Raw genomic sequence first — 115,343 nt, 5'->3', positions numbered from 1 at the left:
GTGTTTGATAAAATTAATCCAGATATCGTCGTGAATGCCACCGCATATACTGCAGTTGATAAAGCCGAATCTGATCAGCAACAGGCACAGCTTATCAATGCGCAAGCAGTGAAGCATTTGGCTAGTGAGTGCAAAAAGCATCATGCACTGTTGATTCATTACTCGACTGACTATGTTTTTAGTGGAGAAGGTATTACTCCATGGAATGAAGATGATCAAACCTCACCAGTGAATTACTATGGCCTCACCAAACGTGAAGGCGAGTTAGCACTTGAACAGAGCAATGTTCGGTTTTTAAACTTTCGTACCTGCTGGGTATATGCCGCACGAGGCAATAACTTTATAAAAACCATGCTCAAACTGGCTCAGACCAAAGAAGAGCTGAGTATCATTCATGATCAGGTTGGGGTGCCTACAGGCGCAGCACTGATTGCTGATGTTACGGCTCAAGCGATTCGCTATTACACCTTACAATCTGAAACTGAAAAACAAAATCTGCATGGTCATTATCATTTGGCGCCAAAAGGTGAAACCACATGGCATGATTACGCTCAATTTGTTTTTGCACATGCACGACATGCAGGACAAGTTTTAGCTTTAAATAAAGTAAATCCCATTGAAACATCGGCATACCCAACACCGGCAAAACGCCCGCTTAATTCACGTTTAAACACCAACAAGCTAGAACAAAATTTTAAATTGCATCTTCCTCACTGGCAGCAAGGTGTAACACAAGTATTAGAGGAACTTCTCCCATGACACAAACAAACCGTAAAGGGATTATTTTAGCGGGCGGCTCTGGCACACGCTTGTATCCAATTACCATGGGTACATCAAAACAGCTACTCCCAATTTATGACAAACCCATGATTTATTATCCACTGTCTGTACTTATGCTGGCAGGGATTAGTGAAATTTTAATTATATCTACCCCAGAAGACTTACCAAATTTTGAAAAACTTTTAGGTACGGGGGAAGAACTTGGAATCAAACTCTCTTACAAAGTTCAACCGTCTCCTGACGGGCTTGCTCAAGCATTTATTTTGGGCGAAGAGTTTATTGGTCAAGATAATGTCACCCTAATTTTGGGTGACAATATTTTTTACGGTCAAAGTTTTGGGCAGCAGCTCAAGCGTGCAGCCGAGCAACAGACGGGTGCAACAGTATTTGGCTACTATGTGAGTGATCCAGAGCGTTTTGGTGTGGTCGATTTTGATGCATCGGGTAAAGCTTTAAGTATTGAAGAAAAACCAGAGCAGCCAAAATCGAATTATGCAGTGACGGGTTTATATTTTTACGACAATTCGGTGGTTGAGATTGCCAAAAATATTAAACCATCACATCGCGGGGAGCTTGAAATTACCGACGTAAATAATATTTATTTACAGCAACAAGCGCTAAATGTAGAAGTACTTGGCCGAGGTTTTGCATGGCTAGATACAGGTACACATGATTCACTGATTGAAGCGAGTCAGTTTGTACAAACCATTGAGCATCGTCAGGGTTTAAAAGTTGCCAGTTTAGAAGAGATTTCTTTTAACAATGGCTGGATCGATTTAAACCAACTTAAAGCACGTGGTGAATTTTTTAAGAAAACTGGATATGGTCAGTACTTGTTAAAATTGCATCAAGAACATTCAAAATAAATGTAATCAAGTCATTATCTAAATCAACATGATGCCTTGCATATAAACTACACTGGATATTGTCGTAATGAATATTATTGAAACTAAAATCAATGGTTTACTCATTTTAGAGCCGCGTGTATTTGGTGATGACCGTGGCTGGTTTATGGAAAGTTTTAACCAAAAAAACTTTGAGCAGGCGCTTACTGAGCGTGATTTAGATGTGCCACAATTTGTACAAGATAATCACTCGTTTTCACAAAAAGGCGTATTGCGCGGTTTGCATTATCAGCTTAATCCGCATGCGCAAGGTAAACTGGTACGTGTGGTACAGGGCCGAGCGTGGGATGTGGCAGTAGATATTCGTGAAAACTCACCAACATTTGGGGAGTGGGTAGGGCTTGAGCTTACAGGTGAAAACCACAAACAGTTTTGGATTCCTGCTGGTTTTGCACATGGCTTTATAGCACTCGAAGATAATACTCAGTTTTTATATAAGACCACGAATTACTACTCTAAGGAATGTGAAAGAAGTATTGTATGGAATGATCCAGATCTTGCGATTGATTGGCCTATTGAAGAAGGATTGAATATAAAGCTAACTGAGAAAGATGAAAAAGCTAATTTCTTTCATGAGTTAAAAAATGACGAATAAGTTATGAAACTAAATAAGATAACAGAAAATGCTATATCATTAACATTGGTACAATTAATCAATTTAGTACTTCCGTTATTGGCTTTACCTTACTTAGCAAGAGTTTTAGGTGCTGATAGTTTAGGAAAAGTAGTATTTGCGATGGCTATTTCGCAAATACTTCTGATTTTAAGTGATTTTGGATTTAATTTGAGCGCTGCTAAAGATGTAGCAGTTTATAGAAATGATAATAATAAACTTTTTGAAATCTGGGGTACTGTAACAATTATAAAAATTATTCTCTCGAGTGTTTTAATTTTTATATTATATCTGTCAGGATTATTTTTCGAACGTATTGGAAATGATTTAATCTTATATTTGTTAGCATGTACTGCTGTAATAGGGAATATCATTTATCCGCAATGGTTATTTCAGGGTTTAGAGCAATTAAAATATGTGAGTTTTATTCAGATTTTATCTAGAGTATTGCTATTTATTTTATTGCTGCTGTGTGTTAAAACTGAAGCTGATATATATTGGGCAGTTTTTCTTCAATCAGCAGGTGGTTTATTAGCTGGATTTATATTAATACCTAAGTTACTAAAAATATTTAAATTTTCTGAAAAGAAAATATCTGAAAAAGATTTTTTTATAAAACAGTTAAAATATAGTTGGATTATTTTTATTCCAAATATTTTTGGAAATCTATATTTAAGTTGTAATACTTTTTTCCTTGGTTTAATGCTACCTCCTTCTTTGGTCGCAAATTACTATATAGCTGAAAAGCTTATACGAGCTTCAATTAGTCTATGTTCTCCGATTAGTAATGCTTTTTTTCCAAATCAAGTTAGGATGTTTCATGAAGATAAAGCTAATGCATTAGCTTCAACAATGAAAATTATATATATATTACTAGCTTTATTTTCTACTGGAAGTTTTATTATTTTTGTTTTATCCAATTTTATTGTAAATTTATTATTTGGTTCTGAGTTTGAAGAAGCTGGGTATTTGCTAAAATTATTTTCGCCATTACCAATATTAGTAATGTTGGCTATAATATTTGCAAATTTAATTATGATTCCTGCTGGTTTAGAAAAAGCATTCAGTAAGATTATTATGTATTCATCTGTAGTCAATGTTTTTGTTTTTGTCTTTTTTGTGAAATTTCTATCTAATTATGGTGCTGTTTTGGCAAATATTTTGGTAGAGCTAATAATCTGTTTCTCAATGTTCTGTGTTATATTGAAAACAGGAAATAGTCCATTTAAATACTGGCGCGAAGCATTTACTGAGTTAAAATTGAAGGTTATAAAATGAAAATTTCAGCATTAATAAATACACTCAATGAGGAAAAAAACATTGAAAAATGTCTTCAATCACTTAGTTGGGTAGATGAAATCATTTTAGTAGATATGTATAGTGATGATAAAACTGTAGAAATAGCAAAAAAATATACAAATAAAATTTTTTATTTTGAGCGAGTTGGATATTCCGAACCAGCACGCGCATTCGCTTTAAGCCAAGTATCGAATGAATGGGTTGTGGTTTTAGATGCGGACGAAGTAATTCCAAAGTCTTTGTCAGACGAGTTAATAGCAATAGCAAAGGAAGATAAAGCTGATGCTATTTGGATTCCTAGAAAAAATTTTATGTTTGGTCATGAGATTAAACATACGGGCTGGAATATGCACGATGATATTCAAATGAGATTTTTCAAAAAAAGTATGATGACATATGGAAGTACTATACATAATTTTGTAAATATTTCTGATCAAGCAAGAATAATAACTTTAAAAAATAATGAAACATGTATATGGCATTTTAATTATATTGATATTGAACATTTTTTAGAAAAGTTAAATAAATATACAACGGTTGAGGCTAAACAATTATTTGATAAAAGAAAACAGTCGTCATTTTTAATAGTAATATATGCTTGTATTAGAGAGTTTATTTATAGATTTATTTTAAAAAGTGGATATAAGGATGGTTTCTATGGTTTAGTCTTATCTTTATTAATGTGCGTTTATCGTTTTACAACACTAGCAAAATTAAAGATTATGATTGAGCAAAATAATGCAACTCCTAGAGATAGCATTGTTACAACTTATGATGATTTATCAAGTAAAGTTGTTGATTCATATAAATAAATTAATTGAGTGTTGGTAATGATATATATTGTTGTATTGAATTGGAATTCTGCTAAAGAAACTATAGCTTGTTTAAAAAGTTTAGTTAATTTAGATGACTTTAATAATATTAGAATTATTGTTTGTGATAATGACTCTGATGTGAATTCTATTAAACAAATAGAGAATTATTTAAGTGATTTTTATGGTAATGATTATATTTCATTAAATGAAGATGAAACTTTAACATACAAGATTGATAAGAAATTTTATTTTATTAAAAATTTTAAAAATTATGGTTATGCTGGTGGAAATAATATTGGTATTAATTTTGCTTTGAAGTTTGAGAGAATGTCATATGTTTGGATTTTAAATAATGATACAGTCGTTCAAAGTGATAGTTTGAAATTTATGCTTCATAAGTTTTTAGAAAATAATAATTATGGAGTTGTAGGTTCAAGATTAGTAGAGTTGGAAAACAAAAGTAATGTACAGGGTGTAGGTGGTATAATTAATCCCTGGCTTTGTACTACGAAAGAAATTGGTAGTGATCTTAAGATTAATGATGCTATTAATGAAAAAGAATTTGAAGAAAAAATTGACTACGTAATTGGTGCATCATTGCTTATATCTCGTGATTGTTTAGAAAATGTTGGTCTGTTATGTGAAGATTATTTTTTATATTACGAGGAAATTGATTATTGTAATAGAGCTAGAGAAAATGATTTCTCAATTGGTATAGCATCTCAGAGTATAGTTTTTCATGCCCATGGTGCTTCAACAAATAAAGGTAAAAGTCAGATTGCAGACTATTACTCAGTAAGAAACAGAATTTTAATAACAAGAAAATTCTATTCTAATAAACTAATTTTTGTGAAATTATCTATATTTTTAGTATTTTTTAATAGAGTTCGAAGATTTCAATTTTCAAGAGCAATAAGATATTTAAAGTTTTTATTTATTTAAATCTCTTATAAAAACTAATGCTTAACTAATTAAGCATTAGTTTTATCTGAATTTATTTTATAGCTGAATGATCATTTTACACTACATTTTTTAAGATTTAACATATTGATATATATAAACTTATTTATTTAATAGTTGTAGTGTAAACAACTTGTTTAGCTATACACTATAAAAAATTTACTAGCTGCTGTTATGCTTAATCCATACTCCAATGATCTTCCCCACAAAGCTCTGGACTACTACAAAGAATGCCAGAATAAATCTGAAACCTGTACCATTTTTAAGATCGCAAGAACCGCTTTGGATCTCTGGATTCAGCTCGAAACCGACCACATCCGGAAAAAGACTGGGCTTTAGATATGATATCATTTCTCGGGTTTTAAGGATAAAAATGTAACAAACATAAATATAATAAAAACTGGTATGTAGATAATAGCTGCATCAGAAAAACATGCAAAAAAGTATAATATACTCCCTAATGTTGCAGATTTTCTAATTGAGTTCTTAGAGCTTAAAAGTAATTTAAAATTTATAATTATATTTGAAAAATACATAAGAAAAAGAGGAATTCCAATAACTCCTAAACTATATAGTATAGTTAAATATGGAATTTCAGAAGTATTAATAAATGGTTTAGTTGAATATAATTCAAAAGATAGCTCTTTTAGTGAGTCAGCTCTACCACCTAAGGAGGTATCAAATAGAAAATTAGAGTTATAACCTAAAAATGATAAAGTTAGATTAATAATAATTCCAAATAATAATAGTGATAAAACACCAATAATAATTTTAATGGGGTTGAACTTAGACATGAAAATTGCATGATATATAAAATATATTGATAAAATAAACCAGATTGTTCTGGAGAATGTTAATATCAAACTTAAAAAAACAATAATTATAAAAATTTTATTTTTCTCTAAAAATGTATAAAGTGGGAAAAGCATACCTACGGATAAACCATATAAATTACCATTATTATATGTTGAAAATAACTTAAATATTCCACCTCTATCGTTCATTTTTTCCTCTAATTCAACGGCTGCTCCAAAAGTTGTAGTTAATCCTGGAATTTCAAAAAAACTGTTAGTTAAAAATTTATAAGAAAATAATATTAGCCCATAAATTGAAACAAACCTAATACAATAAATTATAATATTTTTATTCTTAATTATGGTTTTGTTATCTATGAACTTAAATAAAAATAAGAAAAATAATGGTGATACGATTAAAGAAAAGATAAATCCTAAATAAGATGACAACTCTTCAAAACCATTCGATAGTGTAATTGTAAAAAAAACAAAATAAAATGGAAGCAGCATTATAAAGTATATATCACTATAATTTAAGAAATTTTTATAATTAATATTGTTAAGATAAGATAATAATAAAATTGGGAAAAGAAGTATGATTAACAAAGTAATAGAGTTGATTGGAGTGCTGCCAATTGCAAATCCAGATTTTGGAAATGCTATCATTGATATCAATATTAGAGAATAAAAAAAACTCATTAAATTCTTCATGGCTTATTCATACTATATATTCATTTAAACTATTTTTAGTTTGTTTTTTTGAGGTTTCCCACTCGTAATTTTTTGCTCTCTGATATCCATAATTTATTATTTTTTCTCTTATAGCTGAATCTTTTATAAGATCCTCAATGCTATTAATAATTTCTTTGATTTGATTTGGGTCGATTTGTATTGTTGATCCTTGGCCTATTTCAAATAGTGAAGTCGTATTCGAAGTAATTACAGGTGTTCCACATGCCATCGCTTCAATTACAGGAAGCCCAAAACCTTCATAAAGTGATGGAAAAAGTAGGCAGAGTGCGCCTTTGTAGGTAGATGCCAGCTCATCTTCACTTAATCGCCCGAGAAACTTAACTCGATCTTCAATTTGAAGCTCTTTCGCTGTATTTACTAATTGATCAGAAGGTTTACCCGAAAATAATACATGGATATTTTTATCTATATCTGCCTGTGCAAAAGCTCTTAAAGCTCGGTCTTCATTTTTATGTAGCTTTCGATTACCCACTATAAAAATATACGGAAAACCCGGTAGGTAGGGCTGCACATCTTGATGAAAAGCACTCGATACACCGTTATATACCACTTTCACCTTATCTGGATTGATACCCGACCAGTCTACAATTCTGCCTTTTGAAAACTCAGAGACGGTAAATATCAGTGCAGCTTTTCTACATGCCCGTTTAAGAACAATGTTGTAATAGAGTTTCTTTAAAAAGGATGTATTGGCATCTACATCTATATGGTTGAGATCATGGATAGTAATTGCTGTTCGATGTAAAAAGAAAAAAGGTGCATTAAAACCTGGTGAAAAAAAGAAATTTTTATTAAAAAACAAATATATAGTAAGCTTAATAACATCAAAAATTGATACAGGGTTGCCTTTTAATTTTATTGGCTGAAAGAAATCTTCGTCATAAACTTCTGTCGCAAAACGCCCGATACCATGCTCTCCAAACCAACGTGTATCGAAAATTACTTTATTTTGTTGATTTAACATACAATTTTATTAAACGAGATTTTAATTACCTCGAATTATAATGAAATCCTATCGGAATATAAATGGTATATACTTGCTAACTTCAAAAATTCAATTTTTTTACAAAATTATGGATGAGTAAGAGCTTCCTATGATAACAGAACCAAAAACAGCTTTAGTTGCAGATTGGCTTGTCACCTATGCGGGTGCTGAGCGCGTAATGACTGAAATATTAAAAGTTTTCCCAAAATCAGACCTATTTGCTGTGATTGATTTTTTAAGCGATGAAAGTCGACAGCATTTTTTAGGTAAACACGCCCAAACAACATTTATTCAAAAATTTCCTAAAGCTGAAACAAAATACCGCAATTATCTTCCATTTATGCCTTTAGCCATTGAGCAGTTAGATGTCTCTGCCTACGATGTGATTTTATCGAGTAGCCATGCAGTAGCCAAAGGTGTGCTTACGGGGCCAGACCAACTGCACATTAGCTATGTTCACTCGCCTATACGCTATGCATGGGACTTACAGCATCAGTATTTACGTGAGTTGGGGCTCACCAAGGGCATAAAAGCCATTATTGTACGTTGGTTATTACACAAAATTCGGATGTGGGACTACCGCACCGCCAATGGGGTAGATCACTTTGTTGCAAACTCTAAATTTATTGCGCGTCGTATTCATAAGGTATATGGCCGCGAAGCAGATGTGATTTATCCACCTGTAGATACAGATCGCTTTACACTACGTGAAAACAAAGATGATTTTTACTTTACCGCTTCACGTATGGTGCCTTATAAGAAAATTGATCTAATTGTTGAAGCTTTTTCCCATATGCCAAATAAAAGATTGGTCGTGATTGGGGATGGCCCAGATATGCAAAAAATCAAGTCTAAAGCGACATCTAATATCGAAATTTTAGGGTATCAACCGAACAGCGTGATGCAAGATCACATGCAGCGTGCTAAAGCCTTTGTATTTGCAGCGGAAGAAGATTTTGGTATTACACCTGTTGAGTCTCAAGCATGCGGCACACCCGTGATTGCTTTTGGTAAAGGTGGGGCATTAGAAACCATCAATTCGATTCACTCTGCAAATCCAACGGGCGCTTTTTTTAATAAGCAGGAAGTCTCAAGTGTGATTACGGCAGTTGAAGATTTTGAGCGGAATTGTGATTTATTTTTGCCAGAAAACTGCCGTAATCAGGCTTTAAAGTTTTCCAATCAGCGCTTTCACACTGAAATTGAGCAGTATGTTCAGCAGAAATGGGTTGCCAAAAAAGAATCGATGCAATAGTTTAAAATTATTCAAGCCGAGCATTTCGCGCGGCTTGAATAGGTTAACTGTTGTTTAACAACGACCGTAAAGATCTTCAAATCTTACAATATCGTCTTCGCCCAAATAAGAACCCGATTGCACTTCAATTAGTTCAAGCTGAACTTTACCTGGATTTTCAAGCGCGTGAATCTCGCCTAAAGGGATATAAGTCGACTGATTTTCTGTGAGTAGAAATGACTCTTTTCCTTTATGAATTTTAGCGGTGCCATTCACCACAATCCAATGTTCAGAGCGATGATGGTGCATCTGGATCGAAAGTTTCTGGCCAGGTTTCACTGTAATTCTTTTTACCTGATAGCGTTCTGCATGGTCGATACTGTCGTATTTGCCCCATGGTCTGTATACTTCGCGATGACAGAAATGCTCGGTACGCCCTTGTTCTTTAATAGTTTCAACAATCTTTTTAATGTCTTGTACTTTAGATTTGTCTGCAACCAGTATGGCATCTTTGGTTTCAATCACGACCAGATTGTCAACGCCAAGTAAGCTCACCAAGCGGCTTTCGCTAAAGACATAGTTATTTTGGCTTTTTACAGTAATTACATCACCCTGAATCACATTACCTTGATCGTCTTTATTTTGAATATCCCACAGCGCAGACCAAGAGCCGACATCGTTCCAGTTGGCATCGAGTGGCACCACCACTGCATCTTGGGTTTGTTCCATCACAGCATAGTCAATCGATTCAGAACGGCACTGTTTAAAAGCCTCTTTATCAATCCGGACAAAATCTAGATCTGCTTTGGTGTCTTGCATTGAAGTAACGCACGAACTGTAGATATCTTGCGCATAATTTTGCAGTTCGTTTAAATAAACATCGGCTTTAAACATAAACATGCCGCTGTTCCACAGAAATTTCTTGCTCTCTAAATACTGCTCGGCTGTGGCGGCATCGGGCTTCTCTACAAAGCGCTGTACCTGAAAACCATTGAGTGCTGCATTACCTTTTTCGATATAGCCATAGCCGGTTTCGGCATGTGTAGGCACAATACCAAAGGTGACCAGTTTGTCGTGTTTTGCAAGTTCTAGCGCTTGCATAATACTGTGTTCAAATTGCGCTTGCTCAGTAATTACATGATCTGCTGCTAACACCAGCATGATGGTATCTGAGTCTTTTGCTTGTTGGGTCTGGTACAGTGCCGCCAGCGTAATCGCGGGCGCTGTATTTTTACCTTCAGGCTCCAAAATAATTTTGGCGGTTATGCCAATTTCGCGCATTTGCTCTGCGGCCAAAAAGCGATGTTCTTCGTTACAGATCAGAATTGGGTCTGCACAATCAAGATTTTTTAAACGTAAAAGGGTGGCTTGTAATAACGTGTAGCCATCTGGAGAGAGTTTTAAAAATTGTTTCGGATATTGTGTGCGTGACAAGGGCCATAGGCGGGTGCCGCTACCACCTGCCATAATGACAGGTAAGATTTTAGTTGTCATGTTAAACCTATAATTGATATATGTACCTAAATACACGCATAGATATACACGAATTATTGCTGTTTAGGAATCTTATTATTCTAATAATATGAGGTACCACTTAGTGGTTTGTCATAAGTAATACTTACTTTGATCTTACAATTGATTAGGCAAGTAATACCTACATAACTCTTAATCTTAGTTTTTGTTCATGGCCTGTTTTGTCCTCTTGTAATTCATTTACCTCCATCTTTTTTATCGCCTCACCCAAAGCGGTTATAGCTAATTTTTTAATAGAGTGGTTATTTGGGGTTTGTATTTCATCCACCAAAATGCGTATCGCATCTTGGCTTCCTAGTTCACCGAGTGCCTGAATTGCTGCACATTTTTCTTTTGCACTACCAAATTTGATGATGTTAGATAAGGTACTAATGACAAATGCTTTATGCTCGGTGGTTTTGGCTATCGCACCGATTGCAGCTAATCTCACATCCAGAGAATTGGATTGTGTCAATTTTACCAAAAACTCAAATTCAGCTTTCAATGCGAAACCCTCTATAATCATAAAGTAATCCTATACTTTATTGATTTTTATTTTACATATATCAACATTGTTAAGATATTAATTTTTAAAAATATTTTTATGTTAATTGTGATTAAATTTACGTAGATTTACAAAAAAGTGCTTTGCTTCGCAATTGTAAATTCTGCTTTATATTTCTTGTTATTATTAAAAATCTCTAATAAAAGTATAACGAAAAAAATGACACATTCCGATAGGGAGAATGTTGTAGAATAACTGCATCTATTCACAGAATAATCAACGTTTATGTCGTCTTGCATGCCTCTAGATCTTCAAAATCTTCGTATTGCTATCATTGGTTTGGGCTATGTGGGCTTACCGCTGGCCGTCGAGTTTGGCAAGCATGTTGCTGTCGTCGGGTTTGATATCCATCAAAAACGCATCAGCGAGCTACAGCAGGGGCAAGACCATACGCTTGAGGTCAGTGCAGATGAGCTGCAACAGGCCAAGCATTTGCACTATTCGTGCGATGTCTCAGATTTGCAAGATTGCAATTTCTTTATTGTGACTGTACCCACCCCGATTGACCAGTTTAAACAGCCCGACCTCACACCGCTCATCAAAGCGTCACAAACCATTGGTCGCGCACTTAAAAAAGGCGATGTGGTGGTGTATGAGTCGACGGTATTTCCAGGCGCAACCGAAGATGTCTGCGTGCCGATTTTAGAGCAAGTGTCGGGTTTAAGCTTCAATCAGGATTTTTTTGCGGGTTATAGCCCCGAGCGTATCAATCCTGGCGATAAAGCGCACCGTGTGACCAATATTTTAAAAATCACGGCGGGTTCTACCCCTGAAATTGCAGATTATGTCGATGCGGTGTATCGGTTGATTATTGAAGCTGGCACCCATAAGGCACCAAGTATCAAGGTGGCTGAGGCAGCCAAGGTCATTGAAAACACCCAGCGTGATGTCAATATTGCCCTGATTAATGAATTGGCGATTATTTTTAATAAAATGGGCATCGACACCGAAGCAGTACTTAAAGCTGCAGGCACCAAATGGAACTTTTTACCGTTTCGTCCGGGCTTGGTTGGGGGCCACTGTATCGGGGTCGATCCGTATTACCTGACCCACAAGGCACAGGCCATTGGGTATCACCCTGAAATTATACTGGCAGGCCGTCGTTTAAACGACAACATGAGCATGTATGTGGCCAATCAGCTCATCAAAACCATGAACAAAAAGCGCATCCAGATTGAAGATGCCAAGGTACTGATTTTGGGCCTGACCTTTAAAGAAAACTGTCCCGATATTCGTAATACCAAAATTGTTGATATCGTGACGGAGCTAAAAGACTTCAATATGCAGGTCGATATTTACGACCCGTGGGCAGATGCTGAAGAAACGCGTCATGAATACGCGATTGATCTGGTGGCCCAGCCTGAGCAAGGTCATTACGATGCGATTATTTTAGCGGTCGCCCATGATCAGTTTAAAGCGATGGGCAGTGAAGCGATTCATGCATTAGGACGTGCCAATCATGTGGTCTACGATTTAAAATATGTACTGGATCACGCGCAGTCGGATATCCGTTTGTAAGTTGTAGTGCGGTTAAGTGGAGAGATCATCATGACGGCTTATCAAGATCTGTGTACGTCGCTCAAAGCGACACCCAGCACATGGTTGGTGACAGGGGTTGCAGGTTTTATTGGTTCAAATCTGCTCGAAACCTTGCTGAAATTAAACCAGCGTGTGGTGGGGCTAGATAACTTTGCCACAGGGCATCAGCACAATTTAGATGAAGTTCAAGGCTTGGTCAGCGCTGAACAGTGGGCCAATTTTCGTTTTATTGAAGGTGATATTTGCGATCTGCACACCTGTCATGCGGCATGTGCGGGCGTCGATTACGTTTTACATCAGGCTGCACTCGGTTCTGTACCACGTTCATTAGACGATCCGATTACCACCAATAGTGTCAATATTGGCGGCTTTTTAAATATGTTGGTCGCGGCTCGAGATGCGCATGTGAAAAGCTTTACCTATGCTGCCAGTAGCTCTACCTATGGTGATCACCCCGCATTACCTAAAGTTGAAGACAATATTGGTAAGCCACTTTCACCCTATGCGGTTACCAAGTATGTTAATGAAATCTATGCCGATGTCTTTGCACGTAGTTATGGCTTTGAGTGTATCGGCCTGCGTTATTTTAACGTCTTTGGTCAGCGCCAAGATCCAAATGGTGCCTATGCGGCGGTTATTCCAAAATGGACTGCAGCCATGATTCAGGGCCAAGATGTGTTTATCAACGGTGATGGCGAAACCAGTCGCGATTTCTGCTTTATTGAAAATACAGTACAAGCCAATCTGTTGGCTGCAACCACCTCATCAGAAGCGGCCAAGAATCAGGTGTACAACGTGGCAGTTGGTGACCGTACCACGCTCAATCAGTTGTTTGAGGCAATTCGTAATGCACTTGCGAATAATCATGTGCAATACGCAAAAGATGCGGTACATCGGGAGTTCCGTGCAGGAGATGTAAGACACTCTCAAGCGGATATCTCCAAAATTAGTCACTTACTGGGTTATGTACCGACACATAAATTTGCACAAGGTATTGAACAGGCCATGCAGTGGTATGTGCAGGATTTAACCTGATTTCAATGTATAAAAAGCTTCTGTCGTCGTCTGCACTGGTACTTTTAATTGGTCTGGCTGTTAGTGCATTAGGCTTTGTCAAAGAAATGCTGGTGGCCTATCACTTTGGGGTATCCAGTCAAATTGACGTATTTTATCTGGCCTTAAGCGTTCCGCTGTATCTGGTCAGTTTATACGGCTCATCCATCAATGCCACCATTATGCCTGCCTATTTGCAGGCCAAGGCTGAGCAGGCACAAGCGCTATTTTTCTCCGAAATGATGGGGCTGAACCTGCTGTTTTTAGTGCTGCTCAGTGGGGTTTGCGTGGCATATAGTGTGTTGTTACAGCCATTTTTTTTGCATGCCACACCCGAAAAAAATCAGCAAATCATCACAATAGGCCTGCTGCTTGCGCCTATGATTGTGGTACAAGGTCTGACCTCTTATTTTGACAGCATTCTAAATGCCGAAAAACGAAGCCTGATCAACAATCTATTTTCGCTATTTATTCCTTTGGGCACCATTGTGCTACTCAGCATTCAGCAGATTCCTGCGGCACTGTTGCTCACCTGCGGCTGGTATTTGGGCTTTGGGCTACGTTTGGCGGGGCAGTATCTGACCTTACGGCGGCAGATCGCGTTTCAGTGGCAGCGCCCGCGTAGTGTGCTCTTTTATAAGCATCGACCATTGATTCAAGATTTTTTCTGGATTGTGTTTTCATCGGCAATTTTGGGTTTATTACCAGTCATTTCAAATTATCTGGCGGGTTATTTAGGCGATGGGCAGGTGGCGAGTTTGAACTATGCCACCAAACTGGTGTCTACGGGCCTGATGCTGGTCGGCATTATTATCAATTCGGTGTTGTTCCCGCATATTGCCGAGCAGATTGTAAAAGACTCTGCCCACGGAATTCGCGAAGGATTAAAGCTGGCGGCTTTGAGCTTTGTGGTGTTTGCGCTGTTGCTGTTGCCGCTGTATTTTTTTGTAGAGCCTATTGTCGCGCTGGTGTTCGAGCGTGGTCGCTTTAGTGCCGAAAGCACGGTACAGGTGGCCTATATTTTAAAGTATTTGCTGCTGTATATTCCGTTTTATGTGCCGTGTGTGCTGCTGTCGAGGCTTGTGGTATCGTTACGGATTTCGCGTATTTTTGTGCTCGGCAATCTCATTTCACTGGTCTTGTTTTTTTTGTCGGGTGCCTACTGGATTGTGTATTTAGGCAAGGGCATAGAAAGCCTAGGCTGGGCCCTGATGCTGGTGTATCTGGTATCGGCTGTGTATTTACTCACGCACATTGTGCTGTATAGGAAACGTCCGCAATGAAAAAAGTAGCCTTGATCATTCCGACTTTGGGCGGCGGCGGTGCTGAACGTACCGCAGTATTGCTGGCCAATGGTTTTGCCAATGCCGGACTGGAAACTTACGTCATTGCGGTCAATCTTGCAGGCGAAAAATCCAAACTCAAAGCTGAGTTGACTCCTGCTGTGCATTTGGTCGATTTGGCCTGTGGTCAGGTGAAGTACATGACGCGGCCATTGGTGGCATGGCTCAAGCAGGTACAGCCCGATGCGCTGATTAGCACCATGACCCACACCAATATTATGGTGTATTGGGCAAAACAGTTATCGGGTATCAAAACACGCCTGATTTGCCGCGAAACCAGTACAGCCAGTGTGAATTTAAAACATCGTACTGGCCTAAAAAAGTGGCTACTACAAAGCGCGATGCGCTGGGTGTATCAGCGCTGTGATGTTTTGGTTCCGGTATCGCAAGGCGTAGCAGACGATATGCAGCAGTATTTGGGTACTGCCTTGCCGAAAACACACGTGATTTACGATCCCGTGATTACGCCGGAGCTATACCAACTGGCCCAAGCAACAGTTGAAGAGCCTTGGTTTCAGCCCGAGCGTAGCATACCTGTGATTGTGGCGGCTGGGCGATTAACCGAAGCCAAAAATTATCCGCTGTTGCTGCATGCGTTTGCTCAGCTGATCCAGCGCACGCCGGCACATCTCTTTATTCTGGGCGAAGGTGAGCAGCGCGCTGAGTTAGAGAGCCTGATTCATACTTTAGGGCTTCAACAATATGTGGCACTGCCGGGCTTTCGTGCCAATCCATTTGCATACATGGCCAAGGCCGATGTGTATGTGATGAGCTCAAAATGGGAAGGATTACCCGGTGCGCTGATTCAGGCATTGGCTTTAAAGCTCAATATTGTGTCGACCGATTGTCCGAGTGGGCCACGTGAAATTCTGGAGCAGGGGCGCTATGGTGTTTTGGTGCCCAATCAGGATCAGGCGGCACTGAGCGATGCACTGTTTAGGGTTTTACAGGGCGACATCCAGACAGATCGGGCTCAACATCCAGAACAGGTCTATGGCTTGGATGCCATTACACAGGCCTATCTGGCCCTGATTTAGGAGAGGCAGCGCATGAAGGTGTTGCATGTTATTACAAACTTTTCTGCGCTGGGTGGCGCAGAGAGCATGCTCTCGCGTCTGATTCAGGCACAGCCCGAGCACGAACATCATGTGATCGCGCTGATGCGGGTCAATGATACTTATCAAGCTGCACTAGATCGTTGTGCATCGGTAAAGGCATTGCACTGGAACGGCATCAATACTTTGTCTTGTTTGCTACAGTTGCGCCGGCAGATCAAAGCGCTTCAGCCGGCGGTGATCCAGTGCTGGATGTATCATGCCAATGTGCTGGTCTCGCTGGCCTGTTTGGGTGGGGCGTCGCATCCACCCGTTGTATGGGGAATTCATCACTCCTTGGCTGCGCTCAAAGATGAGTCAAACAGCACCAAACTGGCTTTACTGCTTAGTCGTCGTCTTTCGGCTCGCCCCGAGGCCATTGTATATTGTGCGCATGCCGCGGCTCAGCAGCATCAACAATTTGGGTTTCACTCGGCACGCGGCAGTGTAATTCCCAACGGAATTACACTGCAAGACTTTCATACTCAAGCCGAGCGTCACACGCCGATGGTGATTGGATTTGCCGGACGCTACCATGCTGCCAAAGGTTTCGAGTATTTATTTGCCATGATCGCGAAGCTGCAAGCGCTTCCAGTGGTCTTTCATCTGGCGGGTAAGGGCGTAGAGGCAGAGCAGCCTGAGATTGCCGAGTTAATGCAGCGCTATCAGATTGCACCGCATAAAGTGATATGCTTCGGGCCAGTCCACGATATGCCACGTTTTTACCAAGGGCTGGATCTGCTGGTGATGACCTCAATTACCGAAGGCCTACCAACGGTACTGATCGAGGCGATGGCTTCGGGTGTGCCTTGTGTGACCACCGATGTGGGCGATGCAGGCTTCATTGTGCAAGAGACTGGCTATGTGGTCCCTGCGCGTGATGTCGATGCATTGGCCGATGCAGTAACGCATTATTTTAAATTGTCCGATACAGACCAACAGATTTTAAAAACCCAAGCGCGTGCACGTGTTGCTGCACAGTTTAGTCTTGATCATGTTGCGGACCAATACGCAGCACTTTGGGCCTCTTGCCAATGAAATTTTTAATGATTAGCAGTTATTTGCCGTCGGTACTCAACTTTCGAGGCAAACTTTTAGAAGCCATTGCCACACAAGGGCATGAAGTTGTCGTGATTGCGCCCAATCATGCCGATTTCCCCGAACAAGTGACAGCACTGACACAGTTAGGCTATACGCTGCTCGAAGTTCCTATGCAGCGTACAGGGACCAATCCGCTGGCCGATCTGAACACGCTATTTGCGTTATATCGCGTGATTCGTCGGTTACAGCCAGATATGGTGTTGTCTTATACCATTAAACCTGTGATCTATGGCACATGGGCGGCATGGCTTGCTCGCGTGCCACAGCGCTTTGCCCTGATTACCGGATTGGGCTATGCATTTCAGCGTGGTGAGGGGCAGGCCAAAAGTTTGTTTCAGCGTGCTGTGCACGGCCTGTATAAAAAAGCCCTGACCTATAGCGATAAGGTTTTTTTTCAAAATCCAGACGATCTGGCGCTGTTTCGACACATGAATTTGATCGAGCGCAATAAGCCTGCCGTGGTTGTCAATGGCTCAGGGGTTGATCTGGCTAAATTTGATCAGGTTGAATTGCCAAGACAGTCAAACGGGCAGCCGAAAGTGGCGTTTCTATTGATCGCACGCTTGCTCGGCGATAAAGGTGTGCGAGAATATGCCGCTGCTGCTGCGAAAATTAAAGCCACGTATCCCGAGATCGAATTTCATCTGGTGGGCTGGATTGACCAGAATCCGTCTGCAATTGACCAAAAAGAACTGGATCAATGGGTGCAAGAGCAACGCGTCATGTATTGGGGTAAACTCACAGATGTTCGTCCGGCCATTGCCGCAACATCGGTCTATGTATTGCCCTCATATCGTGAAGGTACGCCACGTACCGTGCTAGAAGCCATGGCGATGGGCCGTGCTGTCATTACCACCGATGCACCGGGCTGCCGTGAAACCGTGATTGAAGATGAAAATGGTTATCTGGTTGCAGTAAAATCGGTAGATGCGTTGGTGAATGCGATGCAGCAGTGTATCGACCAGCCAGCACGAGTAGAAGATATGGGACAACGTTCTCGGGAAATTGCTTTAACCAAATATGATGTGCATCGGGTGAATGCACACATGCTGACCGAAATGGGTGTGAAGCCGTCATGCTAAAACGAAGCCTTGATATTGTGATTGCATCCACTGCACTGGTGGTTTTATCGCCGCTTTATCTGTATGTGGCGTATAAAGTCCGTAAAAATTTGGGCTCACCTGTACTGTTTCGTCAGACACGTCCAGGTTTGCATGGCAAACCTTTTGATATGATTAAGTTTCGCACCATGACCGATGCACGTGATGCCTCTGGGCAGCTTTTGCCGAATGATCAGCGACTGACACCCTTTGGTAAGATGCTACGCTCGACTAGTCTTGATGAAATGCCCGAGCTATGGAATGTGATTAAAGGCGACATGAGTATTGTCGGACCGCGTCCATTGTTAATGGAATACTTGCCGCTGTATAACGAAGAGCAGGCCAAGCGGCACAATGTACGCCCGGGCATGACCGGCCATGCACAGGTCAATGGGCGTAACTCGATTAGCTGGCAGGAAAAATTTAAACTCGATACTTGGTATGTCGAGCATCAGTCGATCTGGCTTGATTTTAAAATCATGCTACAGACCGTCAAAAAGGTGCTGATTAAAGAAGGCATCAATCAGTCTGAGGCCGTGACCATGACGCGATTTACCGGAAATCCAAAAGATGACGAGCGAACCCCTTAAAACGCTTTATGCCATTTATGGCGCCAGTGGTTTTGGGCGCGGTGTCATGCCGCTGGCGCGTGCCCAGTTGCAGGCGGCTGATTTAGAGAGTGCTTACGAACTGGTATTTATCGATGATGCCGAATCGGCTGAATGGGTCAATGGACACCGTGTGCTGTCGTTTGATGCATTTGTGGCACTTGAAGCGACAGCGAAATATGTCTGTATTGCCATCGCCAACAGCCAGATACGTGAACGACTGGTACAAAAGCTCGAACAACACTCGCTTGAGCACTGGAGTGTATGGGCTGCGACCCAGATCCAGATGGATGATGTGCAGATTGGACAAGGCGCCGTACTGTGCAATCATGTGCATTTCAGCTCGAATATTCGTGTAGGCGATTTCTTTCATGCCAATTATTTTAGTTATGTGGCACACGACTGTGTGATTGGCAATTACGTCACGTTTGCACCGTCGGTCAAGTGCAACGGCAATGTGCATATTGGTGATCACGCCTATATTGGTGCTGGCGCCATGCTGCGGCAGGGAACCTCCACTCGGCCATTAATGATTGGTCGTGGCGCTGTGGTGGGAATGGGGGCCGTCGTCATCGACGACGTTCCCGATGGCGCAACGGTGGTGGGTAATCCAGCCCGTATTATCAAGATATCAAGATCAGGACCTTCAGCATGTTAAATACTGCCTTCGCCCCATGGCCCAGTTTTACCCAAGAAGAAGCGGATGCAGTCTCGAATGTGCTGCTCTCCAATCGGGTCAATTACTGGACGGGTCAACATTGCCGTGATTTTGAAAAAGAATTTGCCGCATGGGCGGGTGCTGCCTACGCGGTCGCAGTTTCCAATGGCACCACTGCACTGGATTTGGCTTTAAAGGCGCTAGATATCGGTGCAGGAGACGATGTGGTGGTCACATCACGTACCTTTTTGGCTTCGGCCAGCTCGATTGTCACTGCGGGTGCCAATCCGGTTTTTGCCGATGTTGAACTGGATTCTCAGAATATTTCTAGAGCCACCATTGAAGCTGTCATTACGCCCAATACCAAAGCCATTATCTGTGTCCATCTGGCGGGGTGGATGTGTGATATGGACCCGATTATGCAACTGGCGCAAGAGCGCGGTATTTATGTGATTGAAGACTGTGCGCAGGCACATGGTGCATCGTATAAAGGCAAATCTGCGGGTGCAATTGGGCATATTGGTGCATGGTCGTTTTGTCAGGACAAGATTATGACCACCGGGGGTGAAGGCGGTATGGTCACCACACAAGATGAATATCTTTGGAAAAAAATGTGGGCCTATAAAGATCATGGTAAAAACTATGACAGCGTGTATCACACCCCACATCCACCCGGATTTCGCTGGTTACATGATTCCTTTGGAACCAACTGGCGTATGATGGAAATGCAAGCGGTCATTGGCCGCATTCAACTCAAACGAATGGCCGAATGGACATTGCTGCGTACCCAAAATGCCATGCAAATTCTGGCAGCCTTTGAAAATTCGCCGTATTTTTTGGTGGCAAAACCTGCCGTCGATACAGTACATGCCTATTACAAATGTTATGTACAGGTGATGCCAGAACAATTGCCACCGGGTTGGTCACGTGATCGAATCATGCAAGAAATTACCGCACTGGGCGTGCCGTGTTTCAGTGGTTCATGTTCTGAAGTTTATCTCGAACATGCTTTTGACCACACGCCATGGCGCCCTGCACAGCGATTGCCCAATGCACGCGCTTTAGGGGAAACCAGCCTGATGTTTTTGGTGCATCCAACCTTAACCCAAGACAATATGCAGCAGACCTTGAGTGCCATTCAGCAGGTACTTGAGCAATTAGATGCTGCGCGTACGCAGACCCAGTGACCAACGCAATGGCAACTCAAATGAAAACAGGCATGGTCAAGATTTACCTCAACTACTTATCTGGACTCGGTCGTCTGCAGAAAAAAACGCTGTTGCTGCTGATCGATGCTTGTGTATTGCCACTTCTGATGTGGTTTGCGTTTGCCATTCGTTTATTTAATTATAAAACCCCAATCATGGCAGGTATGAGCTGGTGGCCGCTTCTGGTCATTGTGCTTGGGTTAGGTTGTTTGTGGCTGACGGGTGTTTATCGCGCCGTGATTCGCAGTTTTAACGAAAACTTTATTTTACGTCTGGCCTTGGCAGTCTTATTGAACATGATCGCGCTGTATGTGGTCGCCAAATTACGACTCGCCTTTGTACCGATGAGTATTCCCATCATTTTTGGGTCGTTATTGTTTGCATGGGTCTGGTGTAGTCGGGCCTGTATCCGTATTGTTATTAACAATACCTTATACAGTCATATTGAAAAGACCCGTGTTGCCATTTATGGTGCGGGCAATGCGGGCCAACAAATGGCGCTGGTGCTAGAGCGCTCTTCAAACCATATTCCGGTACTCTTTTTAGATGACCAACCGGGCTTACAAGGCCAGATGGTTCAAGGGCTCAAAGTGTATGCGCCAGATGAGTTGCTACAACTCAAACAGCGCTTTCATTTGCACGAGATTTTGCTGGCGATTCCTTCGATTGGACGTCAGCAAAAAATGAAAATTATTCAAAAGCTGGAGTCGCTGGCATTACCGGTGCGAGAAATTCCGAGTGTTGAGCAGATTATCGATGGGCAACTGCGGATTTCGGATATTCGCGAAGTGGATATCGAGAGCTTGCTGGGGCGAGAGCCTGTTCCTCCCAACGTCGAACTGCTCGATAAAAATATTCGCGCTAAAGTCGTGCTGGTGACAGGAGCAGGGGGCTCAATTGGCTCAGAACTGTGCCGGCAGATTTTACAGCGTCAACCAGCATTATTGATTTTATTTGAGCAGTCCGAATTTTCACTGTATAGCATTCATCAGGAATTACAGCAGATTGCCAGCAATGTGCTGCCAATTTTGGGCTCGGTATTTAACGAAAAAAAACTGACCCGAATTATGCAGCAGTATCAGGTACAGACGGTCTATCATGCTGCGGCTTATAAGCATGTGCCCTTGGTTGAGGCCAATCCGATAGAAGGTCTACGCAACAACAGTGTCGGGACTGCTAAAAGTTTAAATGCAGCCGTTGCTGCACAGGTAGAAACCTTTGTACTGATCTCGACCGATAAGGCGGTTCGCCCGACCAATGTGATGGGCGCATCCAAGCGTCTTGCTGAGTTGTATTGTCAGGCGGTTGCGGCCACACAGCCAAAAACCCGCATCAGTATTGTGCGTTTTGGTAATGTATTGGGCTCTTCGGGTTCGGTAGTGCCACTTTTTAAAAAGCAAATTGCAGCGGGTGGCCCGATTACCGTGACGCATCCTGAGGTAACCCGCTACTTTATGACCATTCCCGAAGCGGCACTTCTGGTGATTCAGGCGGGTGCCATGGGTGAGGGGGGAGATGTATTTTTGCTTGAAATGGGTGATTCAGTCAAAATCCGAGATTTGGCTGCACAAATGATTGCCTTAAGTGGTCTTAAGCTCAAAGAGCATGCAGATGATGAAGGTGATATCGAAATTCACTACACCGGTTTACGCCCGGGCGAAAAGCTTTATGAAGAGTTGTTGATTGAGCGAAGTAATGTACAGCCCACTGCTCATGAGCGAATTGTAAAGTCATTTGAAAAGCAGTTTGCATTAAATGAAATTAAGGGCCTAATGGAACTGATTCAGCATAGTTATACGCATCGAAATGATTTGGATAGCATTTTAGATCAGCTGGAATGCTATGTGGATGGTTACAAACGCAGCGATAAAGTTGTGGTGAGTTAAATGAAAAATATGCTCTTCTATCATTCACATAAGTTTAGAAGAGCATAATCATTTAAGAGAGCTTAATAAGCCCCCTCACGCATGACAACGACTTTGACTGTTTTGAGTACAATCACTAAATCATTCCATAGCGACCAGTTTTTGATATACCATGCATCGAAATATATTCGAGTTGCATAGTCGACATCACTTCGTCCACTCACTTGCCATAAACCAGTTAAACCGGGTTTGGTCATTAAGTAATAAGCAACATCATCTTCATAGCGTTTAAGTTCGTCTGCTGTAATGGGGCGAGGCCCAACAAGACTCATTTCACCTTTTAAAATATTAAAAAGCTGAGGCAGTTCATCTAGGCTAGATTTACGAAGAAATTGACCAATTTTGGTGACACGAGGATCATCTTTTAATTTAAATGTTTCTTCCCATTCTTTGCGTGCTTCTGGGTCTGTTGCCAAAATCTTTTCCAAAAGTTCTTTCGAGTTGATCGCCATAGATCTAAACTTTAAACATTTGAAAGTTTTGCCATCTTTTCCAACGCGTTCATGTCCGTAAAATGCAGGGCCACCATCCGCTCTGACTTTAAAAAAGACAAACAACATAATTGGAGAAAGTACAATTAAGATGGATAGCGAAACCACAAGATCAAAGATCCGTTTGAGTATGATGGAAGAAATTCTGGAAATGTTTCTACGGATATGCAACATGAGAATTTCATGGCTAAAAATAAATGAAATGTCTGTACGATAAAGAGGAACTCCTCGTAAAGAGGGTACAATTGAAACGTACTGGAAATGATTGACAATAAACTCGCGTAATAATGCTTCACGAAGCTTAAAGTGTTCAGACTCTAAAGCCACGATATAATTTTTTTCAGAATTTAAAGTTTTAAATAAACTGGCTGAATCAAGAACTCGAATCTTTACAGGAAGTTCTTTCAACTCAGGTTCAATGATTTCGTCATGAATTGCGATAAACTCGGTAATTGTATAGCCCAAGTTCTTGTCTTTACAAATGGCTTTATAAGTATCTAGTGCATTTTTTCCACAACCAATAATCGTTGTATCCTTTTTCCACAATTGAAGTTGATTAAGCAGAGTTTTACAAAGCACTCTGAATACCACAGTGAAAAGCGTGATGATAATCCAAGACAAGGCTAAACAAAGAAGCAATGATTGTTTACCCAGAAAAACGAAAACAATCGATTCAAGCAAAGTAATAATGGTGGTGTATTTCAATATCTCACGTAACTCATACCAAAAACTTTTTCGATGAGAATAGTGTTTGAGTGAAAACGCATACCATACAATCAAAATCAGACCAAATACCCAATGCAGATGGATTACTTTTTCGATAGCTTGTACATCTATGTTAAGAAAAGGATTAATAATTAGAATCGATAAATACAAGGGTACAATAAATGCAGTTAAGTCTGATAAAGCCAGAAACAGACTGCTGATTATGTTTTTTTGCTTTTGTTTCATGATTGATTGAGTAAAATTGTGGCTCTACGTATTCTATACAATTGCATTTGAAACACAAGTAAGCGTAAAGGCAGTTGAGCTGGTACTTTGAAGTGTGAGATTTAAAACTTCAATTTGGAAAAAGTTCTTCGTACTAGAAAGGTTAAGTTTTGGATAATAGTTTTCTGAAGGGTTTGGGAATTAATCACAAATCAATAAATGAAATTTTATTCTCAATTAAAACTTAATTTTAAAATCTTGGTGGTTTATTTCATTTAGTTTTCATCTTTTTTTGGGTATGCTAAGGATCTTAAAAAGAGTAAGTGTTTAATGAATCAACATGATTTATTCAGAATCTGATCTTCACTTATTGCTCATAGCTTAACTTTTAGTGACTTAATTACAATGATCAAAAAAGCAATTCTTCCAGTCGCAGGCCTAGGCACTCGATTTTTACCTGCAAGTAAGTCAATTCCCAAAGAAATGGTGACTGTGGTAGACCGCCCTGCCATTGAATATGTAGTCCGCGAAGCAGTTGAAGCTGGAATTACGCAAATTATTTTAGTGACACATTCCTCTAAAGCGTCTATCGAAAATTACTTCGATCGCAACTTTGAGCTTGAAACCACGCTCGAGATGAAAAAAAAGTATGACTTGTTGGCAGAAATTAGTCATATTGTTCCTGAAGGTGTAAGTATTGTCAGCGTTCGTCAACCACAACCTTTAGGTCTTGGACATGCCGTATTATGTGCCAAAAGTATTGTGGGTGAAGATGATTTTGCAGTTTTACTGCCAGATGTTTTGGTAGAAGCAAAAAATAATCAAAATGATTTGGCGCAAATGATCGCACGTTTCGATGCAGTTCAAGCGGCACAAATTATGGTTGAAGCAGTGCCTGATCATTTGGTAGATCAATATGGCATTGTTGACGTAGCTCAGGCACCTCGAGAGGGCCAGAGTGAAGTAATGAAAGGAATTGTTGAAAAACCAAAACCAGATGTTGCACCATCAAATTTGTCTGTAGTGGGGCGTTACGTTTTACCGGCAAAGATTATGCAATTGTTAGAACAAACGCCTAAAGGTGCAGGCAATGAAATTCAGTTGACCGATGCAATTGCCTTGTTACAAAAGGTGGAAACTGTTGAAGCATACCGTATGCAAGGTCAGACTTTTGATTGCGGGAGTAAATTAGGATATCTGAAAGCAGTACTCAATTATGGTATAAAACACCCACAGCTCGGGCAAGACTTTAAAAAACTGATACAAGAGCTCGATATTTAACATTTTGAAATTTCGGCGTAGATGAGAATGAAAATAGCAATTTTTGGGACCACACTTCATGCTGGCGTTATGGCTGCATTACTTGCAGAGCGCGGAAATGAAGTCCTTTGGTGTACCGATCATGATTTTACCGGCCATGAAGAACAACTCGTCTGTCAGACCTACCAAGAGCAGGATGTCAATCGTCTGCTGCTCAAGCAACGACAAGTCGGTTTTTTAAAAGATTGTTCATTCTCATCTATTCCGCTTGATATCGAGGCCTACCTGTTTTGCTTTAGTCCAACAGAACTTGAAAAAGGCCTTGAGGTGACCCAGCGCCTTAATGCGCGTCCGATTATTCATCCGCGTTTGATGGTCAATGGTTCAACTTTTGGTTTACATGGTACCGAAAAACTCAAGCAAAACCTTCCTAAAGATCATTGGGTGTATTTTCCCGATATGATTCAGGAAGGTAATGCGATCAATAGCGTATTGAGCGTGAAGCATGTGATTGTCGGAGTAGAGTCCGATTACAGCAAAACGATTATGCATGAAATGCTACGACCTTTTTTTCGCTTCAATCACCAATATTTGTTTATGCCGATTTTAGATGCCGAATTTACCAAACTGAGTATTTCTGGCATGTTAGCTACTCGTATCAGTTACATGAATGATCTAGCCATGGTCGCTGAGAAGCTTGGCATTGATATTGCGAATGTAAAAGAGGGTATGGGCGCAGATACCCGGATTGGATCGGCCTATTTGTCTGCTGGTGTTGGTTTTGGTGGCGAGAATTTCTCGCATGACATTTTGACGTTATCAAACGTGGTTTCGGGCAGTGGAGCGAGAAGTCGCTTGCTGGAACAGGTTTGGGAGATCAATGAGCAACAAAAAGAAGTGTTGTTTCGTAAACTCTGGAATTATTATCACTGTGATCTAAAGGGTAAAGTGATTACCATTTGGGGTGCCGCGTTTAAAGAGAATACCTCTAATATTCATAATTCTCCTATTCATAGCATGTTATTGGCTTTGTGGGCACAAGGTGCAACTGTAAAATTGCACGATCCTCAAGCACTGGAAGTAATTCAGAGCCTATATGGAAAACGTGACGATTTAATTTTGTGTGAAGATCAATATGAAGCAGCCCGTGGTGCACATGCGCTTTGCGTGTTGACGGTCTGGAAACAATATCTCAGTTTAAATTATAAAAAACTTCAACAATTGATGGCTCACCCGTTTATTTTAGATGGACGTAATGTCTACGATCCGGTCTACACAAAACAACAAGGGTTTGCCTATGAGGGTATAGGTCGATTATGAATAAGAATATCGAGCACTTTCCGAGGAAAACAGTGTTAACACCTCAACAAAAACTTGCCCAGCTGATGGATCAGCACGAAGCAGTTCATTTAAATGAATTGTTTGAAATGGAACAGGATCGTTTTACCAAGTATTGTGTAGGCTGTGACGATCTGGTCTTCGATTTTAGTAAACAACGGATTAATGCGTCGATTCTCGATGCATTGGTCGAGCTTGCTGAAGAAAAGCAGCTCAAGCAATGGATTGATACCTTATTTTCAAAAAATAAAATCAATTATACCGAGCAGCGTGAAGCCATGCATTGGGCATTACGTTTACCTGAAAATGATAAAACTTACCCAGAGCTTGCTGCACAAGTGGGTGAGCAGCTTGACCGGATGTATGATCTGGTCAATAAAATCCATGCAGGACAGTACCGCGGTGCAACAGGTGAAGTCATTCAGGATGTTGTGAATATTGGGGTTGGTGGTTCAGATCTTGGCCCTTTAATGGTCAGTCATGCGCTCTCCGACTTTAAAGTCAAAACTGCAAAACCACTCAATATTCGTTTTGTTTCCACCATGGATGGTAGTCAGCTCTCCGATATGCTGCACCAGCTACGTCCTGAAACCACCTTATTTATTGTTTCATCCAAATCGTTTGGAACCATTGATACACTTTCCAATGCACATACGGCGCGTAAATGGCTGGAAAAAGCACTCGGGCGTGAAAAAGCGGTACTCAATAGCCACTTTATCGGGGTATCGACCAAACCTGAAAAAATGACCGAATGGGGTATTCATCCAGACAAGCAACTCCTACTGTGGGATTGGGTTGGAGGACGTTATTCATTATGGTCATGTATTGGTCTACCGATTGCGCTGACTATTGGCGTTGAGGGTTTTAAAGCGTTCCTCGACGGTGCGCATAATATTGATCAGCATTTTCAGAACACCGAATTTTCTCAAAACCTTCCGGTTTTGATGGGATTAATCGGGGTATGGAATACCAATTATCTCAAGCTAAATACCCATGCTGTTTTACCCTATGATGGTCGCCTGAAATACTTTACTTCGTACCTACAACAGCTGGAAATGGAATCGAACGGTAAATCCACTCAGCGTAATGGCCATAAAGTAGAACATACCACTTGTCCAATTGTATGGGGTGAAGTTGGACCGAATGCGCAACATGCCTTTTATCAGTTACTGCATCAGGGCACGCATTCAGTGAGCTGTGACTTTATTGCGCCGATCAAACGTTATAATGCCAACCACTTTACCTATGCCAAAACTGCCGATACGCTGATTGATCAGCACTTACTGGCGCTATCGAACTGTCTGGCGCAATCACGCTTACTGGCATTTGGTAATCAGGTGCTTAATCCTGAAGAACTCGAACAGCTTCCTGCCTATAAACAGTATGAAGGTAATCAGCCAAGTACCACCATGTTGTTAAAAGAGCTGTCACCTCGAACCATGGGTAAATTGATTGCGTTGTATGAACACAAAGTATTTGTACAATCGGTCATTTGGGACATCAATCCATTTGACCAATGGGGCGTCGAAAAAGGCAAAGAAATTGCCAATGAACTGTTGCCGATTTTAAATGGGCAAACAGCGGAAGTCACACATTTGGATGCATCAACACAAGGGTTGATCGAGTTTTTATTGGAAAAAACAGATGGCTAAAATTTTGGTAACGGGTGGTGCGGGCTATATTGGCTCGCATACCTGTGTGGAGCTGCTTCAGGCGCATCACGATGTTGTGGTATTGGATAATCTGTCTAACAGCTCACGTGAAGCGTTGGTTCGTGTAGAAGCACTCGCAGGAAAATCGCTGGAGTTTGTTGAAGGAGATATTCGAGACAGTCAAATGCTGGATCAGGTGTTTAAACAGTTTCAAATCGACGCCGTGATTCATTTTGCTGGACTCAAAGCCGTCGGTGAAAGCCAGCAAATTCCGCTGACTTATTTTGACAATAATATTGCTGGAAGTATTCACCTGGTCGATGCTATGGCGCGTGCAGGTGTATTTAAACTGGTCTTTAGCTCGTCTGCAACGGTATATGATGAAGCCAATAGCTCGCCGTTAAACGAAGATATGCCAACAGGCATGCCATCGAATAATTATGGCTATACCAAATTGATTGTTGAGCAAATGCTACAAAAGTTGGCATTGGCCGATGCTCGTTGGTCGATTGCTCTGTTGCGGTATTTTAATCCGGTGGGCGCACACTCAAGTGGCCGTATTGGTGAAGATCCGCAGGGGATTCCAAACAATTTAATGCCTTATGTCACGCAAGTGGCGGTTGGTCGACGTGAAAAACTGTCGATTTTTGGACAGGATTATGACACGGCCGATGGTACAGGCGTACGTGATTATATTCATGTGGTCGATCTGGCCAATGCGCATTTATGTGCACTCAATAACCGTTTGAATGCTCAAGGTTGCCGCGCGTGGAATATTGGAACGGGGCAAGGCTCTTCAGTGCTTGAGGTGAAAAATACCTTTGAACAGGTCAATGGCGTGCCCATTGCATTTGAATTTGCACCGCGTCGTGAAGGTGATGTGGCGACATCGTTCGCCGATAATCAGCGTGCAATGAATGAACTGGACTGGGCACCCAAATACACACTTGAAGATATGCTTAAAGACAGCTGGAACTGGCAAAAACAGAATCCTCAAGGTTATTAAATCTTCGTTTTTAATTCAGCTTTTTGAATGACCCCGAAGGATGGTGGTCATTCATGGCGTGTGTATAATAGCCTCAATCCGAATTTGTAGTGGCGATTATGCGCTTTGTTCTGTTTCTTCTGACCGCCGTTCTGATCAGTCTCGCTTGGCTTTCGCCCGATCATAGCTATCCATGGTTGACTTTTGCCAGTGAAATGCTCAGTTTCGCTGCCTTGCTCACCTTACTCACTGTCTTTTTAAAACAACCGCTCCGCTTGCCACGCATTCAGTTGCTGGGCTTGCCGATTGTCTTTATTCCATTGTTACAATGGGGTTTTGGCTTAGTCATCGATCTAAGTGCTGCACTTCTCTCCACCGCATATTTACTGGGGTTTTGGTACGCAGTGCTGTTAGGGTATAACCTCAGCTTAACCCATACGGATCAGCAGCAGACCTTACGCCAATGTTGTTATGTACTCTATGCCGTTGCATTGACCACCAGTCTGATTGCGTGTGTGCAATGGCTGAACTTAGAAGCCCATGTGCCGGGCGTGATGACGCTTTATAGCCATCGACCTTATGCAAATTTTGCCCAGCCCAATAATATGTCAACTTTTCTGATTATGGGGCTTTTGGCATGTTTGTATTTGGCAGAAACGCAGGCCATGAAACTGCGTTATCTCTGGCCAGTCGCAGCTTTAATCATTTTTGCTATTACCTTAAGCCAGTCACGTACCGCTTGGGTATTCGGACTATTTTTTCTGGGTTACTGGGCGTATAAATCTTGGCGCTATCCAACCCGTATCAACCGTGGCTGGATCATGCTGTGGGGTGTTGGATTTTTTGCTGTGGGGCTGGCGTTTCCGCGATTGACCCGATGGATCCAGAGTTTAAATCAGACCGATGTAGTCAAGACCTCAAGCATCATGCAGCGCGCCAGCGCTGGGCATGAACGCATCGGCATCTGGGAACAGATGCTGCACGCCATTCAGCAGCAGCCGTGGACAGGGTATGGATGGAACCAGACCAGCCTGGCTGAACTGTCGAGTATGCCATTCAACACAATTCACGTTTGGTTTAATAGCTCGCACAATGTGGTACTGGATATTCTGGTCTGGAATGGTGTAGTACTCGGTGGTCTCATTTTAGTGTATTTCACACTGTGGATGATTTGGCTGAATTATCATAGCAAGCGTATCGAGTCGATTGTGGCCAGTTTAATGGTGGCAGCCGTGTTGATTCATGCCTTGTTGGAGTATCCACTGCAATACGCTTATTTTTTATTGCCTGTTGGTTTCTTGATGGGCTTAATTCAAGCGCAGACACCCGATCAGAAATGGTACGCGTTACCGCGTGGAATCACCCGTGTGGTTTGGCTTGCAGGTTTTATTCTGCTGGCACTGATCTGGCGCGATTACAGCCTATATAAACTCAATAGTGTCAGAATTATCAAAAAGCAGCCGCCCAATGTTGAGATTTGGGGCAGTGCCAAGATCTTGGTTCTCACCGAGTTTGATCAGCGTTTAGACTGGTTAAAATTAAGTCCGGTGGCTCAGTTGAGTTTGCAACAGCTGAATCAAATTGAAAAAATGGTCTACAACAAAGCCACACCTTATAATATGCAAAAGTACGCGCAATTATTGCTGGCAAATGGACAGGTCGATAAGGCCATAGAGCAGATTGGCTATTTAAGTCGTTTGCATAAAAAAGACTACTCACTCTATGATTTAGAGCAGGCCAATGCATCGGCGCTCAAGCAAGCAAAGTAATGTTTGAGAAATAAAAAAAGGCGATTCTTGGAATCGCCTTTTTTGTGGATATGGCTTAGGCCTGAATCAGTGCAGTAACTTCATCGACATACTGTTGAATCGGTTGAGCTGCCTGATCATGACCACGACTTTCGATATTCAGGCGCAATAGCGGCTCAGTATTCGAGGCGCGGACATTCATACGCCATGTTCCGAAGTCTAGGCTCACACCGTCGGTACGGTCAATCTCGGGATTTTGATCATTGTAGTGATCAAATAGTTTTTGAATGGTGGCTTGGGTATCGGCCACTTTAAAGTTGATTTCACCACTGCATGGAAACTTGGCAATCATGTTTTCAACCAATGTCGATAACGATTGCTGTGTTTCAGACAATAAGGTTAATACCAATAACCAAGGAATCATACCGCTGTCGCAGTAAGCAAAATCACGGAAGTAATGATGCGCGCTCATCTCACCGCCATAAACAGCATTGTGTTCACGCATCACTTGTTTAATAAATGCATGCCCCGATTTAGATTGAACCGTGACGCCGTCATGAGCATCGACAATATCAAGGGTGTTCCAGACCAAACGTGGATCGTGGACAATTTTTTCCCCTGATTGTTTCAACAAGAATGCTTGTGCAAGCAAGCCAACAATATAGTAGCCTTCGATAAACTGGCCTTTTTCATCGAATAAGAAACAGCGGTCAAAATCGCCATCCCATGCAATCCCCATGTCTGCCTGATGTTCAATCACTGCATTGCGCGTGCTGTCACGGTTTTCAACCAGTAATGGGTTCGGAATACCATTTGGAAAGCTGCCATCAGCTTCATGATGAATCTTGATAAATTCAACTGGCACGTTCAGGCTTTTAAATTCTTGCTCAAGTGCATCGATCACGTGGCCTGCCGCACCGTTACCAGCATTGACCACCAATTTAAGTGGGCGGATTTTGCTGGTATCAATATAAGTCAGTAAGTGCTGAATAAATTCTGGCAAGATGTTATACGCTTGTGTGGTGCCTTTGACCGCAACATCATGAAATTCATTGCTTTCAGCAAGTGCCTGAATTTCTTTTAAACCAGTATCAGCACTGATAGGGCGCGCATTTTCACGCACCAGCTTCATGCCGTTGTAGTCCATCGGGTTATGACTTGCAGTCACTTCAATACCACCCTGAACATCTAGATGAAAAGCGCCAAAGTAGACCTCTTCAGTACCGGTCATCCCCAGATCAAGTACATTGACACCGGCATCGTTTAAACCGCGAATAGTGGCTTGTTTGAGGTCTTCACTGCTTAAACGGACATCACATCCGACCACGACAGTTTTAGGTTGATAAATCTGACCATAGGCACGGCCAATTTTGTAAGCAATTTCTTCGTTTAGTTCTGTACCGAGTTTGCCTCGAATATCGTAGGCTTTAAAGCAGGTGAGTGTTGTCATCTTGAATTAGATATTAAAAAAATTATGTGCGCCCATTATACCCAAGCCACATGAAAAGAATATGATCGTTTAAACCAGATCGTTAAAAGCCTGACGCGGTAAATTGCATCAAAATATAACGGCTTGAATTCACAATTTGATGTTTAAGCAATGGTTTTGAAAATTTCATAGCACGATTGACGAAACCATTGATGGCTGGTTTTGTGATGACAACACATATGCCAGTGCTGCTTGATGCTATAGGTGGGAAACTCAAGCGGTGCATCGTAAATTTGCAGGTTACCGCGTGCCAGTAAGACCTGACTCAAATAATACGGTACGGTGGCAATCGCATCGGTTTCCTGGACCACCAGCCCTACGCCTAGATAACTGGGTAATCGAATGAGTACGTTGCGTCTTAAACCTTTGTTTTGCAGCTCATTTTCGATGTGATAATGCCCAGCACCAGCATCAATATCGATGTGCATTTCACGAATATAATCATCAATACTGATGCGGTCACTTTGCAGGCGTGGATGATTTTTACGGGAAATCACCACATAACGCTGTGAAAACAATTTCTGTTGATAAAAACCATCTTCGAGCTGAGGCAGAAAGCCAATGGCCAGATCGATTTCACCGTTTGCCATTTGATAGCTGGTTTCTGAGCTAATCGGACGGACATTGAGCCGGATAAACGGTGCGTTTTTATTTAAAAACTGAGTAATTTGTGGCAACAACACCAGATGCGACACATCGGTCATGGCCAAGGTATACAGCAAATCCGACTTGGAAGGATCGAAATTCACACTGAAATTATTAATACTTTCAACTTTGTTGATCACTTCACTAATCAGCGGAAAAATTTGCTTGGACAATTCGGTGGGAATCATTTCATTGCCCACACGTAAAAACAACGGGTCGCCGAAATGCTGGCGAATTTTGATCAAGCCATTGCTGATGGTCGGTTGACTCACACCAATCGCATCGGCTGCCGTCGAAACACTCTTGGATTTATAAACATGATAAAAAATATTGAGTAATCGGCTATCAAGATCAAACATGTTGTGTTGTCCTTAACCATTCAAAATAAAAGAAGGGAAAACCGACGGCTCTTTGCAAAGTATTCATGTGTTCATCATAACATTGAACCCAATCAATCGATTAGGATTTTCAGCCAATCTGCGTCTGGAGTTGTCGTGTAGATGGATGCTTGGTCTCATGCCTACATCAGTGTTTCGCAATGACCAAGAAGACAAGCGATGCCCTTTAGTTCATATTGGTATGACCAATTTAAATTAAAAATAAGCATTGAGATTCTATTTTAGCTAGTTTAGTATGCAAAAAATAGAAATCCTCTGGCATATTTTTGCTTAAAGCTAAATTGGTATGACCAATTTAAACGTATTGACTGGTTTACAGGAGTATTTTTCCTGAAAACAAAATGATTCTCGGCATTTCAAGGAGATGAAAATGCTGCATGTTTGGCAACAAGCCTATGACCCTCTAAATAATATCTGGCTATCCAGTTTGGTCGCGCTGATTCCGATTATTTTCTTTTTTATCGCACTTGCCGTATTGCGTTTAAAAGGCAGTGTTGCGGGGACCATTACGGTGGTGCTGGCGCTTTTAATTGCATTGTTTTTTTACCAAATGCCAGCAGCAATGGCTTTTGGTGCAGTGATTTATGGCTTTTTTTACGGATTATGGCCGATCTCGTGGATTATTCTGGGAGCGGTATTTTTATATAAAGTTTCGGTCAAAACCGGACAGTTCGACATTATTCGTTCCAGTATTTTATCAATTACCGCAGATCAGCGCCTTCAGATGCTGTTGGTCGGATTTGCCTTTGGTACCTTTTTAGAAGGTGCAGCAGGCTTTGGTGCCCCTGTTGCCATTACCGCGGCATTACTGATGGGTTTAGGGTTTAAACCGCTCTATGCCGCAGGCCTGTGTTTGATTGTGAATACCGCACCAGTGGCTTTTGGCGCGATGGGAATTCCAATTATTGTGGCAGGGCAGGTTTCTGGGGTCGATACCATGGAAATCAGCCAGATGGTGGGGCGTCAGCTGCCTTTTCTGGTGATCATTGTACTGTTTTGGATTATGGCAATTATGGATGGCTGGCGTGGCGTGAAAGAAACATGGCCTGCGGTTTTGGTGGGCGGTGGAGCATTTGCGATTGCGCAGTATCTGACCTCAAACTTTTTGGGGCCTGAACTACCGGACATTACGGCTGCGATTGCATCGTTAGTCAGTTTGACGGTGTTATTTAAATTCTGGCAACCCAAGCATATTTTTAGATTCGAACAGACCGAAGACACTCAAACTACTCCTCAATCTGTACAACATTACCGCGTAGGTCAGATTGCCAAGGCGTGGTCGCCATTTATGATCCTGACGCTCATGGTCACCCTCTGGAGCATCAAGCCATTTAAGGCATTGTTTGCCAAAGGCGGTGCATTGGAACACTGGATTTTCAAGATTGAAGTACCTGGCTTACATCGATGGGTCGAAAAAGTTCCACCGATTGTGCCAGAGCATACTCCCTACGATGCAATTTATAAGTTCGACTGGTTTTCTGCCACCGGAACGGCCATTTTTATTGCAGCAGTGATCACCATCATTTTCTTAAAAATGAATGCAAAGCAGGCTGTGGTGACTTTTGGCGAAACTTTAAATGAGCTAAAAGTACCGATCTATTCAATCGGGATGGTCTTGGCTTTTGCATTTATTGCCAACTATTCTGGACTGTCTGCCACCTTGGCGCTTGCTTTATCGCATACGGGCCATGCGTTTACCTTTTTCTCGCCATTTTTAGGTTGGTTAGGGGTGTTTTTAACGGGTTCGGATACCTCATCGAATGCCTTGTTTTCGGCATTACAAGCCACCACCGCCCAGCAGATCGGTATTCCTGAGGTATTGCTGGTAGCAGCCAACACCAGTGGCGGCGTGACTGGCAAAATGATTTCACCTCAGTCAATTGCGATTGCCTGTGCTGCGGTGGGTTTAGTGGGCAAAGAATCGGATTTGTTCCGTTTTACGGTAAAACATAGCATCATATTTACCATCTTTGTGGGCATCATTGTGACGGTACAGGCGTATATTGTGCCGTGGATGATTCCCTAAACTCACGATATAAGGAAAAAGTATGCGAGTCTCTGACCAGGTGGTACAAAAGTTACAGGCGCTCATTGAGCAACGTAACCTGAAACAAGGCGACCGCTTGCCTGCCGAGCGTGTACTGGCCACCAGTCTGGGAATTTCGCGACCCTCGCTACGCGAAGCCATCCAGCAGCTCAATAGTTTGGGGGTACTGGCCAGCCGTCGGGGAGATGGTACCTATATCGTACATTTGCCCGAAACATGGCCACAACAGCACATCGTCGAGCCAATTAGTCTACTGCTTGAAGAAGATCCGCAGTATCGATTCGATGTGCAGGAGTCACGGCTTATTTTGGAAGGCGGTACGGCATGGTACGCCGCACAGCGAGCCACCGAACAAGATCGTGCCAAAATTCATCAGTATTTTGATGAAATTGCACAGCATCAGGCGCGTGGCGATTCTGCGGCGGCAGCGGTGGCCGATGCCAATTTTCATCTGGCCATTGCAGAAGCATCGCACAATGCGGTGCTGATTCAAATGATGCGCAGCCTGTTTGACCTGCTGCAATACAACGTCTTTTTGGGCCGAAAAAAAGTTTATAACCATCCTGTAAGCGCCGATTTACTCAGTGATCAGCACTTTCAGGTTATGGATGCCATCGACCGCCAAGATGCGCAAGCTGCGCGTGATGCGGTATGTGGTCATATCGAATTTGTCATCCATCAGGTACGTGCACTGGACGAAGACGACGCTCGCCAGAAACGTGCTACTCGTTTAAACAGGATTGATTCAGCATGATTATTTCATCTTCAAATGATTATCGCGAAGCGGCGCAGCGCCGTTTGCCACCGTTTTTATTTCATTACATCGATGGCGGCGCATATAGTGAATCGACGCTGAAACGAAATGTTGAAGATTTAGCTCAGGTGGCATTGCGCCAGCGTGTATTAAAAGATATGTCGGCATTGAGCCTCGAAACCCGATTATTTAACGAAACGCTTTCGATGCCGCTGGCATTGTCTCCAGTCGGGCTAACAGGTATGTATGCCCGTCGTGGCGAGGTACAAGCAGCCGTGGCGGCAGATAAAAAGGGTATTCCTTTTACCCTTTCGACGGTTTCGGTGTGTCCGATTGAAGAGGTGACGCCAGCCATTCAACGTCCGATGTGGTTTCAGCTTTATGTGCTGCGTGATCGTGGCTTTATGAAAAATGCCTTGGAACGCGCCAAAGCGGCAGGCTGCTCGACCTTGGTCTTTACCGTCGATATGCCAGTGCCGGGCGCACGTTACCGAGATGCCCATTCAGGTATGAGTGGCCCGAATGCAGCCATGCGCCGATATTTACAGTCGGTCATGCATCCACATTGGGCGTGGGATGTGGGATTGCTGGGTCGTCCGCATGATTTAGGCAATATTTCAAAATATTTAGGAAAACCGACCGGGCTTGAAGACTATATTGGCTGGTTGGGCAATAATTTTGATCCGTCTATTTCATGGAAAGATTTAGAATGGATTCGTGATTTTTGGGATGGCCCGATGGTTATTAAGGGCATTTTAGACCCAGAAGATGCGAAAGATGCGGTTCGATTTGGTGCCGATGGGATCGTGGTGTCTAATCATGGTGGACGCCAGCTTGATGGCGTACTGTCTTCGGCACGCGCCCTACCTGCGATTGCCGATGCAGTCAAAGGCGATTTAACCATTTTGGCCGATTCAGGTATTCGCAATGGTTTGGATATTGTGCGCATGCTGGCCCTTGGCGCAGATAGCGTCATGATCGGACGTGCATTTGTTTATGCACTGGCGGCGCAAGGGGGGCAGGGTGTGTCTAATTTACTTGATTTACTTGAAAAAGAAATGCGAGTGGCCATGACCCTGACCGGTGTCAAGCGCATTGCCGACATTGATTCATCTTGCTTGGTCGAAATGAACAAAGCATTGAGCTTCTAAAAGGATATTCCACATGCCACACAGCACAACATCACTGATTCAGCACTTACAACAGATTGTGGGCAAGTCTTATGTTTTGACTGGTGATCAGCAGACCCGTCAGTATCGACAGGGACGACGATTTGGTGAAGGCAAAGTGTTGGGCGTGGTGTGTCCGGGAAGTTTACTCGAACAATGGCGTGTTTTGCAGGCGGTGCTCGATGCAGATTGTATTGTCATCATGCAGGCCGCCAATACTGGCCTGACGGGAGGTTCTACACCATATGGTGAAGATTACGACCGGCCTGTAGTACTTTTAAGTACCCGACGTTTGCAAGGGATTCAGGTCATTCGTGATGGTGAGCAGGTGGTCTGTCTGCCGGGTGCGACACTAGATCGACTCGAACAGACCCTTAAACCTTTTCAGCGTGAGCCGCACTCGGTTATTGGTTCATCGTGTATTGGAGCCTCGGTGCTGGGCGGTGTATGTAACAATTCGGGAGGCGCTTTGGTTCGTCGCGGACCGGCCTATACCGAGCTGGCGTTATATGCACAAGTCGATGCTCATGGCGAGCTTCAGTTAGTGAATCATCTTGGGATTGCACTCGGCGACACACCTGAAGAGATTCTGACACGGCTTGAAACGCAGCAATATCGCGGTTCAGATATTCAAGACGATGTGGGGCATGCCTCCGATCCGCATTATAGCCACGATGTAACGCAAGTCGATGCCGATAGTCCGGCGCGTTTTAATGCCGATCCATCGCGATTGTTTGAAGCGTCTGGTTCTGCCGGAAAAATCTGCGTCTTTGCGGTACGGCTAGATACCTTCGCCAAAGTCGAGAGTCAGGTGTTTTATATCGGAACCAACGATGCCGATGATCTGACCGCGCTCAGACGTGCCTTGCTGACCACACTACCGAGTCTTCCGATTGCAGGTGAATATATTCATCGTGATGCCTATGATATTGGTGCAAAATACGGCAAGGATACTTTTTTATTTATTGAAAAATTCGGAACGGCCAATGTACCCAAGGCCTTTGCTTTAAAAGATAAAATAGACGGGGTTCTGGAGCGTTTTAAGCTAAAAGGTTGGACTGATCAGTTGTTGCAGGCGGTGACCTATTGTTTGCCCAATCATTTACCTGAACGCATGAACCAGTTTCGAGATCGTTATGAACATCACCTCATTTTAAGAATCGAGCAGCAATCGATCTCTGCTGTGCAGACATTTTTACACGATTATTTTGCTGTACATCCGTCTGGTGCTTTTTTCTTGTGTGATGAAGATGAAGGCCGTAAAGCATTTTTGCACCGTTTTGCGATTGCCGGCGCCGCGATTCGCTACCGCGATACACATTTAAATGAAGTCGAGGATATTGTTGCCTTAGATATTGCCTTAAGACGCAATGATCGAGATTGGGTGGAGCAGTTGCCGGCCCATCTTGAATCCAAAATCTTACATAAACTTTATTACGGTCATTTTTTCTGTCATGTTTTTCATCAGGACTATATTGTCAAAAAAGGCGTCGATCCCTTAGCGATGGAGCACGAAATGTGGACCTTACTCGATGCGCGCCGAGCAGAGTATCCTGCCGAGCACAACGTGGGTCATTTATATATCGCCAAGCCAGCGCTGGCACAGTTTTATCAGCATCTAGATCCGACCAATAGTTTTAATGTGGGTATTGGTCATACCTCCAAGCTAAAGTATTGGGGAAAATCAAAAAAAATCTAAATGGGTCTGTCTTATGCAGCTATCACACACTGTGCCCTTACATTTCCATTTTTTTTAAGGTTGCAAAAGCAAAAGAAAAAAATTAAGGTGAACGAGATATAATAAACTAGAGAAAGACCAGGTCATGTTGTTTAGAAAAACTATTTTATTTTCTGCGTTAATGGGATGGGGAGCGCTTAGCTTTGCCCAAGGCATTGTGCTGAACAATGAAGATTTGCGTACGGATTTAAACTGGTTGAATCAGCAAGGTGTGATTCAAATCAGCACATCGACATGGCCTTTAAGTGGTGATGAAATCCAGCGTGCCCTTGCAAATGCTAAGGTGCAAAACAAGAATCAACAGCGCGTACTCAATTCGGTCGTGAATGCGCTAAAAGCTGATCAGACACCGGTTAAACTCGGATTATTTGCCGAAACCGATCAGAAAAATTTACCTCAAGCGTTTGGTGATCAGCAAAAAGCACAATATGTTGCATCATTGGAAGTAAATGCCGGTGGTGAAAACTGGGATGGTAAATTACGCGTAAATGGCGAAAAAGATCAGCAAATCGATAACGGCCGTAAGGTCAATGTCGAAGGCTCGTATTTGGCCGGCAAACTCTGGAACCAGTGGGTGATTGCAGGTCAGATTCCAACATGGTGGGGACCAGGACATGACGGCAGCTTGATTCGAGGCGATGCCAGCCGCCCAGTTTATGGCGTGACAGTGCAACGTGCCGAACAAAAAGCATTTGAAACCAAATGGCTGTCATGGATTGGGCCGTGGCAGTACCAAGTGTTTGGCGGTCAGCTCGACAAATACACCGCTGTACCTGATGCCAAGCTTTTAGGCCTTAGACTGACAGCGCAGCCGTTACCTTATTTAGAATTAGGTGCAACCCGAACATTACAATGGGGCGGTAAAGGGCGCTCAGAGAGTTGGGACTCCCTATGGAATGCGATTAAAGGTAACGATAACGTCTATGATGCCAGTGAAGATCGTTCGAACCAGTTGGCGGGTGTAGATTTTCGTTTGAACTTACAACCGTTGGTTAACGTACCAATGAGCGTATATGGTCAGGCTATCGGAGAAGATGAAGCTGGTCTTTTGCCTTCAAGAAAATTGTATTTAGCTGGTGCAGAGTATTCCTCAAGCCTACGTAATATGCCTTACCAGTTGTATGCCGAATGGGCAGATACCCGTACCAATGGTGATGTACAAGGTTATACCTATAACCATTACGTCTATACTGACGGTTTTTATCAGCATGGTTATCCGCTAGGTCATGCCATCGGTGGCGATGGTCAGATGTACTCGGTGGGTGGCGATATACGTGTAGATGTCATGAACCGAATTAGCGGGCGCGTCTTACTGGCGAAAGTCAATCAATCTAATCTCGCAATTAACCGCGCCTTCCCTGAAAAAGACGAAGTCAAAGCACTCGACTTAACGTGGACGCATTACATCAAGCCAGATTTGTCACTGAAGATTAATGGCTGGGTAAGTGATTCAGATGTACACGGCAACGATGCGGGTGCATCGATTGGGGTCGAAATTCCGCTCGATCTAAAACAGTTCCGTTTCTAAAATTGAAACGTATTGAGCACCTCTCCAAATGGAGGGGTGTTTTTTTACTCAAACATATATACAAAATAATAGTGAAATTAAAGTGCAGTGAAACATGCTGCGGCACCAAACAAAATACCGGGTGCATTGGCTGCCGCAAGCGGATAGTCTTTGCGTTTGAGTCCATAAATGACCCACAATAAACAGTTGATTGCTGCAACAAAAGGTTGAATCGGATTTCCTTTATGTCCAGCCAGATTATTCATGATTTGTGGAATATACGAAACGTACATACAAATGGCCGTAAAGGTTGCCACCCAACCTAAAATCTGGATAAATTTTTGTTGATCTTGAAGCATTATTGTCCATACGATAATGAGTTATGAATTTACTATATAAGTATTTTTATATGAAAAACAATTCAATGCTGTAACAACGACGGTATAAATAGACGTCCGCTGTGCTGCATACGCAACACAGCGGCGATTCAGATTAAGCTTGTGCGGTTTCTTTGGCCAGAACTTCTGCCATTGCTTTGGCCACGATGTATACGTTGCTCATGTTGAGGCCTGCAACACAGATACGACCACTACGCACGAGGTAAATCGCATAGTCTTCACGTAATTGATCGACCTGTTCACCGGTTAAACCGGTATAGCTAAACATGCCTTTTTGCTCAAGCAGGTAGTTAAAGTCACGCTCAGGAAGTGCTTTTGTAAGCTCATCACGCAAGATTTGACGCATTTTAAGAATACGCTCGCGCATATCTTTTACTTCGTTTTGCCATTGTTGGTTCAACGCTGCATCATTTAGCACCTGATCGACCAACCATGCACCCGTCGTTGGTGGGTTTGAGTAAATACGGCGGACAGTGGCTTTTAACTGACCAAACGTACATTGCGCACTTTCTGCATCGTCACATACAAATGTCAAACCACCAACACGCTCGCCATACAACGAGAAGATTTTAGAGAATGAATTGCTGACAATAAAATTCATTCCCGATTGATCAAGCGCACGAATGGCATACGCATCTTGCTCCATACCTTCGCCAAAACCTTGGTAGGCAATGTCTAGGAAAGGAATCAGATTGCCTGCTTTTAAAACCTCAATCACTTGGTCCCACTGTGCTGGCGTCAGATCTGCACCGGTTGGGTTATGGCAGCATGGGTGTAAAAGCACAATGCTTTGCGCCGGAAGCTGTTTGAGGGTAGAGAGCATACCATCGAAGTCAACACCACGTGTTTCAGCATCAAAATATGGATAGTAATGCGTTTTAAGGCCGGCACCATTAAAGATTGCCACGTGGTTGTCCCAAGTTGGCTGGCTGACCCATACTTCAGAATTCGGGAAATAGTTTTTAAGAAAATCTGCACCCACTTTCAATGCGCCTGAACCACCGAGCGTTTGAATGGTCACGGCACGTCCACTTTGTACCGCCGGGCTGTTATTTCCAAAAAGTAGGGCTTGAATTGCATCACGGTAAGGCTTGAACCCTTCCATAGGCAAATACAGTTTGGTTTTATTTTGCTTTGGTTCGATACGCTTTTGTGCTTCCATGATGGTATCAAGTTGCGGCACAATGCTATCTTCGTTGTAATAAAGCCCGATACTTAAATTTACTTTACCTTCACGCGTGTCGGCATTGAATTGTTCCATAAGCGATAAAATTGGATCGCCTGCATACGGTGGGATATGTTGAAACATTAAAAAGTCCTTTCATTCCACAGTTAAGCTCAAACTGTGTGTTATTGGAGTGTGACAGTCTTAAGCGGGATCTCCGCTTAAACTGAACTAATGTATCAGTAAGCGCCAAGTAGCACCATGCTGAAATACGACCGCCTTGAAAATTATTTTTACAAAACCTTTCGACTTTTTCTAAATACACTATTGAGTTTATTTAAATGAATTTTCAGACTCAAATGTCAATGCGGCACTGCGCATGGCATCGTTTCGTTGCTGAATCCAATACGCCAGACTTAAACAAACGAGCCATGCTGGAATCAGCCAGACGGCAAGGCGCATGTCGGGTGTGAGGCTCATGATTACCAAAATGCCAAGCATAAAAGCCATACATAAATAATTGGTCACGGGGTAGAACAAACTTGGAAAATGCGACGTCACATGAGTGCGTTTAAGCTGCTGACGAAATTTTAAATGGGTAAAGGAAATCACCACCCAGTTAATCACAATTGCCGCCACGACCAGCATCATCAAAAATGCAAAGGCTTTTTCTGGGAACAGATAATTGAGTAATACACAGAGTGCAGTGACGAAGGCAGAGAGTAGGACTGCATGAACTGGAATGCCGCGAGAATTAATTTTTTTCAAAAATTGAGGGGCATTGCCTTGTTCTGCCAAACCCAGCAACATGCGGCTACTACAGTAGCTAGTACCGTTATAAACCGATACTGCGGCAGTCAAGATAATAAAGTTGAGGGCTGTCGCGACACCTTGGCTGTTAAGTGAGGCAAATACCATTACAAATGGACTGCCACCTTGTGCCATTTGATTCCATGGGAACAGTGCCAGTAACACGCACAACGTCGCAATATAAAAAATGAGAATCCGGTAAATAATCTGATTGACGGCTTTAGGGAGTGTTTTTTTCGGGTCACGTGCCTCGGCTGCGGTAATACCAAACAGTTCGATTCCACCGAAGGCAAATACAATCGCGGCCATGGCCATCAGTAGGCCGGTTACGCCATGTGGAAAGAAGCCACCCAGTGCCCAGAGATTGCTGATCTGTGCCTGAGGTCCTGCGCTTCCAGTGGCCAGCAAGTAAGAACCAAAGGCAATCATGGCCAAAATGGCGGCAATTTTGATGATTGAAAACCAAAATTCCATTTCACCAAAAAGTTTCACGTGGAGCAGGTTAATCACGTTAATCAGGATGAAAAAGCCCAGTGCTGAAACCCATGTTGGAATGTCGGGCCACCAATACTGTACATACAGGCCAACCGCGCTCAGCTCGGCCATACAGACCAGCACGTTCAACACCCAATAATTCCAACCCGAAATAAACCCGGCAAAGCGTCCCCAGTATTTATTGGCAAAATAACTAAACGAGCCACTGACCGGCTCATGCACTACCATTTCACCAAGCTGACGCATCATAAAAAAGGCAATCAGACCCGCGATGGCATAACCCAAAATAACCGAAGGCCCTGCCAGTTTGATCGATTGTGAAATACCGAGGAATAGTCCCGTACCAATCGCACCGCCCAGCGCAATTAATTGAATATGGCGATTGGATAAACCGGGTTTGAGGCGACCTTGCTCTTGCTGTGACATATGCTTATTCTCATCCATGTCGTGTAATTTTTTTAAAACAAATTACGTATATCATAAATTTAAACCAAAAAAAATCAAAATCTGTCGATAATCAACCGATTTTCAAAGGTGCTATAGCGGCATACTGTGCCGTGAAATCTGCTGGAATCGGGGCAAAGTCGTGGCATAAATGAAAAAAGAGCATTTCAGTTTTGACCAATGTCAGGCATGATGTCAGCACGTTTATGCAGTCTTGTAAAAATATCGGAACACTGCATATGCTTGAGAATTTCATCTTAAAAGAGTGCATCAATGGTTGAAGAAAGATTATCGGGTGGGGTTCAATCGCTTGAAGTGGGTTTGAGTGTGTTGAATGCATTGGTCGACCATCAGCATCCCATTATTTTAAAAGACTTATCGCACAAATTAGACATGCATCCTGCAAAAGTTCACCGTTATCTGGTGAGCCTGATTCGTATGGATTATGCCAAGCAGCTTGATGATGGCCAGTATGCACTGGGCGATCAGGCTTGGCGATTGGGGCTGAATTGTATTCAACATACCGACGCGCTGCAACTTGTTCAGTCGATGATTTATGATGTGCAGGCCAAAATTGGCTGTAGCATTCAAATTAGTAAATGGTCGCCGCGTGGACCGCTCGTAGTACAAGCCATGGAGTCGAATCACCCCATTGCCATTGTGACCAAAGTTGGCTCGATTATGCCATTGGTGAATTCGGCATCGGGCCGAGTCTTTGCCTCATTTATGCCCGAACATGTGGTGCGTCCACTTATGGAACTGGAATGGCAAGCCGCGGCACAGTCGAGCTATCCGCTTAAACCACAAAATTGGGATGAATTTTTAGCCCTCAAAACCTCGATTCTTGAGCAACACATGGCACTGGCACAAGGCGATTTGCTGGTGGGGATTAATGCTGTGGGGCTGCCTGTCTTTAATGCACAGGGTGTTTTGGAGTTTTGTATTGTGGCCATCGACACTGAAATGTTCTTGCCGCTAGATGCACAAAGCGAAAAGTTGGCTGAGCTGAAAAGCGCAGTGGCGGCGATCAATCGTTTTTTGCAAAACCGCTAAACACAAAAAATAAATCCACTGCGCTTCATTCAAAGTGCAGTGGAGTATCAGGCGATTTCGGGTGTTAAATGCTTATACTTGAAGTACACCACGACGAATCTGATCACGCTCAATCGATTCAAACAACGCCTTAAAATTACCCTCGCCAAAACCGTCATCTGCTTTACGCTGAATAAATTCAAAGAAAACCGGCCCAATCATATTTTCAGAGAAAATCTGAAGCAGTAGTTTTTTCTCGCCATTTTGCGTGCTGCCATCGAGTAGAATACCGCGTTTTTGTAGCTCTTCAGTCGGTTCGCCATGGGCGGGCAAGCGCTCTGGCAGCATTTCGTAGTAGGTGGCAGGCGGTGGAGTCATAAAGTTCAGCCCGAGTGCCTTGAGTTTATCCCACGTGGCCAGCAAATCATCTGTAATAAAGGCAATATGCTGAATCCCTTCGCCGTTAAAGTCGGCCAAGAATTCTGCAATTTGACCGTTGCCTTTGTCTGAATCTTCATTAAGTGGAATGCGGATTTTACCGTCTGGCGCGGTCAGGGCTTTAGAGGTCAGGCCTGTATATTCGCCTTTGATATCGAAATAACGGATTTCTTGGAAGTTGAAAATCTTTTCATAAAAAGAAGCCCAGTAGTCCATGCGGCCTTTATAGACATTGTGCGTCAGATGATCGATTTCTTTTAAACCCGTGCCGACAGGATTTGCCTCGATACCATCGATAAATTCAAAATCATTTTCATAAATGTCACGATCGACCAAAAAGATCGGCATACCACCAATACCTTTAATGGCTGGAATATTTAATTCCATCGGGCCGATTTTGCTGTACATGGGCTCGGCACCCAGTTCGAGTGCTTTATTAAATGCTTTGGCGGCATCACGGGTACGAAAGCCCATTGCGCAGGCCGATGGACCATGTTCATTAAAGAAATAAGATGCGTAAGATTCAGGTTGATAATTCAAAATAATATTGATATTGCCCTGACGCCAAAGGAATGCTTTCTTTGATTTATGACGTGCAACTTGGGTAAACCCCATGGTTTTAAAAATCAGATCAAGTTCGTTTTCTTTGGAAACAAACTCTATAAATGCAAACCCGCATAGCTCCAAAGGGTTGTCTAAAATATCCATCTTATTCCGTCCTCATTATCGATTTTTACCGAATCCACTCATTGGATCGCTTTAGATTTTTAAACATAGAATGCTACAGAGCCTATAAAGGGCTAAGGAATAGGCATCACCAATACAACCAACCAATTTAAAATTGTATCGGGGTAGCACCCTAGGTTTAAAAGACGATTGCGCTCAAAGGAAATTATTGAAACTCAAAATCGCCGTCCTGCTTCATTTTTTAACAACGTATCGTCCAACTGATACTGCGTTATATGAATGAGCATACTAAACTCAATTTAATTATGCAATACATAATTAAATTATGAATTTTGTAATAATGATGACTGTATTTATACTTTTGCACCAAAAAGACGCATATTAACTGGAGTTAATTAAAAAACCACACGACTGGGTGTGGTTTGCAAAGTGATCCTTGATTTTTTAAGAATTCATTAAGTCGTGTGATTACAGACGTGAAACGTCCAAAAACAAGGTTTCCTTAATTTCCTCCATCACAATATAGCTGTGTGAAGACGCCGAGGAGGGCAGTTTTTTAAGCAGATCGCCGAGCAAACGCCGATAGGCACTCATTTCCTTCAGGCGTGCTTTGACCAGATAATCAAATTCCCCCGAAATCAGATGACACTCCAACACTTCAGGAATCGCCACTAAGTCACGTGCGACCTGATCAAATACATCTCCCGATTTTGCCGATAACTTGATTTCCAGAAAGACCAATAGATTCCGATCGACATACGCCGGATTCAGCCGTGCATGGTAGCCTGTGATCACGCCATCGCGCTCTAGTCGCTTGACCCGCTCGGAGCAAGGTGTGGTCGATAAATTGACCCGTGAAGCCAGTTCGCTGATGGCAATGCGCCCTTCCTTTTGCAGAATATCTAAAATCTGCCGATCAATCCGGTCTAGTGCACGCATAAGAAATTTCCTTTTTTTCGTTTTTTTGCACGACGAATTCTTAAAATTACCTAAATTATAGCGTTTAAATCAGTGAAATTAACTATCTAACCAGAAATATACTAGTGAAATAACCTAATACGGATTGAAGGAACGGACATGCGTGTAATTGTTTTGGGCAGTGGTGTTATTGGTGTGGCTAGCGCTTATTACCTTGCGCAACAAGGCGCGCAGGTTACGGTATTAGACCGTCAGGCGGGGCCAGCAGAAGAAACCAGTTTTGGCAATGCCGGTCAGATTTCACCGGGTTACTCTACACCGTGGGCAGCGCCAGGCATTCCGTTTAAAGCGGTAAAATGGATGTTTCAACATCATGCACCTTTGGCAATTAATATCGATGGCAGCATGTGGCAGTTACAGTGGATGGCGCAAATGCTTAAAAACTGTAATCCAGCCAGCTATACCACCAACAAAGAACGCATGATGCGTGTGGCTGAATACAGTCGTGACTGCCTCAAAGCATTGCGTGAAACCACAGGTATCGAATATGAGAACCGTGCTAAAGGCACCTTGCAGGTTTTTCGTAGCGAAGCACAATTAGAAGCAGTGCAGCGTGACATTCAGGTGCTAGAAGAATGTGGCGTTGGTTATGCACTACTTGATCGCGAGGGGCTTGCCCAAGTCGAGCCGGCACTTGCACATGCTCAGGATAAACTGGTCGGTGGTTTGCACTTGCCAAATGATGAAACTGGCGACTGTTATTTGTTTACCAATGCGCTGGCCAACAAAGCCAAAGCACTAGGCGTCGATTTTCGGTTTAATCAGCAGGTCGAAGGCTTGGTGGTCGAAGGCGATAGCATCAAAGGCGTGCGCGTTAATGGTCAAACTCTAACAGCAGATCGTTATGTATTGGCATTTGGTAGTTATTCGCGTGACTTTTTAAAACCGCTTGAACTTAATCTGCCGGTGTATCCAGTCAAAGGGTATTCACTCACAATCCCGATTGTGCAGCCTGAGTTCGCGCCGCAGTCGACCGTGCTCGATGAAACCTACAAGATCGCCATTACCCGTTTCGACCAGCGTATTCGTGTGGGAGGGATGGCCGAGCTGAGTGGTTTTAATCTCGGCTTAAATCAAGACCGACGCGCCACGCTTGAGATGGTGACACAAGATTTATTCCCGGGCGGCAATATGGCAGAAGCGTCTTTCTGGACAGGTTTACGCCCAATGACACCAGACAGCACTCCAATTATTGGTGCGACCCGCTTTAAAAATTTATTTCTCAATACCGGACATGGCACTTTGGGTTGGACCATGGCCTGTGGCTCTGGCAAGTTGATCAGTGACATTGTGCTGAACCATCAAACCGATATCAGTACGGAAGGGCTCTCGCTGCAACGTTATTCTAGCGCAGCCTAAGTCTAAGTCTTAAACCTCAGGGAAGATTCACTATGCCACGTCCCATTCATGCCGTTGTGCATCAGGATGCCTTAACACACAATCTTCAGGTTGCCCGAAACGCCACGCCAGACAGTCAGGTCTTTGCCGTGGTTAAGGCCAATGCTTATGGTCATGGTATCGAACGCGTATATCCGGCCTTAAGCGCCGCCGATGGTTTTGCACTACTTGATCTTGCCGAAGCCAAACGCATTCGGGCGTTGGGCTGGACCGGGCCAATATTGTTACTGGAAGGTGTGTTTTCACCGCAAGATTTATACGATTGCACGCAAGATCAGCTCAGCTTTACCGTACATCACCTGAGCCAGATTGAATGGATCGAGCGTCATCCTGCGCCAGCGCAGTTTCATGTTTATTTAAAAATGAACAGCGGCATGAACCGTTTGGGCTTTCAGCCTGCGGCATATCGCGAAGCGTGGCAGCGCCTGCATGCATTACCGCAGGTGGCCAGTATCACGCACATGACGCACTTTTCCGATGCAGATGGCAATCGTTTTGGCGAGTCTGGGATTAACTATCAGCAACGTATTTTTGAACAAACGGTTGAGGGGCTTGCGGGCCCACGATCGATCAGTAACAGTGCCGCGATTCTACGCCATCCGCTGCACTCCGATGTTGTCCGTAGCGGCATCATGCTCTATGGCAGCGCACCAGATTATCCGGCACATTCAATCGACCACTGGACACTCAAGCCCACGATGAGCCTACGTAGTGAGTTGCTGGCCATTCAAGATTTACAGCCCAATGACACTGTGGGATACGGCTCAAGCTTTATGGCAGACCGCCCACTCAAGATCGGTATTGTGGCTTGTGGTTATGCCGATGGTTATCAACGTATATCGCCAACAGGTACGCCTATTCTGGTAGATGGCGTGCGTACCCGTACCGTTGGTCGCGTCAGTATGGACATGCTGGCAGTCGATTTGACGCCTGTACCACAGGCTACTGTCGGAAGTGAGGTGGTGCTGTGGGGCAGGTCTAAAACTGGTGCAACTTTATCCATCGATGAGGTGGCAGTGGCTTCGGGCACCGTAGGTTATGAACTCATGTGTGCTGTGACGGCACGCGTTCCATTTATTATACAAACATAAGGATATAGGCATGTCGAACAGCGATATTCAGCGCATCAATACCACCGCGGTAATGAGTGCTGTCACCATTTTTAATGGCGTAGTGTATCTCTCTGGTCAGGTTCCGAAGCAGACCGAGCAAGGGATTGAAGGGCAAACCCGAGAAATTCTGGCAACCATCGATGCTTTGTTGGCCGCAGCCCATACCGACAAATCCCGTCTGCTTTCTGCGCAACTGTTTTTAAAGCATCTTGATGATTTTCAACAGGTGAATACAATCTGGACCGAATGGCTCGATGGACTGGCCACACCCGCACGGGCCACCATTCAGGCCGATCTGGTCAATCCAGACTGGCTCATCGAAATTGCCGTGATTGCGGCACAAGCCTAATTTTATATCCGCCAGTGCATTCGTGTGCTGGCGTTAACAATTTAAGACCCGTATTTCCCTTTGTGTTGAAGTGAATGACGGGCACAAGGAGCGTTAGATCCCGCTGTTTTCAGTATTTTTGTGAGGCGATCCCAAACAAAAGGAAAAATGGCTGGGTTTAAAAGAGGAAATTCAAAAAGGATGTGACCTTATGACTACAGGACGTCATCGCGACGCTGAGCATGTACCCCATGAGCTTCAGCGCAAACTGTCGAATCGTCATTTACAATTGATTGCGATTGGCGGTGCCATTGGAACAGGCCTCTTTATGGGATCAGGGAAAACGATCTCGCTGGCAGGACCTTCTATTTTATATATTTACATGATCATTGGCGTCATGTTCTTTTTTTTAATGCGTGCCATGGGCGAATTGTTACTGGCGAATCTGCATTATAAGTCTTTTGTCGATATGGCGCATGATCTGCTCGGTCCGGGCGCTGGCTATTATCTGGGCTGGACCTACTGGTTAGGCTGGGTACTGGTCGGAATTGCCGATCTGGCTGCCATTATCAACTATTTAAGTTTCTGGTTACCCGATGGCACCACCTTTACGCCAATGGGGCAGGCACTTATTAGCGCAGCATGTGTGTTTTTGGTGCTCGGGCTGAATCTGTTAACCGTGCGCCTGTTTGGTGAAATCGAATTCTGGTTTGCCTTGATTAAGATTCTGGCGATTGTCGGATTGATTGGCGTCGGTGGCTACATGGTGTTTAGCCATTTTCATTCTCCTGCCGGCCCTGTGGCATCGATCAGTAATGTCTGGTCCGCAGGGGGAATGTTTCCTAAAGGCGTTGAAGGTTTCTTGGCTGGCTTTCAAATTGCAGTTTTTGCTTTTGTTGGGGTCGAGCTGGTCGGTACGACTGCCGCAGAAACCAAAGATCCTGAAAAAAATCTTCCCAAAGCCATCAATGCCATCCCAATCCGCATTATTTTATTTTACGTATTGGCATTGTTTGTGGTGATGTCGGTGACGCCTTGGAATCAGATCAGTGCCAATAAAAGCCCATTTGTAGAACTGTTTTTGTACGCGGGTATTCCGACTTCTGCCATCATCATGAATCTGGTGGTGTTGTCTTCGGTGATGTCCTCGATGAACAGCGGTGTGTTCTCGACCAGCCGTATGTTGTTTGGTTTATCACGTGACGGTCAAGCTCCTAAGGCATTTGCACAGTTATCGCGCCGTGCAGTACCGGCCAATGGCTTACTGTTTTCCTGCCTGTTTATTATGGCAGGTGCCGCGTTGCAATATTTTGTGCCCAATACCATGGAGGCCTTTACGCTGGCCAGTTCACTTTGCGTGATCTTGTTTATTAGCGTATGGAGCATGATCATGGTGTGCTACTTGCGTTATCGTAAGCTGCGCCCTGAGTTGCATGCCCAATCGACGTTTAAGATGCCAGGCGGTATTTTGATGTCGTATGTAGTTTTGGGCTTTTTGATGTTTACGTTGGTGATTCTGGCATTAGAGCCCGATACCCTTAAAGCCCTTTACGTGAGTCCGCTCTGGTTGATTATTTTGGGCTTTACTTATCAGTTTATGTATAAGCCTCGCGTGAAACGTTTGATGCAAAATTAAAAGAAATGATCTATTGAAGAGCATCGTCTAGCGTATGCTCTTCAAATTGTATTAAATCTCGTGCTCAATACGCAAAATAAAACATGATTTCTCAGAAAATATTCCAAAAAGAAAGTCGATCTTACTGCGAATCAAGATGTTTTCGCCTCTCATTTGTTTAAATAACTGATGTCAATTTTTAAATTTTTAGTGTCAATATTTTTTTGTTTTTTTTCGTTAGCTTAAGCCCTCGTACCAAACACATCACATTTTTGTTTAGAAAGTGAATTTGGTATGTACTTTTAAAACGATTTAACTTTTTAAAAAAGGGTGGCTCTTTAAATGAAAATGAAATTATTGATTGGCGCATTCATGACAATTGGTGTTATGCAGGGAGCAGTGGCTGCCGATACAATTACCTTTACTGGCACAGTTGATTCAAACACCTGTACCGTCGATGTTGGAAGCTCTGCTTCGCCAACGATTACGCTACCGACTGTTGGTGCAGGAAGTTTAACTGCTGCTGGAAAAACTGCAGGTGCAACGCCTTTTAGTATCAATATTAAAGGGTGTAGCCAAACTGCGGATGACGTTGCGGTACGTTTTACCGCGCATAATCCTGATGGTGCTAATTTAGGCGTTTCAAGCGCAACTGGTAGTGCAACAAATATTTCAATTCAGCTTTTAAATGGAAGTGCTGGCAGTTCTCCACTGGTTTTTAATAACGGAATTGCCACTACAGCGAAGCAAACCACATCATCAGGTACTACTACCTATAATATGACCGCGCAATATTATGCAAAAGATAAGGTGACAGCTGGCTCGGTCACGGCAGTTGCTGATTATGAAGTGATCTATCCTTAATCGATTTTTAATGATCCGCCATGTGCCATAACTATGGTGACATGGCGTTTTTGATAAAAAGACAAGAAAAGGATAAACCATGAAAAAAGCCTCTAAACTTTGGTTCAGTATGTTAATCGCAAGCTTCGTGTGCAATACATCGTTGGTATACGCCAATGTGGTGATGACAGGTACTCGCGTGATTTACCCGGCTGAACAAAAAGAAAAAACGCTGCAATTTAGTAACAGTAAAGATCAGAGTTATCTTGTTCAAATCTGGTTAGATCAAAACAACCCTCAATCGACGCCTGAAACTGCAGATGCTCCTTTCATGGTCAATCCTCAGGTTTTCCGTATTGATCCATCTCGCGGACAAATGGTACGGATGGTCTACACAGGCGACACACATTTGCCTGCCGATAGAGAATCTATTTTTTACTTAAATTTTAAGCAAATACCTGCATTTGAAAAAAACAAACTTGATCAAAATATGCTGGTCTTATTGGTTAAAAGTCGCTTAAAAGTTTTTTATCGTCCAAAAACAATTGTAGGGCAACCAGAGGATTCTTTTAACACCCTGACCTATTTATTGGTGAAAGATCAAGATACCACATGGCTTGAAGTGAATAATCCAAGTGGTTATTACATCACGCCAACTCATGCCACTGTCAAAAAAAACGCGCAGACTGCAAAAGCACTTGATATAGCGATGATTCCGCCTAAAACGACCGCTCGTTGGAAGTTGGATCGATCGATAGATAACGGTGCTGATCTTGAGGTGAACTTACGCTTAGTGAATGACTACGGAGCCTCTGTCAATCAGCGAATCGCAGCCCAGCATGATCGATAAGGCCAGTTGATGATGAAGCATACCTCGGCTATAGCAGCGCATACCGTTTTATCGGTTGCAATTCATTCATTGCTCTTTCATTCAAATCAGTTATATGCCAATACCCCTGTTTCAGAGCTGAGCTCATCTCAAGAGTTATATACTTTCGATGCCAAGTTACTTAAGGGAACAGGCCTAAATCAAGAGTTAATCGATCGTTTCAATCAGTCTAGTGTATTACAGGCTGGATCATACACAGTCGATCTATATGTCAATCAACATTTGATTGGTCGACGTGAAATCAGATTTATAGATGACCCAGATCAGCCTGGCAAAGTAGATGCTTGCTGGACTGATGCCTTATTAGATCAGGCAAATATTGTGGGTGATCTTCAGTTCCAGAAAAGCCGAACTCGGGGTCAAAATACAAGTAGCAAAGAAGATTGTCTAAAACTGGCCCAGATCGCACCAGGTAGTCAAATCGATTTTGATTATGCCAATTTACGCTTGGATTTAAATATTGCTCAGCAGTATTTAAGAAGTGTTCCAAGAGGATATGTCAATCCTGAAGAGCTTGATGCAGGACAAAGTATTGGATTTTTAAATTATTCTGCGAATTACTACCGCACAGAAAACAGATTTGAAAGCAAACAAAACTATGAGTCAGGTTTTTTAAGCTTAAACGCGGGTGCCAATATTGGAAAATGGCAGTATCGTCAGCAAAGTAATTTTTCAATTGATAATGACCATCATACTCAATGGAATCACATTCGAAGCTATCTACAGCGACCCATTAATTCATTGACGTCTGTACTGACATTAGGCCAGCAATATGGCTCGGGACAATTTTTCTCGACATTACCTTATTTGGGATTAAGTCTGCAAACAGATGAACGGATGCGCCCAGATTCAATGCGAGGTTATGCACCCGTGATTCGTGGCACCGCACAGACCAATGCAAAAGTATCGATACAACAAAACGGGCGCGAGATTTATCAGATAAATGTTGCCCCAGGGCCTTTTGAAATTAAAGATTTGTATCCGACCAATTTTGAAGGAAATTTAAAGGCGGTCGTTACAGAGGCCGATGGCAGTGTCCATGTGCATGACATTCCATATGCTGCCGTTCCTAACTCTTTACGTGCAGGTCTTTATAACTATAACTTTTCAATGGGAAAAACTGATCTGGATCACGCACAACAGGCTTACTTCTCAGATTTTAATTATGAATATGGTTTAAATAACAGTATCACGGTGAATGGAGGTTTCCGTTTAAGTCAGGATTATCAAGCGCTTTTATTTGGTGGCGTATGGGGATCTACTTTGGGCGCGCTCGGAACTAACATCACCTATTCTCGTGCTGATATCACGACCTCTTCAGGCAAAGATACAACAGATGGCTGGATGGCCAATATTAATTACAGTAAGACCATTCAACCGACCAATACGACTATTGCAATAGCTGGATATCGATATTCAACTGAAGGTTATCGCGAGCTAGGAGACATACTCGGATTAGCATATGCGACCAAGCAAGGGGGAGATTGGGTTTCAAATACATATCTACAACGCTCGCGTTTTCAAATTAATTTAAGCCAGCAGTTTGGTCAACTTGGTAGTTTTTATTTAGCAGGTTCAACTCAAAACTATCGTGATGAGCGTAAACGTGACACATCGTTTCAGGCTGGATTCAGTAAAAGTATCGGTATTATGAGCTTCAATCTTAACTATACACGTCAAAAAACCTATGCCGTACGTGGTGATCGTGTCAAAGAAGAATATTCAGATAATTTTGGTGGCATTAGTATTCATATTCCTTTAGGTAAAGCCCGAAATCCGTTACGCCCAACATTGAGTGCCTATTATAATCAAAGCAAAAACAATGAAAATTATCAGCTTGCTATGAATGGCGCGCTTGATCCCGATTACAGCCTCAACTATACCATCGGTGTAAACGGAGCTTCCGATCATAGTGATACCACTTATTCTGCAGGCCTTTATAAACGCTTTGCATCACTTCAGGTGGGTGTCAATAGTGCCTATAGTCATCAGTACTGGCAAAATTCAATCAGTGCAAATGGCGCTGTCGCATTACATTCAGGTGGAGTGACCTTAGGGCCTTACTTAACAGATACCTTTGGCTTGGTTGAGGCGAAAGGGGCTCAAGGAGCCAAAGTCATTAGCTCACCTTATAGTAAAATTGATCGCTTTGGTTATGCATTAATCCCAAGTTTAAGTCCCTATCGATATAACAGTATCATTTTAGATCCACAAGGTATTGCAAATAATATTGAGCTCATCGGTGGAGAGCAGCGCGTTGCACCGTATGCAGGCGCGAGTGTGAAAATCAAATTTCTGACCCGGACAGGATACAACGTATTAATCCAAAGCCATTTGAACAATCAACAGATCATTCCAATGGGAACTGATGTATTCAATGCTGAAGAAGAGGTTATTGGTATGGTCGGTCAAGGCGGACAAATGTATCTGCGTGTCGCACAGCCTAAAGGAATATTACGTTTGCGTTGGAGTGATCAGCAGGGAACTTCAAGTTGTTCGTTACCCTATACGATCTCCGATGTCGATTTAAGCCAACCACTAATTAAATTGAGTGCTGTGTGCAATATGGAGAATAAATAAATGTTCCTTCTTCATACAGGTCTTCAATCACATTTTAAACGTATAGTTTTAAGTTTTGTGTCGCTATTGATACTGCTAGTGTCTAGTCAAGGCTGGGCACAATGCACAATGAATAGATCACCTCAATATCTGGAAACAGATGACTGGAGTGCGGCAAAAATTCGATTTGGTAATGTGCAACTAATGAATCAGGCGATACAGCCATTAGGTAGCGTGATTGCCAGTACGGTGGTTGCACCAACAGAGTTTCGTGCAAGAAATGCCAATTCAGAGTCTATTCTATGGACATGCGATGAGGGCGACCAGAACTACATCACCTTTCTTGTCTCAACCAATGGAGATGATTTTTACGGTGGTCGTACCGAAGTTGCGGCAACGGATGCAGGTGGGCAATCTGGTGTATTTTATACCGCGGCACAGCTTCTTGGTCTTAGATTAACGATGGCGGGAAAGATCGTTACTCAATATTATCAGGATATTCCCGTGAATTACGAAACTGGCTCAGGTGCAAATGGCTGTGCGGTGGGTAAAATTTGTATTCGACTCAAACATATTCCAAACTTACAAGCAGAGCTAATACGCATACAAACCAACCCTGAAACCAATACAGGCGTGGTTAAGCCTTGGCTATCTAGTGGAATATATAGTTACTTGGGCCCAGCAGCGTATATTCAGTTGAGTAATAAAACCAATGGTATTGGTCCACAACCTGTCACGTTTGGTCACGATGAAATTGGAGAAAGTCATACAACCAACTTCGCTTTCTGGGGAGCGGATAATGGTATTGGTTACACATTATATAATGCAGTAAGTATGAGCCCGCCATCGAATTCATGCTTAACTACTTTTACCACACCTGTGGTGAATTTTCCGAAAACCAATACGCAGGCTTTGAACGATGGAGGAGAGGTTTCAGCAGATTTTGAGGTACAGGTACAATGTCATAATAGCGCCCAAAGAGGGATATCGTCGGGGCAGAATGCCATCGGTATACAGGTCTCCTCTTCAAGTTACGATGCCGCGCAAACCTTAGGTTTGGTCAATTCCTCTACAGGAGTGAGTGCCTTAATCTCAAACCAATACGGACAAGATCCGAGCTTAGCTCAAAATGTCGGAATTTATCTGACCAACCCAGCCAATAACACCACCATGAATTTTGTGGGCCAGCCAGGGTTAACGGGTACATTTCCAGCCACCTTTGGAACAGGATGTAGTGGATACTGTTACAGTGCAATTAATTATCCAAGCGGAAATTCGGCTGGCTGGTACTCACTGACGCAAAATGCTCAAGTGATCGGTTCGCCTGTAGCCAACCATACGTTATACCGGATTCCTTATCGTGCAGTTCTGAAGAAACTACCCAAAGGTGCCGCTACAGCAGGAAGGGTATATGCCACTGCTACAGTATTGGTCAAGATACAATGAAAATCTTCTGTTTTATATTAATAAGTTGCTGTATGTATACCTCTAAGGCTGCACTAGCCGGGTTGCTTCCTGAAAATACACGTGTGATTTACAATAGTTCTGAATCATCTCGATCATTTATTGTGGTCAATAAAAATCATTATCCAGTATTGGTACAAGCATGGGTGGATGATGGTGCTGGAGATCCAAATACAAAACAGGCACCTTTTTTGATCAATCCTCCTGTCTTTAAAATGCAGAGTGGAGCTGTACAGGTTTTAAAGATTATCTACACAGGTGAAAAACAAGATACAGATCAGGAATCACAATTTTGGCTCAATTTATATGAGGTACCGGGAAAATCGTCAGTGTTCACCGGTTCGAATACCGACAACCAACTTGATCTCACCATGCAAACGCAGTTAAAACTTTTTTATCGACCTAAAAAAGTTCCAAAAATGGATCTTCAAGCTGTTGCAGCGCAGCTGAAATTTTCTTTTAAAACAATAGATGGTCAACAGTATTTGATCAGTGAAAATCCGAGTGCATACTTTATTTCTTTTTCCGAAATTACATTAAGATCAGACCAACATTCAATACCAGTTCAGGCAAACCTTGAACAGATGCTTGCACCAAAATCTCGACAGGTTTACCCAATCGATCATATCCCTGACCAAATGAAGCAGATCGATTTTAGCCTTATTGGAGACGATGGCTTTGCATATTCATTTAAATATCTTTACTATAAGTTTAAATAAATCTTAATGTAAGTATAACTTACTCATTTTTTGATTGAACTTAATCCCAAATAGAATGAAATTTAATGATAAAAACTTCGGTGACTGTACTTTTATTACTCATGATTGTGGATTTTTGTAAATCTTACCATTTAAAAGTTCCAGAAAGCTGTAGATCTTATTTTCATGATTCTCGTTATTTATCACTAAATAATATTTATGATCGTGTACCCTTTTCGACATGGCAAAAAATTATTTATGAACTTTATGAACAATATCCTGTTCCTGATTTAAGTATTAAAATTACAAAACATGCAAATATTTCCTGTGCTGGGCTAACAGGTTATCTCATTCTTGCACGAGAAAATTTATATCAAGCTGCTATGGATTTTATCTACTATGAGCGTTTAATTGTAGATTACAATTCGGGTAGTTTAAAAGTTAAAAATGACCTGATTGAGTTTGTATGGTCTGATTTTCATGAAAAAGCTGGTCTCTTAGTCGATGAGGTCATTGTTTTTACTTATATTGAGATTGCTAGACAAATTATTGATCCACAAGAATTAAAATTAGAAAAGATTTCATTTTATTACGATAAGCCGGAAAATTCTGATTTTTATGAAAAAATATTAGGATGTCCTGTTCATTTCAACAGCCCAATTATTTCTGTTGTGATGTCAGCTTCCCATTTAGAAAGTATACGCTTACCCACAAAGGATCCGATTTTATATAAGATACTTAAACAGGAAGCAAATCGGCATATTTTAGATTTGCCTTCAAATCACGATTTTGAGCAAAGACTTGAAATATGTATTATGCATTGTATCAAAGAAATCACCTTAAATAATGTGGCAAATTATTTAAATATTTCAACGCATACACTTAAAAATAAACTTTTTCAAAGAAAACTAAACTTTAACGTATGTGTAAATAAAGTCAGAAAAAAATTAGCGATCACATATCTTGAAAATGAGAAACTTACGATTAATCAAGTCGCAGATCTGCTTGGATATTCTGAACAAAGTGCTTTTCAACGTGCTTTCAAATCTTGGATGAACATTACACCCTTACAATTTAGAAAAAATCTTAAACAAGAAGATATACAAAGCTAATCGATTAATTTTAATTTTATACTGATGATCGCATTGAAAAGATATAAGGTATAAGAATACAAGTTAAGCTGACATGTTTTATCAGATCAATACCTAATCGGGTAAATTTGATTTTATGAAGTTTAAAAATGTAATCATAATCAATAGCATTTATGAAAAACTACAGCTAACCAGATCGAGATTGCTCTAATTTCTAAAAAATTGATGAGCGTTACTTCAATAAATTAAAACGATTCAAACTTAAATCAATGTATCTTTCATTTAAATATAGACAATAAATATAGAATATTTTTACGATTCAAACTAATAATTTTTTTTAAAAATGCTAATGATGTGCTCAATTCTATAAAAATATTTTTATCTTTTGATAAATTTTATTTCCTAGTTAATTGTATTTTAAATAAAATATTAACTAAATGGCAATTCAAGTAAAAATCAGTATTTAAATCGTTATAGTATAACATATATTTTTTCATATTTATAGGTTGAATTATTAGTGATTAAAATTTTGATTTTATTTTAAAGTATAATTGAAGTATTTTTCATATAAGAATTTCGTTTTTAGTTATTTAATTTTTATATTAAATAAATTTCTAATGGTTTCTTAATAATTATTTAATTCATACAACATTAGAAATAAGATTCATTATCAAAAAGTAACAATTAGATAATAATAAATATATTAATAATGTTATTTATTAAGTTTCATTTTTTTAAAAATTTGATATAAAACATGGACTTAATTCTAAAATTATATTTTTTTAATAAAAAAATTAATCAATTTTAAATTTGATTAATGATTTTTTTACAAATTATTTTATTGATAATTATATTTTAAGTTTACGAGAAACTATTTTAAAAATAATTTGTTACACTGTTTTTAAAATATATTAATATTATTTAAAACAATAATATATGCTTTAAATAGATTGAAGGTAAATTGTATTTTTAGGTTGCTTTATTTTATTTGTTTTGTATTTACAAAAATTATTTTCTAGAATTATTAACTGTGGAAGGAAGCTAATTAGAAAAAGATCTAGATAAAAAAGGACGGTAAAGATTATGAAACTATCAGCAATCAATGTCGCTTTAATATGTTTGTGTTTTCTAGGAAATACACATGCTACCGATGACTGGAGCTACCGCTGGAAAGCATCAAGCACACGATCTAGTGAAAACCTTTATCAAGCCAATTTAATTGAGCTTATGGATTCTGATTATTATTCTGGCTTGGGAAAAACAACGTTAAATACTACCAACAATGTAAATACCACCAATAATATTGAAACGCAAAACAATACCAGTTCAACGTCGATTGGAGCACTCGATACCTCGACGAACTCACTCACAATTAATGGTTCAAATAACAGTGGTATAAAACTTTCAACCTCTGCCTTTAATGAAGGGTCAATCAATTCGAGTACACAACAACAAAATCAGAATTGCCCTAATTTAAGCACTCACTCGGACGTACCACTATGCTGAATCTTACTTCCAATAAAATCAAAATATCTTCGGTGGGTACCACGATATTTTTCAGCGCTTTCCTGAGCGGTTGTACTGGCTTAGCGGTTTCAAATAAAGAACCTGTAAGCCTCGTTCAAGGGCCAGCAATTACAGACATTTTTACTCCTTTTGACATGGCATTGTCGTGCTTAAAAGGTCAAATACGCAATGACGTCAACTTTTCTGTAGGTGCCATTTTAGATCAGACAGGTAAGGACGTCGTGACTGACGGTGGCACAGGTAAATTGGTCACTCAAGGTGCAGGAGATATGGTGCAGTCGGCCTTGTTCCGCGCGGGTGTGAGTTTACTCAACCGACGTGACCCACGCATTATTGAAAGTGAAGCCAAATGGGGGATTCGTGATCCGCGTATGATTCAAGCTTCTAATTACTATGTGACAGGCAGTATTAATAGTTTGGATTTTATCCCAGGTGGTGGTTTTGATATGCAAATTGGTGGAGTAGGGCCAAATTACAGTCAGACCCGGATTATCGTTGGTCTTGATTTGTCCTTAACCGATGCACGCACCAGTAAAGTGGTGGGGAATGTATCTTTGCAAAAACAAATCGTCGCGCAAGATTACGGGATTAGCGCGGGTCGTTTTGCAGGACGAACACTTTTAAACATTCAAATTGGTAAAGGTGAACGTGAAGCAACCAATTTTGCACTGCGTCAAATGCTCAATCTGGCCACGTTTGAGCTGCTTAGTCAGGTCGTGCCGCCATCCACATTTGAAGGCTGTCGCAACACCATTCCACCCGAATTTGGGCGTTTAAGTCTCACCCAGAGTTCGGTGGCACTCTACAAATATAAAGAGACACAGCAGCAAAAAACACCAGTGACCAGTGGCGTGACAGAATCGTCACTGACCAAAACAAATCCGTCGACTGAAAAAAATAAACCGGTCAATGTACCCAATAAAGATATACAGCCCATGAAGGAAAAAGAATCGAACTTGATTAGTAATCCAGATGGCGATTCTGAACTGAATAAGAAAGATCTGATCAAGTACATCAGCATGAAACCAGCGGTTACGCCACCAGCGAAAGTGGTTCCAGAAAACAGTGATGCTGAACAAGAAAAACTCCTGACCGATGCGGTACCTGGGTTTGAAGACAACTACTGGTCGAGCATTCAGCGCGACTAAAGAATTTGCAGTAAATGGGCTCGCTACCATTATAAAAAAGAAGTACTCAGCGAGGAGTATTTCAAAACAAAAAAAGGAATACAACTATGAAAACGACTATCACAAAAATTGCCTTAGCAGCAGCCTTTCTTTCAACCGCAGCTATGGCGAATGCTTTTCCATACCATGTCAGCATTGATACAGGTGCAACAAGTATTATTAACGCATTAGCACGATATGCAGATCGTACGACCAGTACCGCATTTAATGTTGCTGTGAATACAGGTGATGTAGATGCATCTGTCAATACTTTGGGAGCATTCAACTCACTCAGAAATGTTGGAAGTACCATAGCGGTTGAAACATCTGCTTTAGGTGCAGCCAACACTGGCGATATTTATTTAGAACAAGGCAGTTTAAGTGCTGGTAGTTCAGGTGCAGAATCAGCATCAATGGCTGCAGCTAGAGGCGCTACAAGATCTTCAGGTTGGGGCTGGTATTCAAATAGCAGTTCTTACGGTAGCGCATTTAACTCTGCTTATGGCTCTAACTTTGAAAACTCACTCGATGAAACACTCAGCAATTATAGCGCTGCAAATATTGCCTACAACTCAGGTTCAATTGATGCATCGGTCAATACCGCGGGCTTAGTGAACCGGATCAATGGTATTAGTACTTCAGCAGTGGGTGCAGTGAACACAGGTGGTATTTCTGTTGTTGTGAAGTAATACCCTCACATTTGATTCTTCAGGGTCCTAACTTTAGTCATATTGTTAGGCCCTTCTTTATTTTAAAACAGCCATCGAGTAATTAATTTTAAACGTTTTCTAGATTTGAGTCTGCTTTACAATCATAGTACTACATATCGTTATAAACGGCATAAAAAAAGCCCTCATCTTTCGATGAGGGCTTTTTAGAATCTGGAGCGGGAAACGAGACTCGAACTCGCGACCCCAACCTTGGCAAGGTTGTGCTCTACCAACTGAGCTATTCCCGCAAAATGAGCAGTTTTAATCAAAAACTTTCACAAAAAATATCTGGAGCGGGAAACGAGACTCGAACTCGCGACCCCAACCTTGGCAAGGTTGTGCTCTACCAACTGAGCTATTCCCGCGTGCCGCCTATAATACATTAAGAAAAACAAGGGTCAACACCTTTATGCAAATAAATCGACTGATTGAATAAAATAAAGGCAGTATAAGCTTAAAACGTCCCGTATTGGCTAAGAGGTGATCGAAAATGAATGTGATTTCTTGGGCGGGTATTCAATAAATGATCAATGAAAACAGAGAGAACACGATATACTGCCTAGAAGTTGAATCTATAAAAGGAAAACGCATGAGCCTTGAACAGCAATTAACAGAGCGATTGATGTCACTGAATCCTATTCATCTTGAGGTCATCAATGAGTCGGCCGGTCATGGAGGATATTTTCCGGGAAAAGAAAGCCATTTTAAAGTTGTGGTGGTCAGTCCGATATTTGATGGATTACGTTTGGTACAGCGTCACCAGAAAGTTTATGCGCTAGCTGCCGATTTAATGAGCCCGGCACGTATTCATGCTTTGGCCATTCATGCTTATGTTCCTCAAGAGTGGCAAGGGCAGGCACCTGATAGCCCAGATTGTGCACATGCACCGAAACGTTGAGGTGATAAAATATGGATGCGCATCTCATCACTAAAATAATTCATATGACTGCGGTGACCGTCGCACTGGTCGTCTTTGTTGCTCGTGCTTTCACCTTATTTATCGGTACGCAAAATCAGCAGCCCAACCCAATTGCCCGTGTGCCGCTCACAGCCTTGCAACATTTAAGTTATAGCATTGTGCTGATAACGGGTGTTGTATTACTGTTTATGAAGCATTTTCAGGTTCAGCCTTGGTTTTATGCCAAGATGGTTCTGTTTTTGGTACTGTTGTCATCGCTCATGAAAGCCTTTAAAAAGGATAATCAAATTTTACTGGTCCAACGTCGTGCCGGACTATTCTTGGGGGCGATTGCATTTGTGGCAATCATGAGTCTGGTGATCATCAAACCAGTTTTTAACTAATTGTTTGACATACTTTTCCTTTTATTTCGTATGCTGGGTTAAACTGTGTACGAAAGAAAAATAAACACGAAGCGGGGGAAGTATGCTGACAAGAGTGGTATTCAATCAAAAAGGTGGGGTTGGAAAATCCAGTATTACGGTAAATCTGGCCGCAATCAGTGCCAAGCATTTTAAAACCTTAGTAATCGATCTTGACCCACAGGCCAACTCCACCCAGTATTTGCTGGGTGAAGCGGCCACCTATGCGGCAGACAAACCCGTACTTGAGCCCAATATTGAAAATTTCTACGACGATGTACTCGGTGGAAATCAGCCCAAAGGCTTGATTGGCAATGCCATCGGCTCACTTTTGAAATCGCGTGCCAAAGGGCTCGACAGTTTTATTCATCCTACCGCGTTTCCTCAATTAGATGTGCTTCCTGCTAGCCCAAAACTGGGTAGTCTTGAACATGCGCTCGAGTCCAAGCATAAAATTTATAAATTGCGTGATGCGATTACCTCACTTGCTGGTCAATATGACCGGATTTATATTGATACGCCGCCCGCATTCAATTTCTTTACTTTATCGGCATTAATCGCGGCCGATCGTGTCCTGATCCCTTTTGATTGTGATGTATTTTCCAAACGTGCGTTACAAACATTGATTGAAAATGTGATCGAAACCCAAGATGATCATAATGATCGTCTCGAAATTGAAGGAATTGTGGTCAATCAGTTTCAGGCACAAGCCAAACTTCCACGCGAAGTGGTGCAACAATTGAAAGATGAAGGCTTACCTGTACTCAATCATATGTTGCCGCCTTCAGTATTGATGAAGGAATCACATCTAAAGAACTTGCCGTTGGTTCATTTGGCACCTGAACATAAACTGACCTTGGCCTATCAAGCGTTGTTCAGGGAAATCGAATCGCTTTAAAGGGAATCATATATGAAAGGTTTAAATGTTGTGCCTTTAGTGGCCGCTAGTTTACTGCTCGGTGCATGTGCAACCACTGTAAAACCCACCTACGTTTCACCTACGCAGTATCAATCACTCAATTGCTCGCAATTGCAAAGTGAATACAATCGGATTCAGACGTATATTAACAGCGGCGTACAAACACCCAAACGTACAGGTGTCGGTGTTGGCTTAGGGCTCGGTGGTGGTTGGGGACGTGGCGGTTGGGGCTTTGGACCGTCGGTTTCGGTTAATCTTGGTCAGTCATCTGAAACCAAAAACACGGAATTATCTCGTGTTTTGGGCCAGCAGCAGGCGATTGCTCAAGCTGCACAGTTTAAAAATTGCCCGATTATGACCGGCAAACGATAAGGATTTTATCGTAAGCCTTCGGTTTTACGCACAAGTTTGGTGTAAAACCGAAAATTAAGTTTTTCAAAATATTATTAAAATTGTTTATAAAAATTAAAATCTTATAAAATAGTACTGCTGTTTTTGTGTCGATTTTCCTGTGCGGTCAATGTATAAAACTTGTCAGATGAAATGACTTTCCTATAAGGTGTGCTGCTTCTTCATCATTATGGATACTGCATGATTGAGAGTTGGTTTTTTGTCATCGCGATGATCGCGGTACTGCTGATTCCAGGGCCAACCAACGCCCTGCTGGCCAGTGCTGCCCACCAGCAAGGTATTGTAAAAACAGCTTATGCGGTGCCAGCAGAGTGGCTGGGATACATTTATGGCATTAGCCTCTGGGCCATTTTTATTCACTTGGGTGAACCCATCTGGCCTGCTTTGATTCCGATTTTGCATACCATTAGTGCCATGTATGTCATTTGGCTGGCATTTAATTTATGGAAAAGTTCACATCTTGAGCGTCATAGTCAGCAACACATCTCAATTAAGCCACGTCAGATCTTTTTTGCCAGTTTAAAAAATCCGAAAGCCTTACTGTTTGCTGCGGGTATTTTCCCGCCCGAAACTTGGGAGTCGCTCTACAATACCGTGCATGTCTTTATATTGTTTAGCCTGATTTTGTTGCCTGTTGCGTTCTTTTGGATGTGTTTTGGGCGTGCTTTGCTGGCAGGAAATGTTCGTGGTGTGCGGGCAGAACATTTGTATAAAGGTTCTGCCTTGCTGTTGGTGGTCTGTATGCTACCGGTGATTTTTAGATTCTTTTAAGCGTTTATTTTTGCAAGGTTTGGCGTCTATTTAGATATTTTTGGCGTACAAACCCGATCACGCCAGGCAAAATACTTAAAATAATAATGCCAAAAATCAAATGCGTGAAATTGTCTTTGACCACAGGCATATTGCCAAACAAATACCCAAGCGTAATAAACGAGCCAATCCATAAAAAGGCACCCACGACGTTATAACTTAGGAAAAATTTGTAATTCATACTGCCTGCGCCTGCTACAAACGGCGCAAAGGTTCGAGCAAACGGAATAAAGCGTGCAAAAATAATGGTTTTACCGCCATGACGCTCAAAAAAAGCATGGGTTTTGACCAAATGTGACTTGTTGATAAAACGAGAGTTCATTTCAAACACACGCGGTCCGATAAAGCGTCCGATATGATAATTCAACGTATCACCCAGCACCGCTGCAATAAATAACAGCAAACCCAGTAGCCAAGGATCCATGGCACCGGTTGAGGCAGCCAGCGCGCCGGCTGCAAACAATAAACTGTCACCTGGTAAAAAAGGCATGACCACCAAACCAGTTTCTACAAAAATAATCAGAAACAAGATGGCATAGATCCAGACTCCATAATTTCGAATGAATTCAAGGAGGTGGTCATCAACATGTAAAATAAAATCGAAGAGTTCCATGGGGCATCAAAGTGCAAAATTGTATCCAAATCCTAACAGTGCTGTACCGGAAAGTCAGTACGATAAAGTAACAATCTGAAAGAGATTTATTGTTCTCAAAATAGAACAATTTGTATTTTTAATCATGTTTATTGCAAAAATAATTCTACTTAGAATCTCAGTATTCCAAAACATGTTCAAATAATGAGGTATATCTGATGTTTAATCCAAATGTTATCGTTAAAAATGCAGTCGCTCATCACGGTGTAAATGGTGTGGTCAGCTTGGTGGCCCGCGTATTGATGGCTTATATTTTTATCGTAGCGGGTTGGGGCAAACTGACTGCTTATACTGCAACAGTAGGTTATATGGAGTCTATGGGAGTGCCGGGAGCATTATTACCTCTGACGATTCTGGTAGAGCTTGGTGGTGGTCTTGCGTTGCTGTTTGGATTTCAGGCCCGCTTTGCGGCGTTTGGTCTAGGAATTTTTAGCATCATCACGGCATTTATTTTTCATGAAGGCGCCGATAGTGCACAAGCCATTAACTTTATGAAAAACTTTGCGATGGCAGGTGGGTTATTTTTCTTGATGCTACATGGCGCAGGCAAGTTTAGTATCGATACCGCAATTGAAAAGTAACATTGATCAAGCGGCTTGATTTGCCTCTTACAAATCTCTACCCGACAATCTCGTGAAATTCTGTTTAGATCACAACAAGTTGAATAATAAAAGGAGATGATCTGTGAAAAAAACAACGACGTTATTGTCGCTTATGGTCGGTTTAGCGGCCTCATCGATGGCCTTTGCGGGTAAGGATGATCATGTGATTATTCAAGAAGCGGCTAAAAATAAAGTGAATGTGCAACAAATCGCTCAGCTTAAAGACGAAACAGGCATTACTCTGATTGGACAGATTACCCAGCACCTCAAAGGCGATCATTATCAGTTTCAAGATGCGACCGGTCGCATTGGCGTGGAGATTGACGATGACCTATGGCGACAGGCCAATTTGAAGGTCGGTGATCATGTTCGTGTGGTGGGTGAAGTCGATACACATCGCTATAAACCGACCGATATTGAGGTGATTCAAATCGAGCGTTATACGCACGCACATTAATTAAGTAAATCCTTGTATTTCATCGACTCTTTTAGCGAGTGTGATTGTTGAAGGAAAGAGCGTGCGCGGTACAGTGAAAAATGTTAGAATACTGCGCTTCTCTCGTTGCCTTGCATAGTTGTGTAATCATGACAACCAATACTCACATTACTGATGATCGTATCTTAATTTTGGATTTCGGTTCTCAATACAGCCAGCTGATTGCGCGTCGTGTACGTGAAGCCGGCGTATATTCTGAAATGTATGCTTTTGATATGTCTGAAGAAGACATTCGTGCATTTAATCCGAACGGCATTATCTTGTCGGGTGGACCTGAAAGTGTACATGTGGAAGGTAGTCCACGTGCGCCTCAAGTTGTTTTTGAGCTTGGTGTACCGGTATTGGGGATTTGTTATGGTTTCCAAACCATGTCAGAGCAACTGGGCGGTCAAGTAGTACCGGGTACTGTGCATGAATTTGGTTATGCCGAAGTGGATATCCAGCACCGTGACCCACTGATCGGTAATTTACAAGATCGTGAGAACCAGCTGCATGTCTGGATGAGCCATGGCGACAAAGTCGGTCGTTTACCAGAAGGTTTCGTGACTACTGCAAGTACACCAAGCTGTCCGTTTGCGGCTGCGTCTGATGAAACGCGCCGTTTTTATGGCGTGCAGTTCCATCCGGAAGTGACACATACCGCTAAAGGTGCAGAATTATTGTCTAACTTTGTTCACAAAATTTGTGGATGTGGCGGCCTCTGGACACCAGAACACATTATCGATTTGCGTGTAGAGCAACTGCGTCAGCAAATTGGCGATGAAAAAGTATTGCTCGGTTTATCTGGTGGTGTTGATTCATCTGTGGTGGCAGCATTGCTACACAAGGCAATTGGCGATCAACTGACCTGCGTATTTGTCGACAACGGTTTACTTCGTTTAAACGAAGGCGATCAAGTTATGCAAATGTTTGCAGACAACATGGGCATCCGTGTGATCCGTGCCGATGCTGAAGAGCGTTTCTTGACTGCGTTGGCTGGTGAAGTTGATCCAGAGAAAAAACGTAAAATTATTGGCCGCGAGTTTATTGAAGTGTTTGCAGAAGAAGCACGTAAACTTGACGGTGTAAAATTCTTGGCGCAAGGCACAATTTATCCTGATGTGATTGAATCTGCCGCCAGCAAACAAGGTAAAGCGCATGTGATTAAATCGCACCATAATGTGGGCGGCTTACCAGAAGACTTGGCGTTTGATTTGGTTGAGCCATTACGCGACTTGTTTAAAGATGAAGTGCGTAAACTGGGCACCACATTGGGCTTGCCACATAGCATGATTTATCGTCATCCATTCCCAGGTCCTGGTTTGGGTGTGCGTATTTTGGGTGAAGTGAAAAAAGAATATGCCGATATTCTTCGCCTTGCCGATGACATCTTTATGCAGGAATTACGTGCCAGTGGTTGGTACGACAAAACAGCACAAGCGTTTGCTGTGTTCCAACCTGTAAAATCTGTGGGCGTGGTCGGAGATGGTCGTCGTTATGCATGGGTGATTGCGTTACGTGCTGTAGAAACAGTCGATTTCATGACCGCGCGTTTTGCACACTTACCATACGAATTGGTCGATAAGATCTCAACGCGTATCATGAATGAAATTAAAGACGTTTCACGTGTTGTTTACGACGTGTCGTCTAAACCCCCTGCAACCATTGAATGGGAGTAAATTTGGGTTTTCAAAATGCATCGCATTTTGCCAAATTTACGACAAGAGCTTGCTCGCGGCAGTTGGGCTTTCAAAATGCATCGCATTTTGCCAAATTTACGACAAGAGCTTGCTCGCGGCAGTTGGGCTTTCAAAATGCATCGCATTTTGCCAAATTTACGACAAGCGCTTTGCTCGTGGTAGTGAAGTTGAAATCCCTTATAGTTTAAAAAAGAGCGCCAATTGGCGCTCTTTTTTCTTTTAAATCGGTGGTAATTTTAAGATGATACTGCCACTTTCCAACCCAACCGAGCGCGTGACATCGCACGATAAATCAGCCATGCTCCTGGAAGTGAGAGTAAGCCGAGGCGAATACCATCGGAAGGATTTCCAGCAATCGATAAAATGCATGCTGTAAGCAACGCAGGAAGAAGCACCCAAAGTAAAACCAACACATTTCGCCGAGTCATAAGGCTTGACGCTTCAATAAAAAAGTACAGAGTGGATCAATTAGAAAATCTAATTAAAAATTTTGGCTCTTCAATTTAATTGAAAAATAGCAAAGAATGAATTTATTTTTATGCGCTTTATGTCGAGATAGAAGAAGAAACTGATAGAAAAATGAGAGGCGAGAGTACGTCAAGAGATGAGCTAAAAATGGCTTGAAAGAATCGATATTTTTGATTCAAGCCAAGCCCTCAAATAGTTACTTAACCACCAAAGACCCGATGGACCAGACAGGCTATGCTCAAAGATACTTCTCATTTTTCAGCACCGATGAAAAGAAAAAATATGATTAAAGATCATAAAGGATAAAAAACCATGACCACCAACCATGACACGGACATCTCTGATTCACAACAATGCGAATCATCCGCCCCTCAATCAATTCAGGAATTTCCCATTCGTCGTGCAGAAATCGGTCAAGGCACGGTCATCAAGCGAGCCTTACCCAGCCGTCACAAACGTATGATAGGTGCGTGGTGCTTTTTGGATCATGCAGGGCCGGTACATTTTCCACAAGGCGATGGCTTGGATGTGGGGCCACACCCGCATATTGGCCTGCAAACCTTTACCTGGATGATCGAAGGCACCATTATGCACACCGATAGTCTGGGATCGAAGCAGTTAATCCGTCCGTATCAGGTTAATTTAATGACAGCCGGGTACGGTATTTCGCATACCGAGGTAGCACCAGAGCATGAGACTAAAATGCATGCGGCTCAGCTATGGATTGCCTTGCCAGATGAAAAACGCAATATGGCGCCACAATTTGATCATTATCCGAATCTGCCGCACACAGAACAAGATCAGATCAAGTTTACGGTACTGGTGGGCGAGTTTATGGGGCAACAGTCACCTGTGGCTGTGCATACGCCTCTGGTTGGCGTCGACATGACTGCACAGGCAGACACCAAAACACGTATTTCACTGAATCCAAAATTCGAATATGGTTTTTTGGCATTGGATGGTCATGCATGGATCAATGGCCACGAACTCACTCAAGACAATCTGCTGGTCCTCGAATCTGGTGCTAGCGAAATTGAGATTGAATTGCCACAAGGTCATCGGGTGTTACTGATCGGTGGAGAGCCATTTAAAACACCGATTTTATTGTGGTGGAATCTGGTTGGACGTACCACCGAGGAATTACGTGAAGCCCGTGACCAATGGATCAATCACGACTCACGTTTTGGTGAAATTGCAGATTATGATGGTCCGCGACTAGAAGCGCCTACCTTTCCAGATCAGATGAGAGCATCCAAATAAGTTGTATTGCCCGAAGTGCAGTTAATAGATTAGTGATTAAAACCTTGCAGCGCAGTGTTGAGATGAGAATCATCATTCCATCATGATGTTTCAATGAAATGACTTTACAGTTAAGTCCATGCCATTGTCATGGGCTTAATGCTATAACTGAGAGTACAGATCAGACACATCAGGACTAAAAGAAAATCTCATGCTGACGATTCACCATCTAGAAAAATCACGCTCATTTCGTATTGTATGGGCACTTGAAGAGCTCCAGCAGCAATATCAGATCAAGCTTTACAAACGACTGCCAAGCCTTGCAGCACCACCTGAGCTCAAACGCGTACATCCGCTCGGCAAAGCGCCTATTTTAGAAGATGCCGGACGTACCATTGCAGAATCGGCTGTGATTCTGGAGTACTTGCAAACAAAATTTGATACGGCACAACGTTTTAAACCGCAGCAAGATGACGATGCATTTCAGTACCTTTATTGGATGCACTATGCTGAAGGTTCACTGATGCCGTTGCTGGTGTTTCAACTGGTGATGAATAATGTGGGTAAAAATGTTCCATTTTTTATTCGACCAGTCGCCAACAAAATTACCGATGGCGTTAAAGCCGGATTTATTGGCCCACGGTTAAAAGATCATATTGCCTTTATCGAGCAGTATTTATCTGAACACGATTACTTTGCTGGAGAATTTAGCTTTGCCGATATTCAAATGAGCTTTCCGCTGAATGCATTGCTAACCCGAACAACTGGGCAGTTTCCAAATATTCGGGCATTTTTAAAGCGAATTGAAACGCGCCCGGCTTATCAGCGTGCCAAAGAGAAAGGGGATTATTAATCGGGGGTAGCTCGCCCAAGCCGTAATTCGGAAGGGCGATAGCCATAGTACTGCTTGAAACGCGTACTAAAATGGCTGGCAGAACTAAAACCACATTGCAGGGCAATTTCGGTAAGCGGTTCGGTTGAGTGAAGCGCCAAGTCATGCGCCCGTTGCAAGCGTTGTTGTAATACATATTGATGCGGTGATACCCCTGTTGACTGCTTAAACATGTGGGCAAAGTGATATTCGCTCAGTTCGGTCTGTGCTGCCATGTCTGCCAAGGTCATGGCTTCTGCAAGGTGCTCGTCTATCCATGCTTTTAGCCGATGAAGCATAAACGGCGCCAGCCCGCCGCTCACTCGCGGTAATTGCCATTCTACGTTGCTATAACGCTGTAATAGAGAGATCAGCAGTAAGCTGGCGCTGTGGCTAAGCTGTAAATGATTGCTGCGATCTTGCCAATCACAATTGAGCAAAAAATGCCGATATACACTACTGATTTGGACATCCTCGACAAAACTTTGTTCTGCCAATTCGATGTGCGCGGGTTCTTTGTCCCAAATTTGTGCTGCGACATGCTTTAAATGCTGATCGGTATAGTACAGATGCACAAAACGCAGATGATCACGAATGTCCCACGTCGAGGCTTGTCCCTCAGGCATTAAACAAAAGCGATCTGGCCCACCACCATTACGCCATCCCTGTGGGGTCTTTTTATAACTTTCATAGCCGCCCTTGATATATAAACTCAAGGTATGGTGATCACTGCATACACTTACCCGATCGTGCTGGTTTTGCCAAGCAGCCAACTGCATGCCCGAGCCCAGTTGCAGGCTATCGAGTAACTTGGTTTTATGCTGTTGCAACTGCGACAGGGTTTGATAGTTCATGCCAAATGCGGTAGCGAATTAAAAATAATAATGCGATGATTTTATCCTTTTTTTCATCATTTGATAAAAGTTGTCTCGTAAAAAAACGCAAGATTAGGCAAGTGGCCGCAAATATGCGAAAGCGTTCAAAATGAGCACTGCGGATACTGTTGAGCACACTGGATAAAAAGAGATTGTAATGAACGCGGTGTTATATGCCTTGGTGGTGCTGATTTTTGGAACGACATGGATCGCAATTACCTTGCAAAGTGCTGAAATCGCGCCGGTTGTTGCGGTATTTTGGCGGTTTTTTATTGCGGGTGCACTCTTGATGGTGGCGCTCCTGATTTCAAGACGATTAACTCGCCTGAAACTCAATGATCACCTGTTCTGCTTGTTACAAGGCTTATGTATTTTTAGTTTAAATTTTATCTGCTTTTACATCGCCGTGCGTTACATCAGCAGCGGTCTGGAATCCGTTATTTTTTCTATGGCGGTTCTTTTTAACACACTCAATAGCTATTTCTTTTTCCGTCAGCCAATTTCAGCCTATTTCCTGCCTGCGTTTATCTGTGGTTTGTTGGGCATGATCGCTTTATTTTGGCACGACTTAGCAACGACGCAAAACGACTGGCAAACCGTGAGCGCAATTTTATTGTGTGTATTGGGGACTTATGGTTTTTCTTTGGGGAATATGATTAGTTTGCGTCATCAGAAACAAGGCTGTGATGTCCTGACCACCAATACCTATGCCATGCTCTACGGCGCCATCGTGATGGCTGTCATCATTGCGCTCACCGGCCAATCATATTTACCCGAGAGTTCAGTGGTCGGTTGGTCTGCCTTGATGTATCTTGCGGTGATTGGATCTGTACTGGGGTTTTCAATTTATTTTGTGCTGATCCGGCGGATCGGGGCAGGGCCTGCCGCATACAGCACCTTGCTGTTTCCCTTGGTGGCACTGACCATTTCAACTTTTTTTGAAGGTTATCAGTGGACGTGGAGTGCAGTATTCGGGGTGATGCTGATTTTACTTGGTAATTTAATTCTGTTTATCCAGCCCAAAGGATTGCCATTTATCCGATCCAATCAACGGGCCTAAGCTTTGAAAGTGAAATTACGATAAAAAAAGAACGCGTAAAGCGTTCTTTGGATGTAAAGCATGTTCAGTCTTAGCGTTTCACGACAATCGAGTCGATGCCGCTGTGTTGCAAGGTTTGTTGAGCACCTAAAGCTGCTTCTTGTGTTTCATATGGCCCTGAAATCACACGGTACCATGTTTTTCCGTTTTCGACTGTTTTGACCACATCCGCAGACAGTCCATTTAAAATAATTTCAGCACGACGAGCATCAGCACTGTCAGGATCTGCATAGCTACGCACCTGCAAAATAAAGCTGGCAGGCTGTGGCGCAGGCGCCGCAGTCACATTTGCCGTACTACCCGATGCAGTTGGCGCACTGGCTGCACTTTCTCGCGGTGCTTCTACAATCATCGCAGCATTTTGATCTTTGGTCTCTGGAACAGCCTGATCCGGAATCGGCGTCATTTGCTGTTGAGGCAACAGATCATAGAAGCGATAATCGTGATTGGTGTCTTCTTCTTGATAATGGGTCGAAGTGACTTCATTTTTGGTCGAAACAGGTTTCCACGGCTTCCACAGCATCAGCATGACAGCAATGCACATCAGCACCAAGATCGCCACCACCATGCCTAACCAGCGAGGCACTAACGGTTTCTTGGGCTTGTTCGGTCGTTCAGATACACCGCGTTGCGTTTTTCCAAACACGTGGACATCCTCTTTATAATTTCTACCACATAACCAATAACATAGAAGCCTAAACAACCAAAACACTATTGTTTGGCTTCTTTGTAATACAGCGTCTCAGATCGCGTTCAATCAGCGAACTTACATGCTCTCTGGTGCAGATACACCCAGCAATTCTAAGCCGTTGCGTAAAACTTGCTGTACGTTTACTGAAAGCAATAAACGTGCTTGTGTAAGCGCTTGATCGTCGTCATTCAAGACTTTGTGCTCGTTGTACCAGCCATGGAACAGCGCTGCCAATTCTTTTAAATAGTTGCCAATCTGATGCGGTTCGTAGGCATTTGCAGCACGTACCAAAATGTCTGGGTAAGCAGCCAGTTTGGCCAGAATTTCCGTTTCGGCATCGAGGTTTAAACGCTCTGCCAATGGACGAGCCTGTGTGCGGTCAAACGCGATCTGGTTGCTGTGTGCTTTTTCCAACATACGGCAAATACGGGCGTGCGCATACTGGATGTAATACACGGCATTGTCTTTGCTTTGCGATACGGCCAAATCCAAATCGAAGTCGATGTGTTGTTCCGATTTGCGCATTACATAGTAAAAGCGTGCGGCATCGTTACCGACTTCTTCACGCAGTTCACGCAAGGTCACAAATTGTCCAGAACGTGATGACATCTGTACCATTTCACCGCCACGCCACAAGCTCACAAACTGTACCAGCAATACGGTCAGTTTAGATGAATCAAAGCCCATGGCATCAATTGCAGCTTTCACACGTGCGATATAGCCGTGGTGATCTGAACCCCAGATATCGACAATATCGGTATAGCCACGTTGTAATTTATCAAGATGATAAGCAATGTCTGAAGCAAAGTAGGTGGTTTGACCGTTACGACGTTTGACCACACGATCTTTCTCGTCGCCAAATTCAGTCGATTTAAACCAGATGTTGCCGTCTTTTTCGTATAAAAAGCCGCGTTGATCGAGTGTTTGTAACGCTTCATCAATTTTTTGATTTAGTGATGCTTCACTAAACCATTGATTAAAGGTCACACCGAACTCTTCAAGGTCATCTTTAATGTCATCTAAGATGGCTTTGAGTGCCGCTTGATGAAACACGCGATAGCCTTCACCTGTCAGGCGCTGTGCATTGGCAATCAAGCCATCAATATGTTTTTCTTTGTCCCCAGAAACAACGACTTTATTGCCCTCTGCATCGAGTTCTGCTGCGAACTGAACATCTTCAGGCACATCGTGGTACACCGCTGCAACAGGGTGTACGTAAGCATCGCCGTCTTGATCGATAATGCTTTGTGCGATTTCTTTAACGTAGTCGCCTTGATAGGCGTTTTTAGGGAAAACCAGAGATTGACCAAGTAATTCTAAATAACGTAAGTAGGTCGATGTCGCCAAAATGTCCATCTGACGGCCCGCATCGTTGACGTAATATTCACGATCAACTTGGGCACCTGTTGCTTCAAGCAAATTGGCAACAGTCATGCCGTAGGCTGCACCACGGCCGTGGCCCACATGCAGGCTTGAGGTTGGGTTTGCCGATACAAACTCGACTTGTACTTTTTTTGCGGCATTGACTTGAGTCTGACCAAACTTCGACCCTTGCGCTTGAATTTGATCCAGCACAGCAAAGCGTTGATCGGCATTTAAAAAGAAATTGATAAATCCTGGGCCTGCGATTTCGGCTTTACTGATGTCCGCCACTTCTGGCAATGCTGCCATGATCTTTTCTGCAAGATCACGAGGTTTCATTCCTGCCGCCTTTGCGCCAACCATTGCAATATTGGATGCAAAGTCACCGTGACTTCGGTCTTTGGTACGCGTCAAAATACTGTTGTTGATCCAATCTGATGGAAGAATCCCTTCGTGTTGAAGAGACTGCACTGCATGATCCAAAGCGGCTTGTATGGCGGTATTCATATCGATCTAAAAGGAATGTGTCGCAGAAAAACGCCCAATATAGCAAATTTTGACTGATTTAGGTGAGGGTCTTGTTCGGATTCTTGTATTTCCCGACAATCAAAGTGGGCGCTTTGCCATAGACCGATCAATTTGGATTTTTCAGGCAATAAAAACAATAAAATTGGATTATGAAGTAAATCTTATTTGAGCGCTGAATGTAAACGATATCATTATAAATTTTCGAAATACCTGTTTTGCCTAAAAAACGCTTAAGCTATAGCAGTAGATAAATAGACGAGTAACCTTTAGGGCAATAGTCCCTAAACACGAGATAGGCAATGACAGCTGAAACCAATACGAATAAACACCCCCTCTATATTCCTTATGCAGGATATACCCTCCTCGAACTCCCACTTCTCAATAAGGGATCGGCTTTTACTCAGGAAGAGCGTAGCCATTTTAATTTGCACGGTTTAGTTCCTCATGTGATCGAAACTATCGAAGAACAAAGCCAGCGCTCGTACCAACAATATGAAACATTTAACGACGCGATCAACAAGCATATTTATTTACGAAATATTCAAGACACCAACGAGACACTTTTTTACCGTTTGATCAACGATCATCTGGAAGAAATGATGCCAATTATCTATACGCCAACCGTGGGCGAGGCGTGTCAGGAGTTTTCGGATATTTACCGTCGTCATCGTGGTGTCTTCATTTCTTATCCAGACCGTGAGCATATCGACGATATTTTGCAAAACGTCAATAAACGCAATGTGAAGGTGATTGTGATCACTGACGGCGAACGAATTTTGGGTCTAGGTGACCAAGGTATTGGCGGTATGGGGATCCCGATTGGTAAACTGTCGCTGTATACGGCATGTGGTGGTATCAGTCCTGCTTATACGTTGCCGATTACCATTGACGTGGGAACCAACAATCAACAATTGCTAAACGACCCAATTTATATGGGCTGGCGTCAACCACGTATCAGTGGCGATGAATACTATGAGTTTGTGGATCAGATTCTGACTGCTATTCGCCGTCGTTGGCCAGATGCTTTAATTCAGTTTGAAGATTTTGCACAAAAAAATGCAATGCCATTGTTGACCAAGTACCGAGATAAATTCTGCTGCTTCAACGACGATATTCAAGGCACTGCTGCGGTTTCAGTCGGTAGCCTGATTGCAGCAAGTCGTGCGGCAGGTAAAGAGCTGAAAGATCAGAAAATTGCCTTTTTAGGCGCTGGGTCTGCAGGCTGTGGTATTGCCGAGCAGATTGTGGCACAAATGGTGGCTGAAGGTCTAAGCGATGATGAGGCTCGTGCACGTGTCTTTATGGTGGATCGTTTTGGTTTAATCACAGAAAACCAACCCAACTTACTCGACTTCCAGCGCAAGCTGGCACAAAAAGCAGACACTGTCTCGGCTTGGGGTAATGTGGAAGAGGTGATATCACTCCTCGATGTGGTTCAAAATGCTAAACCGACGGTGTTAATTGGTGTTTCGGGGCAGCCGGGACTTTTCACTGAAGAAGTGATCCGTGCACTAAATGAAAATTCAGAGCGCCCAATCGTGATGCCTTTGTCGAACCCGACGTCACGTGTTGAAGCCGTGCCAGCAGATATTATTCAGTGGACAGATGGCAAAGCCCTCATTGCAACCGGCAGTCCGTTTGCACCTGTAAATTATCAAGGCAAGCTCTACAATATTTCACAGTGTAATAACTCGTATATCTTCCCAGGGATTGGTCTGGGGGTGATTGCTTCTGGGGCTAAACGGGTAACTGACAATATGTTGATGGCATCCAGCAATGCCTTGGCCGATTGTTCGCCGTTGTTAAATGATCCAAACGCCGATCTTTTGCCTGCGATTTCAGAGATTCAGGCGGTATCGAAGCGTATTGCATTTAAGGTTGCTCAAGCGGCAATTGAAGACGGTGTTGCACTGAATATCCCCGATGAGGTCTTGCTTGCCAATATCGAAAAAGAATTTTGGAAGCCTGAATACCGTACTTATAAACGCGTACCGTTCTAATCGAATATAGATCAAGCCTGAACCCCACATTTGCCAAGTCGAATGTGGGGTTTTTTATTGGGCCGTATAGAATAACTGTAGACGAAACGGTCTGTATTTTTTAGAATGACTTGCAATTGATATCAATAAAACTAAAAAACGAATTTAGATCATGTTAAGCAATATGAATGGGGTGTTAGAACAGCTCGGGCTGGGGGCATTAAAACGTGCTGTGCATGTACAATTTAGTCATGCTGCCTTAAATGCGCAGGTTTTTTTACAGCGGATTGAGGGAAAACATGCCCTAAATGATGGCTTAAGTGTTGAGCTGACTTGTCTTTCCACCAATGCGCACATCGCATTAAAACAATTTATTGGATGTCGGGTGGCGGTCGATCAAGTGACCGATAGCGGTGCGCTCGCCAGAACATCTGGCATTATTACCCGTGCAACACAAGGGCAAAGTGATGGTGCACTAACTATTTACACGCTGACTTTACAAGATCCGACTGCACTTTGGCATAAGCGGCGGAACAGCCGTGTATTTATCAATAAAAGTGTACCCGAAATCAGCGAAATTCTGTTTAAAGAATGGCAAAGTAAAAGTCGCTTGTTTGCAGCAAGTTTAACGCTTGATTTGAGCGGTCTGAGCCAAGACTACGATATTCGCCCGCTCAGTATACAAATGAATGAAACTGACTATGAATTTCTCACGCGTTTATGGCGAAGTGAAGGGATAAACTGGTTGGTGGATGAAAAACATGTTGTGGTTGCACATGCTTTGCAAGAAATGGCGCCTCAAAAACTACGATTGATTGATCACAATCAGCCATTTTTAGCCCTTGAGCGTGGAGTGATTCGTTTTCATCGCAGCCATGCCACCGAATATTTTGACAGCATGACACAGCTTGTTGCGCATCGCCAATTACAATCTACCGCGACATATCTACAACGCTGGCAAGCCGATGCCTTGATTCAAGATGAAGGAAACGGATCGATTCAAAGTGCGCATCTGCACAGTGAACAGCACAGTAACGAAAGTTTAAGTCTAGAGCAGGCTTGGTCGATCGAACCTGCATGGACAACCGATTTAACAGGTGCCGATCAAGCAACCATTTCTAGTGCGCAGCAAATCGAAAAACTGAATCAGAATATGACCGCCTATCAAGAATTTCAGGCCAAATATTTTACTGCACATAGCAGCGTACGTGACGCGCAGGTCGGATACTGGTTTGAGCTGACGGGACATCCCGAAATAGATACGCATGAGCGCGCAGACCGACAATTTTTGATTTATGAAAAGCAATTTTACAATCAGAATAATTTGCCCAAAGCACTGCAACAGCAGGTTGAACGGCTTCAACCAGCTTCAACATTAAATTTTTTACAAAATCAGGAGCGTCAAGGTAATCAGTTGTCCTTGATTCGTCGTCAAATCAAGTTAGTGCCCGATTATCAGCCTTTGGTGCATCGTCCCGCCGTATATCCACAGCGAGCAAGGGTGGTCGGATCGGAAAATGAAGAAATTCACGTGGATGAATGGGGGCGCATTAAGGTTCGGTTTTTATTTACCCGAGCAGAAGACCATGCGCATGATACCGGTGCGGGCTCGAACGAAAATGATACAGATTCGGCTTGGGTCGATGTGCTCACACCATGGGCTGGTGAGCAATATGGCGCCAGATTTTTACCGCGTGTAGGCGAATTGGTGGTCATCGATTTCTTTGATGGTCACGTCGATCGGCCATTTGTGATTGGGCGTATCCATGAAGGACAACGCTCGCCTACAAAATTTGATGTAAAAGGCCAGTTGCCTGCCACACGAAACCTGAGTGGAATTCGCTCCAAAGAAGTCGCAGGAAGCGGATTTAATCAGCTACGTTTTGATGACACAACGGGTCAAATTAGTGCACAACTACAAAGCAGTCATGGTAATAGCCAATTGAATTTGGGCAATCTGAGCCACCCAAAGAACGAAGAAACCAGTCAGGGGCGTGGAGAAGGTTTTGAACTGAGAACTGATCATTATGGGGCGGTTCGTGCTGGCAAGGGTATGCTCATTAGTACTTATGCGCAGGAACAAGCGCAGAGTCAGCATCTGAGTGCCAAAGAAGCTAGCCATCAGTTGAATGGCAATTTGAATAATGTTAAAGCTTTAAGTGAAGTGGCGAACAATCAGCAGACTGACCCACTTGAAGGATTAGATAAGCTAAAACAGTTCGTAGAACAAATTGAACAAGAAGACAAGAGTAAGGCCACGGCTTTCAAACAGGCGATGATGATTCTAAGTGCTCCAGATAGTATTGCCTTAAGCAGTAATGCAGACATCTATCTGAGTGCTGACGGACAAATAAGTCATTATGTAGAAGAAAGTATCAATTTCAGTACTCAAAATAATCTTATTGCTCATGCACAAAATAGAATGAGCTTATTCGCTGCAAAAGCGGGTATCGAGATAATTGCTGCAAAGCAAAAAATTGAAGCACAAGCTCAGTCGGATGGTATAGATTTAATAGCCAAAAAAGAAGTTCGAGTCATATCAACTGAAGATACTATTCACATTAACAGTCCAAAAAAAATTATATTAACAGGGGGGAGTTCTCAAATTGAAATAGGAAATAATATTTTATTTAAAACAGGTGGATTATTCAAAGCTAAAGCGGGACAGCATAGGTTTGAGAGTGGTGCTAATGTTGTTGCTCCTAAGGTTAGTTTACCTACTGCAAAGACACTCTACAGCAATAAAGTTAATTACAATTGGAATATAAAATCTGAAGGAACAAAAGAAATTTTTATTTTAGATAACAAAAATAACAACGTCATAAAAACAAAATCAGACCAGCTTGATACTGATAATAATATAAGTTCTCTGCGATTTTATACTTCACAGGAAACAGAGTTTACAGCATTAGCATTTAACTCAGATTATATTCATATGAAGCAGGAAATATCTGATCAAGAAAATACAGATGAACTACTGGAAGAAGCCCTCAACAATGAAAGTGAATCTGGTGATGTTTATACAGAAGGGGATCTTCATCCATGAGCAATCTAATTACGATTACAACTAGATTTTATGATAAATCTGGGAGTTATTTCGCTAATCTTGAAGTCCAGTCAAGATATAAAGGCTCATCAAAAGTCAATATGCAGAAAACCAATGATCAAGGGGTGTTTGTATTTCAAGCTTCTCCAAATCGCACGATTGAGATTTTGGCTAGGCCCCCTAAACAAAAAGATTTTACTGTATTTAAGACCATCAATTCTTCTATATTTTCATCACGAACTCATCCAGTTAAGGTTCAATTACCTAAAACAATTGCTGAATATAATCAAGTCAATCAGCCCAAGCCCGCCAAAGGGATTGTAAGTACAGTCTTTAAGATCACAGATAGTAATGGAAAAGTTATGAAGAACTTTCCTGTTCAGTCGCGACCAAAGGGCAAAGGAAATTCACCCGATAAGTATACGAATGACGATGGCATTGTAGAAGTTCTATCCTCTCCTCATCGTGATATAGAAGTTCTTGTATTGACTTCTAAGGATGAATTTCAACTTAATTTTTCAGGTAATTCAGGCAATGGAGCGATACAGCCAAGTATTATAAAGTTAGACGAACCTTATGCTAACTTTAAAAGTAGTACTACAATTAAAATTTTAGATCGAGATGGAAATGACTACATTGTAGAAAAGACACATCTGGAAATGTTGATTTTGGAAAGTGGAAAGAAGCAGCTTTACAGTATATCTAATGGGAGGCTACCACTACAAAGTATGATCGGACAAAAATTAGAATTTGTAGTGTATAAACCAGATGGAAAGCCCTTAAAACCAATATCGTATTTTGCCAGACGAATGAAAAATAAGTCTCTTGAGCTGCATTTAGATGTTGATATAACGAAGGGCAATACAAAACTGGATGAGCCAGAAATCGATAAGAAAATTTCAGAAGATATATTGATCACGATGAATCAAATGAAAAAAATGTGGCCAAAAGCATCAGTTTCGAAAATGCAACCAATTTTAGATGAATTGAATAGAGATTTAATAGGCTATAAATTGAATACTCGTTTAAGACAAGCTCATTTTATGGCGCAAGTTAGACAAGAGGTAGGAGCATCTTTCTCATTGAGAGAACAAGTTGAATATATGGGTGCTACGGCATTGAAGCAAATTGGATATTATAAAACGCACCCGAAACAAGCTGAAATTGATGGGTATAAAAAGGAAAAAGGACCCGCAAATGGCGAAGTAATTGCAAATCGTATGTATGATGATAACTATCGAGATGCACAATATAAGTTAGGTAATACATCGCCTGGTGATGGTTGGAAATATCTGGGCAGGGGGTTGAAACAGTTAACAGGGAAAAATAATTATCAAGATTTAACTAATATGTACTCGACAATATGGTCGGATGAAAAAGTAGATTTTGTAAAGAACCCAAAATTAATTGAACAACCAAAATATGCAGTTAGATCAGCTATTAGATTTTGGTTAAAATATAAGTTATATGAGATAGCTGATAAAGGAACTACTGGAGCACAAGTGGATGCTATTACAAAAGTAATTAATAAAGCTACAGACTCATACTCTCAACGTCGTACACATTTTGCTCTGGCAATCAAGATTTTTATTTAACTAGGAGTTTTTACAAGATGAAAAAAAAACTAATAAGTGTTCTTTTGATTGTATTTTCAATAATATATTCTTCTAATTTAATTGCGGGTGATAAGTGTGATAAGAAAGAAACAATAAATTTGAGTGTTTTTAAGAAAAATGATTATAAATTTTATAATTATACGTGTAAATCTGATAAAGGCATATATTTAAAAAGTTATATTGGGAATTCAAAAAAGACAAAATTTTTGAATGAATATTATGATTTTGCTGCTAAGGAAGATCCTCAGCTTTTAGCTGTTAGTATATATAAGTCGAAAAAAAATAAACAGCCATTATTAATAACTCTTAATTCTGCATATTATTGCTGTAGTCCACAAATGGAAGGTTTTGTTTATAAGGTTAATTTTTATCAAATTGATTCAAACAATCAGGTTTTATTGGAAAATATAACTCATATATTTGATGAAAAATCAGAAGGATTTGAAGGTATGGCTGAGGGGAGAGTTTATTACAATTATAAAAATATTGCTTCAATAAAAGAATGGTTGGATAAAAACTATTGAAAATGATAATTTTAATATTTGGTAAATGAAAATATTTAAAAATTTTCTTTGGATTAACTCAGAAAGAGAAAAATTAGATATAGAAATAGATGGGTATGGTGCAGATAGAGCAAAAGGATTTACAAAGCTAAGGACTGAAAATTTATGAAATTTAAGTATTTATTTTTACTTGCTTTTTTGCTTAGTTTTAATGCTAACTCGAAAGACAACAATTTTTGTTTGTCAAATTGAAAAAATTCAATTTTATTAGTTTCTAAAAATTATCCAAATATTAGTGAAGTTAAATACTATCCTTATTTGAAATCTATAAAAATTTCGGAAATTATAAAGAAAGAATATGGCGATGATACTGAAGAAAAGCCAGAGGTTTATTATACTATGAATGAGTTGATTAATGGAAAAAATACTGGTAAGTATGTATTTATGCCCCAAGGTTGTGTTTTGTATAGCGTTGATTACTTAAACTTTAAGAGTAAAAAGATTACTGAATTTTCTAGAATTTATAATTATGAAATAAATTTAAAAAATATAAATTTTCTGTAATTGTATTTGCTTAAATATATATGAAATTTTGAAAAAATAAATATTTTTTCTTAATTATTTTTGAATCTTATTTATATTAATTGTAATTATTTATTAAGTAATTTTCTTGAATTGGATGGTTCTAAGTTTTTTAATATTATCAAAATTATAAGATTAAGAATATGCTAAATTTGAATAAGAAAGTAAAAATTTTAATTTTATCAGTTTTGATGTCTTCGTGTGTTCATGCAGATCAAGATATTGTGACATGTAAACCTAATAGTGTGGTTTTTAATGATATATTAAATTGTTTTCTCATTGAGTTTAAAAAAGTCGATAAAGATTTAAATTTTATTTATCAGAAAAAAATGGAAAAATTATCTGAAAAAGATAGAATCAAGTTGAAAATATCTCAAAGAAATTGGATTAAGAAGAAAGAAAATTTATGTGTTGCAAATGAAGAAGAGTACGGACGAGAAAGTCATTTCGAGGCATTAGCATGCCAAACAAAAATGACAAAAGAGCGAATTTTATTCTTAAAGAATTATTAAGTAATAGATATGATTTGTTATATTTAAATATAGAATTAATTAGCTTGTTAAAATTAAGAAAAACCTTAATTAAAACAAACGAGGTTTTTCTTAATTGTTTCAAGACTATGATTCAGACTGGATGAAAGATAACTATTTATCCTCCAAAACACCCTCCAACATCTCTTCACTCGGTGCAAAATAATACGCACCATCCAGTGGTGTCACAAAATGCAGCAGTCGGTCATGAATACCATCGCCACTGGTTCCAAACATACGCTCTAGCATTTGATCAATTCTGCTCAGGTCTTTGGTATAGGCAATAAAAAATAAACCTTGATCGCCTTTTCCATCGCCATAAGGCAGGCTATGGCGCAGAATTTCTAATTCTTCACCTTCCTCATCTTCTACCACTGTTCGTGCAACATGGGCATTATCTGGTTTTACATCGTCATCAAGTTCAATAGATTCCAGTTTGGTGCGCCCCATCACCTGTTCTTGCGCATCAACTTTGAGTTTTTTCCACTTTTCAAGGTCATGCGCATAACGCTGTGCGAAAACAAAACTTCCATCTGTAAAAATTGTATGTTGATCACCCAGTAATGCTGTTTCTGCACGATCGTCTGGAAACTGTGGATTTTCAGTGCCATCTATAAAGCCCGTGATATCGCGACCATCGAAGTATCTAAAGCATACACGTTCATCCAAAACTTCTACTTGATCCTGTATGCCCTCAAAAAAAGCCTGACTTAAAGCAAAACAGATATCTGCACGAGTACTGGCAATATGAATGAGGAGATCGGCGGGCACTGCGGGCATATGAAAAGCACCGTGAATCGGTTCAAGTGTCTTAAACCCTTCAGGAGTCTGTGTATAAAGCTGTTTCCACAAAGCTGCACCAAATGCTACACCTGTTTTGATCTGCGCATTGGGATGTTGTGTGATCAATCGATCGCGGGTTGTCAATAAAGCCTGTAATTGTTTCTTTAAGCCTTCTACCGACAAGCTACCCAAGTTTAAAACAATAAAACGCGCATGATCTGAGGGTAGGGGGAGAATGACAGATTGAGCAGTCACCAGTAACTCCTAAAGCATTATTTAAATTCAATATTTCTCTATTGTGCCGTATCTTTTATGCATATTAAATACGCGGTAGCGATATTTTTATCGATGATTAGAATCGGATTCATACAACAGGTATAATCCCATTTTTGCTTTATGTTCAGGTTATGTCATTTCAAGTTTGGATAGGCTATATGCTGGCGTGTTGGGTGATTAGTCTATCTCCCGGCGCAGGTGCGATCGCCTCAATGTCGAGTGGTTTGAATTACGGCTTTCGTCGTGGCTATTGGAACGCACTTGGCCTACAGTTAGCACTTTTGGTGCAAATTGGAATCGTTGCAGCCGGTGTGGGCGTACTGTTTACCACAACACCGTGGGCTTTTTTACTGGTGAAATGGTTTGGAATCGGTTATTTGCTCTATTTGGCCTATTTGCAGTGGACGGCGCCTGTTCAATCGATTCAGATTCATTCCGAGCAACTTGAAATTTCTCGTCAGCGTCTGATTCTTAAGGGTTTTGTTGTCAATATCAGTAATCCAAAAGCGATCGTGTTCTTGCTCGCGGTATTGCCACAATTTATTGATCTAGCGCGCCCGCAAGCACCACAGTACGGCATTATGGCCCTAACCATGGTGCTGATCGATTTGATTGTAATGGCAGGATATACCGGATTGGCTGCCAAGGTACTGCGCTTATTACGCTCACCACGACAGCAAAAATATCTCAATCGCAGCTTTGCGGTGATGTTTAGTGGTGCAGCGCTCTTGCTGAGCATGGTCAATCAAACACACTAAACCCTGATACTTATAAATATTTGGGTTGCTGACGGCGCGCCTTAATTTTTTGAACCAGAAAAATTGCGATAAACAACATCGACATACAAATTACAATACTTAAGCCTGTGGCAATGTTTAAGCCCGCGCTGGACCAGAGTCCAATACTCACACCCAGTTGAGCAAACACAAATGCCCAGATCACCATTTGTTTAGGGGAGTGCGCCACCAGACGTGCCGTCAAGGCTGGAATAACCAGTAAAGCGCCCATCAGCAGAGAACCTACAGCACGTAGCGCAAGCACTGTAAATAAGGCCAACAGCAACATGAAAATCAAGCGTTGCCATTTGGCATTTACACCTTCACTAATGGCGATATCTGGATCAATCGCGATCTGAATTTGTGCTTGCCAATACCGATACAAAATGCACAGTGCAAAACCAATCACGATCACAAAGATTGGTAACTCATCCCAGCTAATGGTGAGCAGGTCGCCAAATAAGTAGCTGAGCAATTCAGGGCGTAAGCTAGGTAAATATTGAATAAACAATAATCCTGAGCAGAGTAGCGTCGCTGAACACAATGCCAGTAAAGCATCGTTGGGTAAGCGTGGATCATGTAAGACCCATAAAATACCCACCAGCAACAAAGCCAGCAGGGTGACGCCAAACCATAACGGTAAACTCAGAGCACCTGCCACCGCAACACCGAGTAACGTGCCGTGGGCCATGGTGTCTGCAAAAAAGGACATTCTGCGCCACAGCATCAGACAGCCCAACGGCGCGGTCAAAAATACCAGTAAAGTGCCCATCGTCCATGCGGGAAGGAGGAGTTGTAGCCACTCGGTCATGGATTAAGCTTCCGGTTCGGGATGAATATGAGGGTGATCAAGATGTGCACAAGGCTCCACATGGTCGCCATGGGCACAATGATCGTGATGATGTTGATAGGGCACGCGCTGACCGCCAAAAATTGCCAAGTATTCAGGATGTTGCTGAACACTTTCAGGCAAGCCGCTACAACAAATATGTTTGTTGAGGCAGATCACGCGCTGTGTACCTTGCATGACCCACTGTAAGTCATGCGACACCATCAAAATAGCGCAGCCATAGCGCTCGGGAAGACTACGTACGTAATCATAAAGCTCGGCCTCTGACTGAATATCGAGACCTTGCATCGGCTCATCCAGAACCAAAATATCCGGTTGACGCAATAACGCACGTGCTAACAGCACACGTTGTCGTTCACCGCCAGACAATTGCTGTACTTTAGCTAAAAGCAATTTGGCAATGCCCGTATCTTGAACAATTTCATCCCGTAACGACTTACTGCACTTTTCTAGGTCGAGCAGATCTTTTACCCGCAGCGGTAAACTGTGTGAAGGATTGAATTTTTGTGGCACATAGGCCATCTTGAGTTTTTTGGCGGTGCGGATTTTGCCTTGCGTGGGCTTGGTAATGCCCAGTAATACTTTAATTAAAGTCGACTTTCCTGCACCGTTGGGACCAATCAAGGTCACAATTTCATTTTGATGCAAGGCAAAGTCAATATTTTTAAGGATATCTCTGTCATCGCGATGAACAAAAATTCCATCTAAGCGAATAAGCTCAGAGGTTAACGCGGCTGGGTGCACTGCTGACATTTTCCAGAAATTTCAATAATCGTATGCTGCGCACTGAACTGATCAGAGGCGGCCAGCTGATTGAGTTGGCTGGTAAGGCCTTGAGAAGATGCTTCTTTTACCACATGACATTCGGTACAAATCAGGAATGCAGCCTGATGCCCTTCACGTGGATGACAACAAGGAATATAGGCATTGATTGACGTCAAACGATGAATCAGACCTTTTTCAAGTAAAAAATCCAACGTTCGGTAAACTGTCGGCGGGGCAGCAGGGCGGTCAGAATCGCTTTTAATTTTCGCAAGCAAGTCGTAGGCACCCATCGGACCCGATGCATTTAAGATCAGTTCCAGAACTTCTTTACGTAATGGTGTTAAGCGTGCTCCCGCTGCGGCACATAAGCTTTCTGCTTCAGCCAGACGCGCAGCTACATTGTGATGGTCATGGACCCCATGTAATGCATTGTGATGTTCGTGGGAACAGGAGCTCATAAGACAACCTCGTAGTTTTATCAAATATTAACATGAACTCATAGATGTTACGATTAGGCTTAGGAATTTTTGCAATTTTGTTATAGTATAACACAGTTCCAGATCTAGGTTTTAATTTGCTCATGTTGCGTTTTGTGCTGATTTGTTGTTTGACTCTTTTAAGTGCTGCCAGTTGGGCACAAGGTCCCTTGGTGGTATCTACTCATCCTTTATATTTGATTGCCCAAAAAATTACGGCAGGCGTGGAAGAACCACAACTATTATTAAGCAATCAATCCGGGCATGACGTTCAGTTGATGCCTGCACACCGCAAAGCCATACAAGATGCGTCTTTGGTGATCTGGTTGGGTAAGGCGCATGAAGCACCTTTGGCTAAATTGCTCGACAATAACGCAAAAGCAGTTTCCATCATTAACTCCCAGATTGGCACATCACTCCCGCAACGAACCACGCGTGGGGTGCCGATTGCCAATACGATCGATACGCACGTATGGCTCGATCCTAATAATGCGGTACGCATTGGCTTCTTTATTGCGGCATTACGCTCGCAGCAAATGCCAGAAAACAAAACCAAATACTGGAATAACGCACGCTTATTTGCCCGAGACATGCTACAGGCTGCGCAAAAGTACAACAGTACTGCCGCTCCAAAACCTTACTGGTCGTATCACGATGCCTACCAATATCTAGAGCGCTCACTGAATCTTAAATTTGCCGGTGCACTGACGGATGATCCACATGTAGCACCAACAGTAGGTCAAATCAAATACTTAAATGACAACCGTCCAAGTGAGAGAATGTGCCTCATGGCCGAAGCACATGCCAGCAAAAACCAATATCAAAAACTTAGCCCAATTGTCTTTGAGTCGGTAGACGAAAGTCTGACAGGTGAAAATGACTTTGTCGTCGCTTGGCAGAAACTGGCCAGTCAAACCGTGAAATGTGTGCAAACAGCAAGCAAATAAGCACATTATTGTGAAGCGCTTCCCACTCTTGAAGCGCGAAGCAATCTTAGAAAAAAACATGACTTAGGTCGGGAAATGATTGCATGTTTAGGGGGTGGGCTCTATAATGCCTGCGATTAAAAACGATCAACTGCGAAACTTGTCAAGCATTCATGCTGTGAGTGGATAAACAATGAGCCGACCTAGTCGCTTGATTGACCGACGATTAGCGAAAGCAATGGTCTTCTTACAAGCATTAATGATCCCTGTTTCTAGCTTGATTGCATGGGGAGTGAAAGACTCAACTGCTGCACTAAGTGCTGCTTTGGGGGCTTTTGTATGCTGGATTGCACACGTATATTTTTGTTGGCAGTCATTCCGTGCAGCTGGAGCTAGAGCATCTAGACAGGTTCTCTCCAATATGTATCGAGGCATATTGGGAAAATTTGCAATCGTGATCGTTGGATTTATTTTAATTTTAAGCAACGTCAAACCGTTATCACCGGTGGCATTGTTTTGTGGTTTTATTCTCGTTCAAGCCATGTCGTGGGTCGCTCCGTTTTGGGTGTCACGTCTACAAAAACGAGTTTAGGCACATCAAAAGTTGAAAAATTTTTTGAGTGTGACGAGATATCAAGCAGCTTGCGAGATTCGTCTACTCTTTTTAGTAATTGACATTGACCAGGTGTGATTTATGGCTGCTGAAGAACATGCCCTTACTTCGACAGAGTATATCAAGCATCACTTGACCAATTTGACCTATGGCAAAATGCCGGACGGAACTTGGAAATTGGCTGAGAATGCAAAAGAAGCTCAAGAAATGGGGTTTTCTGCTATTCACTTGGACTCGATGGGTTGGTCAATCGGCCTTGGTATCATTTTCTGTTTGGTTTTCTGGTGTGCTGCAAAAGCTGCAAAAGCGGATGTGCCATCAAAATTCCAATCTGCAATCGAAATGATTATCGAGTTTGTTGATTCCAGCGTTCGCGATACCTTCCATGGTAAATCACGTCTGATTGCGCCTCTTGCTTTGACCATTTTTGTGTGGATTTTCCTCATGAACTTGATGGACCTTATCCCTGTGGATTGGGTGCCGATGTTGGCTCAAATTATTGGTGCACACGTGTTTGGCATGGACCCTCACCATGTTTATTTCAAAATCGTACCATCTACTGACCCGAACATTACCCTAGGTATGTCGCTGTCTGTATTTGTGCTGATTTTGTTTTACAGCATTCGTGAGAAAGGCATTGGCGGATTTGTTGGTGAATTGGCACTTAACCCATTTAACCCAAGTAACCCAGTTGCAAAAGCGTTGTTGATTCCAGTGAACTTAATTCTGGAATTGGTAACTTTCCTTGCACGACCAATTTCATTGGCTCTACGACTTTTCGGTAACATGTATGCGGGTGAGTTGATTTTCATCTTGATCGCACTTTTACCGTTTTGGATTCAATGGGCATTGTCCGTGCCTTGGGCAATCTTCCACATTCTCGTCATCACGTTGCAGGCATTCATTTTCATGATGCTGACCATCGTATACTTGAGCATGGCAAGCGAAAAGCATTAATGGTTTATCCCTAGTTATCATAGGGATAGCTAGGTACAATTTTTAGTTTAATTTGGTAATAACCTAACCTCTGAGGAATTTTTCATGGAACTCACTTTAGGTCTAGTTGCAATTGCATCTGCTATCTTGATCGCTTTCGGTGCTTTAGGTACTGCGATTGGTTTTGGTCTTTTAGGTGGTCGCTTTTTAGAAGCTGTTGCTCGTCAACCAGAACTTGCTCCACAACTTCAAACTCGTATGTTCTTAATCGCAGGTCTTCTTGATGCTGTGCCTATGATCGGTGTTGGTATTGGCTTGTTCTTCATCTTCGCTAATCCGTTTGTAGGTTAATCATCTTAATTCCGAAATCCACCATTTTGAGGAATTGCTATGAATATTAACCTCACATTGATTGGTCAAGCGATTGCATTTGCGATTTTCGTCGCATTCTGCATGAAATTCGTTTGGCCACCACTAATCAATGCGATTAGTGAGCGTCAGCGCAAAATCGCTGATGGCTTAAATGCTGCTGAAAAAGCAAAGGCGGATCTCGCTGATGCTCAGGCGCAAGTTAAGCAAGAGCTTGATGCTGCTAAAGCACAAGCGGCTCAATTGATCGAACAAGCGAACCGTCGTGCAGCACAATTGATTGAAGAAGCGCGCACCCAAGCAACTGCTGAAGGTGAACGTATTCGTCAACAGTCAAAAGAGACTGTTGATCAAGAAATCAATGCTGCTCGCGAAGAATTACGTCAACAAGTGGCTGCTTTGGCAGTTGATGGTGCAGAAAAAATTCTGAGCCAGCAAGTTGATCAACAAGCTCATGCTGCCATGCTTGAACAGCTGGCTGCTAAACTTTAAGCGAGGGAAGTATGGCTGAACTCTTGACGTTGGCACGCCCGTACGCTAAAGCAGCTTTTGCTTACGCTTCTGAGCAGGGTGCGACAGATAACTGGTCCACAGCATTACAAGTGCTCAGTGCAGCGGTGCAAGACGAAGCATTTTCCGCTTATTTGAATCGTCCTGAACTTACTCCTTCGGAGCAAGTTGAGCTTTTCGCTAAAATTTTAGGTGAAGATCAATCACAAGCAGTGTCAAATTTTTTGACGCTTCTTGCTGATAATGATCGTTTGATTCTTTTGCCAGAAATCGCAGAAGAATACGAAGAGCTTAAATCACAGAATAACAACGTGGTAGATGTCGTGATTGAATCGGCATTTCCATTGTCTGCTGAACAAGAACAACTGTTAAAAACTGCTCTCGAAAAGCGTTATAACAGCTCTGTGACGATCGCAGTAGAAGTGAAGCCTGCATTAATTGCAGGTGTTGTTATTCGTGCAGGCGATCAAGTGATAGATGATTCTGCGCTGAACAAGCTTGAAAAAATGCGGACTCGTCTTCTTGCATAATGCATAAAAGAAGACTGAACTTTAAAAAGATTGAGGAATAGCGCAATGCAACAACTGAATCCATCCGAGATCAGTGCGCTCATTAAACAGCGTATAGGCGATCTGGACACCAGCGCGACCGCGAAGAACGAAGGTACCATCGTCATGGTATCTGACGGTATCGTGCGCATTCACGGTCTTGCTGACGCAATGTACGGTGAAATGATCGAATTTGACGGCGGCTTATTTGGTATGGCACTGAACCTAGAACAGGATTCAGTGGGTGCCGTTGTTTTAGGTAACTACCTAAGCCTTCAAGAAGGTCAAAAAGCTCGTTGTACCGGTCGTGTACTTGAAGTGCCAGTTGGTCCTGAACTTCTTGGCCGTGTCGTAGATGCTTTGGGTAATCCAATTGATGGTAAAGGCCCAATTGATGCGAAATTAACTGATGCTGTTGAAAAAGTAGCACCAGGCGTAATTTGGCGTCAATCGGTCGACGAACCTGTTCAAACTGGTTATAAATCAGTTGATACCATGATCCCTGTAGGTCGTGGCCAGCGTGAGTTGATCATTGGTGACCGTCAAACTGGTAAAACAGCAATGGCAATCGATGCGATCATCGCTCAGAAACATTCAGGCATTAAATGCGTATACGTTGCAATTGGTCAAAAACAATCGACCATCGCAAACGTAGTGCGTAAGCTTGAAGAAACTGGCGCTATGGCGTACACCACTGTTGTCGCTGCTGCGGCTGCTGATCCTGCTGCTATGCAGTACTTGGCACCGTACTCAGGCTGTACAATGGGTGAATACTTCCGTGACCGCGGTGAAGATGCGTTGATCATTTATGATGATTTGTCTAAGCAAGCTGTTGCTTACCGTCAAATCTCATTGCTTCTTCGTCGTCCACCAGGTCGTGAAGCATATCCAGGTGACGTATTCTATCTTCACTCTCGTCTTCTTGAGCGTGCTTCGCGCGTTTCAGCAGACTACGTTGAGAAATTCACGAATGGCGCAGTAACGGGTCAAACCGGTTCTTTGACTGCATTGCCAATCATTGAAACTCAAGCGGGTGACGTATCTGCATTCGTACCAACCAACGTAATTTCGATTACCGACGGTCAGATCTTCCTTGAAACATCATTGTTCAACGCGGGTATTCGTCCTGCTGTGAACGCGGGTATTTCGGTATCGCGTGTTGGTGGTTCAGCTCAAACCAAGATCATCAAGAAATTGTCTGGTGGTATCCGTACCGCTCTTGCACAATATCGTGAATTGGCTGCGTTTGCTCAGTTTGCTTCTGACCTTGACGAAGCAACGCGTAAACAACTTGAGCATGGTCAACGTGTAACTGAGTTAATGAAGCAGAAACAATATGCGCCTTACTCAATTGCAGACCAAGCTGTTTCTGTTTATGCATCTAACGAAGGCTACATGGCTGACGTAGAAGTGAAGAAAATCGTAGACTTTGATGCTGCGCTAATTTCTTACTTCCGTTCTGAATATGCGCCTTTGATGCAACAGATCGATGAAACTGGTGATTACAACAAAGACATCGAAGCAGCAATCAAATCAGGTATTGAGAGCTTCAAAGCGACTCAAACTTACTAAGTTTATCTTTAGTTAAGTTTGGTTCACGGATCAACCTTCGAAGGCTCGAAAGAGCTTTCGACTACTAGGTTAAGCGTATGGCAAATTTAAAAGAAATTCGCGCCAAAGTAGCCAGTATCAAGAGCACGCAAAAGATTACTCGCGCGATGCAAATGGTGGCTGCTTCTAAAATGCGTCGTGCGCAAGAGCGCATGGCCCAAGGCCGTCCGTATGCCGATAATATGCGCCGTGTAATTGCTCACTTGGTCCAAGCAAACCCTGAATACAAACATCGTTATATGGTTGATCGCCCTGTTAAGCGTGTTGGCTATATCGTGGTGTCTTCAGATCGTGGTTTGGCAGGTGGCTTGAACATTAACTTGTTCAAGAAAGTTGTGCAGCATGTCAAAGCACAACAACAGCAGTCAATTGAAGTTGAATTTGCTTTGATTGGTCAAAAAGCGGTTTCGTTTTTTAAGAATTACGGCGGTAAAGTGCTTGGTGCAACGACCCAGCTTGGCGATGCGCCAAGTCTTGAACAGTTGACAGGCTCAGTACAGGTCATGCTTGATGCATTTGACAAAGGCGAGTTAGATCGTATCTACCTTGTGTCAAATGGCTTCGTCAATGCAATGACTCAGCAGCCTAAAGTTGAACAACTTGTTCCTTTAGCACCAGCAGAAGAAAGCGATAACCTCAACCGTACTTATGGTTGGGACTATATCTACGAACCAGAAGCAGAACAATTGTTAAATGGTTTGTTGGTTCGCTATATCGAGTCGATGGTTTATCAAGGTGTAATTGAAAACGTTGCATGTGAGCAATCAGCTCGTATGGTCGCAATGAAAGCAGCGACAGACAACGCAGGACAATTGATTAAAGACCTACAACTCATTTACAACAAGCTGCGTCAAGCCGCGATTACTCAGGAAATTTCCGAGATCGTTGGCGGTGCCGCTGCCGTTTAACATTATTAAGTTTGAATTGAGGAGACAGCAATGAGTAGCGGTCGTATCATTCAGATCATCGGCGCGGTAATCGACGTCGAGTTTGAGCGCAATAGCGTTCCTAAGATCTATGACGCTCTCCAAGTTGACGGTACTGAAACTACATTAGAAGTTCAGCAACAGCTTGGCGATGGTGTTGTTCGTACCATCGCAATGGGTTCTACAGAAGGTCTTAAACGTGGCCTTAACGTAACCAGCACAAATGCACCGATTTCTGTTCCAGTAGGTCCGGCTACACTTGGCCGTATCATGGACGTTTTGGGTCGCCCAATTGATGAAGCAGGTCCAGTTGCGACTGAAGCGCGTTTGCCAATTCACCGTCAAGCACCTTCATATGCTGAACAAGCAGCTTCTACTGATCTTTTAGAAACTGGTATTAAAGTCATCGACTTACTTTGCCCGTTTGCTAAAGGTGGTAAAGTTGGTCTGTTCGGTGGTGCTGGTGTTGGTAAAACCGTTAACATGATGGAGTTGATCAACAACATCGCGAAAGCTCACTCAGGTTTATCTGTGTTTGCTGGTGTTGGTGAGCGTACTCGTGAAGGGAACGACTTCTATCACGAAATGAAAGATTCTAACGTTCTTGACAAAGTAGCAATGGTCTACGGTCAGATGAACGAGCCACCAGGTAACCGTTTACGCGTAGCGTTGACTGGTTTGACTATGGCGGAATATTTCCGTGATGAAAAAGATGAGAACGGTAAAGGCCGTGACGTATTGTTGTTTGTTGACAACATCTATCGTTACACACTTGCAGGTACTGAAGTATCAGCATTGTTAGGCCGTATGCCATCTGCAGTAGGTTACCAGCCTACACTTGCAGAGGAAATGGGTGTACTTCAAGAACGTATTACGTCGACTAAGTCTGGTTCGATCACATCGATCCAAGCGGTATACGTACCTGCGGATGACTTGACTGACCCATCGCCTGCAACGACGTTTGCTCACTTAGATGCAACTGTTGTATTGAGCCGTGACATCGCATCTTCTGGTATTTATCCAGCGATCGATCCACTTGACTCAACTTCACGTCAGCTAGATCCATTGGTTGTTGGTGCTGAGCATTATGAAATTGCACGTTCTGTACAGAACGTATTGCAACGTTATAAAGAGCTTAAAGACATCATCGCGATCTTGGGTATGGATGAATTGGCAGAAGAAGATAAGTTGGTTGTTTACCGTGCGCGTAAAATCCAACGTTTCTTCTCTCAACCATTCCACGTTGCTGAAGTATTTACGGGTGCACCTGGTAAATTAGTACCACTTAAAGAAACGATTCGTGGCTTTAAAGGTCTTTTAGCTGGTGAATACGATCACATCCCAGAACAAGCGTTCTACATGGTGGGTGGTATTGACGAAGTAATTGCTAAAGCTGAGAAACTTTAATTAGCAACTCTAATTTAGGAGGTTCTCATGGCGACGATGCAATGTGATGTCGTAAGTGTGAAAGAGTCAATTTACTCTGGACAAGTTACGATGTTGATCGCTAAAGGTGCAGGTGGTGAGTTGGGTATTTTACCTGGACACGCGCCACTGGTAACCTTGCTCCAACCAGGACCGATCCGCGTTCAGTTGGAAAATGGTACAGAAGAAATCGTTTATGTATCAGGCGGTGTGTTAGAAGTTCAGCCTCACGTTGTGACCGTGCTTGCAGATACTGCAATCCGTGCTGACAACCTAGATGAAGCAGCAATTGTTGAAGCGCGTAAGCACGCCGAGCAATTGCTTGCCAATCAGAAGAGTGATCTGGATTCTGCTGCTGCACTTGCTGCGCTTGCAGAAACTGCAGCTCAGCTTGAAACGATTCGTAAAATCAAGAATCGCGCGCTTTAAGCCACGATTTTGGATTGAAGAAGCCACCGTCAGGTGGCTTTTTTTATGTCTGTTGTTTAGCAAAGCTTTGCGCTAAGCTCTGTTGCAAATAGGTGCAGCAGAGGACATGACAGATATGGCGTTTCAAAACATCACGGGCCTTCAGTGGGCATCGTTGGGACCAGATGCGCTTCAGGTCTTGCAGATCGACAACGAATTTTCTACGGCTCAAGTGGCTCTACAGGGCGCGCAAGTTCTACAATTTTATTCTAAGCAGCATCAGCGTGATGTACTCTGGCTCTCAGATCGTAATTCATTTGCAGCAGGAAAGGCTATTCGTGGTGGCATTCCGCTATGTTTTCCATGGTTTGGTGCGCATGCAATTGAAACAGACTATCCTGCACATGGCTTTGCCAGAAATATGCAGTGGCAATTCAAAGATGCTCAATATCAACAGGGTCAAGGGCACAGCTTGACCTTTGAGCTTCGTGATCATGCTGCGACTCGTCGTTATTGGGATGCCGCATTTTGTCTTGAAATGCACATCCGGTTGGGGCAAACCCTTGAACTCAACTTTCGATTGAATAACTTAGATCTCCATCCGATCAGCTTCGGTTTTGCTTGGCACAGTTATTTTGCTGTCAAGACTCAACGTACCCGACTGTATGGCGTTGAAGGGTGTTCTTACATCGATCAACTAGATGGTCATCAGATCAAGCAGCAGGATACTGCACCGCTTGAGTTTCATTGTGAAACCGATCAGATCTATCCGCTCACGAAAGGAAAATTTCGCTTAGATGACTCATCTGCAACACAAATTGTGATTGAGACATCTGCACAAAGTGCGGTGGTGTGGAACCCATGGATTGAAAAAACCAAGCGCATGGCCGATTTAGCACCTCAAAGCTGGCAAGAATTTGTTTGTGTTGAGGCTGGACAAGTGGCCACCGAGCAAAAAACACTATTGCCTGAGCAGCAACTCAGTTATCAACTTTGTCTTAGTCTGAGCGATCTCTAGGGCGCTTTAAGATTTAGAGTCTGTGCTTGAAGCCGTCGAGTTTGAATTAACAATTAAGGCAGCCAGTTTCAGCATTTCAGTTTGTAGCGTATTGAGCTGATGCTGAATAGCCACAATATCCTGTTTTTTCCAGTTCAATGTCTGTTGAAACAGATCGCTCTGTAACAGCTGCTCATTGGTATTGATCAGCTGTTGACGTAATTTTTCAACCTCTGGACTTTTCAGTTGCAACTGGTTGAGATTGTCATTGAATTGGGTCAACTGGGTTTTAAAGTGAGATAATGTCTGCTGTGCGGCCTGAGGGTCTTGTTCTTGAAGCGCAGTTTCAAGCTGGCTTTGCGTCGCTTGTAACTTTTGCATGTCTTGACCTACTTTAAGCTGCAAATCTGCCGCGTCGCGAAGCAAATAAAATAGATTCGTGGTCGATGAGCGTTCTTCATTGTTGAGGGCATCATCACTACCTTGATTATCGATAGGCATGTTGTCTTGATTGGCCGATGTCATACTTTGCTCACGCGATGTACTTTCCGCGTCGGGTTGTTGATCACACCCCACAAACAATATGCTACAGCTCAGCACAAGCAAAGAAAATTTAGCAGCGAAAGGTGTAGGCATCATCATTTTTTCCATCCAAAGCCATATGACACCCACATTATCGAACAGAAACTTCAAATGGCGCCATATTGTTAATTCAACAATTAGAGCATGCCCGATTTAGCAGAATATGAAGGTCATGTTGTAAAAGTATTGTTTTTAGAGGATAGAATGCATGAGGCATACCTGCGGCATGCCTCATATAGAATGGCTTATTTGGCTAATTCTTGATTAATGGCATCAATCAGGCGAGGATCATCTGCGGTAATGTCGGGTGCAAAACGGGCAACGACGTCGCCTGTTTTACTGACTAAAAATTTTTCAAAATTCCATAGCACTTCTGGTGGTTCATTTGGGGTCAGGCCATATTCAACCAAGTCTTTCCACCATGGGCCTTCTCCAATACGTTCGGGCTGTGCTTGAGTCAAGGTTTGATAAAGCGGATGCTTGTCTTCACCAGCAACCGAAATTTTTGCAAACAATGGAAATTTCACATCAAAATTTAAGGAGCAGAACTGCTGAATTTCTTCATTCGTTCCAGGCTCTTGTTCCAAGAAGTTATTGGCTGGAAAGCCTAAAATGGTTAAGCCTTGATCTTTTTTAGCTTGATACAGTGCTTCGAGTCCTTCGTACTGCGGCGTGAGGCCACATTTTGATGCCACGTTCACAATCAAGAGTACTTGGCCATGGTATTGTTCAAGATCGACCGCTTGGCCTTGAATGTCTTGAACAGGAATATGATAAACCGACTGACTCATATCGAATCCTTATGTAAAAGAAAGAGTAAAAATAAGCTTACAAGAGCATGTATTGAGGGCGCTCAGGCATAGCATACGATGACATGTTTAAATGCGATGTATAGCATAATTTTGTGATGAAACAGATCGTTAAGGCTTGAGATTAACGCGTTCTAAGCTGTACGGGTGTGTGTCCGGTGTAACGTTTAAAAAATGCGATGAAGCTCGAGCTTTGATGATAGCCCAGCTCAAGCGCAATACGTTTGACTGAATCACCCTGACGAATTTTCGCAACTGCGTACACCACTTTGGCTCGATTGCGCCATTCAGAGAGCCCCATGTTTAACTCTCGCTGACATAAGCGCAGCGCATGTCGCTCGCTAATCTCAAAATCATCAAGAATTTGCTGTAGGCTTTGAGCAAAGCGTTTGACATCGGCCAAGGCATTTAAAATCGGTGCCAGTACGGGATGCGCTGACGGTGGTAAATAATGATCATATTGTTTGGCTGTCAGGAGCTGATCCAGCAATACCTGTAATAAGTGCAGACGGCTTTGCTCGGAATGATCACGTGTCGGATCTAGAATCTCTTTTACCAAGGCATGAAAAAATGGCTGGATCTCGAGTGTTTTTGGACAATCACTCAATTTCGCGGAAAGCTGAGGATGTAGCCGAATACACACAAAATGTGTCGGCTGATCGATATTAAGACAACAATGTGTGGTCCGTGGTGGTAGCCACACACCGTAATTGGGTGGTGCGAAAAATGTCCGTTGCTCGACCTGAATTTGCAGCAGTCCATTCAAGCTAAAATTAAAATCCCCCCAAAGCGATGAATGTGTAAGCACTTCATCGTGGGGGTGAAAGAAAAACTCATGGATATCAATCTGCTCTTTAAGCATCGCTGCGGCAGGTGATACAGAGGATAAATCCATATGAGAAATCCGAAAAAATCTACTGTTCGCAGTGAAGCTTTGGATTGCTTAAACCTTTAACTAAGGTAAATAAACCAATTAAGGCCAACACAACAAAATTGAGCACACCATAAATTAAGATATTTTCATTAAAATGGTCAACTACATAGCCGCCGATCAAAGAGCCTGTCGCAATCATGACCTGAAACATCCCGACGAATAGTGGCATGCCTTTTTCGACGGCTTTAGGCGCATGAACAAACATCCAGATATTGGCCGAAGTTGGAAATGCACCAAAGGCAAAGCCCCATAACGCAGTTAAAATCATCGCGCCGGCTTCATGAATGGCAAAAACGGGAAAGCTAAAGAAAACAACCGCAAAACATACGCCCACAAAAGCCATAGTGTAGCGAATATTCAAATTACCACTATAGCCTGCAAAGGCATTACCAAATACTCCCGCAATACCGTATAGCAAAAGCAGACTACTGATGGTGGTGCCGTCGAATCCTGCAATATGTTTAAAAAAAGGTGCGAGGTAACTATAAGCACAAAAGTGTGCCAAACCCATCAATAGCACAATTAACATGCCGTTACGTGCTTTAGGCACTCGCAATAAGGCTGGTAGGTCTTGAAGTCGAATCGATGATTCAGGAACCAGCACCGGTAAAAAACGTAGCTGTAACAGCAGCACCACAAAACCAATGATGGCGGTAATGCCAAAGGCACTACGCCAGCCATAAAATTCGCTTAACCACGTGCCAATCGGAACGCCCAGTACCGTGGCTAAGGTCACACCGGCCATCACTACGGCGGTAGCTTTGGCAATTGGTAAATGGGCAGGCGCCAATTTACCACTCAATGCAATTGCCGTGGCCCAGAACCCGCCAATAGCAATGCCCAGAATCATCCGGCTGATAAGCAGCACGTTAAAATCGTCTGCAAAGGCAGTCAAGGCATTGGCCAGTACCATAATGGCGGTCAGTACAATCAGCACATAACGACGATCGAGCTGTTTAAAAATAACCGGCAGTGATGGTGCCGCCAGCGCCGCCATGACGCCGGGGAGCGTGATGATCAATCCGGCAGTACCCACCGAGATATTCAAATCAGTGGCCACGTCATTGAGTACCCCGACAGGCAAAAACTCACTGGTCACCAGTGCAAATGCCGCAATTGAAACGGCGAGTATGGCGAGCCAACTGCCACCAGTGGGACGAGAGGGCGTAGCCTCTTGAGCATGAAGCGCATTCATGATGAATATCCTAATTATGGGAGATGCAAAGCGTGTGATCGATCTAATTTATAATTTAATAGTGATCATTATGAAAATAAAATAGTTGAACAATTCACCAGCGTCAAGTAATTTAATAGTGATTGTTATAAAAATAAACGTGGCGTTTATGACAGATGTAGCAAATGGCTTTGAGCAGCAGGATCAAGACGTGCCGTGCAAAAAAAAACGCGGGCGCCCAAAATGCTTTGATGAGCAGCAAGCGCTTGAAAAAGCGATGCTGCTGTTTTGGGCACATGGCTACGAGGCGACCTCAATCAATGATCTGACTCAGGCATTAAATGTGACTGCCCCGAGCTTGTACAGTACCTTTGGCGATAAGGCGACTTTGTTTTATAAAAGCATCGATTATTATTTAGCGCATGAGGCATGTCCCATCGAGCGTATTTTTGAACAAGCCAAGACTGCCAAAATTGCCTTTGAATTGTATTTTTATGACAATCTGAACCGTTTGCTGCAACCTAATAAGCCTTCCGGTTGTATGTTGGTGGTGGCGACCATGAACTGTTCCGAATCGACTCAGCAAGTTCAGCACACCTTGTTGTCAAAACGGTTGAAAACAAAACACAAATTATTGGAGCGCTTGCAACAGGGCATCATCGATGGTGATTTACCTGCCAACGCACCGATTGAAATCATGACCGATTTTTATGCCACGCTGCTTCAGGGTCTTACGCTACAGGCACGTGATGGTGCAGATCTAGCGCAACTCACAGCGGTAGTAAAGTACGCTATGCAGAGCTGGTGTTTGTTTGTACAGTCGCATGGCGATCACGCGATATAAATGTCTGAAATGCGATATTTCAATTTAATCCGTCATTATCGACAATAATCGTATCTTTAGGATACAGAGAGCAGCATGAATCAGATCGCAAAAACCCAGTGGTGGGCTTTTTTATTGCCCTTAATTGCAGTACTGATTTGGTCGATGAATATTGCCGTTACGCGTTATGCGGTCGATCTGATTGAGCCGGCCAGCATTAGCTTTTACCGCTGGCTCATAGCCTTTATTGTGCTGACGCCTTTTATGCTATTCAAAGTCTGGGCGCAACGTGCTTTGGTCCGCCGGCATTTGGGCCAGCTCGCCATACTGAGTGCCTTCGGGATGGTGCTGTATCAGGGCTTATCTTATACCGCCGCGCATTATACTACCGCCACCAACATGGGAATTGTCAATGCATTCATTCCCGTGTTTACCATCTTTGTTTCAATGCTGATTTTAAAAGATATTCCCAATCGATTTGCCATTGTGGGCAGTATCATTTCGTTTTTAGGTCTGCTGTATATTTTAGGCAAAGGTGATTTTACTACGCTACTCAATATGGGCGGTCATTCGGGTGATTTACTCATGGTCGTGGCTGTCTTTTTCTATGCCTTTTATGGTGTATTCTTAAAAAAATGGCAGCTCAAAATTCCATTACTGATTAGTCTATATGTGCAAATCGGTTTTGCCTTGCTCTATCACATCCCGTTTTTAATGTATTTTGGTCTAGATGCAATTAATGCACGAAATGCACCGAGCTTACTTTATGCGGGTATTTTTCCTTCATTGCTGGCGCCGTTGCTGTGGATGCTGGCGGTACAACACATCGGGCCAAATCGAACCAGTATTTTTATGAATTTAATGCCAGTGTTTACTGCAATTATTGCCAGTTTATGGTTAGCCGAGCAATGGACTTTATTTCATACTATTGGTGGTATGATGATTTTGGTTGGCATTGTGATGGCACAAAAGAAAAATGCGCCTGTCATCGTACAAAATACCTCGTCTTAAAAGATCCGCTTTCTTTTTAATTTAACTGTATCTTCAACTTATGCGGGCGAGTATCTGAATGGACAGCGTGGTGTGGCAGTGTATTCAATACGATGGCAGAATAGGCAAAACATGCAGTAAATGGTAGTGTACTGATTGAGGGCGTGTGGTTGATCGTCTGGATGAGTTTTAGAATTGTCCATTTGGTATAAAACTTGAATACGCTAAACATGTAACGAATAAAATCAGGACGCAGCGGTGATTAATCCAGCCAACAAATGGGAAGCTTTAGATGCACATCTTTTGCAGGTGTTGCATGTGCTATTAACTGAAAAAAGCGTCTCCAATGCGGCCAAGCGGCTCAATCAATCCCAACCTGCCATCAGTACCGCACTCAAAAAACTCAGAGACATTACCGGCGATCAGCTTTTGGTTCGTAGTCGTAATGGCATGACCCCGACCGAACGTGGTGAAGCGCTACTTGAACCTGTGCGTCAAGCACTGGCGCAAATGGAACTGATTGCCACACAGCAGGTGCACTTTCATCCGGCCGAGTCGCGTCAAGTCTTTAATATTGCCGCGCCGGATTACCTCAACGCGATTGCGCTGGGTGAAGTGTTGCGTCGTGTACGACAAGAAGCACCGCATTGCACCGTGATCATGCACTCGATGGCGCACGATGTAGATTATACCCATGCACTAGAAAGCGGGATGTATGATGCCGTGATTGGTAACTGGCCGCAGCCACCCGAATATTTGCGCCTTGCACCACTATTCGAAGATGAAGTGGTGTGCCTGATGCGTAAATCGCATCCAATGGCTGCACGACCATTAACACTTGACGATTATCTGCAAGCCGACCATATTGCCCCAACGCCATATACCGTCGGTCAGCGTGGCGTGATTGACTTGTATTTGGCCAAAGAACGAATCAAACGTAATATCGTGGCCTATGTGCCATACTTCGGCATGATTCCCTACATGCTGCTGCAATTTGACGCGATTTTTTCAGCACCGCGTTCATTCTCTCGCCATTATAGTGCATTGCTGCCACTCAAAGTGGTCGATGCGCCAGTCAAGTTCCCCAAGATTCCGTATTTCTTGCTCTGGCATGAGCGTTTACATCGCTCGCAAGAACAGCGCTGGTTTCGTGAGCTGATTATTTCGGTACTTCGAAACGACAGTCACGTCTTAAACTAAATTCCTTTGTATCACCATAACGCGCATCCCTGATCAGGCGCGAGCATCAGATCATCATCTGCTGGCGCTGGTCTTTTCTTATTTATCATGGCCAATATAGATGCATGATAGACATGTGTTATGGCATTTTTTGCATAAGCAACATTGCAGATTCTCAATAATCATTTCTTTGGTAGGAAACTTGCCTTTATCAGCGGGCGACATCGTTTTGCAAGCCATTTAAGCGAATGTCAAACAGCCATCGCTATGCATCTTCAGATAAATAGCCAGTGCTTTTACTTAAGGAAGTGGATCAGGGGAAGTGTGTAATGAACGCAGTACAACAAGGCAGATCATTAAAAAAACTGATGGGAAGCCTCGCGACCATTCTGGGGGGAATGGGCGCCATGCAAGTCGCAGATGCAGCCATCTGGAGTGATACCTCAATTGGCTGGCGCTACGGTACTCAATTTGCAGAACCTTATAAAAATGATGCCGCAGGCGATCGAATTGATATTACCAAGCAGATTTTTAATCTCACCCATGCCAGTGGTGATAAATATGGCTCCAACTTTTTCAATGTCGATTTACTTCAGTCAGATGATGAGCCCAACAGTACCCAGTCAAGTGGTAAAGGTGCCCAAGAAGCCTATGTGGTAATACGCCGTTATCTGGATGCAGGTGCACTGTTTAAAAAGGATTTGGCGGTACCCGGCTATATACGTGGCGCAGGTTTGACCGCGGGGTTAGACTGGAATACCAAAAATGACAGTTATGGCTCGAAAAAGCGCATGTGGGTGGTAGGCCCAACGGTTCGCTTTGATGTACCGGGCTTTTTAGATTTTAGTGTGCTGGCACTATTTGAAAGTAATGATCCGTCTTCTGATACGCCACGATTTGGTTACTCAACGGGTCGTTATACTTACGATACACATATGGCAGCACAGTTTACGTGGGGCATTCCGATTGCAAAAACACCGCTGTCCTTTGAAGGCTATGCACTGTGGATTGATGCTAAAGGAAAAAATGAATCTGGTGGCGATACCAAAGCGGAAACCCACATCGATGCACGCGTTATGTATGACATGAGCGGATTGATCGGGCTAAAAGACAGCAAATTACGTGCGGGTGCAGGTTACGAATACTGGAAAAACAAATTCGGTAACGATACTGATGGTTTTGCCGGAAAGGGGGCCACTGCGAGCACACCTATGGTAAGAGTGGATTATCACTTTTAAGTGCTAAGGGCAGGGTGGGAGCATATGAACAGGGTTTTTATGTGCTCTCTTTTGTCTAAATAAATTTAAGTAAAAAATATTCTGACACGATGTGATGACTTATCGAATTCCACTATGATTACAGGGGGTGTTTAAAAATTAAACAATTATCAGTTTTCTATAAAATTTGAATAAAAAGATCAATATAAATTAACTTTTTAAATAAATATTCAAATTGATTCGAACTTATTCTAATTTTATGTAAGATAAATAATATATTTGTATTAATGAGTTGTTTCTTTCATACTACGCGCACTGTAAAAACAGTCACTTTTTAAGTGTACTGTTGCTACTTCCAGATTGTTGAACCCTCTGGATGTGATTGATACACATCCCTTTTTATGCTCAGTCATCCTCATATGACTGAGCTTTTTTTTGTCTGTCCATTTATCTAGGTAGCTAGATAGACAGATCTGTATAATATAAATTAACGATAATTATTTACATTTGAGTGTTCATTCATTTAGTTGCGAATCACATCGCCAGTTTTGGCATCGAGAATCCGACTTGGCTGCTGGCTTAAACCCAAATCACCATTTAAATAATGTAATTGCTGCCCAAAATAGGCGGAAGCTTCCTGTAGTGAGCGCGCAGGTTCAAGTCCTGCCGGATTGGCACTGGTAGAGACAATAAAGCCGCCAAAGGCATGACACAGTGCCATACAAAGTGGGTGATTAGACACCCGAACAGCCACCTGATGATGTTGACCTGTAATCCAAGCGGGAATTTGCTGTGAATGGATCGGCAATAACCATGTCGTGGCGCGCTCATCGACGCCGCGCTGTGTCCAGCTTTGAATGACTTGCTGGCGAATATCTGGATCAAGTTCATCCAGTAGATGCTCGACCTGTGAAATATCTCCGGCCAGTAAAATCACGCCTTTTTCAATAGGGCGCTGCTTTAAACGCAGAATTTCATGAAATGCCTGCTCATTGAAGGGATCACAGCCCAAGCCCCAGACTGCCTCGGTCGGATAGGCCAGCACATCGCCCTGTGTCAGGTATTGGGCTGCTTCCGTAACGGAGGTGGTCAGCATAATTCATCTCCAAATTTAAAAATAACGCTATTGTGAACCTTAAAATCCGCCAGTACAACGCAGATAACGTCCCGACTGCTGAATGCACAGTCCCAACAGTTCAAGTTCCATGAGTTGACCGGTCAGCTCTGCGGTCGAGCCTTCAAACTGCTGTGCCAACTGATCGAGGTCTTGTCCCGTCCAGTCTAAGCGCTGATAAAGCGGAATCAGCTCTTCGGGAACAGCCAAGGCATCGGATACATCTTCAGGGGTAGAGGTGGCCGAGACTGCTGCCGTAGATTGAGCATGCCAATGTGTGGGAAGCGCTAAATCTTCCAGAATTTGCTCCGGATGATCCACCAAAATTGCTCCTTCTCGAATCAATTGATGGCAGCCTTGATGAAACTCACTATAAATATGTCCCGGAATCGCGAAGACCGTTTTACCTTGCTCAGCCGCTCGATTCGCGGTAATCAGTGAGCCACTTTCTTTTTTGGCTTCCACCACCAACACGCCTAAGCTTAAACCACTCACAATACGGTTGCGCCGTGGAAAATTGGCCTTTAACGGTGGTGTGCCCGGCAAAAACTCGCTGACGACTGCACCGCCTTGTGAAGCAATACTCTCGTATAATGTACGATTCCCTGCCGGATAACATCGATCCAATCCAGTTCCGACCACTGCAATCGCCCGTTGCTGCATGACACTGCCTTGATGGGCTGCTTCATCAATGCCGTGTGCAAGCCCACTGGTGATATAAAATCCTTTTTCACTGAGGTAATAGGCAAAGTCATAGGCCACTTGCCGACCATGTGGGCTGGGTTTACGACTGCCCACCACGGCAATTTGTGGCTGTAATAAGGGCTGAGCCGAACCACGACCAAATAAAATTGGGGGCTTGCCGGTATAGGGCATCAACTGGGCAGGATATAGTGGATCTTCTGGCGTAACAATAAAATCAGTGTGCTGCTGAATGTGCGCAAGCAAGTTTGAAAATGCCGATTGCCCCGCTGGTGTTGCGTATTCCGCAGCTCGCTTTAGATGATTGGCATGTAGCTTTAACTGTTGCCACTTGGCCAGATTCTGAGGTTCAAGCGCCGTTTCACAATCGCCAAAATGACGAACTAAGGTATCAAAACTTGAGAGTGAGTGTTGCACCAATGACCATACTGCAATGGTATGGCGATGGTGCGCAGAAAATTGTTTCATCATAAGTCTATTAATAATATTGTTTTATTCTTCATCTTGAGGCGGGCGAATTTCTGCCCCGACTTTAATGGGTAAGTTGCTCTCGAGTACGTAAGCGTAACTGAATTCATCAAAGGTTTTAAATATCATCAAACTTCCAATATTTTGATTCGGAAGTTTGATCAGTTCATGCGTTTTCGGGTCTTTGACGCTTTCGCCTTGCGCATAAATATCGAGTACTTGTCCTACTTTGGCACCTTGATTCAAGCCTCGATTAAGCGTCACGACACTATTGCGTGCTGCTGTGGCAATAGAGCCCATAACACGAACAATCTTGCCACCTGCCACCATTTCATTGCCTTCGGTTGGATAAAACAATGTTGGTAACATGGCATCTTGCTCTGGCATGACCAAATCGCCACGACGTGTTTCTGCGTTATAGGTGTCGGTGAGTTCGAGCGTGGTGATCTCTTGTTCAGATTGCACTGCAATCCCCGAAGCCACCTGAATCAGTTCGACGGCCAGAATGCGCTTTTTGCCGTGTTCATCTAGGGTGGTGTAAGGCTCACCCTCATGATAGATCGCATAACGCTGACCATTTTGTAGGCCCTGACCCCGCACAAAGATTTTTTGACCTTTGGCAGCCAGTACACGTTGATCAGTGGTGCCCACAACATAAGGCACAGACTCAATAGCGTCCGCCGATACAAGTGTCGAGCGCTCCAGCCATTGCTGAATTTGGCTCAGCGGAATGACGGGAATACTATTTTTTAATTCTTCAATACGAACTTGTGGGGGTAAGGTGGTGCGGCCTGTATAACGACGAATAATTCCTTCACAGCCATCCCCCATATCTCGTCCAACGAGCGGTCGACCATTGAGCGTACACAGCAGCAATCGGTCGCCTGGATAAATCCAGTGTGGATTCTTCACATGTTTGTTACTGGCCCAGATCTCTGGCCATCGCCATGGTTTTTTTAAAAATTTTCCAGAAATATCCCAAAGCGTATCCCCTTTTTTGACCACATAGACATGCGGTGCACCTGCCTTGAGTGAGGGTGGATTGTGATTGCGCGTTGCAGCTTCGGCATTCGATATGCCCATTACACCACAGATGGCCAGCGCGAAACCGTATTGTTTAAGCCCCAAATGAGAAAACGTGCGTAAGCCGTTTAAAACCATGTTCATTATCATAATTCCTAAAAATTAGGTCTGTATTTGCGTTATAATAACGGCAATACATACATTTTTATTTCGAGTTGCCTTTCTTTGGGTTTTCTAATCAATGGCACGAATGAGGAGACACTATGGCCTTATTACCGATCTTGAGTTTTCCTGATCCACGCCTGCGCACCGTTGCAAAACCTGTCGAAGAAGTGACAGATGAAATCCGCCAACTGGCATCAGACATGCTAGAAACCATGTATGAAGCACCCGGCATTGGCTTGGCTGCATCTCAGGTTGATCGTCATATTCAGCTGATTGTCATGGACTTATCTGAAGAAAAAGATCAGCCAATGGTTTTCATCAACCCCAAAATCACCCCATTAACAGACGAAACACAGGCTTATGAAGAAGGCTGTCTGTCTGTTCCTCAAATATACGACAAAGTCAACCGTCCGTCACGCGTCAAGATTGAAGCGTTGAACCTTGATGGTGAGGCATTTGAAATCGAGGCCGATGGTTTGCTCGCTGTCTGTATTCAGCACGAAATGGATCATTTGAGCGGAAAGCTGTTTGTCGATTATCTATCTCCACTTAAACGTCAGCGAGCGCGTGAGAAAGTAGAAAAACTGATACGCCAGAAAGAGAAAGTCGCTGTCAAACGTTAATCGCTCAAAATGCACCAAAGAAACCCAATTTCGATTGAGTTTTGTTATACTGTAACGGCAAAATTTCTGAGAAGGCTGGACTTGTTTAAAATTGGGCTGCTGCTGGGATTCACCGCAGTATTATTACAGATTGCGGTTTTTTTACAGCCGTTATTGCCGAAGCAGTATCAGATTGCTCCGGTCTGTGAAACCATTGCCCAAACTTTTGATCTGTCGGCGCTTCAGCATCATAAGGCCATGTCGCATGCAGATTCACACATGCAGCATATGCCCCGCATGCTCGAAAAAGCGCAATCGGCGCCAGCTCATGATCATCATGATGTCAATCATCAGTGTCAATATTGCACCGTCTATGGCCATTTAATTTTACCGCCCGAACTGGATGTAAAAGAAATACTGGTTCGCATTCAAGTGCGTTTGCTGGCGTTTCAGCAAGCATTTCGACACGTCTATTACGCGCTTCAACGTCTATTTTTACTTCCTCAAGGTCGGGCACCGCCTGTATTTGCATAAATCACGCTTCGTTGCGGGGTTTTATCCCTCGTATGTTTTTCTGGCCTAATACGCATAAGACGTATCAGGCATAGCGCGTATTTATGTTTTTGAGATACAGACATGACTCAGCCTCAATTTTTATTACAGCCGATTACGGCTGCGATGCTACTTGCCACCACATCTGCATTTGCCGAAACGCAATCTGCAACTGATACGACACAGATGCCGCCAATTGTGGTAACTGCACAAGAAACAACACGTTCAAATGGTTTAATTGTACAGGCAGATCCCAAACAGCCCATTCAGCCCGTTCCGGCCACTGATGGTGCAGATTATCTACAAAGTATTCTGGGCTTTAATGCCATTAAAAATGGCGGTACTAATGGTGATGTGACCTTTCGGGGCATGTTTGGTTCACGTATTAAAATGCTGACCGATGGCACTGAAAATTTGGGGGCTTGTCCAGGACGGATGGATGCTCCAACGTCATATATCAATCCTGAAAGTTATGATCGAATTACCGTGATTAAAGGCCCGCAAACTGTGTTGTATGCCACTCCTGGCTCGGCGGCAACAGTCCTTTTTGAACGCGAACCTGAGCAGTTAAGCCGTGATAAACCTTATCGTGGACAGGCCAGTGTACTGATTGGCTCCTTTGGCCGGCTTGATCACAATATCGAAGCTGCCGTAGGTGATGAAAGCAAATATGCACGCTTGAATGCCACTCGCTCGGTGGCCGGAAATTATCAAGATGGTAACGGCAAGACAGTACAATCCCAATGGGAGCGCTGGAGCACTGATTTAGCTTTAGGCTGGAAACCGACTCAAGATACTTGGCTGGAGCTACGGGGAGGAGTTGCTGATGGTGAGGCAGCATACGCGGCACGAGGGATGGATGGAACACAGTTTAAGCGTGAAAGCCTAGGACTACATGCCGAGCAAAAAAATATCACTGATGTGATCAAGAAAGTTGAAGCGCAGATTGACTATAATTTTAATGACCATGTCATGGATAACTTTCGTTTGCGTCCAGCACCCTTACAACCTCGAGAATCTCAAGTAACGCGTCGTACATTAAATTCACGCGTAGCCGTGACCACCGAATGGGATCACTTTAGTGCGATTTCTGGACTAGATTCTCAACACAATCAGCATGTGAATAACACCAGAAGATCTTTAGGTTTTCAGTCATATGGTGCTTTTAGTGAATGGACTTACGCTCTATCGCCAGAGACAAAATGGGTTGCGGGTGGTCGTATCGATCAAGTAAAAGTGAATCATGCTGCGAATGATCAACAGCGTAAAGACACCAATCCAAGTGCCTTTGTACGAATTGAACATGCATTGCCAGAACACGGGCTTAAAACTTATGCAGGCATTGGGTATGTTGAACGCACCCCAGACTTTTGGGAAATCTCTCGCGTATCAAAGGGGTTACTGAACTATCTTGATACCGAAAAGACCACACAGCTTGATTTAGGCTTTGAATTTGAACAGGGGGCCTTAACGTCGTGGGCATCGGCCTATGCTGGATTGATCGATGATTTTATTTTGGTGCCGTATCAATCCAATCCAAACGGCAGTGTCAGCATTTTACCAGCACGTAGTATCGATGCCACCATTGCAGGGGCAGAAGCAGGAATCGGTTATCATCTGACCGATCATCTTCAAACCGATCTATCTGCCATGTACGCATGGGGTAAAAATACCAGCGACGGTAAGCCTTTGCCTCAAATTGCACCGCTCGAGGGCCGATTCAATCTGCGTTATGTACAAGACCGCTATAGTCTAGGGCTATTGTGGCGCGCAGTCGCCAAGCAAAACCGAATTAGTCTCAATGAAGGCAATATCGTAGGTTATGATATCGGTAAAAGTAAGGGCTTTAGTACGCTGGCGATTAATGCAACTTATCAATACAGTCCAACACTCGATTTTGCTGTGGGAATCGATAATCTGCTCGATAAAGCCTATGCCGAACATCTGAATAAATCGGGAGCAGCCTTATTTGGCTATGCTGCTAACGAACAGTTTAACAACAGCGGGCGTAATTATTGGGCGCGCGTGAGTATGAAATTCTAAGATTTGCATTTTTTATAGACTAAATATAGAAGAGGATGAAAATGTGAGATCAGCCTCTTCTTATAGGAGATGAACATGAGTGAAAAACTGTCACCCGAAAAATCAGTGTGGGGATGGAAGCTGCTGATCGTGGCCTTTATCTTGAGTCTAATATTTATGGGCGTTTTTTATCTGGCGGTGAACAATGAGCCAGATTACATGCCGAGTCAGCAGAAAATGCACACCCAGCAGCATGCTTTTAAAACAGCACCTGCCATGGCGCCAGCAACTGAGCAAAATGCAGCAGCCTCAGCCACTACTTCACATGAGGAAATGCATATGGACATGAAAGATATGAATATGGATCATTCATCTCATTCGGGTGGTGCAGCCCATCAATAACAGATGAAAAGAAAGGGAGCATGGCTCCCTTTTTTAACTGTGCATATCACTGAGTGACTGAATTTCATTTTGATATAAATGCATACCAAACTTTTGTACAATTCGACCGCGTCGAAGTAAAAAACGGTCCACTTTGGGTAGGTACTTTGCACTGGTATGTAAAATGAGATTTCGTACAATTAAGAAGTAAGCAAACCATGCCGCAGGGCGCTCTTCCAAGCCCAGTTTGTGCATGCGTTTACGCCCAATAAAAAACTGCGTTATTTCAAGATGCATATGATACGCCAGCTTTTGCTGAAAACTACGCATACGCTGATAACGACGTTCAAAAGGTTCCTTTGAAAGGCTTTGTCCAAGTGCCAAGCTCGATTCGTCCGATTCTGGGTGAGCATCTTGCATCCAGTACAATAAACGCCAAGCACCGCGCTCGTTATCGACCAGCCATTTTTCATTGACCCCCATCAGCCAGCCTACGTATTTCCAGAAATGTAAAAATTGTGCTACCTCATGCTTATTCGGAAATACAGCCAGCGCCCGAATACCCAATAACACCACACCACTAAAGGCGATATTGGTCATGGCCAGATCAAACTGATTGAGCGGTAATCCCCATTTTTTTGTATCCCATTCTTCTGAGCGCGACAATTGATGCCGAACCAGTGCATGAATAAAGCGCACGTAAATGGTCGAGGTAAAACCTGATCCAAAGCGCTTTAAACCATCAATCTCGGTAATTTCAACCCACCACTTTGTGGTTTCCGCCAAGCGTTTACCGGCATGTTTTTTCAATGCTCCAGTAAGAATCAGCGGACGGTTAAATCCAGGATATAAATAGCCCACCATCAAAGACAAATCGCGCAGAATAAAACCGTTATTGACGCCCAGTCGATGCGTGAAAATCACTGCATCATTCAGGCGGCTTTCATCGAACCATGCAGGCGGATGCGTAATCTGCTCAAAAAATTCAATCAGTTCTGGAATGGGCTCAGCTAGCGCATCAAGGCCTTCAAAGAGCGCCGTCTCAAAAAGCTGTCGGTGTTCGGCAGGATTTTGCATCAGCCAATCGATCACCTTGTCCATGGCAGGATCACCCGTCACTAACGCTTCCGCGAGTTCTCTATACTCTTTTACGTTGGGTTGAATGGGGCGCTTACAAATATAGGATAAAACACGCCCCAGCCAGCGTGATTTCGACATATGATCAAATGAAGCTAATCTGGACGGTACAAGAGTTTGCATTGAACATTCAGCCTGATTAATGTTTAATCAACTCTAATACGAATAATTATTCGCATTCAATTCGCATTTGAGACAGGCGGTTTATGAGAAAACAACCCCAGCAGCAACGCGCGATTTATCTGGTCGATACTGTCTTGGAGGCTACCCAATTATGTATTGCGGAATACGGCCTACATCAAGTCACGACACCTAAAATTGCAGAGCGCTCTGGTATCAGTGTCGGATCAATTTACCAATACTTTGAGAACAAAGAAGAAATTATTCAAGAGCTACTGTTACGTAAAAGTGAACAACTGGGGCAGACCTTCAAAAAACTGGTAGTTGCACAAGAGCAATTAGAAATTGAATACCTGATTCCACTGAGTATTCAATTTGGATTCGATAAAATGAATGCCGATCAGGGATTTTTTATCGAGGTACTTAAACACTGGCATCAATACAACCATTCAAAAGCTGCTCAGATATTAGAACAGCATTTTTTCGAAGTCGGTCTTTATGTGTTTAATCGGCTTTATCCCGAATGGGATTTTGAAAGACTCAAGCATAAATCCTTTGTGATCATCAACAGCACCTTATTTACCATGATGCGTTATGTCAGTAGTAACGACTTTTTAATTGAAGAACAAAAGCTTAAACAGGAATTATGCCAGATGATTTTGGCCTATCTGAAACAAAATTAAATGTGAGAAAAAACATTTAAAATAAATAAACTATAAAAAATAATAGCTTATATTTTTTTTGGTTCAAAATATAGCCATGCAATCAAAACTTTAGTCCAACATGCTTGCAAGGGGTGAGAAATAGTGTAGAATGCACATCCATCGGCGGTGATGCAGATAGAAACTTGTTGAAAAACAGTAACTTGGCTTGAGTGGTTAGGTTGTGGGTTTGAAGATAAAGTTTTAAAAATATCGAAATGACCTGTTGACTTTGAAGAGATTTAGAGTAACATAGCCGACCTAGCTTGATGATGACGAATCATCGAGAAGATCATTAAGAGAATAGAAGAACAACTTGTGTGGATTTTTACC

At 42.7% G+C, this 115,343-nt stretch carries 106 protein-coding genes, 2 tRNA genes and 1 pseudogene (1 of these 109 running past the window's edge); 78 read left to right on the top strand and 31 right to left on the bottom strand.

Going from position 1 to position 115,343, the window contains the following annotated elements:
* From rfbD to Aso01_RS10900, 6 genes are all read left to right on the top strand, one after another.
* Window positions 1–759 carry the 3' portion of a dTDP-4-dehydrorhamnose reductase gene (rfbD, locus tag Aso01_RS10925; protein WP_004941785.1) on the top strand. It extends 150 nt beyond the left edge of the window, so 759 of the gene's 909 nt are visible here — the last part of the coding sequence; its start codon lies off the left edge, out of view; its stop codon occupies window positions 757–759.
* Window positions 756–1,646, top strand: coding sequence for a glucose-1-phosphate thymidylyltransferase RfbA (rfbA, locus tag Aso01_RS10920; protein ID WP_004941783.1), 891 nt, complete (start codon window positions 756–758; stop codon window positions 1,644–1,646). The genes rfbD and rfbA overlap by 4 nt, the downstream gene beginning before the upstream one ends.
* A gap of 67 nt (window positions 1,647–1,713) precedes the next feature.
* Window positions 1,714–2,280, top strand: coding sequence for a dTDP-4-dehydrorhamnose 3,5-epimerase (rfbC, locus tag Aso01_RS10915; protein ID WP_004941781.1), 567 nt, complete (start codon window positions 1,714–1,716; stop codon window positions 2,278–2,280).
* 3 nt (window positions 2,281–2,283) lie between these two features.
* Entirely contained in the window at window positions 2,284–3,576 is a 1,293-nt protein-coding gene (locus Aso01_RS10910) for an oligosaccharide flippase family protein (RefSeq protein WP_004941779.1), read from the top strand.
* Entirely contained in the window at window positions 3,573–4,409 is an 837-nt protein-coding gene (locus tag Aso01_RS10905) for a glycosyltransferase family 2 protein (protein WP_004941778.1), read from the top strand. The genes Aso01_RS10910 and Aso01_RS10905 overlap by 4 nt, the downstream gene beginning before the upstream one ends.
* 18 nt (window positions 4,410–4,427) lie before the next feature.
* Window positions 4,428–5,354: a glycosyltransferase family 2 protein gene (locus Aso01_RS10900; protein WP_004941776.1), complete on the top strand. Its 927-nt coding sequence runs from the start codon at window positions 4,428–4,430 to the stop codon at window positions 5,352–5,354.
* Window positions 5,355–5,719: 365 nt separating this feature from the next.
* Here the strand turns inward: Aso01_RS10900 and Aso01_RS10890 are convergent, their stop codons facing one another.
* Both Aso01_RS10890 and Aso01_RS10885 read right to left on the bottom strand, forming a co-directional pair.
* Entirely contained in the window at window positions 5,720–6,877 is a 1,158-nt protein-coding gene (locus Aso01_RS10890) for a hypothetical protein (protein ID WP_004941773.1), read from the bottom strand.
* A 7-nt stretch (window positions 6,878–6,884) separates the two neighbouring features.
* Window positions 6,885–7,883: a glycosyltransferase family 4 protein gene (locus Aso01_RS10885; protein ID WP_004941772.1), complete on the bottom strand. Its 999-nt coding sequence runs from the start codon at window positions 7,881–7,883 to the stop codon at window positions 6,885–6,887.
* A 130-nt stretch (window positions 7,884–8,013) separates the two neighbouring features.
* Here Aso01_RS10885 and Aso01_RS10880 point away from each other — a divergent pair, with 130 nt between their 5' ends.
* Window positions 8,014–9,159, top strand: coding sequence for a glycosyltransferase family 4 protein (locus Aso01_RS10880; protein ID WP_004941769.1), 1,146 nt, complete (start codon window positions 8,014–8,016; stop codon window positions 9,157–9,159).
* Window positions 9,160–9,213: 54 nt separating this feature from the next.
* Here Aso01_RS10880 and Aso01_RS10875 read toward each other — a convergent pair whose 3' ends face one another.
* Together Aso01_RS10875 and Aso01_RS10870 are read right to left on the bottom strand one after the other, a co-directional pair.
* A complete protein-coding gene (locus tag Aso01_RS10875; protein ID WP_004941766.1) occupies window positions 9,214–10,632 on the bottom strand; it encodes a mannose-1-phosphate guanylyltransferase/mannose-6-phosphate isomerase in 1,419 nt (472 codons plus the stop codon).
* Between the two features lie 160 nt (window positions 10,633–10,792).
* Window positions 10,793–11,176 carry a HEAT repeat domain-containing protein gene (locus Aso01_RS10870; RefSeq protein WP_004941764.1) on the bottom strand — a complete coding sequence of 128 codons (384 nt, stop codon included), beginning with the start codon at window positions 11,174–11,176 and terminating at the stop codon, window positions 10,793–10,795.
* Between the two features lie 276 nt (window positions 11,177–11,452).
* Between Aso01_RS10870 and tviB the strand changes: the two genes are divergently transcribed.
* The 10 genes from tviB to Aso01_RS10820 are packed head-to-tail and all read left to right on the top strand — an operon-like array spanning window position 11,453 to window position 22,805.
* Complete coding sequence (gene tviB, locus Aso01_RS10865; RefSeq protein WP_004941763.1) at window positions 11,453–12,733, top strand: Vi polysaccharide biosynthesis UDP-N-acetylglucosamine C-6 dehydrogenase TviB; 1,281 nt, start codon at window positions 11,453–11,455, stop codon at window positions 12,731–12,733.
* A 30-nt stretch (window positions 12,734–12,763) separates the two neighbouring features.
* Complete coding sequence (locus Aso01_RS10860; RefSeq protein ID WP_004941759.1) at window positions 12,764–13,789, top strand: NAD-dependent epimerase/dehydratase family protein; 1,026 nt, start codon at window positions 12,764–12,766, stop codon at window positions 13,787–13,789.
* Window positions 13,790–13,794: 5 nt separating this feature from the next.
* Entirely contained in the window at window positions 13,795–15,090 is a 1,296-nt protein-coding gene (locus tag Aso01_RS10855) for a lipid II flippase MurJ (RefSeq protein WP_039910154.1), read from the top strand.
* On the top strand, window positions 15,087–16,187 hold the full coding sequence (locus Aso01_RS10850; protein WP_004941754.1) for a glycosyltransferase: 1,101 nt from the start codon (window positions 15,087–15,089) through the stop codon (window positions 16,185–16,187). The genes Aso01_RS10855 and Aso01_RS10850 overlap by 4 nt, the downstream gene beginning before the upstream one ends.
* A gap of 12 nt (window positions 16,188–16,199) precedes the next feature.
* Window positions 16,200–17,282 (top strand): glycosyltransferase, encoded by a 1,083-nt coding sequence (locus Aso01_RS10845; protein WP_004941751.1) that lies wholly within the window; start codon window positions 16,200–16,202, stop codon window positions 17,280–17,282.
* Window positions 17,279–18,427 carry a glycosyltransferase family 4 protein gene (locus tag Aso01_RS10840; protein ID WP_004941748.1) on the top strand — a complete coding sequence of 383 codons (1,149 nt, stop codon included), beginning with the start codon at window positions 17,279–17,281 and terminating at the stop codon, window positions 18,425–18,427. Before Aso01_RS10845 ends, Aso01_RS10840 begins: the two co-directional genes overlap by 4 nt.
* Window positions 18,421–19,035, top strand: a complete 615-nt coding sequence (locus Aso01_RS10835) for a sugar transferase (RefSeq protein WP_004941746.1) — start codon at window positions 18,421–18,423, stop codon at window positions 19,033–19,035. The genes Aso01_RS10840 and Aso01_RS10835 overlap by 7 nt, the downstream gene beginning before the upstream one ends.
* On the top strand, window positions 19,016–19,711 hold the full coding sequence (locus Aso01_RS10830; protein WP_004941743.1) for an acetyltransferase: 696 nt from the start codon (window positions 19,016–19,018) through the stop codon (window positions 19,709–19,711). The genes Aso01_RS10835 and Aso01_RS10830 overlap by 20 nt, the downstream gene beginning before the upstream one ends.
* Complete coding sequence (locus Aso01_RS10825; protein WP_004941741.1) at window positions 19,705–20,898, top strand: DegT/DnrJ/EryC1/StrS family aminotransferase; 1,194 nt, start codon at window positions 19,705–19,707, stop codon at window positions 20,896–20,898. The genes Aso01_RS10830 and Aso01_RS10825 overlap by 7 nt, the downstream gene beginning before the upstream one ends.
* A gap of 32 nt (window positions 20,899–20,930) precedes the next feature.
* A complete protein-coding gene (locus Aso01_RS10820) occupies window positions 20,931–22,805 on the top strand; it encodes a polysaccharide biosynthesis protein (protein WP_042065435.1) in 1,875 nt (624 codons plus the stop codon).
* A 62-nt stretch (window positions 22,806–22,867) separates the two neighbouring features.
* On the opposite strand, the gene wbaP is transcribed toward Aso01_RS10820, so the two are convergent.
* Complete coding sequence (wbaP, locus tag Aso01_RS10815) at window positions 22,868–24,286, bottom strand: undecaprenyl-phosphate galactose phosphotransferase WbaP (RefSeq protein ID WP_042065426.1); 1,419 nt, start codon at window positions 24,284–24,286, stop codon at window positions 22,868–22,870.
* A gap of 384 nt (window positions 24,287–24,670) precedes the next feature.
* Here wbaP and galU point away from each other — a divergent pair, with 384 nt between their 5' ends.
* From galU to Aso01_RS10790, 5 genes are all read left to right on the top strand, one after another.
* Window positions 24,671–25,546 (top strand): UTP--glucose-1-phosphate uridylyltransferase GalU, encoded by an 876-nt coding sequence (galU, locus tag Aso01_RS10810; RefSeq protein WP_004941729.1) that lies wholly within the window; start codon window positions 24,671–24,673, stop codon window positions 25,544–25,546.
* Between the two features lie 27 nt (window positions 25,547–25,573).
* Entirely contained in the window at window positions 25,574–26,845 is a 1,272-nt protein-coding gene (locus Aso01_RS10805; protein ID WP_004941725.1) for a nucleotide sugar dehydrogenase, read from the top strand.
* A complete protein-coding gene (pgi, locus tag Aso01_RS10800; protein ID WP_004941722.1) occupies window positions 26,842–28,515 on the top strand; it encodes a glucose-6-phosphate isomerase in 1,674 nt (557 codons plus the stop codon). Before Aso01_RS10805 ends, pgi begins: the two co-directional genes overlap by 4 nt.
* Complete coding sequence (gene galE, locus Aso01_RS10795) at window positions 28,508–29,521, top strand: UDP-glucose 4-epimerase GalE (protein ID WP_004941718.1); 1,014 nt, start codon at window positions 28,508–28,510, stop codon at window positions 29,519–29,521. Before pgi ends, galE begins: the two co-directional genes overlap by 8 nt.
* Before the next feature lie 98 nt (window positions 29,522–29,619).
* Complete coding sequence (locus Aso01_RS10790) at window positions 29,620–31,269, top strand: PglL family O-oligosaccharyltransferase (protein WP_004941716.1); 1,650 nt, start codon at window positions 29,620–29,622, stop codon at window positions 31,267–31,269.
* Window positions 31,270–31,324: 55 nt separating this feature from the next.
* On the opposite strand, the gene Aso01_RS10785 is transcribed toward Aso01_RS10790, so the two are convergent.
* Entirely contained in the window at window positions 31,325–32,698 is a 1,374-nt protein-coding gene (locus Aso01_RS10785; protein WP_004941713.1) for a phosphohexomutase domain-containing protein, read from the bottom strand.
* A gap of 143 nt (window positions 32,699–32,841) precedes the next feature.
* Entirely contained in the window at window positions 32,842–33,741 is a 900-nt protein-coding gene (locus tag Aso01_RS10780; RefSeq protein WP_004941710.1) for a LysR family transcriptional regulator, read from the bottom strand.
* A gap of 403 nt (window positions 33,742–34,144) precedes the next feature.
* Between Aso01_RS10780 and lldP the strand changes: the two genes are divergently transcribed.
* The 5 genes from lldP (at window position 34,145) to Aso01_RS10755 (ending at window position 41,016) form a co-directional block, all read left to right on the top strand.
* On the top strand, window positions 34,145–35,806 hold the full coding sequence (lldP, locus tag Aso01_RS10775; protein ID WP_171063773.1) for an L-lactate permease: 1,662 nt from the start codon (window positions 34,145–34,147) through the stop codon (window positions 35,804–35,806).
* 22 nt (window positions 35,807–35,828) lie between these two features.
* Window positions 35,829–36,581, top strand: a complete 753-nt coding sequence (gene lldR, locus Aso01_RS10770) for a transcriptional regulator LldR (protein ID WP_004941703.1) — start codon at window positions 35,829–35,831, stop codon at window positions 36,579–36,581.
* Entirely contained in the window at window positions 36,578–37,732 is a 1,155-nt protein-coding gene (gene lldD / locus Aso01_RS10765; protein WP_004941700.1) for an FMN-dependent L-lactate dehydrogenase LldD, read from the top strand. The genes lldR and lldD overlap by 4 nt, the downstream gene beginning before the upstream one ends.
* Window positions 37,733–37,745: 13 nt before the next feature.
* The gene (dld, locus tag Aso01_RS10760; RefSeq protein WP_004941697.1) at window positions 37,746–39,449 is read left to right on the top strand and encodes a D-lactate dehydrogenase; all 1,704 of its coding nucleotides are present in this window, start codon (window positions 37,746–37,748) and stop codon (window positions 39,447–39,449) included.
* A gap of 124 nt (window positions 39,450–39,573) precedes the next feature.
* Entirely contained in the window at window positions 39,574–41,016 is a 1,443-nt protein-coding gene (locus Aso01_RS10755) for a capsule assembly Wzi family protein (protein ID WP_004941696.1), read from the top strand.
* Window positions 41,017–41,093: 77 nt separating this feature from the next.
* On the opposite strand, the gene Aso01_RS10750 is transcribed toward Aso01_RS10755, so the two are convergent.
* The 3 genes from Aso01_RS10750 to Aso01_RS10740 all read right to left on the bottom strand — a co-directional run bounded on the left by Aso01_RS10750 (window position 41,094) and on the right by Aso01_RS10740 (window position 44,289).
* Complete coding sequence (locus tag Aso01_RS10750; RefSeq protein ID WP_004941693.1) at window positions 41,094–41,354, bottom strand: SemiSWEET family transporter; 261 nt, start codon at window positions 41,352–41,354, stop codon at window positions 41,094–41,096.
* A 133-nt stretch (window positions 41,355–41,487) separates the two neighbouring features.
* Window positions 41,488–42,702: an amino acid aminotransferase gene (locus tag Aso01_RS10745; protein WP_004941691.1), complete on the bottom strand. Its 1,215-nt coding sequence runs from the start codon at window positions 42,700–42,702 to the stop codon at window positions 41,488–41,490.
* Between the two features lie 189 nt (window positions 42,703–42,891).
* The gene (locus tag Aso01_RS10740; protein WP_004941688.1) at window positions 42,892–44,289 is read right to left on the bottom strand and encodes an amino acid permease; all 1,398 of its coding nucleotides are present in this window, start codon (window positions 44,287–44,289) and stop codon (window positions 42,892–42,894) included.
* A 291-nt stretch (window positions 44,290–44,580) separates the two neighbouring features.
* Here Aso01_RS10740 and Aso01_RS10735 point away from each other — a divergent pair, with 291 nt between their 5' ends.
* A complete protein-coding gene (locus Aso01_RS10735) occupies window positions 44,581–45,360 on the top strand; it encodes an IclR family transcriptional regulator (protein WP_004941685.1) in 780 nt (259 codons plus the stop codon).
* 72 nt (window positions 45,361–45,432) lie between these two features.
* Here Aso01_RS10735 and hppD read toward each other — a convergent pair whose 3' ends face one another.
* Entirely contained in the window at window positions 45,433–46,485 is a 1,053-nt protein-coding gene (gene hppD / locus Aso01_RS10730; protein ID WP_004941680.1) for a 4-hydroxyphenylpyruvate dioxygenase, read from the bottom strand.
* A gap of 447 nt (window positions 46,486–46,932) precedes the next feature.
* Window positions 46,933–47,403 (bottom strand): Lrp/AsnC ligand binding domain-containing protein, encoded by a 471-nt coding sequence (locus tag Aso01_RS10725; RefSeq protein ID WP_004941677.1) that lies wholly within the window; start codon window positions 47,401–47,403, stop codon window positions 46,933–46,935.
* Window positions 47,404–47,541: 138 nt separating this feature from the next.
* Here Aso01_RS10725 and Aso01_RS10720 point away from each other — a divergent pair, with 138 nt between their 5' ends.
* The 13 genes from Aso01_RS10720 (at window position 47,542) to Aso01_RS10660 (ending at window position 62,821) form a co-directional block, all read left to right on the top strand.
* Window positions 47,542–48,801, top strand: coding sequence for a D-amino acid dehydrogenase (locus Aso01_RS10720; RefSeq protein ID WP_004941675.1), 1,260 nt, complete (start codon window positions 47,542–47,544; stop codon window positions 48,799–48,801).
* Between the two features lie 32 nt (window positions 48,802–48,833).
* On the top strand, window positions 48,834–49,931 hold the full coding sequence (alr, locus tag Aso01_RS10715) for an alanine racemase (RefSeq protein ID WP_004941671.1): 1,098 nt from the start codon (window positions 48,834–48,836) through the stop codon (window positions 49,929–49,931).
* Window positions 49,932–49,941: 10 nt separating this feature from the next.
* Window positions 49,942–50,301, top strand: a complete 360-nt coding sequence (locus Aso01_RS10710) for a RidA family protein (protein WP_004941667.1) — start codon at window positions 49,942–49,944, stop codon at window positions 50,299–50,301.
* A 190-nt stretch (window positions 50,302–50,491) separates the two neighbouring features.
* The gene (locus Aso01_RS10705) at window positions 50,492–51,916 is read left to right on the top strand and encodes an amino acid permease (RefSeq protein WP_004941663.1); all 1,425 of its coding nucleotides are present in this window, start codon (window positions 50,492–50,494) and stop codon (window positions 51,914–51,916) included.
* A gap of 321 nt (window positions 51,917–52,237) precedes the next feature.
* Window positions 52,238–52,759 carry a fimbrial protein gene (locus Aso01_RS10700; RefSeq protein WP_004941661.1) on the top strand — a complete coding sequence of 174 codons (522 nt, stop codon included), beginning with the start codon at window positions 52,238–52,240 and terminating at the stop codon, window positions 52,757–52,759.
* 79 nt (window positions 52,760–52,838) lie between these two features.
* A complete protein-coding gene (locus Aso01_RS10695; RefSeq protein ID WP_004941659.1) occupies window positions 52,839–53,588 on the top strand; it encodes a fimbrial biogenesis chaperone in 750 nt (249 codons plus the stop codon).
* Between the two features lie 9 nt (window positions 53,589–53,597).
* Complete coding sequence (locus tag Aso01_RS10690; protein ID WP_042065420.1) at window positions 53,598–56,207, top strand: fimbria/pilus outer membrane usher protein; 2,610 nt, start codon at window positions 53,598–53,600, stop codon at window positions 56,205–56,207.
* Between the two features lie 108 nt (window positions 56,208–56,315).
* Window positions 56,316–57,632, top strand: a complete 1,317-nt coding sequence (locus Aso01_RS10685) for a fimbrial protein (RefSeq protein WP_228128005.1) — start codon at window positions 56,316–56,318, stop codon at window positions 57,630–57,632.
* Window positions 57,633–57,664: 32 nt separating this feature from the next.
* Window positions 57,665–58,369 carry a fimbrial biogenesis chaperone gene (locus tag Aso01_RS10680; RefSeq protein ID WP_004941654.1) on the top strand — a complete coding sequence of 235 codons (705 nt, stop codon included), beginning with the start codon at window positions 57,665–57,667 and terminating at the stop codon, window positions 58,367–58,369.
* Window positions 58,370–58,434: 65 nt separating this feature from the next.
* Window positions 58,435–59,460, top strand: a complete 1,026-nt coding sequence (locus Aso01_RS10675) for a helix-turn-helix domain-containing protein (RefSeq protein ID WP_004941650.1) — start codon at window positions 58,435–58,437, stop codon at window positions 59,458–59,460.
* Window positions 59,461–60,522: 1,062 nt separating this feature from the next.
* Window positions 60,523–60,945: a hypothetical protein gene (locus Aso01_RS10670; RefSeq protein WP_004941648.1), complete on the top strand. Its 423-nt coding sequence runs from the start codon at window positions 60,523–60,525 to the stop codon at window positions 60,943–60,945.
* On the top strand, window positions 60,939–62,114 hold the full coding sequence (locus tag Aso01_RS10665) for a CsgG/HfaB family protein (RefSeq protein WP_004941644.1): 1,176 nt from the start codon (window positions 60,939–60,941) through the stop codon (window positions 62,112–62,114). The genes Aso01_RS10670 and Aso01_RS10665 overlap by 7 nt, the downstream gene beginning before the upstream one ends.
* Before the next feature lie 86 nt (window positions 62,115–62,200).
* Window positions 62,201–62,821, top strand: a complete 621-nt coding sequence (locus Aso01_RS10660) for a hypothetical protein (protein ID WP_004941640.1) — start codon at window positions 62,201–62,203, stop codon at window positions 62,819–62,821.
* A gap of 193 nt (window positions 62,822–63,014) precedes the next feature.
* Here the strand turns inward: Aso01_RS10660 and Aso01_RS10655 are convergent.
* Together Aso01_RS10655 and Aso01_RS10650 are read right to left on the bottom strand one after the other, a co-directional pair.
* Window positions 63,015–63,090 (bottom strand) — tRNA-Gly (locus Aso01_RS10655).
* 41 nt (window positions 63,091–63,131) lie between these two features.
* A tRNA-Gly gene (locus Aso01_RS10650) sits at window positions 63,132–63,207 on the bottom strand.
* Between the two features lie 224 nt (window positions 63,208–63,431).
* On the opposite strand from Aso01_RS10650, the gene Aso01_RS10645 reads away from it, so the two are divergent.
* The 5 genes from Aso01_RS10645 to Aso01_RS10625 all read left to right on the top strand — a co-directional run bounded on the left by Aso01_RS10645 (window position 63,432) and on the right by Aso01_RS10625 (window position 66,263).
* Window positions 63,432–63,740, top strand: coding sequence for a BolA family protein (locus tag Aso01_RS10645; RefSeq protein WP_004941637.1), 309 nt, complete (start codon window positions 63,432–63,434; stop codon window positions 63,738–63,740).
* 11 nt (window positions 63,741–63,751) lie between these two features.
* The gene (locus Aso01_RS10640) at window positions 63,752–64,144 is read left to right on the top strand and encodes a SirB2 family protein (RefSeq protein ID WP_004941634.1); all 393 of its coding nucleotides are present in this window, start codon (window positions 63,752–63,754) and stop codon (window positions 64,142–64,144) included.
* 82 nt (window positions 64,145–64,226) lie between these two features.
* On the top strand, window positions 64,227–65,060 hold the full coding sequence (locus tag Aso01_RS10635) for a ParA family protein (RefSeq protein ID WP_004941632.1): 834 nt from the start codon (window positions 64,227–64,229) through the stop codon (window positions 65,058–65,060).
* 12 nt (window positions 65,061–65,072) lie between these two features.
* Entirely contained in the window at window positions 65,073–65,453 is a 381-nt protein-coding gene (locus tag Aso01_RS10630; protein ID WP_004941629.1) for a hypothetical protein, read from the top strand.
* Between the two features lie 219 nt (window positions 65,454–65,672).
* Complete coding sequence (locus Aso01_RS10625; protein WP_004941627.1) at window positions 65,673–66,263, top strand: LysE family translocator; 591 nt, start codon at window positions 65,673–65,675, stop codon at window positions 66,261–66,263.
* Window positions 66,264–66,267: 4 nt separating this feature from the next.
* Here the strand turns inward: Aso01_RS10625 and Aso01_RS10620 are convergent, their stop codons facing one another.
* Entirely contained in the window at window positions 66,268–66,915 is a 648-nt protein-coding gene (locus Aso01_RS10620) for a DedA family protein (RefSeq protein ID WP_004941624.1), read from the bottom strand.
* A 197-nt stretch (window positions 66,916–67,112) separates the two neighbouring features.
* On the opposite strand from Aso01_RS10620, the gene Aso01_RS10615 reads away from it, so the two are divergent.
* The 3 genes from Aso01_RS10615 (at window position 67,113) to guaA (ending at window position 69,710) form a co-directional block, all read left to right on the top strand.
* Window positions 67,113–67,535 carry a DoxX family protein gene (locus tag Aso01_RS10615; protein WP_004941621.1) on the top strand — a complete coding sequence of 141 codons (423 nt, stop codon included), beginning with the start codon at window positions 67,113–67,115 and terminating at the stop codon, window positions 67,533–67,535.
* Between the two features lie 133 nt (window positions 67,536–67,668).
* Window positions 67,669–68,013, top strand: a complete 345-nt coding sequence (locus Aso01_RS10610; protein WP_039910161.1) for a NirD/YgiW/YdeI family stress tolerance protein — start codon at window positions 67,669–67,671, stop codon at window positions 68,011–68,013.
* Between the two features lie 128 nt (window positions 68,014–68,141).
* Window positions 68,142–69,710, top strand: coding sequence for a glutamine-hydrolyzing GMP synthase (guaA, locus tag Aso01_RS10605; RefSeq protein WP_004941614.1), 1,569 nt, complete (start codon window positions 68,142–68,144; stop codon window positions 69,708–69,710).
* 257 nt (window positions 69,711–69,967) lie between these two features.
* Here the strand turns inward: guaA and Aso01_RS10600 are convergent, their stop codons facing one another.
* Window positions 69,968–70,159 carry a hypothetical protein gene (locus Aso01_RS10600; RefSeq protein ID WP_039910151.1) on the bottom strand — a complete coding sequence of 64 codons (192 nt, stop codon included), beginning with the start codon at window positions 70,157–70,159 and terminating at the stop codon, window positions 69,968–69,970.
* A 352-nt stretch (window positions 70,160–70,511) separates the two neighbouring features.
* Here Aso01_RS10600 and Aso01_RS10595 point away from each other — a divergent pair, with 352 nt between their 5' ends.
* Window positions 70,512–71,459: a pirin family protein gene (locus Aso01_RS10595; RefSeq protein ID WP_004941612.1), complete on the top strand. Its 948-nt coding sequence runs from the start codon at window positions 70,512–70,514 to the stop codon at window positions 71,457–71,459.
* Window positions 71,460–71,649: 190 nt separating this feature from the next.
* A complete protein-coding gene (locus Aso01_RS10590; RefSeq protein WP_004941608.1) occupies window positions 71,650–72,291 on the top strand; it encodes a glutathione S-transferase in 642 nt (213 codons plus the stop codon).
* Here Aso01_RS10590 and Aso01_RS10585 read toward each other — a convergent pair.
* A complete protein-coding gene (locus Aso01_RS10585) occupies window positions 72,288–73,163 on the bottom strand; it encodes an AraC family transcriptional regulator (protein ID WP_004941605.1) in 876 nt (291 codons plus the stop codon). The two genes, Aso01_RS10590 and Aso01_RS10585, sit on opposite strands and share 4 nt — an antisense overlap.
* A 178-nt stretch (window positions 73,164–73,341) precedes the next feature.
* Here Aso01_RS10585 and Aso01_RS10580 point away from each other — a divergent pair, with 178 nt between their 5' ends.
* The gene (locus Aso01_RS10580) at window positions 73,342–74,244 is read left to right on the top strand and encodes a DMT family transporter (protein WP_004941602.1); all 903 of its coding nucleotides are present in this window, start codon (window positions 73,342–73,344) and stop codon (window positions 74,242–74,244) included.
* Between the two features lie 70 nt (window positions 74,245–74,314).
* On the opposite strand, the gene Aso01_RS10575 is transcribed toward Aso01_RS10580, so the two are convergent.
* Together Aso01_RS10575 and argS are read right to left on the bottom strand one after the other, a co-directional pair.
* Window positions 74,315–74,929, bottom strand: a complete 615-nt coding sequence (locus Aso01_RS10575) for an SPOR domain-containing protein (protein ID WP_004941599.1) — start codon at window positions 74,927–74,929, stop codon at window positions 74,315–74,317.
* A gap of 120 nt (window positions 74,930–75,049) precedes the next feature.
* The gene (gene argS, locus Aso01_RS10570; protein WP_004941594.1) at window positions 75,050–76,843 is read right to left on the bottom strand and encodes an arginine--tRNA ligase; all 1,794 of its coding nucleotides are present in this window, start codon (window positions 76,841–76,843) and stop codon (window positions 75,050–75,052) included.
* Window positions 76,844–77,163: 320 nt separating this feature from the next.
* Here argS and Aso01_RS10565 point away from each other — a divergent pair, with 320 nt between their 5' ends.
* The 5 genes from Aso01_RS10565 (at window position 77,164) to Aso01_RS10545 (ending at window position 85,102) form a co-directional block, all read left to right on the top strand.
* Entirely contained in the window at window positions 77,164–78,864 is a 1,701-nt protein-coding gene (locus tag Aso01_RS10565) for an NAD-dependent malic enzyme (RefSeq protein WP_004941592.1), read from the top strand.
* A gap of 151 nt (window positions 78,865–79,015) precedes the next feature.
* Window positions 79,016–81,889, top strand: a complete 2,874-nt coding sequence (locus Aso01_RS10560; RefSeq protein WP_004941590.1) for a type VI secretion system Vgr family protein — start codon at window positions 79,016–79,018, stop codon at window positions 81,887–81,889.
* The gene (locus Aso01_RS10555) at window positions 81,886–83,484 is read left to right on the top strand and encodes a glycoside hydrolase family 19 protein (RefSeq protein ID WP_004941588.1); all 1,599 of its coding nucleotides are present in this window, start codon (window positions 81,886–81,888) and stop codon (window positions 83,482–83,484) included. Before Aso01_RS10560 ends, Aso01_RS10555 begins: the two co-directional genes overlap by 4 nt.
* 17 nt (window positions 83,485–83,501) lie before the next feature.
* Window positions 83,502–84,029 (top strand): hypothetical protein, encoded by a 528-nt coding sequence (locus Aso01_RS10550; protein ID WP_004941586.1) that lies wholly within the window; start codon window positions 83,502–83,504, stop codon window positions 84,027–84,029.
* Between the two features lie 704 nt (window positions 84,030–84,733).
* A complete protein-coding gene (locus Aso01_RS10545) occupies window positions 84,734–85,102 on the top strand; it encodes a lysozyme inhibitor LprI family protein (RefSeq protein ID WP_004941585.1) in 369 nt (122 codons plus the stop codon).
* Window positions 85,103–85,234: 132 nt separating this feature from the next.
* Here Aso01_RS10545 and Aso01_RS10540 read toward each other — a convergent pair whose 3' ends face one another.
* Window positions 85,235–86,158: a Dyp-type peroxidase gene (locus tag Aso01_RS10540; protein ID WP_004941581.1), complete on the bottom strand. Its 924-nt coding sequence runs from the start codon at window positions 86,156–86,158 to the stop codon at window positions 85,235–85,237.
* A 152-nt stretch (window positions 86,159–86,310) separates the two neighbouring features.
* On the opposite strand from Aso01_RS10540, the gene Aso01_RS10535 reads away from it, so the two are divergent.
* The gene (locus Aso01_RS10535) at window positions 86,311–86,937 is read left to right on the top strand and encodes a LysE family transporter (protein WP_025095882.1); all 627 of its coding nucleotides are present in this window, start codon (window positions 86,311–86,313) and stop codon (window positions 86,935–86,937) included.
* 10 nt (window positions 86,938–86,947) lie between these two features.
* Here the strand turns inward: Aso01_RS10535 and znuB are convergent, their stop codons facing one another.
* The 3 genes from znuB to Aso01_RS10520 are packed head-to-tail and all read right to left on the bottom strand — an operon-like array spanning window position 86,948 to window position 89,028.
* Window positions 86,948–87,766 (bottom strand): zinc ABC transporter permease subunit ZnuB, encoded by an 819-nt coding sequence (gene znuB / locus Aso01_RS10530; RefSeq protein ID WP_004941578.1) that lies wholly within the window; start codon window positions 87,764–87,766, stop codon window positions 86,948–86,950.
* 3 nt (window positions 87,767–87,769) lie between these two features.
* Window positions 87,770–88,558 (bottom strand): zinc ABC transporter ATP-binding protein ZnuC, encoded by a 789-nt coding sequence (gene znuC, locus Aso01_RS10525; RefSeq protein ID WP_004941575.1) that lies wholly within the window; start codon window positions 88,556–88,558, stop codon window positions 87,770–87,772.
* Window positions 88,531–89,028, bottom strand: coding sequence for a transcriptional repressor (locus Aso01_RS10520; protein WP_004941573.1), 498 nt, complete (start codon window positions 89,026–89,028; stop codon window positions 88,531–88,533). The genes znuC and Aso01_RS10520 overlap by 28 nt, the downstream gene beginning before the upstream one ends.
* Before the next feature lie 122 nt (window positions 89,029–89,150).
* Here Aso01_RS10520 and Aso01_RS10515 point away from each other — a divergent pair, with 122 nt between their 5' ends.
* The 11 genes from Aso01_RS10515 to Aso01_RS10465 all read left to right on the top strand — a co-directional run bounded on the left by Aso01_RS10515 (window position 89,151) and on the right by Aso01_RS10465 (window position 98,336).
* A complete protein-coding gene (locus Aso01_RS10515) occupies window positions 89,151–89,993 on the top strand; it encodes a metal ABC transporter solute-binding protein, Zn/Mn family (protein ID WP_004941571.1) in 843 nt (280 codons plus the stop codon).
* A gap of 172 nt (window positions 89,994–90,165) precedes the next feature.
* Window positions 90,166–90,564, top strand: coding sequence for an ATP synthase subunit I (locus tag Aso01_RS10510; protein WP_004941569.1), 399 nt, complete (start codon window positions 90,166–90,168; stop codon window positions 90,562–90,564).
* Between the two features lie 102 nt (window positions 90,565–90,666).
* Window positions 90,667–91,542 (top strand): F0F1 ATP synthase subunit A, encoded by an 876-nt coding sequence (gene atpB / locus Aso01_RS10505; RefSeq protein WP_004941567.1) that lies wholly within the window; start codon window positions 90,667–90,669, stop codon window positions 91,540–91,542.
* Window positions 91,543–91,626: 84 nt separating this feature from the next.
* The gene (atpE, locus tag Aso01_RS10500) at window positions 91,627–91,872 is read left to right on the top strand and encodes a F0F1 ATP synthase subunit C (protein ID WP_000424060.1); all 246 of its coding nucleotides are present in this window, start codon (window positions 91,627–91,629) and stop codon (window positions 91,870–91,872) included.
* 39 nt (window positions 91,873–91,911) lie between these two features.
* Entirely contained in the window at window positions 91,912–92,382 is a 471-nt protein-coding gene (locus Aso01_RS10495; protein ID WP_004941564.1) for a F0F1 ATP synthase subunit B, read from the top strand.
* A gap of 11 nt (window positions 92,383–92,393) precedes the next feature.
* Entirely contained in the window at window positions 92,394–92,930 is a 537-nt protein-coding gene (locus Aso01_RS10490; RefSeq protein ID WP_004941560.1) for a F0F1 ATP synthase subunit delta, read from the top strand.
* 45 nt (window positions 92,931–92,975) lie between these two features.
* Window positions 92,976–94,520: a F0F1 ATP synthase subunit alpha gene (atpA, locus tag Aso01_RS10485; RefSeq protein WP_004941557.1), complete on the top strand. Its 1,545-nt coding sequence runs from the start codon at window positions 92,976–92,978 to the stop codon at window positions 94,518–94,520.
* Window positions 94,521–94,597: 77 nt separating this feature from the next.
* Window positions 94,598–95,467 (top strand): F0F1 ATP synthase subunit gamma, encoded by an 870-nt coding sequence (gene atpG, locus Aso01_RS10480; protein WP_004941554.1) that lies wholly within the window; start codon window positions 94,598–94,600, stop codon window positions 95,465–95,467.
* A gap of 30 nt (window positions 95,468–95,497) precedes the next feature.
* Entirely contained in the window at window positions 95,498–96,892 is a 1,395-nt protein-coding gene (gene atpD / locus Aso01_RS10475; protein WP_004941550.1) for a F0F1 ATP synthase subunit beta, read from the top strand.
* Between the two features lie 27 nt (window positions 96,893–96,919).
* Window positions 96,920–97,339, top strand: a complete 420-nt coding sequence (locus tag Aso01_RS10470) for a F0F1 ATP synthase subunit epsilon (protein ID WP_004941547.1) — start codon at window positions 96,920–96,922, stop codon at window positions 97,337–97,339.
* Between the two features lie 115 nt (window positions 97,340–97,454).
* Window positions 97,455–98,336: a D-hexose-6-phosphate mutarotase gene (locus tag Aso01_RS10465; RefSeq protein WP_004941543.1), complete on the top strand. Its 882-nt coding sequence runs from the start codon at window positions 97,455–97,457 to the stop codon at window positions 98,334–98,336.
* 6 nt (window positions 98,337–98,342) lie between these two features.
* On the opposite strand, the gene Aso01_RS10460 is transcribed toward Aso01_RS10465, so the two are convergent.
* The 4 genes from Aso01_RS10460 to Aso01_RS10445 all read right to left on the bottom strand — a co-directional run bounded on the left by Aso01_RS10460 (window position 98,343) and on the right by Aso01_RS10445 (window position 101,835).
* Window positions 98,343–98,957 carry a PM1805 family lipoprotein gene (locus Aso01_RS10460; RefSeq protein ID WP_004941538.1) on the bottom strand — a complete coding sequence of 205 codons (615 nt, stop codon included), beginning with the start codon at window positions 98,955–98,957 and terminating at the stop codon, window positions 98,343–98,345.
* A 185-nt stretch (window positions 98,958–99,142) separates the two neighbouring features.
* On the bottom strand, window positions 99,143–99,688 hold the full coding sequence (locus Aso01_RS10455; RefSeq protein WP_004941536.1) for a glutathione peroxidase: 546 nt from the start codon (window positions 99,686–99,688) through the stop codon (window positions 99,143–99,145).
* A 142-nt stretch (window positions 99,689–99,830) separates the two neighbouring features.
* Window positions 99,831–100,601 (bottom strand): AraC family transcriptional regulator, encoded by a 771-nt coding sequence (locus Aso01_RS10450; RefSeq protein ID WP_004941535.1) that lies wholly within the window; start codon window positions 100,599–100,601, stop codon window positions 99,831–99,833.
* 19 nt (window positions 100,602–100,620) lie between these two features.
* Window positions 100,621–101,835 carry an MFS transporter gene (locus tag Aso01_RS10445; RefSeq protein ID WP_004941532.1) on the bottom strand — a complete coding sequence of 405 codons (1,215 nt, stop codon included), beginning with the start codon at window positions 101,833–101,835 and terminating at the stop codon, window positions 100,621–100,623.
* 148 nt (window positions 101,836–101,983) lie between these two features.
* On the opposite strand from Aso01_RS10445, the gene Aso01_RS10440 reads away from it, so the two are divergent.
* The 4 genes from Aso01_RS10440 (at window position 101,984) to Aso01_RS10425 (ending at window position 106,044) form a co-directional block, all read left to right on the top strand.
* A complete protein-coding gene (locus Aso01_RS10440; RefSeq protein WP_004941529.1) occupies window positions 101,984–102,658 on the top strand; it encodes a TetR/AcrR family transcriptional regulator in 675 nt (224 codons plus the stop codon).
* 75 nt (window positions 102,659–102,733) lie between these two features.
* On the top strand, window positions 102,734–103,648 hold the full coding sequence (locus tag Aso01_RS10435; protein WP_004941526.1) for a DMT family transporter: 915 nt from the start codon (window positions 102,734–102,736) through the stop codon (window positions 103,646–103,648).
* Between the two features lie 237 nt (window positions 103,649–103,885).
* Window positions 103,886–104,827, top strand: coding sequence for a LysR substrate-binding domain-containing protein (locus tag Aso01_RS10430; RefSeq protein ID WP_004941523.1), 942 nt, complete (start codon window positions 103,886–103,888; stop codon window positions 104,825–104,827).
* Between the two features lie 308 nt (window positions 104,828–105,135).
* Window positions 105,136–106,044, top strand: coding sequence for a hypothetical protein (locus tag Aso01_RS10425; protein WP_004941521.1), 909 nt, complete (start codon window positions 105,136–105,138; stop codon window positions 106,042–106,044).
* A gap of 502 nt (window positions 106,045–106,546) precedes the next feature.
* Here Aso01_RS10425 and tsaC read toward each other — a convergent pair.
* The 3 genes from tsaC to Aso01_RS10410 are packed head-to-tail and all read right to left on the bottom strand — an operon-like array spanning window position 106,547 to window position 109,474.
* Complete coding sequence (tsaC, locus tag Aso01_RS10420) at window positions 106,547–107,119, bottom strand: L-threonylcarbamoyladenylate synthase type 1 TsaC (RefSeq protein WP_004941519.1); 573 nt, start codon at window positions 107,117–107,119, stop codon at window positions 106,547–106,549.
* Window positions 107,120–107,158: 39 nt separating this feature from the next.
* Window positions 107,159–108,310: a DNA-processing protein DprA gene (gene dprA / locus Aso01_RS10415; RefSeq protein WP_004941516.1), complete on the bottom strand. Its 1,152-nt coding sequence runs from the start codon at window positions 108,308–108,310 to the stop codon at window positions 107,159–107,161.
* Window positions 108,311–108,331: 21 nt separating this feature from the next.
* A complete protein-coding gene (locus Aso01_RS10410; RefSeq protein WP_004941513.1) occupies window positions 108,332–109,474 on the bottom strand; it encodes a LysM peptidoglycan-binding domain-containing protein in 1,143 nt (380 codons plus the stop codon).
* 119 nt (window positions 109,475–109,593) lie between these two features.
* On the opposite strand from Aso01_RS10410, the gene def reads away from it, so the two are divergent.
* The 4 genes and pseudogenes from def to Aso01_RS16155 form a co-directional block, all read left to right on the top strand.
* Window positions 109,594–110,118 (top strand): peptide deformylase, encoded by a 525-nt coding sequence (gene def / locus Aso01_RS10405; protein ID WP_004941510.1) that lies wholly within the window; start codon window positions 109,594–109,596, stop codon window positions 110,116–110,118.
* An 81-nt stretch (window positions 110,119–110,199) separates the two neighbouring features.
* Complete coding sequence (locus Aso01_RS10400; protein ID WP_004941507.1) at window positions 110,200–110,631, top strand: DUF2946 family protein; 432 nt, start codon at window positions 110,200–110,202, stop codon at window positions 110,629–110,631.
* Window positions 110,632–110,733: 102 nt separating this feature from the next.
* Window positions 110,734–112,692 carry a TonB-dependent copper receptor gene (locus tag Aso01_RS10395; protein ID WP_004941503.1) on the top strand — a complete coding sequence of 653 codons (1,959 nt, stop codon included), beginning with the start codon at window positions 110,734–110,736 and terminating at the stop codon, window positions 112,690–112,692.
* Between the two features lie 75 nt (window positions 112,693–112,767).
* Window positions 112,768–112,908, top strand: a pseudogene (locus Aso01_RS16155) (hypothetical protein); the annotation flags it as partial.
* A gap of 198 nt (window positions 112,909–113,106) precedes the next feature.
* Here Aso01_RS16155 and Aso01_RS10385 read toward each other — a convergent pair.
* Complete coding sequence (locus Aso01_RS10385; RefSeq protein WP_004941496.1) at window positions 113,107–114,312, bottom strand: oxygenase MpaB family protein; 1,206 nt, start codon at window positions 114,310–114,312, stop codon at window positions 113,107–113,109.
* 83 nt (window positions 114,313–114,395) lie between these two features.
* Here Aso01_RS10385 and Aso01_RS10380 point away from each other — a divergent pair, with 83 nt between their 5' ends.
* Entirely contained in the window at window positions 114,396–114,992 is a 597-nt protein-coding gene (locus Aso01_RS10380) for a TetR/AcrR family transcriptional regulator (RefSeq protein ID WP_004941493.1), read from the top strand.
* Window positions 114,993–115,343: the final 351 nt, after the last annotated feature.

The sequence above is a fragment of the Acinetobacter soli genome, from assembly GCF_000760595.1.
Classification (GTDB): domain Bacteria; phylum Pseudomonadota; class Gammaproteobacteria; order Pseudomonadales; family Moraxellaceae; genus Acinetobacter; species Acinetobacter soli.
Note: the sequence above shows the minus strand (reverse complement) of the source record. Positions and strands in the feature narration are given on the sequence as shown.

Excerpts from the sequence above, each read along its gene's own strand:
- rfbA (WP_004941783.1), top strand. The coding sequence starts at position 756 with ATGACACAAACAAACCGTAAAGGGATTATTTTAGCGGGCGGCTCTGGC.
- rfbC (WP_004941781.1), top strand. The coding sequence starts at position 1,714 with ATGAATATTATTGAAACTAAAATCAATGGTTTACTCATTTTAGAGCCG.
- Aso01_RS10910 (WP_004941779.1), top strand. The coding sequence starts at position 2,284 with ATGAAACTAAATAAGATAACAGAAAATGCTATATCATTAACATTGGTA.
- Aso01_RS10905 (WP_004941778.1), top strand. The coding sequence starts at position 3,573 with ATGAAAATTTCAGCATTAATAAATACACTCAATGAGGAAAAAAACATT.
- Aso01_RS10900 (WP_004941776.1), top strand. The coding sequence starts at position 4,428 with ATGATATATATTGTTGTATTGAATTGGAATTCTGCTAAAGAAACTATA.
- Aso01_RS10890 (WP_004941773.1), bottom strand. The coding sequence starts at position 6,877 with ATGAAGAATTTAATGAGTTTTTTTTATTCTCTAATATTGATATCAATG.
- Aso01_RS10885 (WP_004941772.1), bottom strand. The coding sequence starts at position 7,883 with ATGTTAAATCAACAAAATAAAGTAATTTTCGATACACGTTGGTTTGGA.
- Aso01_RS10880 (WP_004941769.1), top strand. The coding sequence starts at position 8,014 with ATGATAACAGAACCAAAAACAGCTTTAGTTGCAGATTGGCTTGTCACC.
- Aso01_RS10875 (WP_004941766.1), bottom strand. The coding sequence starts at position 10,632 with ATGACAACTAAAATCTTACCTGTCATTATGGCAGGTGGTAGCGGCACC.
- Aso01_RS10870 (WP_004941764.1), bottom strand. The coding sequence starts at position 11,176 with ATGATTATAGAGGGTTTCGCATTGAAAGCTGAATTTGAGTTTTTGGTA.
- tviB (WP_004941763.1), top strand. The coding sequence starts at position 11,453 with ATGCCTCTAGATCTTCAAAATCTTCGTATTGCTATCATTGGTTTGGGC.
- Aso01_RS10860 (WP_004941759.1), top strand. The coding sequence starts at position 12,764 with ATGACGGCTTATCAAGATCTGTGTACGTCGCTCAAAGCGACACCCAGC.
- Aso01_RS10855 (WP_039910154.1), top strand. The coding sequence starts at position 13,795 with ATGTATAAAAAGCTTCTGTCGTCGTCTGCACTGGTACTTTTAATTGGT.
- Aso01_RS10850 (WP_004941754.1), top strand. The coding sequence starts at position 15,087 with ATGAAAAAAGTAGCCTTGATCATTCCGACTTTGGGCGGCGGCGGTGCT.
- Aso01_RS10845 (WP_004941751.1), top strand. The coding sequence starts at position 16,200 with ATGAAGGTGTTGCATGTTATTACAAACTTTTCTGCGCTGGGTGGCGCA.
- Aso01_RS10840 (WP_004941748.1), top strand. The coding sequence starts at position 17,279 with ATGAAATTTTTAATGATTAGCAGTTATTTGCCGTCGGTACTCAACTTT.
- Aso01_RS10835 (WP_004941746.1), top strand. The coding sequence starts at position 18,421 with ATGCTAAAACGAAGCCTTGATATTGTGATTGCATCCACTGCACTGGTG.
- Aso01_RS10830 (WP_004941743.1), top strand. The coding sequence starts at position 19,016 with ATGACGAGCGAACCCCTTAAAACGCTTTATGCCATTTATGGCGCCAGT.
- Aso01_RS10825 (WP_004941741.1), top strand. The coding sequence starts at position 19,705 with ATGTTAAATACTGCCTTCGCCCCATGGCCCAGTTTTACCCAAGAAGAA.
- Aso01_RS10820 (WP_042065435.1), top strand. The coding sequence starts at position 20,931 with ATGGTCAAGATTTACCTCAACTACTTATCTGGACTCGGTCGTCTGCAG.
- wbaP (WP_042065426.1), bottom strand. The coding sequence starts at position 24,286 with ATGAAACAAAAGCAAAAAAACATAATCAGCAGTCTGTTTCTGGCTTTA.
- galU (WP_004941729.1), top strand. The coding sequence starts at position 24,671 with ATGATCAAAAAAGCAATTCTTCCAGTCGCAGGCCTAGGCACTCGATTT.
- Aso01_RS10805 (WP_004941725.1), top strand. The coding sequence starts at position 25,574 with ATGAAAATAGCAATTTTTGGGACCACACTTCATGCTGGCGTTATGGCT.
- pgi (WP_004941722.1), top strand. The coding sequence starts at position 26,842 with ATGAATAAGAATATCGAGCACTTTCCGAGGAAAACAGTGTTAACACCT.
- galE (WP_004941718.1), top strand. The coding sequence starts at position 28,508 with ATGGCTAAAATTTTGGTAACGGGTGGTGCGGGCTATATTGGCTCGCAT.
- Aso01_RS10790 (WP_004941716.1), top strand. The coding sequence starts at position 29,620 with ATGCGCTTTGTTCTGTTTCTTCTGACCGCCGTTCTGATCAGTCTCGCT.
- Aso01_RS10785 (WP_004941713.1), bottom strand. The coding sequence starts at position 32,698 with ATGACAACACTCACCTGCTTTAAAGCCTACGATATTCGAGGCAAACTC.
- Aso01_RS10780 (WP_004941710.1), bottom strand. The coding sequence starts at position 33,741 with ATGTTTGATCTTGATAGCCGATTACTCAATATTTTTTATCATGTTTAT.
- lldP (WP_171063773.1), top strand. The coding sequence starts at position 34,145 with ATGAAAATGCTGCATGTTTGGCAACAAGCCTATGACCCTCTAAATAAT.
- lldR (WP_004941703.1), top strand. The coding sequence starts at position 35,829 with ATGCGAGTCTCTGACCAGGTGGTACAAAAGTTACAGGCGCTCATTGAG.
- lldD (WP_004941700.1), top strand. The coding sequence starts at position 36,578 with ATGATTATTTCATCTTCAAATGATTATCGCGAAGCGGCGCAGCGCCGT.
- dld (WP_004941697.1), top strand. The coding sequence starts at position 37,746 with ATGCCACACAGCACAACATCACTGATTCAGCACTTACAACAGATTGTG.
- Aso01_RS10755 (WP_004941696.1), top strand. The coding sequence starts at position 39,574 with ATGTTGTTTAGAAAAACTATTTTATTTTCTGCGTTAATGGGATGGGGA.
- Aso01_RS10750 (WP_004941693.1), bottom strand. The coding sequence starts at position 41,354 with ATGCTTCAAGATCAACAAAAATTTATCCAGATTTTAGGTTGGGTGGCA.
- Aso01_RS10745 (WP_004941691.1), bottom strand. The coding sequence starts at position 42,702 with ATGTTTCAACATATCCCACCGTATGCAGGCGATCCAATTTTATCGCTT.
- Aso01_RS10740 (WP_004941688.1), bottom strand. The coding sequence starts at position 44,289 with ATGTCACAGCAAGAGCAAGGTCGCCTCAAACCCGGTTTATCCAATCGC.
- Aso01_RS10735 (WP_004941685.1), top strand. The coding sequence starts at position 44,581 with ATGGTTGAAGAAAGATTATCGGGTGGGGTTCAATCGCTTGAAGTGGGT.
- hppD (WP_004941680.1), bottom strand. The coding sequence starts at position 46,485 with ATGGATATTTTAGACAACCCTTTGGAGCTATGCGGGTTTGCATTTATA.
- Aso01_RS10725 (WP_004941677.1), bottom strand. The coding sequence starts at position 47,403 with ATGCGTGCACTAGACCGGATTGATCGGCAGATTTTAGATATTCTGCAA.
- Aso01_RS10720 (WP_004941675.1), top strand. The coding sequence starts at position 47,542 with ATGCGTGTAATTGTTTTGGGCAGTGGTGTTATTGGTGTGGCTAGCGCT.
- alr (WP_004941671.1), top strand. The coding sequence starts at position 48,834 with ATGCCACGTCCCATTCATGCCGTTGTGCATCAGGATGCCTTAACACAC.
- Aso01_RS10710 (WP_004941667.1), top strand. The coding sequence starts at position 49,942 with ATGTCGAACAGCGATATTCAGCGCATCAATACCACCGCGGTAATGAGT.
- Aso01_RS10705 (WP_004941663.1), top strand. The coding sequence starts at position 50,492 with ATGACTACAGGACGTCATCGCGACGCTGAGCATGTACCCCATGAGCTT.
- Aso01_RS10700 (WP_004941661.1), top strand. The coding sequence starts at position 52,238 with ATGAAAATGAAATTATTGATTGGCGCATTCATGACAATTGGTGTTATG.
- Aso01_RS10695 (WP_004941659.1), top strand. The coding sequence starts at position 52,839 with ATGAAAAAAGCCTCTAAACTTTGGTTCAGTATGTTAATCGCAAGCTTC.
- Aso01_RS10690 (WP_042065420.1), top strand. The coding sequence starts at position 53,598 with ATGATGAAGCATACCTCGGCTATAGCAGCGCATACCGTTTTATCGGTT.
- Aso01_RS10685 (WP_228128005.1), top strand. The coding sequence starts at position 56,316 with ATGAATAGATCACCTCAATATCTGGAAACAGATGACTGGAGTGCGGCA.
- Aso01_RS10680 (WP_004941654.1), top strand. The coding sequence starts at position 57,665 with ATGTATACCTCTAAGGCTGCACTAGCCGGGTTGCTTCCTGAAAATACA.
- Aso01_RS10675 (WP_004941650.1), top strand. The coding sequence starts at position 58,435 with ATGATAAAAACTTCGGTGACTGTACTTTTATTACTCATGATTGTGGAT.
- Aso01_RS10670 (WP_004941648.1), top strand. The coding sequence starts at position 60,523 with ATGAAACTATCAGCAATCAATGTCGCTTTAATATGTTTGTGTTTTCTA.
- Aso01_RS10665 (WP_004941644.1), top strand. The coding sequence starts at position 60,939 with ATGCTGAATCTTACTTCCAATAAAATCAAAATATCTTCGGTGGGTACC.
- Aso01_RS10660 (WP_004941640.1), top strand. The coding sequence starts at position 62,201 with ATGAAAACGACTATCACAAAAATTGCCTTAGCAGCAGCCTTTCTTTCA.
- Aso01_RS10645 (WP_004941637.1), top strand. The coding sequence starts at position 63,432 with ATGAGCCTTGAACAGCAATTAACAGAGCGATTGATGTCACTGAATCCT.
- Aso01_RS10640 (WP_004941634.1), top strand. The coding sequence starts at position 63,752 with ATGGATGCGCATCTCATCACTAAAATAATTCATATGACTGCGGTGACC.
- Aso01_RS10635 (WP_004941632.1), top strand. The coding sequence starts at position 64,227 with ATGCTGACAAGAGTGGTATTCAATCAAAAAGGTGGGGTTGGAAAATCC.
- Aso01_RS10630 (WP_004941629.1), top strand. The coding sequence starts at position 65,073 with ATGAAAGGTTTAAATGTTGTGCCTTTAGTGGCCGCTAGTTTACTGCTC.
- Aso01_RS10625 (WP_004941627.1), top strand. The coding sequence starts at position 65,673 with ATGATTGAGAGTTGGTTTTTTGTCATCGCGATGATCGCGGTACTGCTG.
- Aso01_RS10620 (WP_004941624.1), bottom strand. The coding sequence starts at position 66,915 with ATGGAACTCTTCGATTTTATTTTACATGTTGATGACCACCTCCTTGAA.
- Aso01_RS10615 (WP_004941621.1), top strand. The coding sequence starts at position 67,113 with ATGTTTAATCCAAATGTTATCGTTAAAAATGCAGTCGCTCATCACGGT.
- Aso01_RS10610 (WP_039910161.1), top strand. The coding sequence starts at position 67,669 with ATGGTCGGTTTAGCGGCCTCATCGATGGCCTTTGCGGGTAAGGATGAT.
- guaA (WP_004941614.1), top strand. The coding sequence starts at position 68,142 with ATGACAACCAATACTCACATTACTGATGATCGTATCTTAATTTTGGAT.
- Aso01_RS10600 (WP_039910151.1), bottom strand. The coding sequence starts at position 70,159 with ATGACTCGGCGAAATGTGTTGGTTTTACTTTGGGTGCTTCTTCCTGCG.
- Aso01_RS10595 (WP_004941612.1), top strand. The coding sequence starts at position 70,512 with ATGACCACCAACCATGACACGGACATCTCTGATTCACAACAATGCGAA.
- Aso01_RS10590 (WP_004941608.1), top strand. The coding sequence starts at position 71,650 with ATGCTGACGATTCACCATCTAGAAAAATCACGCTCATTTCGTATTGTA.
- Aso01_RS10585 (WP_004941605.1), bottom strand. The coding sequence starts at position 73,163 with ATGAACTATCAAACCCTGTCGCAGTTGCAACAGCATAAAACCAAGTTA.
- Aso01_RS10580 (WP_004941602.1), top strand. The coding sequence starts at position 73,342 with ATGAACGCGGTGTTATATGCCTTGGTGGTGCTGATTTTTGGAACGACA.
- argS (WP_004941594.1), bottom strand. The coding sequence starts at position 76,843 with ATGAATACCGCCATACAAGCCGCTTTGGATCATGCAGTGCAGTCTCTT.
- Aso01_RS10565 (WP_004941592.1), top strand. The coding sequence starts at position 77,164 with ATGACAGCTGAAACCAATACGAATAAACACCCCCTCTATATTCCTTAT.
- Aso01_RS10560 (WP_004941590.1), top strand. The coding sequence starts at position 79,016 with ATGTTAAGCAATATGAATGGGGTGTTAGAACAGCTCGGGCTGGGGGCA.
- Aso01_RS10555 (WP_004941588.1), top strand. The coding sequence starts at position 81,886 with ATGAGCAATCTAATTACGATTACAACTAGATTTTATGATAAATCTGGG.
- Aso01_RS10550 (WP_004941586.1), top strand. The coding sequence starts at position 83,502 with ATGAAAAAAAAACTAATAAGTGTTCTTTTGATTGTATTTTCAATAATA.
- Aso01_RS10545 (WP_004941585.1), top strand. The coding sequence starts at position 84,734 with ATGCTAAATTTGAATAAGAAAGTAAAAATTTTAATTTTATCAGTTTTG.
- Aso01_RS10535 (WP_025095882.1), top strand. The coding sequence starts at position 86,311 with ATGTCATTTCAAGTTTGGATAGGCTATATGCTGGCGTGTTGGGTGATT.
- znuB (WP_004941578.1), bottom strand. The coding sequence starts at position 87,766 with ATGACCGAGTGGCTACAACTCCTCCTTCCCGCATGGACGATGGGCACT.
- znuC (WP_004941575.1), bottom strand. The coding sequence starts at position 88,558 with ATGTCAGCAGTGCACCCAGCCGCGTTAACCTCTGAGCTTATTCGCTTA.
- Aso01_RS10520 (WP_004941573.1), bottom strand. The coding sequence starts at position 89,028 with ATGAGCTCCTGTTCCCACGAACATCACAATGCATTACATGGGGTCCAT.
- Aso01_RS10515 (WP_004941571.1), top strand. The coding sequence starts at position 89,151 with ATGTTGCGTTTTGTGCTGATTTGTTGTTTGACTCTTTTAAGTGCTGCC.
- Aso01_RS10510 (WP_004941569.1), top strand. The coding sequence starts at position 90,166 with ATGAGCCGACCTAGTCGCTTGATTGACCGACGATTAGCGAAAGCAATG.
- atpB (WP_004941567.1), top strand. The coding sequence starts at position 90,667 with ATGGCTGCTGAAGAACATGCCCTTACTTCGACAGAGTATATCAAGCAT.
- atpE (WP_000424060.1), top strand. The coding sequence starts at position 91,627 with ATGGAACTCACTTTAGGTCTAGTTGCAATTGCATCTGCTATCTTGATC.
- Aso01_RS10495 (WP_004941564.1), top strand. The coding sequence starts at position 91,912 with ATGAATATTAACCTCACATTGATTGGTCAAGCGATTGCATTTGCGATT.
- Aso01_RS10490 (WP_004941560.1), top strand. The coding sequence starts at position 92,394 with ATGGCTGAACTCTTGACGTTGGCACGCCCGTACGCTAAAGCAGCTTTT.
- atpA (WP_004941557.1), top strand. The coding sequence starts at position 92,976 with ATGCAACAACTGAATCCATCCGAGATCAGTGCGCTCATTAAACAGCGT.
- atpG (WP_004941554.1), top strand. The coding sequence starts at position 94,598 with ATGGCAAATTTAAAAGAAATTCGCGCCAAAGTAGCCAGTATCAAGAGC.
- atpD (WP_004941550.1), top strand. The coding sequence starts at position 95,498 with ATGAGTAGCGGTCGTATCATTCAGATCATCGGCGCGGTAATCGACGTC.
- Aso01_RS10470 (WP_004941547.1), top strand. The coding sequence starts at position 96,920 with ATGGCGACGATGCAATGTGATGTCGTAAGTGTGAAAGAGTCAATTTAC.
- Aso01_RS10465 (WP_004941543.1), top strand. The coding sequence starts at position 97,455 with ATGGCGTTTCAAAACATCACGGGCCTTCAGTGGGCATCGTTGGGACCA.
- Aso01_RS10460 (WP_004941538.1), bottom strand. The coding sequence starts at position 98,957 with ATGATGATGCCTACACCTTTCGCTGCTAAATTTTCTTTGCTTGTGCTG.
- Aso01_RS10455 (WP_004941536.1), bottom strand. The coding sequence starts at position 99,688 with ATGAGTCAGTCGGTTTATCATATTCCTGTTCAAGACATTCAAGGCCAA.
- Aso01_RS10450 (WP_004941535.1), bottom strand. The coding sequence starts at position 100,601 with ATGGATTTATCCTCTGTATCACCTGCCGCAGCGATGCTTAAAGAGCAG.
- Aso01_RS10445 (WP_004941532.1), bottom strand. The coding sequence starts at position 101,835 with ATGAATGCGCTTCATGCTCAAGAGGCTACGCCCTCTCGTCCCACTGGT.
- Aso01_RS10440 (WP_004941529.1), top strand. The coding sequence starts at position 101,984 with ATGACAGATGTAGCAAATGGCTTTGAGCAGCAGGATCAAGACGTGCCG.
- Aso01_RS10435 (WP_004941526.1), top strand. The coding sequence starts at position 102,734 with ATGAATCAGATCGCAAAAACCCAGTGGTGGGCTTTTTTATTGCCCTTA.
- Aso01_RS10425 (WP_004941521.1), top strand. The coding sequence starts at position 105,136 with ATGAACGCAGTACAACAAGGCAGATCATTAAAAAAACTGATGGGAAGC.
- tsaC (WP_004941519.1), bottom strand. The coding sequence starts at position 107,119 with ATGCTGACCACCTCCGTTACGGAAGCAGCCCAATACCTGACACAGGGC.
- dprA (WP_004941516.1), bottom strand. The coding sequence starts at position 108,310 with ATGATGAAACAATTTTCTGCGCACCATCGCCATACCATTGCAGTATGG.
- Aso01_RS10410 (WP_004941513.1), bottom strand. The coding sequence starts at position 109,474 with ATGAACATGGTTTTAAACGGCTTACGCACGTTTTCTCATTTGGGGCTT.
- def (WP_004941510.1), top strand. The coding sequence starts at position 109,594 with ATGGCCTTATTACCGATCTTGAGTTTTCCTGATCCACGCCTGCGCACC.
- Aso01_RS10395 (WP_004941503.1), top strand. The coding sequence starts at position 110,734 with ATGACTCAGCCTCAATTTTTATTACAGCCGATTACGGCTGCGATGCTA.
- Aso01_RS10385 (WP_004941496.1), bottom strand. The coding sequence starts at position 114,312 with ATGCAAACTCTTGTACCGTCCAGATTAGCTTCATTTGATCATATGTCG.
- Aso01_RS10380 (WP_004941493.1), top strand. The coding sequence starts at position 114,396 with ATGAGAAAACAACCCCAGCAGCAACGCGCGATTTATCTGGTCGATACT.